This window comes from Vibrio sp. Vb1166, from assembly GCF_033338695.1.
Lineage (GTDB): Bacteria > Pseudomonadota > Gammaproteobacteria > Enterobacterales > Vibrionaceae > Vibrio > Vibrio alginolyticus.
Map to the genome: position 1 here is coordinate 115,343 of NZ_JAWOTE010000006.1, position 109,452 is coordinate 224,794.

General features: G+C 43.8%; 89 protein-coding genes (1 of these 89 running past the window's edge). 39 read left to right on the top strand and 50 right to left on the bottom strand.

The window, feature by feature from the left end; translation table 11 throughout:
• From R7E51_RS08955 to R7E51_RS08970, 4 genes are all read right to left on the bottom strand, one after another.
• Positions 1-69, bottom strand: the 5' end (the start) of a protein-coding gene (locus R7E51_RS08955; protein WP_005389537.1) for a hypothetical protein. The gene continues 150 nt to the left of window position 1, outside the view; the window shows 69 of its 219 coding nt (coding positions 1-69); it begins with the start codon at positions 67-69; its stop codon lies beyond the left edge, outside the window.
• A 48-nt stretch (positions 70-117) separates the two neighbouring features.
• The gene (locus R7E51_RS08960) at positions 118-498 is read right to left on the bottom strand and encodes a hypothetical protein (RefSeq protein ID WP_005377611.1); all 381 of its coding nucleotides are present in this window, start codon (positions 496-498) and stop codon (positions 118-120) included.
• Positions 499-696: 198 nt separating this feature from the next.
• Positions 697-1,110, bottom strand: coding sequence for an NUDIX hydrolase (locus R7E51_RS08965; protein ID WP_021707743.1), 414 nt, complete (start codon positions 1,108-1,110; stop codon positions 697-699).
• A gap of 270 nt (positions 1,111-1,380) precedes the next feature.
• Positions 1,381-3,399 (bottom strand): methyl-accepting chemotaxis protein, encoded by a 2,019-nt coding sequence (locus R7E51_RS08970; protein ID WP_017820668.1) that lies wholly within the window; start codon positions 3,397-3,399, stop codon positions 1,381-1,383.
• A 134-nt stretch (positions 3,400-3,533) separates the two neighbouring features.
• On the opposite strand from R7E51_RS08970, the gene R7E51_RS08975 reads away from it, so the two are divergent.
• Complete coding sequence (locus R7E51_RS08975; RefSeq protein ID WP_005377619.1) at positions 3,534-4,028, top strand: NlpC/P60 family protein; 495 nt, start codon at positions 3,534-3,536, stop codon at positions 4,026-4,028.
• A gap of 44 nt (positions 4,029-4,072) precedes the next feature.
• Here R7E51_RS08975 and R7E51_RS08980 read toward each other — a convergent pair whose 3' ends face one another.
• From R7E51_RS08980 to R7E51_RS08990, 3 genes are all read right to left on the bottom strand, one after another.
• Positions 4,073-4,417: a DUF3802 family protein gene (locus tag R7E51_RS08980; RefSeq protein ID WP_005377620.1), complete on the bottom strand. Its 345-nt coding sequence runs from the start codon at positions 4,415-4,417 to the stop codon at positions 4,073-4,075.
• Positions 4,418-4,607: 190 nt separating this feature from the next.
• Positions 4,608-5,570 (bottom strand): GGDEF domain-containing protein, encoded by a 963-nt coding sequence (locus tag R7E51_RS08985; RefSeq protein ID WP_005377621.1) that lies wholly within the window; start codon positions 5,568-5,570, stop codon positions 4,608-4,610.
• A complete protein-coding gene (locus R7E51_RS08990; protein WP_206957999.1) occupies positions 5,570-6,544 on the bottom strand; it encodes a response regulator in 975 nt (324 codons plus the stop codon). The genes R7E51_RS08985 and R7E51_RS08990 overlap by 1 nt, the downstream gene beginning before the upstream one ends.
• 224 nt (positions 6,545-6,768) lie before the next feature.
• Here R7E51_RS08990 and R7E51_RS08995 point away from each other — a divergent pair, with 224 nt between their 5' ends.
• Together R7E51_RS08995 and R7E51_RS09000 are read left to right on the top strand one after the other, a co-directional pair.
• On the top strand, positions 6,769-7,635 hold the full coding sequence (locus R7E51_RS08995) for a fructosamine kinase family protein (RefSeq protein WP_005377623.1): 867 nt from the start codon (positions 6,769-6,771) through the stop codon (positions 7,633-7,635).
• 253 nt (positions 7,636-7,888) lie between these two features.
• Complete coding sequence (locus R7E51_RS09000; protein WP_017634925.1) at positions 7,889-8,083, top strand: CPXCG motif-containing cysteine-rich protein; 195 nt, start codon at positions 7,889-7,891, stop codon at positions 8,081-8,083.
• Between the two features lie 75 nt (positions 8,084-8,158).
• On the opposite strand, the gene R7E51_RS09005 is transcribed toward R7E51_RS09000, so the two are convergent.
• Positions 8,159-8,770, bottom strand: coding sequence for a riboflavin synthase (locus tag R7E51_RS09005; protein ID WP_017820666.1), 612 nt, complete (start codon positions 8,768-8,770; stop codon positions 8,159-8,161).
• 392 nt (positions 8,771-9,162) lie between these two features.
• Between R7E51_RS09005 and R7E51_RS09010 the strand changes: the two genes are divergently transcribed.
• Both R7E51_RS09010 and R7E51_RS09015 read left to right on the top strand, forming a co-directional pair.
• The gene (locus R7E51_RS09010; RefSeq protein WP_005377626.1) at positions 9,163-10,533 is read left to right on the top strand and encodes an MATE family efflux transporter; all 1,371 of its coding nucleotides are present in this window, start codon (positions 9,163-9,165) and stop codon (positions 10,531-10,533) included.
• A 134-nt stretch (positions 10,534-10,667) separates the two neighbouring features.
• Positions 10,668-11,666, top strand: coding sequence for a DUF3080 domain-containing protein (locus R7E51_RS09015; protein WP_017820665.1), 999 nt, complete (start codon positions 10,668-10,670; stop codon positions 11,664-11,666).
• Positions 11,667-11,681: 15 nt separating this feature from the next.
• On the opposite strand, the gene R7E51_RS09020 is transcribed toward R7E51_RS09015, so the two are convergent.
• On the bottom strand, positions 11,682-12,527 hold the full coding sequence (locus tag R7E51_RS09020; RefSeq protein ID WP_017820664.1) for a DNA ligase: 846 nt from the start codon (positions 12,525-12,527) through the stop codon (positions 11,682-11,684).
• Positions 12,528-12,950: 423 nt separating this feature from the next.
• Here R7E51_RS09020 and R7E51_RS09025 point away from each other — a divergent pair, with 423 nt between their 5' ends.
• The 16 genes from R7E51_RS09025 to R7E51_RS09100 all read left to right on the top strand — a co-directional run bounded on the left by R7E51_RS09025 (position 12,951) and on the right by R7E51_RS09100 (position 31,359).
• Complete coding sequence (locus R7E51_RS09025; protein ID WP_017634929.1) at positions 12,951-13,271, top strand: STAS domain-containing protein; 321 nt, start codon at positions 12,951-12,953, stop codon at positions 13,269-13,271.
• Between the two features lie 26 nt (positions 13,272-13,297).
• Positions 13,298-14,164, top strand: a complete 867-nt coding sequence (locus R7E51_RS09030) for an OmpA family protein (RefSeq protein ID WP_017820663.1) — start codon at positions 13,298-13,300, stop codon at positions 14,162-14,164.
• The gene (locus tag R7E51_RS09035; RefSeq protein ID WP_017820662.1) at positions 14,161-16,263 is read left to right on the top strand and encodes an SLBB domain-containing protein; all 2,103 of its coding nucleotides are present in this window, start codon (positions 14,161-14,163) and stop codon (positions 16,261-16,263) included. The genes R7E51_RS09030 and R7E51_RS09035 overlap by 4 nt, the downstream gene beginning before the upstream one ends.
• Positions 16,263-16,949: an AAA family ATPase gene (locus R7E51_RS09040; RefSeq protein WP_005377635.1), complete on the top strand. Its 687-nt coding sequence runs from the start codon at positions 16,263-16,265 to the stop codon at positions 16,947-16,949. Before R7E51_RS09035 ends, R7E51_RS09040 begins: the two co-directional genes overlap by 1 nt.
• Before the next feature lie 11 nt (positions 16,950-16,960).
• On the top strand, positions 16,961-17,341 hold the full coding sequence (locus tag R7E51_RS09045) for an Hpt domain-containing protein (protein ID WP_005377636.1): 381 nt from the start codon (positions 16,961-16,963) through the stop codon (positions 17,339-17,341).
• 307 nt (positions 17,342-17,648) lie between these two features.
• Positions 17,649-19,175, top strand: a complete 1,527-nt coding sequence (locus tag R7E51_RS09050; RefSeq protein WP_031777249.1) for a sigma-54-dependent transcriptional regulator — start codon at positions 17,649-17,651, stop codon at positions 19,173-19,175.
• Entirely contained in the window at positions 19,150-20,220 is a 1,071-nt protein-coding gene (locus tag R7E51_RS09055) for a glycosyltransferase family 4 protein (protein ID WP_206958001.1), read from the top strand. Before R7E51_RS09050 ends, R7E51_RS09055 begins: the two co-directional genes overlap by 26 nt.
• A 144-nt stretch (positions 20,221-20,364) precedes the next feature.
• On the top strand, positions 20,365-21,549 hold the full coding sequence (locus R7E51_RS09060) for a glycosyltransferase (protein WP_005377639.1): 1,185 nt from the start codon (positions 20,365-20,367) through the stop codon (positions 21,547-21,549).
• Between the two features lie 11 nt (positions 21,550-21,560).
• Positions 21,561-22,733: a glycosyltransferase gene (locus R7E51_RS09065; protein WP_206958003.1), complete on the top strand. Its 1,173-nt coding sequence runs from the start codon at positions 21,561-21,563 to the stop codon at positions 22,731-22,733.
• Positions 22,726-24,156, top strand: a complete 1,431-nt coding sequence (locus R7E51_RS09070) for a lipopolysaccharide biosynthesis protein (RefSeq protein ID WP_005377643.1) — start codon at positions 22,726-22,728, stop codon at positions 24,154-24,156. Before R7E51_RS09065 ends, R7E51_RS09070 begins: the two co-directional genes overlap by 8 nt.
• The gene (locus R7E51_RS09075; RefSeq protein ID WP_005377645.1) at positions 24,153-25,517 is read left to right on the top strand and encodes an O-antigen ligase family protein; all 1,365 of its coding nucleotides are present in this window, start codon (positions 24,153-24,155) and stop codon (positions 25,515-25,517) included. The genes R7E51_RS09070 and R7E51_RS09075 overlap by 4 nt, the downstream gene beginning before the upstream one ends.
• A 115-nt stretch (positions 25,518-25,632) precedes the next feature.
• Positions 25,633-26,757 (top strand): glycosyltransferase, encoded by a 1,125-nt coding sequence (locus R7E51_RS09080; RefSeq protein ID WP_206958005.1) that lies wholly within the window; start codon positions 25,633-25,635, stop codon positions 26,755-26,757.
• Entirely contained in the window at positions 26,754-28,187 is a 1,434-nt protein-coding gene (locus tag R7E51_RS09085; protein WP_005377649.1) for a GumC family protein, read from the top strand. Before R7E51_RS09080 ends, R7E51_RS09085 begins: the two co-directional genes overlap by 4 nt.
• 221 nt (positions 28,188-28,408) lie before the next feature.
• On the top strand, positions 28,409-29,527 hold the full coding sequence (locus tag R7E51_RS09090) for a glycosyltransferase (RefSeq protein WP_206958007.1): 1,119 nt from the start codon (positions 28,409-28,411) through the stop codon (positions 29,525-29,527).
• Positions 29,520-30,710 (top strand): glycosyltransferase family 2 protein, encoded by a 1,191-nt coding sequence (locus R7E51_RS09095; protein ID WP_047102240.1) that lies wholly within the window; start codon positions 29,520-29,522, stop codon positions 30,708-30,710. Before R7E51_RS09090 ends, R7E51_RS09095 begins: the two co-directional genes overlap by 8 nt.
• A 10-nt stretch (positions 30,711-30,720) precedes the next feature.
• The gene (locus R7E51_RS09100) at positions 30,721-31,359 is read left to right on the top strand and encodes a sugar transferase (protein WP_206958010.1); all 639 of its coding nucleotides are present in this window, start codon (positions 30,721-30,723) and stop codon (positions 31,357-31,359) included.
• A gap of 19 nt (positions 31,360-31,378) precedes the next feature.
• Here R7E51_RS09100 and R7E51_RS09105 read toward each other — a convergent pair whose 3' ends face one another.
• From R7E51_RS09105 to hrpA, 5 genes are all read right to left on the bottom strand, one after another.
• Positions 31,379-31,768, bottom strand: a complete 390-nt coding sequence (locus R7E51_RS09105; RefSeq protein WP_005377656.1) for an ATP-binding protein — start codon at positions 31,766-31,768, stop codon at positions 31,379-31,381.
• Positions 31,769-31,894: 126 nt separating this feature from the next.
• Positions 31,895-33,475, bottom strand: a complete 1,581-nt coding sequence (locus R7E51_RS09110) for a BCCT family transporter (protein ID WP_206958011.1) — start codon at positions 33,473-33,475, stop codon at positions 31,895-31,897.
• Between the two features lie 362 nt (positions 33,476-33,837).
• Positions 33,838-34,353 (bottom strand): outer membrane beta-barrel protein, encoded by a 516-nt coding sequence (locus R7E51_RS09115; RefSeq protein WP_005377661.1) that lies wholly within the window; start codon positions 34,351-34,353, stop codon positions 33,838-33,840.
• A gap of 199 nt (positions 34,354-34,552) precedes the next feature.
• Positions 34,553-35,032: an outer membrane beta-barrel protein gene (locus R7E51_RS09120; protein WP_021033871.1), complete on the bottom strand. Its 480-nt coding sequence runs from the start codon at positions 35,030-35,032 to the stop codon at positions 34,553-34,555.
• A 182-nt stretch (positions 35,033-35,214) separates the two neighbouring features.
• On the bottom strand, positions 35,215-39,201 hold the full coding sequence (gene hrpA / locus R7E51_RS09125; RefSeq protein ID WP_206958013.1) for an ATP-dependent RNA helicase HrpA: 3,987 nt from the start codon (positions 39,199-39,201) through the stop codon (positions 35,215-35,217).
• Positions 39,202-39,386: 185 nt separating this feature from the next.
• Between hrpA and R7E51_RS09130 the strand changes: the two genes are divergently transcribed.
• Positions 39,387-39,971 (top strand): FMN-dependent NADH-azoreductase, encoded by a 585-nt coding sequence (locus tag R7E51_RS09130; protein ID WP_017820648.1) that lies wholly within the window; start codon positions 39,387-39,389, stop codon positions 39,969-39,971.
• Between the two features lie 94 nt (positions 39,972-40,065).
• On the opposite strand, the gene R7E51_RS09135 is transcribed toward R7E51_RS09130, so the two are convergent.
• Both R7E51_RS09135 and R7E51_RS09140 read right to left on the bottom strand, forming a co-directional pair.
• The gene (locus tag R7E51_RS09135) at positions 40,066-40,452 is read right to left on the bottom strand and encodes a hypothetical protein (RefSeq protein WP_017820647.1); all 387 of its coding nucleotides are present in this window, start codon (positions 40,450-40,452) and stop codon (positions 40,066-40,068) included.
• A 65-nt stretch (positions 40,453-40,517) separates the two neighbouring features.
• Entirely contained in the window at positions 40,518-41,822 is a 1,305-nt protein-coding gene (locus tag R7E51_RS09140) for a MipA/OmpV family protein (protein WP_206958016.1), read from the bottom strand.
• 235 nt (positions 41,823-42,057) lie between these two features.
• Here R7E51_RS09140 and R7E51_RS09145 point away from each other — a divergent pair, with 235 nt between their 5' ends.
• The 3 genes from R7E51_RS09145 to R7E51_RS09155 all read left to right on the top strand — a co-directional run bounded on the left by R7E51_RS09145 (position 42,058) and on the right by R7E51_RS09155 (position 44,982).
• Positions 42,058-42,402, top strand: a complete 345-nt coding sequence (locus tag R7E51_RS09145) for a hypothetical protein (protein ID WP_017820645.1) — start codon at positions 42,058-42,060, stop codon at positions 42,400-42,402.
• 9 nt (positions 42,403-42,411) lie between these two features.
• Positions 42,412-44,352: an alkaline phosphatase D family protein gene (locus R7E51_RS09150; protein ID WP_017634943.1), complete on the top strand. Its 1,941-nt coding sequence runs from the start codon at positions 42,412-42,414 to the stop codon at positions 44,350-44,352.
• A gap of 189 nt (positions 44,353-44,541) precedes the next feature.
• Positions 44,542-44,982, top strand: coding sequence for a tellurite resistance TerB family protein (locus tag R7E51_RS09155; protein WP_017820644.1), 441 nt, complete (start codon positions 44,542-44,544; stop codon positions 44,980-44,982).
• Between the two features lie 241 nt (positions 44,983-45,223).
• On the opposite strand, the gene R7E51_RS09160 is transcribed toward R7E51_RS09155, so the two are convergent.
• Together R7E51_RS09160 and R7E51_RS09165 are read right to left on the bottom strand one after the other, a co-directional pair.
• Positions 45,224-45,754 carry a 3'-5' exonuclease gene (locus R7E51_RS09160; protein ID WP_017820643.1) on the bottom strand — a complete coding sequence of 177 codons (531 nt, stop codon included), beginning with the start codon at positions 45,752-45,754 and terminating at the stop codon, positions 45,224-45,226.
• A gap of 82 nt (positions 45,755-45,836) precedes the next feature.
• A complete protein-coding gene (locus tag R7E51_RS09165; protein WP_005377686.1) occupies positions 45,837-47,378 on the bottom strand; it encodes a sensor domain-containing diguanylate cyclase in 1,542 nt (513 codons plus the stop codon).
• Positions 47,379-47,669: 291 nt separating this feature from the next.
• Between R7E51_RS09165 and R7E51_RS09170 the strand changes: the two genes are divergently transcribed.
• Genes R7E51_RS09170 through R7E51_RS09180 form a run of 3 tightly spaced genes read left to right on the top strand, consistent with a single transcriptional unit; the run spans position 47,670 to position 53,148 of the window.
• Complete coding sequence (locus tag R7E51_RS09170; protein WP_005389474.1) at positions 47,670-48,302, top strand: DUF2760 domain-containing protein; 633 nt, start codon at positions 47,670-47,672, stop codon at positions 48,300-48,302.
• Entirely contained in the window at positions 48,302-50,266 is a 1,965-nt protein-coding gene (locus R7E51_RS09175; protein ID WP_017820642.1) for an Hsp70 family protein, read from the top strand. The genes R7E51_RS09170 and R7E51_RS09175 overlap by 1 nt, the downstream gene beginning before the upstream one ends.
• A 56-nt stretch (positions 50,267-50,322) precedes the next feature.
• Positions 50,323-53,148 (top strand): Hsp70 family protein, encoded by a 2,826-nt coding sequence (locus R7E51_RS09180; RefSeq protein ID WP_017820641.1) that lies wholly within the window; start codon positions 50,323-50,325, stop codon positions 53,146-53,148.
• An 85-nt stretch (positions 53,149-53,233) separates the two neighbouring features.
• On the opposite strand, the gene R7E51_RS09185 is transcribed toward R7E51_RS09180, so the two are convergent.
• The gene (locus R7E51_RS09185) at positions 53,234-53,428 is read right to left on the bottom strand and encodes a hypothetical protein (RefSeq protein ID WP_005377692.1); all 195 of its coding nucleotides are present in this window, start codon (positions 53,426-53,428) and stop codon (positions 53,234-53,236) included.
• 86 nt (positions 53,429-53,514) lie between these two features.
• On the opposite strand from R7E51_RS09185, the gene R7E51_RS09190 reads away from it, so the two are divergent.
• Entirely contained in the window at positions 53,515-54,201 is a 687-nt protein-coding gene (locus R7E51_RS09190; RefSeq protein ID WP_017820640.1) for a DNA-3-methyladenine glycosylase I, read from the top strand.
• 83 nt (positions 54,202-54,284) lie between these two features.
• Here R7E51_RS09190 and R7E51_RS09195 read toward each other — a convergent pair whose 3' ends face one another.
• Both R7E51_RS09195 and R7E51_RS09200 read right to left on the bottom strand, forming a co-directional pair.
• Positions 54,285-55,262 carry a Gfo/Idh/MocA family protein gene (locus R7E51_RS09195; protein ID WP_017820639.1) on the bottom strand — a complete coding sequence of 326 codons (978 nt, stop codon included), beginning with the start codon at positions 55,260-55,262 and terminating at the stop codon, positions 54,285-54,287.
• Between the two features lie 11 nt (positions 55,263-55,273).
• Positions 55,274-55,561, bottom strand: coding sequence for a putative quinol monooxygenase (locus R7E51_RS09200; RefSeq protein ID WP_017820638.1), 288 nt, complete (start codon positions 55,559-55,561; stop codon positions 55,274-55,276).
• Positions 55,562-55,664: 103 nt separating this feature from the next.
• Between R7E51_RS09200 and R7E51_RS09205 the strand changes: the two genes are divergently transcribed.
• The 6 genes from R7E51_RS09205 to R7E51_RS09230 all read left to right on the top strand — a co-directional run bounded on the left by R7E51_RS09205 (position 55,665) and on the right by R7E51_RS09230 (position 63,596).
• A complete protein-coding gene (locus tag R7E51_RS09205; protein ID WP_017820637.1) occupies positions 55,665-56,543 on the top strand; it encodes a LysR family transcriptional regulator in 879 nt (292 codons plus the stop codon).
• Positions 56,544-56,967: 424 nt separating this feature from the next.
• Positions 56,968-58,311: a sodium/glutamate symporter gene (locus R7E51_RS09210; protein ID WP_017820636.1), complete on the top strand. Its 1,344-nt coding sequence runs from the start codon at positions 56,968-56,970 to the stop codon at positions 58,309-58,311.
• 204 nt (positions 58,312-58,515) lie between these two features.
• Positions 58,516-59,007, top strand: a complete 492-nt coding sequence (locus R7E51_RS09215; RefSeq protein ID WP_005377704.1) for a type II secretion system protein — start codon at positions 58,516-58,518, stop codon at positions 59,005-59,007.
• Positions 59,008-59,278: 271 nt separating this feature from the next.
• Complete coding sequence (locus tag R7E51_RS09220) at positions 59,279-61,018, top strand: ABC transporter transmembrane domain-containing protein (protein WP_017820635.1); 1,740 nt, start codon at positions 59,279-59,281, stop codon at positions 61,016-61,018.
• 3 nt (positions 61,019-61,021) lie between these two features.
• Entirely contained in the window at positions 61,022-62,797 is a 1,776-nt protein-coding gene (locus R7E51_RS09225) for an ABC transporter transmembrane domain-containing protein (protein ID WP_017820634.1), read from the top strand.
• Between the two features lie 250 nt (positions 62,798-63,047).
• A complete protein-coding gene (locus R7E51_RS09230) occupies positions 63,048-63,596 on the top strand; it encodes an MSHA operon transcriptional regulator (protein ID WP_017820633.1) in 549 nt (182 codons plus the stop codon).
• Positions 63,597-63,638: 42 nt separating this feature from the next.
• Here R7E51_RS09230 and R7E51_RS09235 read toward each other — a convergent pair whose 3' ends face one another.
• The 8 genes from R7E51_RS09235 to R7E51_RS09270 form a co-directional block, all read right to left on the bottom strand.
• Positions 63,639-65,861 carry a TonB-dependent siderophore receptor gene (locus tag R7E51_RS09235; RefSeq protein ID WP_017820632.1) on the bottom strand — a complete coding sequence of 741 codons (2,223 nt, stop codon included), beginning with the start codon at positions 65,859-65,861 and terminating at the stop codon, positions 63,639-63,641.
• A 200-nt stretch (positions 65,862-66,061) separates the two neighbouring features.
• Complete coding sequence (fhuB, locus tag R7E51_RS09240) at positions 66,062-68,038, bottom strand: Fe(3+)-hydroxamate ABC transporter permease FhuB (RefSeq protein ID WP_017820631.1); 1,977 nt, start codon at positions 68,036-68,038, stop codon at positions 66,062-66,064.
• On the bottom strand, positions 68,035-68,919 hold the full coding sequence (locus tag R7E51_RS09245) for an iron-siderophore ABC transporter substrate-binding protein (RefSeq protein ID WP_005377718.1): 885 nt from the start codon (positions 68,917-68,919) through the stop codon (positions 68,035-68,037). Before R7E51_RS09245 ends, fhuB begins: the two co-directional genes overlap by 4 nt.
• An 11-nt stretch (positions 68,920-68,930) precedes the next feature.
• Positions 68,931-69,695, bottom strand: a complete 765-nt coding sequence (locus R7E51_RS09250) for an ABC transporter ATP-binding protein (protein ID WP_005389081.1) — start codon at positions 69,693-69,695, stop codon at positions 68,931-68,933.
• Between the two features lie 324 nt (positions 69,696-70,019).
• Positions 70,020-70,238, bottom strand: coding sequence for a hypothetical protein (locus R7E51_RS09255; protein WP_005377723.1), 219 nt, complete (start codon positions 70,236-70,238; stop codon positions 70,020-70,022).
• A gap of 87 nt (positions 70,239-70,325) precedes the next feature.
• The gene (locus R7E51_RS09260; RefSeq protein WP_054574122.1) at positions 70,326-71,450 is read right to left on the bottom strand and encodes an HD-GYP domain-containing protein; all 1,125 of its coding nucleotides are present in this window, start codon (positions 71,448-71,450) and stop codon (positions 70,326-70,328) included.
• Between the two features lie 274 nt (positions 71,451-71,724).
• Entirely contained in the window at positions 71,725-72,930 is a 1,206-nt protein-coding gene (locus R7E51_RS09265) for an aromatic amino acid transport family protein (RefSeq protein ID WP_017820629.1), read from the bottom strand.
• Positions 72,931-73,091: 161 nt separating this feature from the next.
• The gene (locus R7E51_RS09270) at positions 73,092-74,285 is read right to left on the bottom strand and encodes an iron-containing alcohol dehydrogenase (RefSeq protein WP_017820628.1); all 1,194 of its coding nucleotides are present in this window, start codon (positions 74,283-74,285) and stop codon (positions 73,092-73,094) included.
• A 629-nt stretch (positions 74,286-74,914) separates the two neighbouring features.
• Here R7E51_RS09270 and R7E51_RS09275 point away from each other — a divergent pair.
• Positions 74,915-76,180: an HD domain-containing phosphohydrolase gene (locus R7E51_RS09275; protein ID WP_025766702.1), complete on the top strand. Its 1,266-nt coding sequence runs from the start codon at positions 74,915-74,917 to the stop codon at positions 76,178-76,180.
• A gap of 54 nt (positions 76,181-76,234) precedes the next feature.
• Here the strand turns inward: R7E51_RS09275 and R7E51_RS09280 are convergent, their stop codons facing one another.
• Together R7E51_RS09280 and R7E51_RS09285 are read right to left on the bottom strand one after the other, a co-directional pair.
• Positions 76,235-76,837, bottom strand: a complete 603-nt coding sequence (locus R7E51_RS09280) for a 2OG-Fe(II) oxygenase (RefSeq protein ID WP_005377733.1) — start codon at positions 76,835-76,837, stop codon at positions 76,235-76,237.
• 160 nt (positions 76,838-76,997) lie between these two features.
• The gene (locus R7E51_RS09285) at positions 76,998-77,768 is read right to left on the bottom strand and encodes a TerC family protein (protein WP_017820626.1); all 771 of its coding nucleotides are present in this window, start codon (positions 77,766-77,768) and stop codon (positions 76,998-77,000) included.
• 411 nt (positions 77,769-78,179) lie between these two features.
• Here R7E51_RS09285 and R7E51_RS09290 point away from each other — a divergent pair, with 411 nt between their 5' ends.
• Entirely contained in the window at positions 78,180-79,118 is a 939-nt protein-coding gene (locus tag R7E51_RS09290; RefSeq protein WP_005377737.1) for a LysR family transcriptional regulator, read from the top strand.
• Between the two features lie 19 nt (positions 79,119-79,137).
• Here the strand turns inward: R7E51_RS09290 and R7E51_RS09295 are convergent, their stop codons facing one another.
• From R7E51_RS09295 to R7E51_RS09310, 4 genes are all read right to left on the bottom strand, one after another.
• Complete coding sequence (locus tag R7E51_RS09295) at positions 79,138-80,019, bottom strand: YjjW family glycine radical enzyme activase (RefSeq protein ID WP_206958018.1); 882 nt, start codon at positions 80,017-80,019, stop codon at positions 79,138-79,140.
• Positions 80,020-80,041: 22 nt separating this feature from the next.
• Positions 80,042-81,586 (bottom strand): YjjI family glycine radical enzyme, encoded by a 1,545-nt coding sequence (locus tag R7E51_RS09300; protein ID WP_017820624.1) that lies wholly within the window; start codon positions 81,584-81,586, stop codon positions 80,042-80,044.
• Between the two features lie 212 nt (positions 81,587-81,798).
• The gene (locus R7E51_RS09305; RefSeq protein WP_021033866.1) at positions 81,799-82,422 is read right to left on the bottom strand and encodes a LysE family translocator; all 624 of its coding nucleotides are present in this window, start codon (positions 82,420-82,422) and stop codon (positions 81,799-81,801) included.
• A 202-nt stretch (positions 82,423-82,624) separates the two neighbouring features.
• On the bottom strand, positions 82,625-83,842 hold the full coding sequence (locus R7E51_RS09310) for an HD-GYP domain-containing protein (protein ID WP_206958020.1): 1,218 nt from the start codon (positions 83,840-83,842) through the stop codon (positions 82,625-82,627).
• A gap of 487 nt (positions 83,843-84,329) precedes the next feature.
• Between R7E51_RS09310 and R7E51_RS09315 the strand changes: the two genes are divergently transcribed.
• Positions 84,330-86,033 carry a putative bifunctional diguanylate cyclase/phosphodiesterase gene (locus tag R7E51_RS09315; RefSeq protein ID WP_005377743.1) on the top strand — a complete coding sequence of 568 codons (1,704 nt, stop codon included), beginning with the start codon at positions 84,330-84,332 and terminating at the stop codon, positions 86,031-86,033.
• 107 nt (positions 86,034-86,140) lie between these two features.
• Here the strand turns inward: R7E51_RS09315 and R7E51_RS09320 are convergent, their stop codons facing one another.
• The 5 genes from R7E51_RS09320 to R7E51_RS09340 form a co-directional block, all read right to left on the bottom strand.
• Positions 86,141-86,614: a response regulator gene (locus tag R7E51_RS09320; protein ID WP_005377744.1), complete on the bottom strand. Its 474-nt coding sequence runs from the start codon at positions 86,612-86,614 to the stop codon at positions 86,141-86,143.
• Complete coding sequence (locus R7E51_RS09325) at positions 86,601-87,938, bottom strand: sensor histidine kinase (protein ID WP_017820621.1); 1,338 nt, start codon at positions 87,936-87,938, stop codon at positions 86,601-86,603. Before R7E51_RS09325 ends, R7E51_RS09320 begins: the two co-directional genes overlap by 14 nt.
• 6 nt (positions 87,939-87,944) lie before the next feature.
• Positions 87,945-89,363, bottom strand: coding sequence for an SLC13 family permease (locus R7E51_RS09330; RefSeq protein WP_017634015.1), 1,419 nt, complete (start codon positions 89,361-89,363; stop codon positions 87,945-87,947).
• 248 nt (positions 89,364-89,611) lie between these two features.
• The gene (locus R7E51_RS09335) at positions 89,612-90,076 is read right to left on the bottom strand and encodes a GNAT family N-acetyltransferase (RefSeq protein WP_017820619.1); all 465 of its coding nucleotides are present in this window, start codon (positions 90,074-90,076) and stop codon (positions 89,612-89,614) included.
• A gap of 35 nt (positions 90,077-90,111) precedes the next feature.
• On the bottom strand, positions 90,112-90,474 hold the full coding sequence (locus R7E51_RS09340) for a hypothetical protein (RefSeq protein ID WP_206958022.1): 363 nt from the start codon (positions 90,472-90,474) through the stop codon (positions 90,112-90,114).
• Between the two features lie 469 nt (positions 90,475-90,943).
• On the opposite strand from R7E51_RS09340, the gene R7E51_RS09345 reads away from it, so the two are divergent.
• Positions 90,944-91,501: a DUF3750 domain-containing protein gene (locus tag R7E51_RS09345; RefSeq protein WP_033905229.1), complete on the top strand. Its 558-nt coding sequence runs from the start codon at positions 90,944-90,946 to the stop codon at positions 91,499-91,501.
• A 51-nt stretch (positions 91,502-91,552) separates the two neighbouring features.
• On the opposite strand, the gene R7E51_RS09350 is transcribed toward R7E51_RS09345, so the two are convergent.
• From R7E51_RS09350 to R7E51_RS09395, 10 genes are all read right to left on the bottom strand, one after another.
• Complete coding sequence (locus R7E51_RS09350; protein WP_005389121.1) at positions 91,553-93,130, bottom strand: sensor domain-containing diguanylate cyclase; 1,578 nt, start codon at positions 93,128-93,130, stop codon at positions 91,553-91,555.
• A gap of 184 nt (positions 93,131-93,314) precedes the next feature.
• Entirely contained in the window at positions 93,315-93,785 is a 471-nt protein-coding gene (locus tag R7E51_RS09355) for a heme-degrading domain-containing protein (RefSeq protein ID WP_033905228.1), read from the bottom strand.
• Positions 93,782-94,822, bottom strand: coding sequence for an oxidoreductase (locus R7E51_RS09360; protein ID WP_042522861.1), 1,041 nt, complete (start codon positions 94,820-94,822; stop codon positions 93,782-93,784). The genes R7E51_RS09355 and R7E51_RS09360 overlap by 4 nt, the downstream gene beginning before the upstream one ends.
• Positions 94,823-94,833: 11 nt before the next feature.
• Positions 94,834-95,607: a DeoR/GlpR family DNA-binding transcription regulator gene (locus R7E51_RS09365; RefSeq protein WP_206958024.1), complete on the bottom strand. Its 774-nt coding sequence runs from the start codon at positions 95,605-95,607 to the stop codon at positions 94,834-94,836.
• A 177-nt stretch (positions 95,608-95,784) separates the two neighbouring features.
• Complete coding sequence (locus tag R7E51_RS09370; RefSeq protein WP_042522859.1) at positions 95,785-96,627, bottom strand: hypothetical protein; 843 nt, start codon at positions 96,625-96,627, stop codon at positions 95,785-95,787.
• Complete coding sequence (locus tag R7E51_RS09375) at positions 96,617-97,237, bottom strand: OmpA family protein (protein WP_005377755.1); 621 nt, start codon at positions 97,235-97,237, stop codon at positions 96,617-96,619. Before R7E51_RS09375 ends, R7E51_RS09370 begins: the two co-directional genes overlap by 11 nt.
• Positions 97,230-98,543 carry a TolC family outer membrane protein gene (locus R7E51_RS09380; protein ID WP_064368370.1) on the bottom strand — a complete coding sequence of 438 codons (1,314 nt, stop codon included), beginning with the start codon at positions 98,541-98,543 and terminating at the stop codon, positions 97,230-97,232. Before R7E51_RS09380 ends, R7E51_RS09375 begins: the two co-directional genes overlap by 8 nt.
• Before the next feature lie 15 nt (positions 98,544-98,558).
• Positions 98,559-99,872, bottom strand: a complete 1,314-nt coding sequence (locus R7E51_RS09385; RefSeq protein ID WP_021033865.1) for an HlyD family type I secretion periplasmic adaptor subunit — start codon at positions 99,870-99,872, stop codon at positions 98,559-98,561.
• Positions 99,869-102,040 carry a type I secretion system permease/ATPase gene (locus R7E51_RS09390; RefSeq protein ID WP_206958027.1) on the bottom strand — a complete coding sequence of 724 codons (2,172 nt, stop codon included), beginning with the start codon at positions 102,038-102,040 and terminating at the stop codon, positions 99,869-99,871. The genes R7E51_RS09385 and R7E51_RS09390 overlap by 4 nt, the downstream gene beginning before the upstream one ends.
• Entirely contained in the window at positions 102,037-109,419 is a 7,383-nt protein-coding gene (locus tag R7E51_RS09395; RefSeq protein ID WP_318128240.1) for an Ig-like domain-containing protein, read from the bottom strand. The genes R7E51_RS09390 and R7E51_RS09395 overlap by 4 nt, the downstream gene beginning before the upstream one ends.
• Positions 109,420-109,452: the final 33 nt, after the last annotated feature.

A 109,452-nucleotide genomic window follows, 5' to 3' on the forward strand; every position in this document is an offset into this window, starting at 1 on the left:
GGTGGCAAAGCTCAAACCTGTCAGTACGCTGAAACCAGCAAAACTGGCCAAGTCTTTAAAATCGTTCATAACGAGTCCCTGTTTACAATCCTTAATCGAGTGTTGTGAAAATAATAATTAACGAAATATTTGGCGCGATTGACTATGTTTTCGCGCATTCCATAACCAGATAGATACCCCAAATGAGAACCCTAAAAACAGTGTCTTCATTTGTAGGGCGACGTTGTTATCTAATATTTCTAATGTATAGTGAGCGTGGGAACTAAAGATAACATTGGTTATAAGAATCAATAACATAACGACTAGGCCAGAGCGGCGATGCTTGACCAATAGATACGCTGCTAATAAGTCCAATAGTCCCAAAGCGCTCCAATACATATTCAACCAGCGTGGCGCAAAATCGTAAGGTAAAAAGCCACCAACAATGTTGTCATAAAGATGAACCACTCCGCCAACTGTCATAAAAAGGCATAAGAGAAACACGACGAATTTATCCATTACCGTTTCCTTATCTGAATGAATGAGCAAAGCATATAGAAGTCACTTAAACATTTGTAATCCCATCGCCATTTTTGAGATCGACAGTGCCATTATCAACACGATGAGAACAGTAACGGCTGCTCTACCTTCTTTATTTAGCATAGTGTTTGCTTTGTCATTGTCCCAAATCCGCCAATGCAACGACAGAATCCTCCTTTAAATCACGCCTTGGTTTATCAACTCTCGTACCTTTTCCAGCCCGCGCTGAAACACAGTATGTGCATTCGCGGGAAGGCCGCTCTCGACATCGTGCCAGAAGAACGCGAAATCATGTCCACCATCGTCTTGCGTATGAAACAGCCATGAATTAGCGAGGTCAGCACACTCACACAAAACAAAATGCCATACTTGATTTTGAAAGCCACTGTCCCATGAGCATAAATATCGTGCGGAATGAACATGTGTGATACCAGACTCCTCAGCGAGCTCCCGCTTGGCCGCTATGATGTAACTTTCATCAAACACTTCAACAGTGCCCTTGACGAGCTGAACACCCGCCAACGGATGTTTAAAAAGTAGGATCTCTTGATTTTGATTACGTAGAACGACGGGGCAAACTTTATCGATCACAAAACCACTCCTTCTTATGGCTTTAGCTTTCTCTGGATATAAAAAAATCGCATGAAGCTGCATGATTCATTCCTTTGAATTCTGGCGACATTCTAGTCAACGAGTCCCTCGAACAAAGCATTAACATCACGTTGTGATAACTAAACCCTTTAGAAATGAACGAGATGAGATGTAACTCACTTTTGCGATGCAAATAGGAGCCATTAAATGAGTAGCCGTAACAAAAAAGCAGAACCGAGGTTCTGCTTTTAGTCGGTGGAAACATCTCATTTACTTGGTCTGATGAAGCTCATACTTGTGCAGCATTGCTTGCTGGTGCCCAGCAATTTCCGCCACTTGCTCAGAACTCTCAACCATAGACTCAAGCTGCAGCTTTGTGCGTTCGCCAAGATCAGAAATATGTGTGATGGATTGAGATACATCTGCCGTCGCTCGTTCTTGTTCTTCTGTAGCAACTGAGATTTGCTCAACACGTTCTTGAATGTGCTTAACCGCGAGGTTGATATCAGAGAATGTCGATTTCACTTCATTGCTGGACTGTAGCGCGTGGGTCATTTCTTCTCTTGAATCATTAACTGCTTGGCGCGAGCGCTCTGCGGCAGTAATAAGCTCGCTCATCATTTCTCGGATGTTCGTAGTTTGTTGAGAGGTATCACTTGCAAGTTTGCGAACTTCATCAGCGACAACCGCAAATCCACGCCCTTGCTCACCAGCACGGGCAGCCTCTATTGCCGCGTTGAGAGCAAGTAAGTTGGTGTTGTCCGCGATCCCACTGATCATATCCACCATTTCACGAATCTGTTTAACACGCTGGTCTAGCTCTAACATTGACTGTTCATTTACATCCAAAGAGCTTTCTAATGACTCCAAACGTTCGCGGTTTTGTTCCACGACTTGAACCCCTTTTTCAGTGTGTTGGGTTGCAAGGAGCGAGTCCTGTGAAGATGCATTTGTCACCATTGCTATTTCACGAATAGAGGCTTCAAGCTGCGTTATGGTCGTGATCATACTCGACAACGCTTCATTTTGTGTTGCCAACCCATCACTTGTTTGTTCGGCTGCACTGTGACTTACTTCTGCCGTCTGATAAAGCGTTTCACAATTGCGCGTCACCGTTTGAATGGAGTCATGTGTGGAATCGATTACTTGATTCAACTTTCGTGCTACTTCTTTCAGCTCATAGGGGCCAACTTCTTCTGCCTTGTCACGAAAATCATGTTCGGTAAGTGCTGAAAGACGCGTTAGTACATTCCTTAACCCTCGGTTTGTCCATGACTTGAGACTAAACCAAGTAACAAGAATAATAAAAGAAATCACACACGCCGCAAACACGAGCACAACGCTCACCGATTCAATGGTCTCGTTGACCACCCGCTCCTTTTCATCGATCAACTGACCAGCGGTTTGGGAGATTTGATCAAGTAACCGCATGGTTTCATCCGCAAGCATCGAAGCCTGTTTAAACTCTGAACGTTGCAATTCCCCTTGTTCTAGTTTGGCGAGGATCAAACGCAGCACGCCCTTTTCACTAAAGCCTTGTTTCACCATCTCATATGGTGCGGTTAAGCTTGCATATTCACTTACTTCAGGATGGAAAGATTGGAAGTCTTCATAGGCGAGTTTAATACCTGCTATGCGATTTCGCATTTCTCGGTATTCTTTTTCGGCTTTGTTTAATTCTGAGTGCATCATCATGACTAAGAACGTACTTTCCATTGAGCTTGCAGAAGCAATGAAACGGTTAGCGGCATCGCTCGACTCAGGATTATCAGCACTAAGGAACGAACTGATTCGATTCATTTCCGGGCCGATAGAGCTAAGCCCATAGCGAAAACCACCAACAGCGGCATCAATATCCATTTGAATTTGTATCACCGAAGATTGCTTCAACAAAATGGACTGCGTGATGTTATGTAAACGCGCTAGTTTGGTGTCTAACTCCTCCGAGAGTTGCTGAGCTACACCAGACGCTTTCACAACCAAAGTTGTGCTTTGAGTTGCAAGAGAGTCGATTTGCTCTTTTACGAGAGGCAACTCTTTCGGCTCAGTAATCTGCATACCATGGTTGAGTAGCTTAACCATCTCCAATACATTCCTGGTTAACTTTGCGTTTGCCATCGCGATTGGTAATGCTTTTTGCGACAAGTCTTCAAATTGTTCCCCTACCTGTTCCATTCCTTTGAAACTTGAGACAGAAAGGGCTATAACAAGAGCAATGATAGTTAAAAATGTTGCACTGACAGCCTGAATCAGTGAAAGTGATGTGCGTGAGCGTTTTCGCTTTGCCATAATCAATTTTTATTCTTTCTTAAGGTTGAATCGGTTCTGCAGTGATTCCGTCACATTTGTGAGACAAAACCGTGATTTGCAGCCCATACTATGGATTGGTTATGACACTAATATTTCAGTTGTGAGTCATAGAGATGACAGGTGGTGATTTGCGTCGAGTATATTTTCCTTTGATAATCAGTGTGCTACTAAGCGCCTGCTCTTCTGGGCCTGAGCCTAGTGAGCAAGCTCAAGTGACAGCACCTACAAATCAGCTATTGTCGGACAACCCCGACTTGTTCGAGTTTTACACAGAGTGGCACGGCACGCCTTATCGCTTAGGCGGGACACAGAAATCTGGAATTGATTGCTCAGCATTTGTACAAAAAGCGTTTATTGAGGCTTATCAGCTCTCGTTACCAAGGACAACGAGGCAGCAATCAACGCAAGGTGTGGAGTTAAGTTGGACGGATGCCAAGCAAGGGGATCTAGTGTTTTTTAAAACAAGACGTACAACTTATCATGTCGGAATTTACTTGGGTAACAAGCAGTTCATGCATGCATCGACGTCTAGAGGTGTGATTATTTCAAGAATCGACAACCCATACTGGGCATCTAAGTTTTGGCAAATAAGAAGAGTTACAATGTAACTCTTCTTACTCTTAACCGGACATTGCTGTAAGTTAAAACAATATCAGTCGTAAGTCGCAACAGCATTATCGAACAGATTTTTGACCAGAGCGATGTATTCATCAAGGAACGTGATCTGTTCATTGGTCGCTTTTTTATGCCATACCCCAGCCAATATCTCACCAAGATCTTCAACAACTGCATCAGCCTCTTTCAACAATTTGAAACGTACGCTCGAGTGAAGTTCTGGATTTTGCTCAAAAATCGCCATGATGTTTGAAGCCACCATATCGGTGACAACATCTTCGATGCTTTCGGATCCAGTGTCGCCAATTTCGGTCGTAAAAATATCTAGATTTAGAGACAAGTGCTCGATAAGAGCGAGATATCCATCGGTTTCTAAAACCACTGTTTTTCTCCGTTTATTGCAAGCCTTCGAAGCTGAAAGCAGAATAGTTTCAATAGTAAGACATGCCGAGAAAATTTCATTAACTTATTTCATATTAACAAACATTCACGAACCAACTGGATGATTTTCAAACAATTGAGCTTTGCTTCACTGAATTCGGATACAGGGTTTCTTCAAACCTTTTTATATTTCAGCCATTTTCATGCAAACAGGTTTGGTTACGACCATTTTCTTTTGCACGATACAGCGCAGCATCGGCACTCTTTAACCATTGAGTGTGAGTTTCAAAATAAGGCTTATACTCGCAAACACCAATACTTATCGTGTAATTAATCAAAAAATCTTCCACTTTCACGATCTCTTGCTCAATTCTTTTGCGCAAACGCTCTGCGAAATAGCAAGCTTGCTCCTGGTTTGTGTGAGGAAGTAGTACGGTAAACTCTTCACCACCAAAACGACCGCAGATGTCACTGCTTCTTGCTGTTTTTCTCAACAAGGCAGAGGTTCGACGAATGACTTCGTCCCCTGTCGGGTGACCATAAGTATCATTCACCTTCTTAAAGTGGTCGATATCGAATATTACTAATGAGCATGGTCCGTCGATAACTTTTAAGTGAGCAAACTCATCTTTCAATGATTGCTCCCAATAAGCGCGATTAAATAAACCTGTTAAACCATCTTTGCGACTGATTTCCGACAAATGTTGATTTGTTTCTTTCAAATGAATGCGATTTCTCGCAGTTTCAGAAACATCATTGACTTGAATCGCTATGTGGCTGACCTCTCCTGAGAGCCCAATTAACGGCGTGATCACGATATCTTGATACATAAAATCACTGCTGTTTGAAACCGGAGAAAAATTGTTGAACTTAAAAAGATACGGTCGGTTTTCCCAGCTAGAAAAAGAACGAGTTTCCAGATCGGCGGCAGCTTTTATCTTGGTTTCTAGCCAAGTTCTTGGCAGCTCTTCAAAATGCTCAAATAAACATTCACCAAGAATTTCTTGTGATAGAATGCCACTGTATGACTGCATAAAACTGTTCCACACACACACTTTATACTCTTGATCCAAAACAATAAGCCCTGAATCCATCGTATCGAGAATTTGTGTGACCCAATGAAAGTCTGCTATGTCCAGCGTGATATCGGACATTAGATTAGCTCCATGATTTCATAGATTATTTCTACGGATGGCTTATCAATTAAAAACAGTACCTCGCACTCGAAATCGAGCGCTTCTGCCATGTAGGTGTATTCGATAGTAAAGAGCTCACCCCACTCGCCTTGCTCTTCACAATAAGGTGTTAAGGTATCCACAATGCCTGGCTGACGAAGTGAGAACTGCTTGTCGAGTTGATCGCCCAATGATGTGAGAAATGACGAAACCAGTAGGTTAGAGATATTCAAGATGATTTCATTATGAGGCGTAAACTCAAGGAGGTAACCTAATTTTTCCCCAATCTGATTGATATCCCTACCACGTAAGCACACCAGTGCCTCTCCGTGAATACCACCACCGACAAACCTCTGCGCTACCGCAACGGAACTGTCACGCCCAACCACATCAACCAGTGTCATATGAAGCTCGCCGTAGGACAACGGTCCAACATGAGGAACAGGAAGTTGGATGAACTCATGTAAATGGTCAGCCATAATCGCAGCCCCTTTACCAAGGGCAATGTTCGCAATTTCACGGAATTTGGCTAGTAAGGAAAGCTCTTCGCAACCCTGGTTTTTAGAATCAACCGAATGACTAGGTTTGAACGCATAATGCAGCCCTAATTGTTCGTATAGTGGGAGCACCTGCTCTTCTGTCAGAGGCTTAGCGATAAAAGCTTGAGCACCAAGATCGAGACAGCGCTGTTTTGCCTCTTGTTGAACATCTCCAGAAATAATGACGATTTTGGTCGGGTACTGACTAACAGGTAATGATTCGAGGACCTCAAAACCATCCATTATGGGCATCGTTAAATCGAGAAACAAAATATCGATATTTTGCTCAGCAAGAATATTAAGCGCCTCATAACCATCTTGCGCTTCAATAAGATGCAATGATGTATCTTGTACGATAGAACGCGCAATAAGCTTTCTTGCAACAGCTGAGTCATCACATATCAGTATTTTCATGCCACCAATGGAACTAACGTCAAAAAAATCATAATACCTGTTGTAAACGTTCATCTCCATATGCTAAGCCAACAAATCAGAGGCTTATAAGCGATTTGATTCACATTTATACAAATTGACTACACTAAGAGGAAGGTTTCTTTACTAAGTATGCTCAACATAGCGCCAACTCCCTGCTATTTATCCTAAACTATTGGTGGTCAAATAGATTCGCGAGGTTTTGTATGTGGCAAGCAATATCGCAACAGCTTTCTGATACTTTATTGTTCGATTACCAGATCACGGAAAAAGTAAGGCTGTCTGGTGGGGATATCAGTGAAAGCTACATGATCAATGATGGCGAGCAACGTTATTTTGTGAAAATTAACGATCGCGAGTTTTTGTCGAAATTTGAGGTAGAAGCTGAAAGCCTGCATCTTTTGCGTGAAACATCCACCCTATTTGTACCTGAGGTGGTATTGGTTGGTAAAACCAAAAATGCCTCATTCCTAATTCTTAACTACCTTCCAACGAAACCATTAGAAGATGGTCCCAACAGCTTTAAATTTGGGCAGCAATTAGCTCACCTACACCAGTGGGGCGAGCAAAAAGAGTTTGGTTTTGATACCGACAACTATCTCGGTTCGACTCTACAGCCCAACAAATGGCACAAGAAATGGTGTGTATTCTTTGCTGAGCAACGCATAGGATGGCAATTACAGCTCCTTAAAGAAAAAGGCGTCACCTTGGTTGATATCGATGACTTTATCGATGTCGTAAAACAGCGGCTAGCAAACCATGCTCCGGAACCTTCTTTGTTGCATGGCGATTTATGGAATGGAAATGCGGCACTCACTGCATTCGGTCCTATCTGTTACGATCCTGCGTGCTATTGGGGGGACAGGGAGTGTGATATTGCGATGACGGAGCTTTTTGGTGGATTTCAACCAGAATTTTATCAAGGCTACGAATCGGTTATGCCACTTTCTTCAAGCTATGAAGAGCGTAAAGATATCTATAACCTTTACCATGTTCTCAACCATTGTAATTTGTTTGGCGGCCATTACTTGGAACAGGCTCAACTGGTTATTAATAAAATCATTTCTTATTAATTTGGAAGCCACTGCATATTTCAAGATGTAAAATCTCGAGGCACATCACTACAGAAGATCACCCTAAGCTCAAGGTTGAGTTTGGGGTCAAGTTTAGTACTTATTTCGACTCAATTAGCAACAACTCGACCTAATATCAAAGGAGACTTAACTTTGGATTGTGCCTATTTTCCTTGTAGGCAAAGTAAGTAAAGGGCTGTACTTCCTTGATGAATAGTGTGTTTAAAAGCCCTGCGAGATTAGGAGTTGTTGTATGAAAAATTATACCGAAAGGTATGTAAAGTGCCCGCATTGCGGACACTCTATCGGCATTACATTGGATGCAAGTAATGGTGACCAAGAGTTTTATGATGATTGCCCAGCTTGTTGCCACGCTATCCACCTAAATATGCGAGTGGATGAGTTACAAGATAAGGTCGAACTATTTATCGATGACAATTACGAATAACAGCTCGAGCATGTGAACATCAGAAATATAAAAACGCTTAAATGAAAAAGGAGCACTAGGCTCCTTTTTCTCATTCTAAAGCTGTTTTGCTGCAAGAACGCGCTCAACAGTATCAACAATTGTTTGAGTGTGAGGATCAAACTCAATATTAACACGCTCCCCTACTTGTCTCACTCCGAAAAGCGTTCGCTGCAAGGTTTCTGGAATTAGGTGTACTGAAAAACGACACGCTTCAACTTCACCAATAGTTAGCGAGCAGCCATCTAAACCAATGTAACCTTTCGCTAATACATATTTCATTGATTCTTGCGGCAGTTGGAACCAAATCGTGCGGTTATTGGGCGTATCGATGATATCGACAATATCTGCCGTCAAACTAATATGACCAGACATGCTATGTCCGCCTATTTCGTCACCAAACTTAGCCGCGCGCTCAATGTTTACGCTATCCCCTTCCACCAGCCGACCTAAATTAGTAAGAGCCAATGTCGCTTGCATTAAATCAAAACTGGTAAGGTTGCCTTCGATCTTAGTCACAGTTAGACAACATCCGTTGTGTGCAACGGATGCACCAATTTCTAACCCTTTACAAAGTTCATCGCTTAACTCGACAACGTGCGTTTGAAAGCGTTCTTTTTTATCAATTTTAACGACCTTCGCCGTACCCTGAACTATTCCTGTAAACATTTCTTTTTACCTATTGATTTAATACCAACTGTAGTCGAAGACTAAGCCCTAAACACTGCGCTACAGGTCGGAAATAAAGACCTCAGGCGATAAAGCCATGGCTTAATGAACACTGGTTTGTTCTCATGCATGCTTCAACATTACCATGATTCGCTGCTGTTCTCAGTAAAAGCGTATCCTTAGCGTGGAGAGCGTCCAGTCAGTGTTATCGACTATTCACTACCTAGCTATGGAATATAAACATACAATTGTTTATCATTTGCGCGGAGTTTCTCCGAGGCATTTTTTCACCTTATCGTGACTAAAATCAACCATCAGATCCGTTCACCACATCTTTTGCCCTCGAGTACTCTCATTCTTTCAACTTATTGTTCCGCTCTGGAGTATTTTTCGTGCATCGCTATAAAGAAGAAGCATCAAGTCTTATCAAATTGGCGACCCCGGTATTGATCGCATCTGTCGCTCAAACTGGTATGGGGTTTGTTGATACCGTAATGGCTGGCGGCGTTAGCGCCACCGACATGGCTGCGGTTTCTGTCGCTTCAAGTATTTGGCTACCATCCATTTTGTTTGGGGTGGGTTTATTAATGGCATTGGTCCCTGTTGTCGCACAGTTAAATGGCTCTGGTCGTCGAGTGAAAATACCGTTTGAAATTCAGCAAGGCGTCGTTTTGGCATTGCTGATCAGTGTGCCGATAATTGCAGTCCTGCTTCAAACCCAGTTTATTCTCGGGCTGATGGATGTTGAAGCACTGATGGCTGAAAAAACGGTGGGATACATTCATGCCGTTATATTAGCAGTACCCGCTTTTTTACTTTTCCAAACGCTTAGAAGCTTTACGGATGGTATGTCATTGACGAAACCGGCAATGGTTATTGGCTTTATCGGTTTGCTGCTCAACATTCCTCTAAACTGGATTTTCGTGTACGGCAAGTTTGGTGCACCTGAATTAGGCGGTGTTGGCTGTGGTGTAGCAACCACGATTGTTTACTGGGTCATGTTTGCCATGCTATTGCTGTATGTGATGACATCAGAGCGATTGAAAAGCATCAACCTATTTGGAGAATGGCATCGCCCACAATGGAAAGCGCAAGTTCGTCTATTCAAGCTCGGCTTTCCTGTTGCAGCAGCGCTGTTTTTTGAAGTGACATTGTTTGCTGTTGTTGCACTGCTCGTTTCACCACTGGGTCCTATCATTGTGGCAGCGCATCAAGTCGCGATTAACTTCTCCTCGTTGGTATTTATGCTACCAATGAGTATTGGTGCAGCAGTAAGCATTCGTGTCGGCCATCGACTTGGTGAAGAAAACGTAGATGGCGCGCGCGTAGCGTCACGAGTCGGCATTATGGTTGGTCTAGCATTGTCCGTTCTCACAGCGATTTTAACCGTCTTGTCTCGTGAGTGGATCGCCGAGCTTTATACTAGCAACCCAGAGGTAATCACTCTAGCGATGCACCTGCTCGTGTTTGCCGCTGTTTATCAATGTACGGATGCGGTTCAAGTGATCGCAGCTGGTGCATTACGCGGCTATAAAGACATGCGAGCCATCTTCAACCGTACTTTTATTGCTTATTGGATTCTTGGGCTGCCAATTGGTTACGTCCTTGGCCGTACAGACTGGATTGTCGAGCCAATGGGAGCACAAGGCTTCTGGCTTGGTTTTATCATCGGCCTATCTTCTGCGGCCTTTATGTTAGGCGTCAGAATGCGTTGGATGCATCGCCAAGAGCCAGAAGTGCAATTGAACTTTTCAGTTCAATAAAAAGTAAAAAAAGCCAGCATCCGCTGGCTTTTTTGATCGAATAATCACACGGTTGAGTATACTTATAACAAGATTACAAAGCGGTTGATTTTGCTCTCTAGACAACGGATACGAAGTTAGAAAAAAGGATATTTGTGCGGTCTATTTTATTGTTCTTAATCTTGATTCTTAATGGTTGTGATAACTGGTTCAATCCAGAGAACGCCATGTTTGATAAGTATCATCAACGTGTAGCCAATGTATTGGACGTTCCTGCTATTCCAATAGAATTACAGTCTACGGTAACGATTCCTGCGAAACGCGTTTTGTTCGAGCCATTGCCAAGGCTATCTATTGGCCTGCTAGAGAGCTATCAATTACGACAGTGCGGACTCTTCAATTTACTTGCTGAGAAAAACTCGCAACTTGGAAAGGTGCAGGATGCCTTTCATGATTTTGATTATCAAACTGCCCTTTTAAGAGTCATGCATCGATGTTTATCCGAATTTCCACTTAGCGATGAAGAACGCGCGACATTGACAGAGCTTTACTCAACCAAGTGGCAACATTTAGACATTCATCTCGACAACTTACTACTCGTAAGTGACGCCATGCAAAAGCAACTAACTGCCTCTGATTGGCTATCTCAAAATACGACGAATGATATTGCACGCATTAACGATGTCTATCGTATTTTCAGCGAAATGTATGATTTACCCCACCGCGCGGTCTCACGTCTACCCGACGTGGAAGTTACGCAATATCAAGAAGAGTTAGAGAAATCTCGTTTACTCGGACGACTTTACTATTCAATGGTAAACACATCCCTTTGGTTAAAAGCGACAACTCAGCTACTTGAGCAGAACCAGAGCAATGTATTGTGCGGGCCGAACAGAGACACCACCCAGTTCCGCTACTTAAGAAATGTCTTTCAATCCATTTACGTTGAAGAAGTGCAACCTTATTTGGCTTATTTAGACAGTACCTATCAACAACTTAATGATGGTGCCACTTTGGTGGAGAACCGTATGCAACTCCATGGTCACCAGTACGGCATCATTGAGGCACATAGGACATTTAGGCAAGAAACCCTAAACCACGTTCAGTTTTGGCAGGGTCTCTTCAAACGATGTGGCGTAACCGTTGGCAACTAGTAAGTGCAGAGCGTTCTATTCCTTCAACCTTTCACGCAAGAATCGAGCAAAACGTGGTTTACCAGTATGTGTAAAACCGTTATATCTAAATGTAATGGTTGAACCAATTTTCGGAGGCTGGCGACGCACTTCATCGGTAAATCCGCTACCGATGTAAAACTCAATGCCATTTGGTAAGCGAACTAACATTGCTCCCATCATACCTAATAAGCGCCCTGTTCCTGGCTTATAACCCACAACTAACGCTTCATCATCTGCGTATCGTTTTAGTTTAAGCAAATCACTACCGCGTCCAGCCTGATAGCGGCTTGATACCTTCCGCAACATCACCCCTTCACCGTCGGATATTGAAATTTTATCCAACTGTGTAAACAGATGAGCTTCATTTTGAATCGCTCGGTGCTCGACATATTTGATATGAGGCTGGTCGACTTCAAGCACTAAGTCTTTGATGTTGTAATAACGCTTCCGATAATCACCAGCAGAATATGGCATATCAAAGATCATAAAGTCGATGTGTCGCCAAGCAGACTCTACAGGAGTTTTATCTAATACCGTTTGCTGAACAAGATGGAAGTTACCTCTCCCAGCCCAAAGTTCACCGTCCAACGGATAATCAGGCAAAGGTCCTGTAAACCAGTCTGGGGCGTAGATTCGATTACCATTTCTCGTCACGAGATGTTGCCCAGTCCAATAAGCGCGAACACCATCAAGTTTTTCGCTATACCAATATTCAGACACATCAATGCCATCCTGATAGCTTTGTGCAAGAGAAACTGGTGGTGCGAGAGACATATCCGCTTGAGGCTGTGAAGACGCTGCCATAACAGCCAGCGCAATTAATGTCATTTTTAATGGCATAAGAAGACCTTGTACAAAAAATCGCCTTTATTGAAACGTAAGTCCTCTCGATGACCTATTTATTACTAGTTATTCTTCGACTCATAACAATCAACATTAGTAATAATTTGCAAAGATAATCATAAACTTTAGACAGGTTTTGCATTTAGTCGTTACACATTATTCTCGTATGGCGGATGGTTCGTCAATCGAGTTGGAATCTAATCATGACGTGCCTCCCCCGGTCTAACGACTTCTTTCGGCTCAAAACCTCTTATAAGCAAACCATTTCTCTGTGCGTTTTTGATTCTCAATTTGAGAATCAGTCCTTTCTCAAATTGAACAATATAATTAACAATATTTAACTGTTTGATTTTTCATTAATTTCAAATTGGCACGTTACCTGCTCTATATCCAATTAGAAAAACAAACGGAGACAGAGTCATGGAATTACGCAAACTAGAAATCAATCAAGACAAGTTAGCCATTGAGTTTTTTGGTGACTTAGACGCAAGCGGCTGTCGACAAGCACAACATCACATTGATGAAGTAATTCACAACAATCATCACAAAGAAGTCGAAATTAACCTACAGCACGTCCAATTTCTTGATTCTTCAGGGATTGGTGCCATTGTTTACTTATATAAGCGTCTAGTTGAACGTGAAAGAAGCATGAGTATTGAAAACGTATCAGGCCAACCTTTAGAAATCATGAGCTTGCTTCGTATCAACCATGCCATTCCCGTTAACTCAAAAGGACACTAAAAATACCGGTTTAAACGGAGGTTGGCATGGTAAATCTTTTACGACGATATGCAGTAAGCGGTCTTGTTGTCGGCATGTTTGGTTGTTCGTCGTTTGACTACCCAGAACACGGGAAAGGTGGCTTGGCGGAAAGCTATCAAGATATCTCGATCGAGAATTATCAGTTTTCCCCAGTGATGCCTGACGAGCCTTTAGGTCCAGAACATGGGTTAAGGTTTGATTGGCAACTGACCAAGTTACATCTAGACGCACTAATCCAAGAGGGCGCGCGCTGGTGTTTTCCTGCGGCAGTTGTTCAGGCCCTTGAAAAACAAAATAGAATTGCGCGCGAGTTAGAAGGTGGGCTTTTACTCGACGCTGCCAACGACCTTGTGATTCAGCGTCGACGCTTAAACCAGCTCGAACAACAACTCGACTACGTACTGAGCCAAACCACTTGCACACCGCCCGATGATATTGAAGCACTACGTAGCGACCTAAACATAGTCTCGGATATCTATGCACTACTTAATATCGACAACCAGTTTGCTGTCGATTCAGCAGAAATCAACCCGAAGTACATGGGACATTTGGCAGAAGCAGCCTACATTTTACGTGACCACCCCAACCTATCTCTTGTAGTAACGGGGCATGCGGATGCAACTGGAACACCCGATTACAACCAGAAACTTGCTCAAGCGCGTGCGGAACAAGTAAAGCGTTACCTAACCGTATTTGGTATCACTTCAGAGAGAGTCACTACCAAATCTGTCGGAGATAACCTGCCACTCTATGAAGGTGAAACATCTGCCGTGCGTTTAACTAATCGTCGAGTAAGCATCGAGGTTATTAGCCCTAATTCAGATAGCGATACCTCAATAAACCGCAACTCAACGGCAGGAGGCGCGCTATGAACACGATGAAACCATTTATCCTCTTAATGTTGTTGTGTCTGGTTGCGTGGGTACCTTCTTCCATAGCGGATGAGAGCAATACTGTTAAGGTGGGTGATTTAATACAGATTAACTTACCCGGAGAGGCGTCGTTAAACCAAGGGTTTCAGGTCGATCGTCGTGGACGAATTAATTTACCAGAAGTCGGCCCTGTATTAGTGGCCGGCTACAATGAACAACAACTCCAAGACGTGATTATCGACAGGCTAAAGACCGTTTATCGTGACGTTAACAACGCTCGAGTTTTTATTAAACAGCAACAGTTGTTAGTGTCCGTTCAAGGCTACGTGGTCAAACCCGGTGAATATACCTTACCTTCTGGGTCCAACATTCAAATGTTTGTGTACGAAGCTGGCGGCCTGCGCGCAGGGGCTCAGCTTGATAAAATGATCGTGAAACGTGGAAATAAAAACATTGAATTTGACTACAAACGCTTCCTTGATACGGGTGACAATAGCCAGCTGCCAAAACTAGAATCACTGGATGTCTTATTTGTCCCCGCTTCCCCACTCGTAGGGAATATTGAGCAAGAGTTTGATGCAGCAAAACTCGCGAATTCAGGTGACAGCGCAGATTCCGCTCGTGCAATCAAAGTCTTTGGTGAAGTCAACGCACCTGGCTCGTTCTCATACAAGCCAAACACCACGCTAGTTGATGTCGTAATGCGAGCTGGCGGCGTGACACGATATGCCAGTGTTGAGCAAATTCGCGTGATAACAAACAATAACCCAACCATGTTTAACCTGAAAAAGTACCTTGATACTGGAGACCAAAGCCTACTGCCGGAGATCCTGCCAGGTGCCACCATCTTTGTCCCAAAACAGGAAGAAGAAATCAAAGCAGGTGCAAATGTGGTTTACGTGATGGGTGAAGTCGCCCATCCTGGGGCATACGAAGGCAAGCAAGGCGCTAGCTTCATGGATATCCTCGCCAACGCTGGCGGGCCCACTCGCTACGCAGAATCTCGCCAAATTCGCGTTATAAAAGCCGATGGCAAAGTCATCAAATTCGATCTTACCGCGCATACAGAAGGACTATCTTCAGCCAGACCACCAAATGTTGGACCAGGAGACGCGATTTTCGTACCGGAGAAAACCGATTTCAATGAGAAGTCTTGGTTAAAAGTAGCACCTAGTCGAGCGGTCGCAGTGATGGGAGAAGTTGTTCGCCCTGGACGCATCGAGTGGTCAGACGAAATGGATTTGATTGATCTGCTTGCACACGTTGGAGGCCCAACTCGACGAGCTGATACCACCAAAATTGAAGTCGCCAATAACGGTCAAATGACACAATTTGACTTAGACCAATACATTCTGGATGGCTCACCAACATCAAGCCTACCTCAAGTTTCCGCTGGTACAGTAGTAAGGGTACATGCATTGCCTGACGACCCATCCGATAATAAATCGCAATGGGTAAGCCAAAGCTCTGACGCATCGATATACGTTTTCGGGCAAATCAATGCACCTGGGCGCTATCGTTTCACCGAAGATATGCATTTTCTGGATATTTTGTCTGCCGCCGATGGACCGACAATGGATGCAGATATTCACAACATCCGTGTCACACACCGAGGCCTAGGTTATGCCAAAGTGAGTAAATTGAATTTATCGATGTACTTTGAAACAGGCGATGAGTCAATTCTGCCCCACGTTCGTCCTGGTGATACCATTTACATTCCAGAAAAAAACAAAAACTGGTTAGATCGTTCAAAAGAGTCCACGGTACGCGTATTAGGTGAAGTAAGAGACCCAGGGCGGTACGTATTCAATGACAACATGACTGTGCTTGATCTGTTAGCGGAAGCAGGAGGACCAACTGACAATGCCTACCTTGAAAAGATCAGTGTGGTCAATATGTCTTGCTGCCAAGGCCAAGCCCGAACATTTGATTTGGTTAACTTTAGTAAAACAGCCAACATTTATGAGCTGCCAGTCATTCGCGCAGGCGACACGATTTACATTCCCCATAAAGACGAAAGCTTTGTTGAAAAAGCGAGGGCCGGATTAAGAGATATTTTACAAATCACCACAACCATCGTGTTAATAGGAGCGTTGTAATGACTATTCCTGCAACTCACGCTGAGATTGAACAAATTTATCTTCAGAGTGAACAGAAAGGCCACAAAACGATTTGTGTTGTGGGTTGTAAATCTGAAGATGGTGTCACTTCCGTGGCTTCATCTCTTGCAGAGCGCTTGGTTTTAGCAGGCCACAATACTTTGTATGTAGACCTCAACTTATTCAAACCCGCTTATCACACTGTTCACGAATTTGATGATGACGAGAAGGTTGGCCATTTGATCACACGAGAGAATACACATCAAACTTTAGTCGGCCTCCCAGCTCCATCTCTCGCCAGTACTCAGTTAGCGTACCGAGACCCAACAACGCTGAAACAAAACATTGCACAATGGTTAACGCAGTACGAGCGCGTCGTGATAGATACATCACCACTTCTTAGTGTCAACCGAAGCAATATTGCGCCTCAAGTGATTGCTGGCGTATGTGATGCTACTTTGTTAGTAGCGCATTATGGCTCTACGACTGCAACCCAGCTCGAGCAAGCCAAAAAGCTACTCGATGCTAGCGATGCGAACTTGATTGGTTCTGTACTGAACATGAAGCACACTCCAAGCCTGAAAGATGAGTTAATCCGCCAAGTTTCCAAGCTGCGTTTCTTACCAAAAAAGTGGAAAGAAAAACTGTCTCAGCAAATTAAAAAAAGCGAACTGTTTATGTTATAGGGAGCGCTATTATGACGATAAATAATACATTGACTATCGAGCAAGAATTAGTGGATGAGCATATTCTTCAGCAAATGATCAAAGATACGTGCGCCGAAATCATCCCTACCTTGATTGATCACTATGTCGAAGAGTCACGCGATCGCATGGAGAAAATAGAGCAAGCATTAAGCACAAAAGATCTTCAAACATTAGAGTTCGAGGTTCACACACTGGGCAGTTCTGCTCTCGCTCTAGGCAATCGAACGCTTTCAAGACAAGCAAGAATGATTGAGAAGTACTGTGTCGAAGGAAAAATACCAAAAGCATTGGAGCTTTGTGAAACACTTCCTCAACTCGCCAATGAATCGTTTGATGCGTTAGAAAAGCGAAAAGCTCAAGGGTTTGAGTAGTATCAGTGTCTTACTCCCTAGCGAAGCATCGCGTTTGATAAAGCGCGATGCCTACATCATCTCAGAAATTTAGGCTCCAAATTCAGTCACCCTCGCCAAGCCACACACCTTGAAGTTATTTGGGCATAACTTAATCAATTAAAAAGTATGGATTTTTCGCAAATTTCCTACCTTGTGCTAATACTTAAATAACGCTTTCTCAAATTGAGAATTTTCAGCACTAGAAAGCAATAAACCACTCATAACGCCAAATAGTAGTGCTGACAAAAATCATAAAAAATGAAACAAACTACGTTGGGATGGGACTATGAGACCAAGGGTGTTACTGGTAGAGGACTCTACTTCACTAGCCATACTTTATAAGCAGTATGTGAAAGACGAACCTTATGACATTTTTCATGTCGAGACAGGTCGCGAAGCGATTCAATTTATTGAAAGAAGCAAACCTCAGCTCATCATTCTCGATTTGAAACTGCCCGACATGTCTGGCGAAGACGTGCTGGATTGGATCAACCAGAATGACATTCCTACGTCCGTTATTATTGCTACGGCACACGGCAGCGTCGACTTAGCCGTTAATCTAATTCAAAAAGGTGCGGAAGATTTCTTAGAAAAGCCCATAAACGCTGATCGCCTAAAAACGTCAGTTGCATTGCACCTTAAACGCGCCAAATTGGAAGATTTGGTGGAAAATATTCAGTCCAAGTTTGATCGCCACAACTATCACGGATTCATCGGTTCAAGCCTCCCGATGCAGGCGGTATACAAGACCATTGATGCTGTTGCGCCAACTTCTGCCAGTGTGTTTATTGTGGGAGAAAGCGGCACAGGTAAAGAAGTTTGTGCTGAAGCCGTCCACCGCCAGAGCGACCGTAAAGACAAGCCTTTTATTGCAATTAACTGTGGGGCTATTCCACGAGATTTGATGGAAAGTGAGATTTTTGGTCACGTTAAAGGGGCCTTTACTGGAGCAACAACAGATCGAAAAGGTGCGGCGACGCTGGCACATGGTGGTACGCTTTTTCTTGATGAGCTATGTGAAATGGAACTTGAGATGCAAAAGAAGTTGCTCCGCTTTCTACAAACGGGCACTTACACTCCTCTTGGTGGCACTCGAGAAATGAAAGTGGATGTGAGAATCATTTGTGCCACCAACCGAGATCCATTAACAGAAGTAGAAGAAGGTCGTTTTCGTGAAGACTTATACTACCGTGTGCACGTTATACCTATCGATATGCCCCCATTACGTGAACGAGGAAGTGACATCGTCACGCTTGCCAAGCACTTCTTGACCACTTACGCCAAACAGGACAAAAAGAAATTCTCAACAATCGACAGCGAAGCTCAACATATCATCAAGCATTACGAATGGCCGGGTAATGTAAGGCAACTACAAAACATCATACGTAACATTGTGGTGCTTAATAACGACGAAAAAGTCACGGTGAGCCACCTACCCGCTCAACTTACTAAAAAGTCTAAAGTGACGAAAACAACGACGCCTGCGCATGTTGCTCAAGAGTCAGCAAACATTGCACCAATCACACCACCACCTGTTTATACTGAGGAACTTTCACCTTCTGCGGTCGAACCGTCGATTACCGCAGCGGAGCTGCCTGGTACACCGTCCTCTGCTGCTACCTCACCGTACTTTAACTCTGATGGAACCATTCGTCCTATGTGGCAAGTAGAGCGTGAAGCAATTCAAAACGCAATCGCGTACTGTGATGGCAACGTCCTCAACGCCGCTGTCATGCTGGAGTTAAGCCCATCTACGGTTTACCGAAAAAAACAAGCGTGGGAAGCGGATGAAATTAATCTCGAACAATCTTGATAAACCTGCCATTGGTGAAATTTGGATCTTGCTTGATAGCCGTCTATTCGGTGGCATTGAAAGTCACGTTATCGAGCTAGCTCGGGGATTAATCGCCTTTGGACACAAAGCTCGAGTTGTGCTAACCACTGAGTATTCACCAGCCGCTCAGATTGTACAGAAGGCAAAAGAAGCCGCGATCCCTGTGAGTTACTTAAACTATTTGTCTGGCGAGCCCAATAAAGCTTTAAAAATTAAACACCTAACAAGCGCCGTCGCCAATCACCAACCCTCAGTGGTTCACTCCCATGGTTATAAAGCGTCGATTTTGTCGCGCTGCGCCAAACTGCTCACCCGTACGTTTCCTCGTTTGATTTCAACTTATCATGCTGGTGAATCGTCCTCAGGGAAACTATGGCTATACGATTGGCTTGATAGAAGCTCAGGCAGCCTATCTGACCATTGCTTTGCTGTCAGTCCAAGTATTCAGCGCAAAGTTTTTTGTTCTTCAGAACTGCTGAATAACTTTGTTTCGATTCCCAACAGTCAACTCAACTATCAGGAGATCGCTTTTGTCGGCCGATTGAGTCAGGAAAAAGGCGCCGATCAATTTATTGAGGTAGCGAGGCTCTGTCCAACATTACAGTTTAGTATGTACGGTGATGGCCCAGAAAAAGAGTCGCTTAATCAAACTGCCCCTTCAAACGTGACTTTCCTCGGCCATCAAACCGATATGGAAGGTGTTTGGGAAAATATCAGTGTACTTATCATCTCTTCTCGTTATGAGGGGCTTCCAATGGCGGCGCTTGAAGCCATGTCGAGAGGCATTGCCGTGATGAGCTTACGTGTAGGTCGTCTTCCAGATATTATCCAAACGGGTAAAAATGGTTTTATCGTCGAAGACATTCCCTCTCTTGCTAAATGTCTTCATGACTGGATGTCGATTGGTGAAGCGCAACAATCACTCATTCGCCAGAATGCTCGACAAACCATCATTGATGATTTCTCAGCGCAAAGTGTGATTCCCGTATTGCTACAAAAATATCAAATTGAAACGGATCACTAATCCATATTGGTTCTCAATATGAGAATGATGAGTTCCAAACATAAATATCATATAAGATTCAATCACATAAACTAATAGCATATTTTGGCATCTCTATTGCAGCTCAGCAGTTAACGCAGATTAATGACGAGACAGAGGTGACTTATGACTACGCCAAAACGCATTCTATATGTTCATTATGGTGATAATTGGATTCGCGGCAGTGAAGTGGTGCTTCTGGATCTCATTTCAGGAATCGACCGCAATAAGTTTGAGCCATTCGTATGGTCAAACTGCCAACCATTAATCGATAAGTGCCAATCGCTCGGAATTGAAGCGGAACATTCAGCCTTCAATTTGGTGGGTGGTTGGAGCGCTCCACGCTGGGATATTAGCGGGTGGAATAGCCTTATCAAACAAGGCTCAGATTTGATCGAAAAGCACAGCATCGACTTGGTACACGTCAATAGCGGCGGCCCTTGTCAATGGATGTGTTTGGCTGCTCGCATGAATCATATACCACTTGTCACGCAACTTCATTGCCATTATACATTGCGCGATCGCTTCTCTCTCGGACTTCACCTCTCTCCAAAATTGATTTGCGTTAGCAAAGATGTTGGACGCGAAATTATTCAGGACGGCTACCCACAAAACCAACTTCATGTCGTACACAACGGCGTGTCACTTCAAGGCGTGGATACACCCATCGACATTAAAGATCGCCTCGGAATCCCATCACAGGCCTTTACCTTTCTGTCGGTGGGTTCGCTGATTAAGCGCAAAGGGTTCGACCGCCTTATTCGCGCAATGCGCATGCACAACTACCACCACCACAACCCTCACCTTGTTATTGTTGGTGACGGCGAAGAAAGAGAAGCATTGCAACAGCTTGCCGCGGATCTTGGTATCCAAGAACGAGTGCACTTTGTCGGGGAGCAACACAATGCCGGAGCGTGGATGTGTGGTAATGCAGACGCTTTTATTAGCGGCGCCTATGAAGAGGCCTTTGGTCTCGTGCTCGGGGAAGCGGCTTTAGCTCAACTGCCTATCGTGGCTCCTAAAACGGGAGGCATTCCTGAGTTGTTCGAGCATAATCACTCTGCATTGCTGTACCAGAACAGTGGAATGGCGAGCCTGTTAAACGCGATTCAACAAGTCATGCAAGACGCGGCATTAAGAAACAAGCTGGCGGAAAACGCTTACCTACATGCTAGCCAGCACTTAACGACGACTGCATCTATCAACGCTATTGAACGTATTTACGAAGGTGAACTTAATAACAACGCCATTACACCAATGCCAATGACTCACTGCATGAAGCCTCTTTCACGCTGGTTGAGCATCAATTGAGGAGCCCGGTCATGAAACGTGTATTGATGTTCGACGCCATCCCAATGCAAGGTGGATCCAAAATCGCGAATGCAGAGCTCCTTAAGCAGTGCGATAAGCTGAACGTGATTGGTTATCTACTCACTACAAATCCAGAGCATTGGGCGTCACTGCTTAGTGATACACCGCGTGTGCAAGTTATAAAAATAAAACCATCACCATTTAACTCGACTCATGGACTGACCTACTGGTTGATGAACGCTTACTACTTTCTCCAACTTCTCTACGCGTGCATGAAGCTGCCAAAAATAGATAGCTTTTTGGGCCTATCTTGCCCAAGTAATGATATGCCTTTGTACTTACTACGATTAATTAGCAAAAAGCCTGTGGTACAGATGGTTCATGGCCCTATTGGACGATCGAGATCTGCTGGCTACTGCTTAGTAAAAGCATCGGCAATTTACTACTTGGCAAACACCCGCGAATCAATGGTAGAAGCATTACAGGCCTACCTCAAAACAGAGAAGCCAGCCACCGAACGCTATTGGTGTGGTTTGAATACATCTACGTTTGTTAATGGATTATCGAAAGATCGCTGGCCAAAACAAGCGAATCCGATTTCAAGCCGCGTTTTCTGGGCAGCTAGCTTACTAAAATGGAAGAACATCGATCTTTTGCTTGATGCTTTAACACTTGATGAGTCGAAAAAGATCAAATCCACCGTGTGTTACATCAAACCTAACGTGGCAGGTGTGGAATATTCAACACCGGACTTCAACACACAAGGTGTTGAATGGCATGAGTGCCCAAACAACTTAGATGAATTGCGTTCACAGTGTGGTGTGTTTGTTTCCACCAGTCTCAACGAACCTTTTGGGTTATCTATTTTGGAGGCGCTCGCTGCAGGTATGTGTGTCGTCATTCCACATGATGATAGTTATTGGGACCGCGTGTTAACTCACGGCCGAAATTGTATTAAATACACGCCTAACAATGTGGCTTCGTTACACAACGCAATTCGCCTTTTGAATGAATCGCCGTGGATGAAAGTAACGATGGGTATCGAAGCACTCAATGTTTCTCAACTATACACAGCCGAACGTTGTTATTTGCCAATCGCCCAGCACCTTGCTGCCGAAATTGCTACCACCAATGATTGCACACTCAAGACACCGCGAGACATCAAAGGATATGACCATGTCTAAAGCAATGACCAACATGACGCTATTTGCTATCGCCTTAGTGATCAATAAAAGCATCAGCCTAATCATGCTGCCTGTATTGCCCCACTTTCTCTCACCAGAACAAATGGGCAAGCTTGAGCTTTTAACAACCTTTGGTGTTGTTACGACCTTGTTTGTCAGTTTCGTTTTGCATGAAGCGCTTTATCGATTCGTCGGCGTTGAAAAGGATAAAAATACACGCACAAGCCTACTAAACCAGCTGTACTCACTTGCTTTACTCATCGCTGGCGTCGTCGCTCTTAGCTTGCTCACTATCATTTTAATCGCCCCCATTCCCGCGCCTTTTACGCGAGTCGAATTTGCTATTGTTATGTTTGCTATCGTTCTAGAAGGCAGTATTGCAATCGGCACTGCCTGGTTAAGAACACAAGACGACAAAGCAAGAACACTGCTTAACGTCATGGTCACTACCACCATTTTTCAGGTCATTTTTATCGTCGCGGCGCTGTCTGTTCATCCCCATGTTATTTCTGTTTTGTGGGGTGGCTTGTTGGCTGCTATTACTCAATTTGTTTGGCTGCACATCGTTAACCGTTACAATGTCACCCTTCCTAAACTGACATTGGCAAAACAATACCTAAACTACTGCCTACCAATGATGATGGCCGGTTTAGTAGCATTTTGTCTCAATGGCGCTGAACGCTGGTTCATTGGTGCCAACACTTCTCTTGCGACGTTAGGGATTTACGCGATAGCGGTAAAATTTGCAGTGGGCATGTGTATTTTAGTGCAGCCATTTGGCATGTGGTGGATGCCACGTCGATTTAACTACTTAGAAGGGCGCAAGAGCACTGAAGCAGTGCGCATCACACACTTAGGTATGATTTACATTACAGGTTTGAGTGTAGTGGTCGGCACATTAGCAATGGTGATGATCACCCACTTACTGCCAGAAACCTATCATGACGCGGTATTATTCAGCTTATTCTTGCTGCCTATCTCCATGTTAAAAGAATGGAGTGAGTTGATTAACATCTCCATTTTGTACAAGCGTCGTACTCGCTGGCTACTGGGTATAAATGTCGTCTCTGCGTGCGTTGCGATTGCTTTGCTGTTTGGCTTATCTTCTCTGGGTATTTATGGTGTGTTCATTGCGCTTTATTACGCACAACTGTGTAAGCTGGGCCTGACTTATGTAGTAGGCCAACAATGTATGACGTTGCCTTTTCACCTCAGTCTGATGGTTTTATTACAGATTATATCCGGTGTGGCACTGTTCCTGCTTCACTCTTCACAATCAATAGGAATCGCCATCGCAATTTGCATTTTGACATGCAGTTTGCTGGCATGGATAGCCACTCGCTACATGAGTAAAGAGACGCTCAATGCTCTCACTCGATACATAGTGAAAAGGCGTGGACAGGTGAAGAGATACTCGTTATGAATGAAACCAAGGTGAGAACAAAACAGTCCATCGCAGCACTGACGATTACAGTCTGTATCGGCCTGCTTTGGATTGTTATGCCTCATCCCATTTTGATTGTTGCGTTGTGTTTCGCACCACTCGCGTTACTGTTTGTTCTCAATCAAACGTTTTGGCTTGTCACACTGTTCGTTATTTTTTCATTCTTTCGTATTCACGAAGCCTTTCCTGTTATCTATAACTTCAAGATCCCATTACTGTTATCACTGGGGGCACTCGCCGCACTCGCCTTTCACCTTCTTATAAGCCGCCAGATTACAGCTTTTTGGCACCCTTCATTAAAGTGGCTGTGTATATTTTGGGGTCTGGTGATCATCGGAATAATATTCGCTTCCAGTCGTGATATCGCAATAACGGTGTTCAAAAATACCTATTGGAAAATCATCATTATGACGTTGGCCATCACCTGGCTTATTACTAAACCTTCACAGCTCGCTCAGATGTCAAAAGCAATTATTTTCGCCGGATTATTGATTGGCTTAGTGGCATTACAAAACGCTGCGAATGGCATTGATTTAGTCGAAGGAACGCGCGTGTCAATAGGACGATCCATAGGTTCAGTACTTGGCGATCCTAACGATTTGGCACTAGTGCTGATGTTTCCCCTTGCCTTTACCGTTAGTCAATTGATGGAGAAGCATTCCCCCAAGCATCTCAGGCTCTTTGCCCTTATCACCTGTTTGGTTTTGTTCTTTGCGATAATTGAGACTCAGAGCCGCGGTGGGTTACTCGGTTCACTGTCTGTATTTGCCTACTTTGCTTTTAAACACATCAAAAGCAAAACATTAGTCTTGGTACTAGGCGCCATCGCAGCGATCGTACTCTACGCATTCGCTGGTATTTCAGGACGAGAATCGGGGGGAGCCGCTGAGGATGGTATAGATGCCTCTGCGATGGGGCGACTTTATGCGTGGGAAGCGGCATTTAAAATGGCGCTGCATCATCCGTTGACTGGCGTAGGTCTAGATAACTTCTACTTTAATTACTATTTCTACAGCCCACACTGGGATGGTATCAACCACGCCGTCCATAGTACTTGGTTTGGCGTGTTAGCAGAAACGGGTTTTGTCGGGCTCGCGGTGTTCATTACTTTAATTGTGTCATTGATCCGCACCTCTTTGCATTCCATCTCATTGCTGACACCAAAATCAGATTACACCCTCTCTGTAGGAGCAAACGCCGTGTTAAGTGGGCTTATCGGTACCATCGTATCAGGCACTTTTCTGACTCAAGGTTTCACCTGGCCAATTTACATTCTAGCGGCATTAACAGTTGTCGTTAGCCGAATTGTTCAAAGTGACTGTCAAAATGAGAAATCCTAGTTTCAAACATAAACAAAACCCATAACTCACTGTTTTAAAATGGCTAATTCCTTGGCACGCATTGTGATTACTCACTTAATTAGTAATCAAATAACCAAGACTCAAGGAGAGCCACATGACGGACATCGTAGTATTTGGAGAAGATTTTGGTGGGCTACCCTCTTCCACTCAGCATATTGTCAAGCAACTAGCAGCGAACCATCGAATCCTTTGGGTGAACTCCATTGGCCTTCGTCAACCTAAGCTGGATTCTAAAGACATACAGCGTGCGTTAAACAAACTCACTCGTGTATTTCATAACGTAGGCTCACACAAGCCAACATTGGACTCTGAAACAAACCCAAACATTCACATCATCAACTTGCTCACCATTCCTGCCCCTAGTTCTGCATTAGCAAGAAAAGTGGCCGCTAAGATGATGAAACACCAACTCAACAAACAATTACAAGCTCTTGGTTTTGATAAGCCTGTATTTTGGACGTCGCTCCCGACTGCTGCCGATCTTTGTGCAGAAATGAACCCACGTGGACTGATTTACTATTGTGGCGATGACTTTAGCGCTTTAGCTGGTGTTGACCACGACACGGTGGCCAAGCACGAACGTACTCTTGTTAATGCGGCCAGCGTTATCTTTACGGCAAGCGAAACACTCTCCACCAAATTTCCATCTGGTAAAACCGTCACTTTGCCTCACGGTGTCGACGTTAGTCTGTTTTCTGAGCCAGCACCTAAGGCTGAAGATTTTCCTAATAATGGTCGCAAAGTGCTGGGCTTTTATGGCAGTTTGTCTGAATGGTTAGACTACGACTTAATTGCCCAAGTCGCAGACCAAGCGCCTGACTGGGATCTCGTGTTCATCGGCCCTAACGAGTTCAGTGATAATCCACTTCCACAAAGATGCAACGTATACTACCTGGGCCCGAGAGCGCATCACACTCTGCCAAGCTACTCCCAACACTGGGATGCCAGTTGGTTGCCCTTTGTTGATAACGCTCAAATCAAGGCATGTAATCCGCTTAAACTTCTTGAGTACTTGGCAACAGGAACCCCTGTTATCAGCACACCGTTTCCTGCATTAATGCCCTACAAACATATGCTTCATGTGGTTCAAGATGTCGAAGACGTGCGTGCCAGTCTCGATCACCTCCTACCGCCACCGACAGATTCAAAGTCATTTGTTCAACAGCAAAGCTGGGAAGCAAGAGCCAACCAAGTTGATAAATTAGTGAGGGCGCTATGAACGATTTGAGAGAGAACCTTAGTGTATTACTACATGGCGCTTGGCGACGTCGTTACATGATCGTTATCCCTATGCTTGTCTTGCCGGTGCTGGGCTTCATCGTAAGTAAGCTGGTTCCGACGACTTATGTTGCTCATACCAGCATGCTTATTCAAGAGACAGCGAAAATGAACCCGTTCCTTCAAGACCTTGCCGTCTCAACAATGCTTAAAGACCGATTGAGCGCACTCAGTACTCTGCTAAAAAGCCGACACGTTTTGTATTCTGTCGCAAAAGAACAATCGCTGATCAATGACGAGATGAGTGCAAAAGAGCAAGAGTTCATCATAAAAGATCTTGCGTCGCGCCTGTCTGTTCAGCCACTCGGTAAAGACTTCATTCAAATTCAATTGCAAAGTGGTAAATCAGAAGGAATGGAGTCGATGCTGCTCTCTGTCAGAGAGCATTTTGTCGAACAGCTTTTGGCTCCTGAGCGTTCTTCGATTAAAGATTCGAGTCATTTTTTGACTATCCATATCAACAAACGCAGGGAAGAACTAGACAAGGCTGAACAAGCTTTTGCAGAGTATAAAAATACTTACTCAGACGCGACACCCGAAATGCAAGCTCAAAGCCTTACTCGCCTTGCTAGCCTCAAACAAACGCTAGCCGAAAAGGAGGCGGAGCTTGCTGGTGTTTCACGAAGTCTAGGCAGTTTGGATCAACAACTATCCAAAACGAACCCGGTTATCGGTAAACTGGAAGAGCAAATCATCGACATTCGTAGTGAACTTACCCTGCTTCGCGCTAAATACACAGAGGCGCATAGTTTAGTGCAAGGTAAGTTGCGAGAATTAAACCGGTTGGAGCAGGAACGCTCGGTACTCTTGAACTCTAAACAACCAGAACTAAACAGTGCTCAACTATGGGATATCGCGAGCAATACCACAGTAAACAGTCTTGGCGAAGCACAGCCTCTACTTGTCTCCCAACTACATCAATTACAAATGATGCGCGGACGTTTTGAAGCACTTACGGAAGAAACCAACAGCTTGCGAGACATGATCCAAGAATTAGAGCGAAATGCGCACCAATTTGGGAGCACAGCAACAGAAATCAACCGCTTAGCTCGTGACGTCGCAGTGAAGAGAGAAATGTATGATGAACTCGTCGAACGCTATGAGATGGCCCAACTAACGGGTTCTTTGGGAGAGTTTGAAGAGAATAAGCGCGTAAAAATCATTGATGAACCGTTCACGCCAACGATTCCAACTAACTTACCTAGTTTTGTATTTGTCATTTTAGGATTTATTGGTGGCGCTGGTTTAGGCATTGGATTAGCGACGATACTAGAGTTAGCCGATAACTCTATCCGCTCTAAAAGAGCATTAGAAAAACACCTTGGTGTTCCTGTCATCACCACTTTACCTAACGTAGTGTACGGAAACTAACCGCCATAAGAACTCATTTACAAGCACTCGGTCGGCGAGTGCTTTTCTTTTACTACTGCCTTATACAGCCTCATAGCATGTCCACTAATATGAATCTCAAATTGAGAATAAACATAGAACTTCACACGAGCTGAAATTAACCTATTGTTTTTAAGTGTTTAATTTCTTGGCACGCTGTCTGCAATTCCTAAATAAACAAAGAACTCAACGAGGGTTTGAAAATGGAATTCAGACAAAAACACAATAACACTAAGCACAGCAAAAAAGTGATATTACACGTCGTGCAACACTTAGCTCCTGGCGGTTTAGAAACGCTCGTGCTAGAAATGCTTCGTTTTGCGCCGCCAAACCATTCCGTTTTTGTCGTGAGCTTAGAAGGAAGCAAAGAACATGCACTACAAGGCTGGCAAAAACTGTTGCCCTACCAAGGCCAACTACACTTTCTTAATAAAAGACCTGGATTCAGCGGGAAGACCATCGCTACGCTGACTTCAATGATAAAAAGAATGCGACCAGACGTGGTCCACACCCATCATATCGGCCCACTTCTGTACGGTGGTATTGCTGCACGTTTAGCGCACGTACCTGTAGTAATTCATACCGAGCACGACGCATGGCACCTTAATAACAAAAAATCAGCTCAACTACAGTCCCTTTTGCTAACGATGATTCGCCCGCAAGTGGTTGCCGATGCTAACTTTGTCGCCCATCAAATACAGACTAAGTTAAAGTATCGCAAAGTTTGTACTATCCATAACGGGATTGACTGTCAGAAGTTTAAAAGCGGTGACCAAACGGCAACAAGACACTTGTTTGAACTTCCAACCGACAAAATCGTGATTGGCGTTGCCGGGCGTCTAGAAGCAGTTAAAGGCCATAAAGTGCTTATCGAAGCCTTCTCTCATCTTACGCCAAACACACACCTAGCCATTGCTGGAGATGGTTCTCAGCGAGCTCAATTGGAAGCACAAGTTAGAACGTTAAAACTTGAAGATCGAGTAACCTTTTTAGGTTTGGTGGACGATATGCCCAGCTTTTACCAAAGCCTAGATTTGTTTTGCTTACCATCACTTCAAGAGGGCTTTCCTCTCTCAACCCTCGAGGCTCAAGCATGTGACATTCCTTGCGTCGCGACGGATGTTGGCGGCGTGAAAGAGACGCTCTGCCCGAACAACAGCACACTGGTTGAAGCAAATCGCGTGTTTTCGTTGGCCGAAGCGTTATCACAGCAACTGGAATCATCACACCATTCTCCTCGAACTTTTATTCTCAAACACTTTGATATCAGAGACATGGTGAGTCGCTACTCACGTTTGGCCAAGGAGGCTAGCTATGAATGATTTACTTTGGATTATAGGGTTTGGTTTATCCGCGTTTTTGATTGTCTATCATCACGTTGGGTATCCACTGCTCCTTAAGTGGCTTCCTTTAAAACAGCAAGACGAAACCAAAGCACCATTTGTAGAGCGAGCTTACAAAGCCTCCAAAGCAGATAACCAGCTACCCTCTATTACTGTCATCGTGCCCGCCTACAATGAAGAACAATGGATAGCAGAGAAGATCCGTAACCTTGCGAGCCTAGATTACCCGAGGGATAAATTAAGAGTAGTGATCGCATGTGATGGCTGCACAGATAACACAGCCGAGATTGCTCAAGCGACAATTCAAGAAGCAATCTGCTCTGATACTCTGTTCATTATTAATGATCACCAAGTCAATCGCGGTAAAGTTGCCCTACTCAACGAAGAAATGCGTCATGTTAGCTCGGACATTACCGCACTGAGTGACACGTCGGCATTGATTTCTTGCGATTCTCTGTTGCTAGCTAGTCAGCATTATCAAAATGAGAACGTTGGAGTGGTTAACGCAACATATCAAATAATGAGCACTGATAACCAAGGTGAAGCGGCGTATTGGCAATACCAGTCTCGAGTAAAGCACCAAGAATCCTTGTTAGGTTCAACGATTGGTTCCCACGGTGCGTTTTACACTTTCAGAACTCACTTATTTGAACCACTGGAAGTTAGCACCATTAATGACGACTTTATTCTCCCTATGAGAATCGTTTTGCGAGGCTATAGCGCTATTTACGAGCCAAACATGCTGGCGCTTGAGCTCGAACAAAGCTCAGATGACGCAGATTTCAAACGACGCCTAAGAATTTCAGCAGGTAACATGCAGCAGCTCATGCAATTAAAGAAATTACTGCTACCTCGCTATCGTGGCACTGCCTTTGCATTTCTATCGGGAAAGGTCCTGCGCTTAGCAACACCCTATTTGATGATTGTTTGCTTTATTTGCTCACTACTACTGGCACACAATCCGCTGTTTCAAGTAATGCTGTTCGCACAAGTTGGTATTTATAGCATCGCGCTTATCACTTACTTGATGCCAGCACTTAACACAATTAAACCTTTTAAGCTGATTAGTTACATCGTCATTGGTCATCTCGCCAACTTTATCGGCGGTATGAAATATTTACTCGGAATGGAAAATGGACGTTGGAAACGCGTCAACCAATAAGGAAAGCATCATGAAAAACTCACGCTACGATTCAAATGTATGCCACGCGAAAAGAACGTTTGATGTACTGGTTGCAATACTTATTTTGGTCGTCACTGCACCACTTTTCCCATTTATCGCGCTAGCGATCAAAACCACATCGAAAGGCCCTGTGATTTATCGCCAATTGCGAGTAGGACGCTGCACACCAGAAAAAATGGATCTTTTTCAAATCATGAAGTTTCGCACCATGTATATTGATGCAGAGCAACGCTCTGGCGCAGTATGGGCAACTGAAAATGATCCCCGCATCACGCCAGTAGGACGCTTTTTACGCAAAACACGTTTAGATGAACTACCTCAACTGTTTAATGTGTTGAGAGGTGAAATGTCGATGATTGGGCCGCGCCCAGAACGCCCAGCTTTCTACCAGAAATTGGAAGATGAAATCCCCTACTTTGTAGAGCGCACATATGGCGTGTTACCGGGTATCACAGGCTTAGCTCAGGTTAACCAAGGCTATGATGCATGCATTGAAGATGTAAGACGCAAAGTTGGGTTTGACCACAGTTACGCACTAAGCTTAGGTTCGTTTTACTCTTGGATTTCAATGGACCTTTCAATCATGAGCAAAACATTCGTTGTGATGATTGACGGACGAGGTCAATAACTTCCGGTTCTGGTAACGGTCACTCTTGCCACTGGCGGCGCATCTTTTCTATCGTCGCTGGTGGCACGTCATGAATGCTTTGATACGCTCCGTGACACACTTTAATTTCCACCTCGATGCGCTTCTTCATGCAGTAGTCCATGTAACGCTTCATCTCCCAATGTCGAACAAACGTATTGCTCACAATCACGACTCTCCCTTTGTTCAACCACTTTCTAGTTTGCTGAAAACACCACTCATGCGCTTGAGGTAATTGAACCGGTTCAAAGTGATAATCACCTTCATCATTTTCAAAATACATGTCAGCTTCAAAATGCTTAGCACCAAGCTCTATCGCTAGTTGTTTTGCTAAGGTTGTTTTACCTGAACCCGGAAGTCCACGAATAAGAATGAGTTTAGCCAGTGACATAATGCAGTTTAATGAGGTGGGAATAAGCCTAAACTGTAACGAAATTATTGGAAAAGAAAAGTAGAAATAAAAAATGCCGAGCACATTAGGCTCGGCATTTAAACTCAATCATGGATCGTGTTGTATTTATTTGTAAGCTGGCAGTTCTGTTCTTAACCCTTTCACCAAACTTACGCACATCAACAGCAGAACAAAAGTAAACGGTAACCCTGTTGCAACAACGCCTGATTGCAATGCTTGCAAGGCTTCTTTACCACCAACCCAAAGCATTACGGCTGCAATTGCGCCTTCAATACACGCCCAGAAAATGCGTTGCGGTACTGGTGCATCAATCTTACCACCGGCGGTAATACTATCGATAACCAGCGAGCCAGAGTCTGACGATGTAATAAAGAATACCAGAATCAGCACGATAGAAAGCATTGAAATCACTGAGCTATACGGAAGCGCATCGTAAACATGGAACAGAGTCAATGAAATATCAGTTAGGCCATTTGCACCTAGCTCACCAATTTTATTCACCACTTGGTCAAGCGCGATACCACCAAACACAGACATCCAAATCAAAGTAACAACTGTAGGAATAACGATGACTGCGAATAAGAATTCTCGAACCGTACGACCTTTAGACACACGCGCGATAAACATACCAACAAACGGTGACCAAGATACCCACCAAGCCCAGTAGAATACCGTCCAGCCGTGCATCCAAGTTTCATCTTCACGACCGTGAGGGTTACTCAATGGAATAATATTTTCAATGTAAGCCATTGTTGTGTCGCGTAGCGAGCTCCACGCCGTATCAAACGTGATTACGGTAATGAAAATAAGCAGCGCAAACGCAACCACCATATTGACGTTACTCAGTAGCTTAACACCACCATCAATACCACGAATCACTGATAACACCGCGATAAAGGTAACGAAGGTGATCACAATCATTTGTGTACCAATGCCGCCTTCTAGCCCAAAGACATGGTTAATACCACTGGTCGCCTGCTGAGCACCTAGACCTAGCGACGTTGCAAGACCAAATAGCGTCGACAAAACGGCAAGGATATCAATAACGTGACCTAACCAACCCCATGCACGGTCACCAAAAATTGGATAGAACGCCGCGCGCAATGAAAGTGGTAAACCTTTGTTAAAGGCAAAAAACGCTAATGCTAGTGCAACGAGTGCGTAAATACTCCAACCATGTACACCCCAGTGGAACATGGTGGCACCCATCGCGAGAGATTTCGCTTCTTCTGTGTATGGCACTGCGTTCAGTGGCATTCCCCACCAATCAGTGAAGTACGCGGTCGGCTCCGCCACACTCCAGAACAGAAGACCAATACCCATACCCGCGGCGAAAAGCATCGACAACCAAGAAACGGTTGAGTGATCCGGCGTTGCTTCTTTGCCTCCTAAGCGGATTTTACCTAGCGGAGAAAAAAGAAGAGCAACGGCGAACAATAAGAAGAAGTTTGTCGACCACATAAAAAACGCATCAAACTGTTCGATAATTCCGTTTTTTAGACCGTTTAATACGTCACGAGCAGTGGTTGGCTCAACAAGAAGAAGTGAAATCAGACAGAAAACAACGAGCCCCGCACTAATGCCAAAAACCGGATTATGTATATCGAATCCCCACTTTTGAACGTTATCCTGTCCAACCTGATAATCGGTTGTATCAATACTATATTTTTTAAATGCATTATCCATAAATACAAATTTAACGTGAATTTGAAACGCCCCTCAGGTGAGAAGAACTCCAATACCGCCCTCCATTAATTTGAACTCTAAAGTTTTAAGGCGGGACGAATTTTAGCAGCAATCACATATTTTTGCAAAAAGTCGTGATTTATTGCATTTTAAGCTCAATTCGAGACAGGTGAAGGGGAAATAATATCAACACAAAAATTATGAGGTCTAACGATTGATTTTGTCGTAGGTTGTAGACTAGAAAAGGCACAAGAAATACTTAAGTTCATAGCCAGTCACTGCGCAAATAGAGAAGACCTGCGATGATTTGGTTTCACAATTAACGACGAAACCAAATCAGCAAACCTTTCATCCAGCGAGCGTTATAAGAAATGGAAGGTGATGTTCCCTGTTACGCTGCTAACGGTATCGCTATCGCCTTCAATATCCACGCCAAACGCTTGATAACTAGCGCCCACAGACACATTGTCAAGCAAGAAGTATTCGGCACCAACACCATACATGTAAGAGACGCCATCATCTTTGTCTAAGTTTCTAAGTCCACCGTCATAATCAACGTTGAATGCATTGATGCCGCCTTTTGCGTAAACGTGTAACGGGCCGAAGTCGATACTAGGTTTCGCCGCTAAATAGAATGAATCAAAATCAGCACTACCCCTGCTGCCACTCAAAGATAAATCCACTTTGCCGTGATTAAAGTAGCCTGCTTCAATGCCAATGAACGGCAAAATACCAGTACCGACATGAATACCGTAGGTTGTATCATTTTCGCTGTCGATATCGGACTGACCAATTTGGCCACCAGCGTAAATCCAAGAGTCAGCCATTGCTGACGTTGAGCACAACGTTAGAGCGAATAACGAGAGTGTTTTTTTCATACTATCCCTTCCTGATCGATTCCTAAGCGAAACATTACGCAAACATGCGCATTTAATCGCCACTATATATTGGAAAGCATAGGCATTTTAAGACTCTAAAAGTGAATAATTTATGTTCAACTTTTGTTTTGTGACTTCCAGACAAAAAAACACCGACATAAAGCCGGTGTGTTTCATATGGTGTTAGAAAGCTTGACGCTTATAGGAAATGTAGTGTTGCGTTAACAGAGAACGTGCTGATATCGTCTTTACCAGCAGTGTAGTTCATGTAGCTAGCACCAACAGACATCGGGCCAAAAATGAAGTACTCAGCACCCACACCGTACATTAGGTCCAAATCGTCATCGTCTTTGCCGCCTTTCACTTTTTTGTCCCACTGATGGAAACCACCTTTTGCGTACACGTGTAGCGGACCGAAGTCGATGCTTGGCTTAAGTGCTGCGTAGTAAGAAGTTAGCTTAGTGTCTTGACCATTTACGTTAAATTCACCGTGTTGTGTTACACCAGCTTCAACACCAATGATAGGTAGAATGCCTGTACCAACGTGAACAGAGTATGATGTGTCTGTCTCACCTTTGTAGTCAGACTGACCTACTGTTGCACCACCGTAAATCCAAGAATCCGCCATTGCCGCAGAAGATGCGCCAAGTAGCGCCACTGCTAATAGAGTTTTTTTCATCATCTACCTTTACTCTTTATTATTCCCACGTCTGCATAACTCAGTCGTTGGTACTACAAATAAAGGGAGGCGAACTATTGCCTCCCAGAACTAAAAAATAATGCTTATTGAGTTACTAGCAATTAGTGTACCAGCAACTTCTTAAGCGATAATTACAAACCTGACACTATTTTACTGGTTGATTAGCAAGCATCAATCGCGTTTTTGACTCGTTTATCAGAAACAGGATAAGGAGTGCCTAATTGTTGAGCAAAATAACTCACGCGAAGCTCTTCAATCATCCAACGCACTTCTTTTACATTTTCAGGAATGGCCACACCTTTCGGGATCTTGTTCAGCAACTCTTTATAGTCTTGAGTCACAGATTCAATCTTCAGCATATGTAAACGATCTTTGTTTGGATCGATTGGCAACTTCTCCATACGACGCTCTATCGCGCGCATGTAGCGAAGAATATCCGGCAAGCGTTTCCAGCCACATTCCGTTGCAAAGCCTTTGAAGATCAAGCCTTCAATTTGTGCTTTGATATCGGACAGAGCAAACGCCATTGTGAAGTCGATCTTGCCTTTTAGCTTCTTATTGATGCTAAACGCCGTGGTCAGAATAGTCTCAACCTGTTGAGCAATCTCTACAACGGTGTCACCCAATTCAGCACGAACGTGTTCTTTCAACGCTTCGAACTTCTCTGGCTCCCAAACTAAACCACCCTGCTCTTCAATAAGCTTATCGACACCACAGGCAATGCAGTCATCTATCAGATCAAGCACTTTGCCGTATGGATTAAAGTACAGACCCAGCTTCGATTTGTTCGGTAAGTTGGCGTGCAAATATTTAATTGGCGACGGTACGTTCAATAAAATTAGGCGACGCTGACCAGCACGCATTGCCGTTATCTGCTCGTACTCCGTTTCGTAGAGTTTGATTTCAACGCTGTCTTTGGTATCAACAAGCGCCGGATACGCTTTTACATCGTAGCCGCCACGTTTTTGTTGATACACTTTCGGCAATTCTCCAAAACTCCACGTATGCAGACCTTGCTGTTCGATATCGTCATCCGCAACTTTGGAAAGCGTTTCTTGAACTTTGTCTTTCAAACTTTCTTTCAGTTCATGAAGGTCTTTGTTTTCCTTCAGTTTACGATTTCGGTGATCAACCGCACGAAACGTGACTTTCAAGTGCTCAGGTACTTGTTCCAAGTTCCAGTCTTCACGCAGCACTTCTACGCCCGTCATGCGTCGCAACTCTTTCTCCAATGAATCTAACAGCGGAGCTTCCATTGGCGTAACGCGCGCTAAGAATGCATCGGCATAGTTCGGCGCAGGCACAAAGTTCTTACGAATTGTCTTTGGCAACGATTTAATCAAGCTAACCACAAGCTCATGGCGTAAACCTGGGATCTGCCAGTCAAAGCCCGCTGGTTCAACTTGGTTTAAAATCGGCAACGGCAAATGCACTGTGACACCGTCACTATCATCGCCTGGTTCAAATTGGTAACTCAATTTGAGCTTCAAACCATTTTGATGCCAGAAGTTCGGGTAATCCAAATCGGTCACATGGCTAGCATCACCCTTGAACAGCATCTCTTTTTCAAAGTTCAGCAGTTCCGGATTTTCTTTAGATGCCTTTTTCCACCACGTATCGAAATGCTTACCAGACACCACTTCGGTGCCAACGCGTTGATCATAGAAATCAAACAGCTCATCATCATCCACCAAGATGTCACGACGACGAGATTTATGCTCAAGCTCTTCCACTTCTTGCAGAAGCTTACGGTTTTGCTTAAAGAACGCGTGTTTGGTTTCCCATTCACCCTCAACCAATGCACTACGAATGAAGATTTCGCGACTTACGGTCGAATCGATACTGCCGTAGTTGACCAAGCGTTTCGATACAATTGGTACGCCGTAAAGCATGACTTTCTCGTGCGCCATCACCGCCGCACGTTTCTTCGACCAATGTGGTTCGCTGTAACTGCGTTTAATAAGGTGTTTAGCTAACGGCTCAATCCATTCTGGTTGAATCTTTGCGATGATACGGCCCCAAAGTTTCGAGGTTTCCACCAACTCGGCTGACATTATCCACTTAGGTTGTTTCTTAAATAGACCCGATGCAGGGAAGATATGGAAACGAGCATTGCGCGCGCCTTGATATTCATTCTTTTCTTGGTCTTTCATACCGATGTGCGACAGCAAACCAACCAAGATCGCACTGTGTACACCATGGTAAGAAGCAGGCTCATCGTTAAGTTTGAATTCCATTTCACGCATCGACTGATGAATTTGGAAGTAAACGTCTTGCCACTCGCGAACGCGCAAGTAGTTCAAATAGTCTTGCTTACACTGTTTGCGGAACTGATTGCTAGACAGGGCTTTTTGCTGCTTTTGGATGTATTCCCACAAATTCACAAATGTCAGGAAGTCCGATTCTTCATGGAAGAAACGACGATGCTTATCGTCTGACGATTGTTGTTTATCTGAAGGACGTTCGCGTGGATCTTGAATCGACAAGGCCGCTGCGATGATCATCACTTCTTTAAGCGCACCATATTTTGGCGCTTCCAATACCATACGCGCCAAGCGCGGATCGATTGGCAAACGCGCTAATTGGCGACCAATGGAAGTCAGGCGTTTTTTCGGGTCTTTTACCTCAGAGTTAATAGCACCAAGCTCTTCCAGCAAACGCACGCCGTCTTGGATGTTACGTTTATCCGGTGCTTCCACAAACGGAAACGCTTGAATATCACCCAAACCAAGTGCCGTCATTTGCAAGATAACCGACGCTAGGTTGGTACGCAGGATTTCAGGATCAGTAAACTCTGGGCGCGACTCAAAATCTTCCTCTGAGTACAGACGAATACAGATACCCTCTTCCACACGACCACAACGACCTTTACGCTGGTTCGCACTCGCCTGAGAAACTGGCTCGATTGGAAGACGCTGAACCTTAGTACGGTAACTGTATCGACTGATACGCGCCGTACCCGGGTCGATAACGTACTTAATGCCCGGAACAGTTAGCGAGGTTTCTGCCACGTTGGTTGCCAGTACAATTCGGCGACCAGTGTGAGGTTGGAAAATCTTATTCTGCTCACCTGCCGACAAACGCGCGTAAAGCGGCACAATTTCCGTGCTCTTCAGATTACGTTTGGACAATGCATCTGCGGTATCACGGATTTCACGTTCACCGTTCATGAAAATCAGGATGTCACCTAAACCTTCATCGCACAGTTCATCTACCGCTTCGAAGATGCCTTCAAGCTGGTCACGATCATTGTCGTCATCACCGCTTAGTGGGCGGTAACGTGTTTCTACTGGGTAAGTACGACCCGATACTTCAATGATTGGTGCATTGTTGAAGTGTTTTGAGAAGCGTTCTGGGTCGATGGTTGCTGACGTGATGATCACTTTCAAATCAGGACGACGTGGCAGCAACTCTTTCAAGTAACCCAAGATGAAATCGATGTTGAGGCTGCGCTCGTGCGCTTCATCGATAATGATGGTGTCGTATTGATTCAAGAAACGGTCATGCTGAATTTCAGCCAACAAGATACCGTCCGTCATCAATTTGATTTGGGTATTTTCAGAGATCTGATCGTTGAATCGAACCTTGTAACCAACAAACTCACCAAGCTTGGTTTCCATCTCTTCGGCAATACGGTTAGCAACCGAACGCGCTGCAAGACGACGAGGCTGAGTATGACCAATCAGACCAAATTTACCGCGACCAAGCTCAGCACAGATTTTTGGTAGCTGAGTGGTTTTACCAGAACCGGTTTCACCCGCGACGATAACCACTTGGTTTTCTTCGATCGCTTTCGCAATATCGTCGCGTTTTTGGCTTACAGGTAGGATTTCTGGGTATTCAATCGTTGGTTTGTAGTTGCTGCGCTGCTCTGCAACCATCATGGATTTTGCGATGTCTAATGCGATTTCGTCGAACACAGCATTACGCGCTGCGTCCTTCTTAATTTTGCTTGCACCAGAAATACGTTTACTCAAGCGGAAACGGTCGCGCATCATGCACTGATTCAGCGCTTTACGCAGAGATGCAGCACTATTCACTTGAGCCTGAGGTGTTTGAGCTTGTTTCGCTGTCGCTTTTTGCGCACCATTTGACGGTGTCGCTTGCTCTTCAGCTAGATTCTTTTTTGGGGGCTGTGACGAAGTCAAAGCGTTTCCTATTCTTTTCATTACAAAAACTGCGCGGATTGTATCACACAAGATCTGTAACAAGATAACCGAAAGCTCATTCAATTTTTTCGAACATGTTCAGCGAATCGCTAGACTTTTGAACTCACTTACGTTGCTTATAATGGCTCCCATAGTCGAAAGCACTTATTTAAGGAATAACCATTATGTCTCGTGTACTAGCTCTAAAATCAAGCATCCTTGGCGATTACTCTCAATCAAACAAATTGGTTGAAAACTTCATCAAAAATGTAGACCAAGACAAGCTTACTGTTCGTGATTTGGCTGCAAACCCGCTACCTGTTTTGGACTTCGCCGTTGCGACTGCACTGCGCGCTACGGAAGATCTTTCACAAGAACAGCAAGCGGTGGTCGACTTGTCTGACACCCTTATTGAAGAAGTAAAGGCCGCAGACACTTTGGTTATTGCCGCTCCAATGTACAACTTCACCATCCCGACTCAGCTTAAAAACTGGATTGATTTGATTGCTCGTGCAGGCGTGACATTCAAATACACAGAAAACGGCGTTCAAGGTTTGATTGAAGGTAAAAAGGCGATTGTAGTAACGACTCGTGGTGGTATTCATAAAGATTCACCAACTGACAACGTTACGCCATACCTACGCACTGTACTGGGTTTTGTAGGAATCACTGATGTAGAATTTGTTTACGCAGAAGCGCTAAACATGGGTGAAGATGCGGCTGCAAAAGGCATTTCAGAAGCGCAAAGCCAACTTGCAACAATGGCGTAAGTTAGAATAAACCAGAATACAAAAGGGATTGGTTCGCGCCAATCCCTTTTTGGATCCTGATGCCTTGAACGTATTTATAGGGTCTCTTACATCGTCAAAGACGATTCACTTTCTCCAAGTTGCGTATTGCATCAAGGTAGACTTTTTCTAAAGACCGCTCAGCTTCGCTTATCATATTCTCGATCATCGCATTAAACGCGACATCGCTACGGATTTCTATATTGTCTCCCGCCTTAACGTCAAGAGAGTTGACGTACAACACCAACCATTCATCTCCCTCCAAATGCCCTTCTCCGTGAATGGCAAAAAAGCGTTTAGCAAATTCATAGTTAGTACAATTTATCGCTTCAATTTGAATATTGAATGAGGAGTCGATACTCATGGTGCTCATGCCATCCGATTCATCAGATGCATCACAAACAGCCTTAACTCTGGCACGATATACGAAATTTCTCGTTGAAAGCAGCATAGTATTATTCATCTTTACTCATAATGGGCGATAAATAAGTCAGTTGCAAATCCGACCTATATGCATCTCGCGATGCGCTAAAACTCGAACTGGAAATAAATAGTATTGTAGTTGCTCCCACCTTTAATTCGCCCAAACTGGGAAGCGCTTTCAAAAATCGCCGAGCGGTGATGCAATGAATAGCCCACCCACATATTGTTCCAGCTCTTTTGGTTGAAGAGATCGCCTACATTGACATCAAACGAGAAATCTAGGTAGTTGAGCAACTTGCTTGGTGTATAACCCTTGTCTTCCATTTCTGTGCCTTCAATATAGGTAATGCTATCAATGTATGACACACCTTCCGCTACACCAAATCGCCAAGTCGTAGGCCAATTAACCGTATAATAAGCCTTAATCGCCATGACGTATTCTGTGCTCGCAGACTGAACACTGGACGACCAGTGATGAACCAACCCTGGCGTTAAATAAATATCAAGAGGAAAACCAAACAGCTCATCCGTTAATGGATGCCCATAAAACAATGAAGTAAGTTGATTGTCGTATGGGTCTTTTTCTCTCTCAAAGCTAAATATTTCACCGATGTTCGAAGGCGTCGCCCAACCATGCGCAATACGTAGATATGCTTTATTGCTCAGTGTCGGTTTCGGAACTTTGCTTTTATCGTTGAAAAAGCCAAAACCGACAAACACTTCTCCCTGATATCGATCTTCTACAAGCTGACTGTTGTAGGCGTTATCATCTAAGCGAGTAACACTCGTCTCACCCAGTAAATACAAATTTGAAGTTACATGGTAACGCGCCTTAATACCAAGATTGGTGTCAAGTCCAGCTCCAATTCTCTCGCCAGTAATATCCTTAAAGGAATAATATTCACTATTGAAATCAGCGTCTTTGTATCGAATCGTAATCGATGGCTCTAATTCCCAATCCCCAAATACATAATTGGCAGCAAGGCGGTAATTAGAGTGAAACTGGAGTTCGTCGTCCGTCATCAGCTCTACTTCTGCGCGCCAATTGTCGTTAATGCTATAACGCACTTGCCCACCGAAATCGACTCTGTCCCCTTCATTAGCATTTTGTAGCGACATGGGAATATCGACAAATCTCAATCGCATGAGTGCGCTCGCGCGCCAGTCGGAATCACTCTCGTTATACAAAAACGCGCCACCTTCAATGCCATTGATATACACATGTTCGTTTTCAAAGAACATCATTGGGACAAATGTACTCACCGTAGAGTCATTATCGGCGGTATAAAACGGAATCGATGCTGTGCGATACATCGCAGCAATCCCCCACGTTTGTTCTTCTGCACCATGCGCAGAAGAAACTACCGCAGCTAAAGGTAAAGCGAGTGTTGTTAGAATTAATCTCTTCATGAGTTCGAAAAATGTTGGTTGAGAAGCAGGCAAACATCAATGATTTGCCATTAAAAGCTTATGTTCTGCTGATGATAGCCGTTACAATGGCAAATGTTGTCATCCTCGTGACAGTTTGAGTCCCAAGATCATATTAATATTGCACGACTAGGTGAGCTTGTTTGCGAATATTTTACCATTACAACAAGCGCTTAAACTCTAGCTTAGTTCTAAATCAAACATAATGAAGTAAAAAGTGAAAGCATCAGAACTCATCTCTACCTTGAATCATTTACCCGCAGACACAGACATTGTGATGGGAGAAGCATGGCTGCCAGAGAGGTTGATAGGGACTCAACTCGATGGTGACATGTTGTTTTTGCACTTTGATAATGCACCAGAAGATGGTCAAGGTGACGAAGAAGGGCGTGGCTTCGTCGAACACGAAATCGACCTAATTAGAACTCGGCTTCAGCAAATTTTGGATGAAGACAGTGATAACGCGTCAAAAGCCGATGCGATGCTTGGTTTGTTCCTTATGGGACATGAACTTAGTAGCTCGCAAGTTATCGAAATATTAGAAGAAGAAGCTGACACATAAGGAGCCGTTTTGCCAGCATTGATGAACACGACTGAAATTTCTTCACTTCCTCTTGTCGTTGCAGGTCCGATCCTACGTAAAGTGACCGCAACTGAAATCAATATTTGGCTAGTCACCACCCAACGCTTGGAGGGTATGGTGCAAATTACGGATGAAAATGCCTCCATCCTTTATCAAGCCCCTTTAAGTGAACAAAAAGAACAGCTTCAAATCGGCCTCAATGCGTGGTGTTGCTTACTTAAATTAGAAGGCGAGTTTCCAACCCATCAAGCGTTACGCTATCAAATAAAAACGCAATATGGCTTAGTGACGGAACTGCTCCCTCACCTGACTTATGAGCGAGATAATACGCCAAACTTGGGTATTGAGTTCCTCGTTAGTGAAAAAGCGGATTATCTCTTACATGGCTCTTGCCGTAATCCCCATCACTTCAGTGATGATACATTGGTCGCTGCGGATCATAAAATCGCGTCTCAATCCATTGAAGAGAGACCAGATATGCTCATCATGAGTGGTGATCAAATCTATGCAGACCATGTTGCAGGCCCCACTCTCGATGCCATTGAGCAAGTCATAGCTTTATTGGGTTTGCCAGGCGAAGAATTCGATCAAGCTCCGATAAAAAATACCAATGACCTCTACCAACACCCTGCTTGCTATTATGGTCGAGATAAATTGTTGCCTCATTATGTGAGTGATGACAGTTTACTAAGTAAGTTTTTTCCACACCGAGGGACACCAATATTCAGCGCCAAAGAGTGTGAGAATCACCTAATAAGCTTTGCTGAGTGCTTTGCAATGTACTTATTGGTTTGGTCTCCGACCTTGTGGAAGCTTGTTCGAACGGATCGTTTATTAGAAAACGAATTTACTGTCGGCGGAGAAGTTCTTGAACCGAAATGGCAGCAGCAATGGCGCGAAGAAAAAAAACAAATTGATAAATTCGTCGCAGGTCTGGACAAGGTTCAACGCTTACTCGCTCACATTCCAACCTATATGATCTTTGATGATCACGATGTCACCGACGATTGGAATCTCACCATAGGCTGGGAACAAGCCGCATACAGCAACACGTTTGCAAAACGCATTATCGGTAATAGCTTGATTGCTTACTGGCTTTGCCAAGGTTGGGGAAATGCGCCAGAAAAATTCAATGATGAATTTATGAGCCTCGCTCAACGCTTTATCGATGAGCGAACCTCGCAAACCCAAGATGCATTTATTCAATATTTGTATCGCTTTGAGAATTGGCACTACACCATTCCTACGACACCAAAAGTTGTCGTGCTAGATACACGAACCAGACGCTGGCGTTCTGAGTCTAAAATGAACAAACCTTCTGGCTTAATGGACTGGGAAGCGATGATTGAGTTCCACCAAGAACTCGTGCACCAAGACAAAGTTGTTATTGTTTCTGCCGCGCCAATGTTTGGTGTGAAATTTATCGAAGCACTACAACGTGTGGTGACCATGCTTGGTAAACCATTGATGGTTGATGCTGAAAACTGGATGGCTCACCCCGGAAGTGCGAATACTCTTATTAGTATTTTCACACACACAAAGACACCAACTAACTTTGTTATTCTCTCTGGCGACGTACACTACTCTTTTGCATACGATATTAAGCTCCGCTATCGAAAAAACAGTCCGAATATCTATCAAATCACCTGTAGTGGAATTAAAAATCAGTTCCCTACACAACTGCTCAATATTTGTGATGGCCTAGATAGACTGCTATACAGCCCTCGCTCACCTTTAAACTGGTTCACAAAACGTAAACGACTCAAGATTTACAAACGCGCACCAAGTACGCACAACTTTTATCGCTTGGTTAACCATAGTGCCATTGGTGAGCTACGTCTTGATGATGAAGGCAAACCAAGTCAAATTAGTATTCTGACGAGTGATGGTGACGAAGTTCATTTTCCACCGACACGTGCTGAAAGCTGAGTATCAATCCCAAAATGACTTGCCCTTTGTAAGAGGCAAGTCACCTTAAACTAACTCAGGAGTTTAGGTTTTTTGGGGAGAAAGTGGCCGTGCTTAAATGTCAACGGCGTGCTAAATTTGGTATCGCACCTTGAGATCTTCCGTATTTATTACCATGTTAACCAAATAAACAATAGCTCGGTGTTCATTATGTTTAATTCTCTCACATCATTATTTAAACAACTCATTGATGGCTCTGATTTAAGCCAAACCAACACACTTTCCCCTAACATGGCTATCGCGTGTTTGCTTTGTGAAGTTTCTGGTGCAGACCATAGTGTCGATGATAGAGAACAAGAAACAAAGCGCTCTTTATTGATGAAACTGCTTTCGTTAAATGAAGAAGAATCAAATACTTTGTTAGAGCAAGCGCAACAGAAAATAAAAGATTCCGCTTCGCTGTACGACTTTACCTCTCAACTAAGAGAACTGACTCAAGAAACTCGTTATAACTTAATCAAAAGCATGTGGGAAGTCGCTTACGCAGACGGCGAAATTGACCCGCTAGAAGACGCGGTGATCCGTAAAACAGCAGAGCTACTCTATGTTGATCACAGCGAGTTCATTCGAGCGAAGTTACAGTCTCAGTAAAGTGACGAGATGAGTATATAAGTCGCTGGCTAACTCTAAGCTACCCCTAGGATGACAACAGATATCGCTTCTGTAGCCATAAAAAAACGCGCACTCTGCGCGTTTTTCAATAAGCCAACGACATTGTTATTAAAATACTGGTCAAGGTATGTGTTTAGCTCTTTCCACACTAAACAGACTGCATGACAAAACAACAATGGTTGGATGATAATTTAATTACAAGCTAGCTAGGTTCGAATAACTAAAACATGGTCAAAGCAAGCTTAGCTAAGTTGTATGCATCTACATAGCCAGAGTGTTGACGCCCTTCCCAGTCTATTCCTTTTGCTTCTTGAGCGGCTCGATGGCCTATACGTTTATCTTTAAGACGATTTTGAATACGGTAGAGTGTCGCTAAGTTGATGAACTCTGTGAACGGTGCTTCAATACCTTTTTGCTTACACTCTTCTAGAAGAATGAGGTCATCTCGCCCCCAAGATGCAAAGATTTTGTTGCGACCACCGAAGTTCTTAACCATAGATTTAAGCACTTCTTCTAGTGGGCGTCCTTGTTTTTCAATCTTAAGTGGTGTGATGCCCGTTAACTCAGCGCAAAACAGAGACACTTCATCGTGTTCTGGTTTCACGTAGTATTGAGCACGCTTGACTATCTCACCTTTAGACAAATCTATTTCAGCTAAACCCACTTCGATAATTTCACCCGTGCTGCCGACGCCATTTTCGTTCCAGCAACACATTTCTAAATCGAAGCATACAATACGGTTATGGTTCATAGTTTGCCTTGGTTCCTAACATAAAATTTAAAGCGTGCGATTCTATCGTAACACGGCGTAAAACTCGAATTTGTGCGCCCATTTAATCGCCGATCGACACATTATTACGGCCGTTTTTTTTACTCAAATAGAGTTGACTGTCCATTTTGTGATACAAGCTCTCAGGATCTTCTTCTTTATGGATAACCGCACCGATACTCAACGTACAGATGATTGACGCATCACCATAATCAAAAGCCGTACTTGCCACAACACTCCGTAACTTTTCTAGGTAAGCTTCTAGCACCGCTCTATCAATGACTTTAGAAATAATACAAAACTCGTCACCACCAGCGCGGTAAAACTTATCTCCCGGTTTTAAATTAGCACTGACCAGCTTAGTGACATGTTGCAACGCTTCATCTCCACCTAAATGGCCGTGTTTGTCATTAATCACTTTGAAGTGGTCGATATCAAAACCAACCAAGGCGAAGTTAACACCTTTGTTTATCTGATTAAGCAAGTGATCGTTGAATGCTCGGCGATTCAGTAGTTGAGTTAGAGGGTCTCGCTCTGCCATTCTTTTTAATTCAACGGTTTTGAGCTCCAACATGACCGCTAAGCGCTCTTTTTCTCGAGACTGTAAATTCACAATCCAACTGATCAAAAAGGCGATTACCAATCCGGCTAGCGTCGTGCCCGCTAAAATAGAACGCTCCCAAGCTGAGACTGCGTCAGAAAGTTTAAAGTCAATACGCCATTCACGGTTAGGCAGTTGAATGGTTCGGCTTATAACGGTTCCTCGAATGTTATCCCAGCTAGCACTTTGAAAGAGAACAGGGTCATCTGCTGCGTCGAATCCCAAGTCTTCTACGCGCACCGACATATCGAGCTCCGTCGCGGTTTTCGTAATCAAATCCTCAAAGTAAACCGTACTTCGGATAACACCGGTCACTACTCCTAATAAATATTTGTTCTCGAAGTCGAACACTGGATGGAACACCAGCAACCCAGTCTTAGGTATGGACTTGTCATAACCATCTTGCAGTAAGCGAACTTTATCCGAGACATTCGCTCGCCCATTTTCGGAAATATCATCCAAGATTAAATCGAAGCGTTTGCGCGAAAAATAGAAACCCAATAGAGAAAGGTTTTCCGGTGTTCTTGGGTAGATATCCGACGCGATAAAAATTGGCTCATTGTGTTCAAAAATGTACCCGTAGGTTTTGGGACCATCTTTAGGAACGGTAAACGGTTGGAAGTTTGGAAATTTTTGACGGGTCTTTAAAATATGTTCATCAAGATCTTCGAATTCGACCTTTTGCATCCATTGAAGTCCAATGAGACTTCGCGAGCTATTAATCACTTGTTCCGCATACATGGGAAACGATGGCCAATAGCTTCGCTCAATCGAATGGAAAAAGTTTGCGCCCGCACCAATGAACTTTAGATCATTCTCGACGTTTGCTTTAAGTGATTCTGCTTGTCGGTCGGCTAAAGTATCAAACGTCGTCTGTGTATACCGTTGCTGCATTGTATAAGCAGCACCTACTACACCAGCAGTGACACATAAAGTCGCCAAAAAAGCTAAAATAGAGTCTGAATGTCGTTTTATAAAGCTCTTATGAGCGGTGCTTTGTGTCATATCGTAATTTTTGATACTTCCGTAAGTTAAACTTCGGGATCTATTGAAATACTGCGTTAGCAATGCACAAACATCAAGCAACAACCTATATTGGGGAGTCTGATCGTCGATTTTTCACGCTGTTCGTACGGTATAGTCACGAATTATTACAGCCTTAAGCCTTGAATATGCTACCATCCGTCATCATTTTAATGTCTAAACTTGGTGCAAGATCGCAAAGACGATCGTTTTAGTGAACAAATATGAGCCAATACTGAGCACCAATAAATCAATAGAAAGAGAAAAAACGTCATGAACATTGATTTGAACCTAATTCCTCAAACGTTCGATATGCTTCACGCTGGCCTAACCGCATCGAGCGTTTTGCTTCTTCTAGTTGCAGTGTCGCGCAAATCAAAAGTGGTCGAGAAAGTGGTAGAAAAACCAGTCGAGAAAATCGTCGAGGTTGAGAAACCAGTTGAGAAGATCGTTGAAGTAGAAAAAGTAGTGGAAGTAGAGAAAGTCGTCGAAAAAGTGGTGGAAGTTGAATCAAAACTTGCAACCGCGTCAACGGACTCTGCAATGCAGCTGCTTTCTATCATGCAACAAGAAGCTCGCCTGATTGACTTCCTAAAAGAAGACCTAACGTCATTCTCTGATGAAGAAGTAGGCGCAGCCGCTCGCGTAATCCACACTGGCGGTCAGAAAGTACTGAACGACTACGTGACGCTAGCGCACGTTCGTAACGAAGACGAAGAAACTCGCATTACGGTTGAAGAAGGCTTCAACCCACAAGAAATCCGCCTAACTGGCAACGTAACAGGCAGCGCGCCATTTAACGGCACGCTAGTTCACAAAGGTTGGAAGGCAACATCAATGACGTTGCCTAAACTGGCTGAGAACTACGACGCATCTGTGATCGCTCCAGCTGAGGTTGAGCTGTAATGGAACACATGAACCAAGAAAACCATTCTCGAGAAGTGTCTGTTGAAACTCAACAGACGCCTAAATTCAGTGTTGGTATCGACTTAGGTACAACACACTGCGTCATGTCTTTTGTTGATACTCACGACGAAGACGCTCGCGTTGAAGTGATGCCTATCCCGCAACTTACTGCGCCGGGCACGGTAGAGACTCGCAGCCAATTGGGCTCTTTCCTTTACCAACCACACGAACACGAAATGAACCCGCAATCACGCGTTCTTCCGTGGTCGAGCGAGCCAAAAGCTCTGGTTGGTGCTATTGCACGTAACCTAGGTTCAAAAACACCGATTCGCCTTGTTGCAAGTGCGAAATCTTGGCTTTGCCACGCTGGTGTGAATCGTCGTGATGCCTTCTTACCAGCAGGTAGCCCAGAAGAAGTGGAAAAAGTATCCCCTCTTCGCGCGACAGAGCTTTACCTAGAGCACCTAAAAGACGCTTGGAATCACACCAATCCAAATCACAACCTTGCCGATCAAGACGTTACCATTACGGTTCCAGCTTCTTTCGATCCTGCGGCTCGAGACCTGACAGCCGAAGCTGCACGCAACGTTGGTTTTGTGCACCTAACGCTTCTAGAAGAGCCTCAAGCTGCGCTTTACAACTGGATTGATAACAGCAACGACAAATGGCGCGACGAAGTTGAAGTTGGCGACATCGTGCTTGTGGTCGATATCGGTGGTGGTACAACCGACCTTTCTTTAGTTGAAGTAACAGAAGACGAAGGCAACCTAACTCTGAACCGTATCGCGGTAGGTGAACATATCCTACTTGGCGGTGACAACATGGACCTTGCACTTGCGTACCGCTTGAAGATGAAGCTAGCGCAAGAAGGCAAAGAGCTACAGCCATGGCAAGTTCAGGCGATGACGCACGCATGTCGTGACGCTAAAGAAGCGCTATTGAACGACAGCGAGCTTCAGTCAGTGCCAATCGTTGTACCAAGTCGCGGTTCTAAACTGCTTGGTGCAACGCTGAAAACTGAACTGACTCAAGAAGAAGTACAACAAACATTAGTTGACGGTTTCTTCCCTCAAGTTGCGATTACCGATCACCCTGTTCAACGTAACCGTGGTGCACTAACGCAAATGGGTCTGCCTTACGCACAAGATGCAGGCATTACTCGTCACATTGCAGCGTTCTTGTCTAAGCAAGCCAATGCTCTTTCTGCTTCAGGAAATGGCGCAGAAGCAGCAGCTCAAGATTTCAACCCATTCGCTAACATGCCTGGTATGCCAGGTTCGGATGCAGCCCAATCAGCTGACTTCATCAAGCCAACAGCAATCCTATTCAACGGTGGTGTTCTGAAATCGAAACTTCTAGCAACTCGTCTAGAAGACACGATCAACGAATGGCTAATTGAAGCAGATGCTGAAATGGCAAAACGCCTAACAGGTGTGGATCTAGACCTTGCAGTTGCTAGCGGAGCGGCTTACTACGGCTCTGTGCGTCGTGGTCAAGGCGTTCGTATCCGCGGTGGTATTGCTTCGGCGTACTACGTGGGTATCGAAAGTGCGATGCCAGCGATTCCGGGCATGGCGCCTCCAATGGAAGCACTTTGTGTTGCACCATTTGGTATGGAAGAAGGTTCAAGCGTTGACGTACCAAGCCAAGAGTTTGGTTTGATCATCGGTCAGCCGGTTAACTTCCAATTCTTCGGCTCAACCGTTCGTCGTGATGACCTAGCGGGTACTCACCTAGACTACTGGGCACCAGAAGAGCTTGAAGAGCTACCAGAAATCCAAGTAACGCTGCCTGTATCTGAAGGTCGCCGTGAAGGTGAAGTGGTTCCGGTAACCCTAGCTTCTCGCGTGACAGAGCTTGGTACGCTTTACTTAGAAGCCATTGCCGCTGATAACGGTCAAAAATGGCATGTTGAGTTCGATGTGCGCGAAGACGCGAAAAGCAACTCAAACGAAGAAGAATAAATAGAAAATCAAACGGCATCCAATCGGGTGCCGTTTTTAAATACACGAAGGTTTGTATGGCATCTCCTCGTTTTCTTGTTGGTATTGACCTTGGCACCACAAACACTGTGGTGGCGTATTGTGAAATTACCGACAACCTTGAACAATCCGAAGTATCCCTATTCGACATCGACCAATTGATTGGTCCGGGTGAAGTGGTTCGTAAACCATTGCTGCCCTCTTTCCGCTATCACCCTGCGGTTGGTCAAATCTCCCCTTCTGACCTAACACTCCCTTGGGAAAACGAACCTGTCTCTGGTGACATTAGTAATGTGATCGTGGGTGAATGGGCTCGTGAGTTAGGCGCTAAGGTGGAAGGACGTCAGGTATCCAGTGCAAAAAGCTGGCTATCTCACCAAGCCGTGGATCGTAGCTCAGACATTCTTCCTTGGGCTGGTGCGCAAGACGTAGATAAAGTTTCTCCCGTCATTGCCAGCGCAAGCTACCTCAACCATATTCGTCAAGCATGGAACTACCGTCATCCTAGCAATAAGTTAGAAGACCAAGATGTGGTTGTGACCGTTCCAGCGTCGTTCGATGAAACCGCTCGTAAGCTCACGCTTGAAGCCGCTGAGTTGGCAGGTTTGAAAAAAATCGTCCTGCTCGAAGAACCACAAGCCGTATGTTACGACTGGTACGCACGCCACCAGCAAACCGCAGCTGATGAACTCAAAGAGTTACCGCTGATTCTGGTGTGTGATGTGGGCGGTGGTACTACCGACTTAAGCTTGATTGAAGCCAGTTTCTCTTCTCAAGATGAACTAGCCCTTGATCGTATTGGCGTTGGCGAACACTTGATGCTTGGTGGTGATAACCTCGATTTAGCATTAGCACACCTTGCGGAGAGCCGCCTTTCTCAAAATAAAGGGGAACAAAGTAAGAAGCTCACTGCCGCAAGCCTGACTAAGTTGATTCAGCAAACGCGTAAAGCGAAAGAAAACCTGCTTTCAGCGAATGCACCTGAAGAAGTGAAAATCACCATGCTGGGCAGCGGCTCGAAACTTCTTGGCGGAACAAAGAGTATTGGGCTGAGCAAACAAGAAGTGCACCAAATCGCTTTAGATGGCTTCTTCCCGCTTTCTGATTTCAGTGAAGTACCAGACAAACGTCGCAGCGCGGTTGTCGAGTTTGGTCTTCCATACGTTGCTGACCCAGCGGTGAGCAAACACGTAGCCGAGTTCTTAACTCAGCATCAGCAAGTTGCTCGTGCCGCTCTTGGCATTGAAGACGACAAACAAAATGCCATGCCAGTCGGTTTGCTACTTAACGGTGGTGTGTTCAATAGTGAACTTGTGACTGAGCGAGTCACTACCCTACTGTCCGATTGGCGCGGCGCTCCGGTTACGGTATTAGACAACCCACATCCAGATTGGTCTGTTGCACTAGGTGCTGTTGCGTTTGGTAAAGCACGTCGTGGTGCACAGCTAAAAATTGGTGGTGGTGCAGCGCGTTCTTACTTCTTGCATCTTCAAGAAAAGAACAAGATGGGCAAAGCGCTTTGTTTACTTGCAAAAGGTACAGAAGAAGGACACGAGATCCGCTTAAGTGGTCGTCGCTTCTCGCTTACCCTAGGTGAACCCGTTCGCTTTAACCTGCTGACTTCTACCCACGACACCTTAACCAATAACACCGCTATTCAAAACGGTGTGATGGTTGACGTTGATCCGGACTTGTTTGCTCCTCTTCCGCCTTATATCACCACCCTTGAAGGTGAAGGCGCCGAGCTACAAGCCAACCAGAAAGAGCGTGTAGAAGTGCAACTGGCGTGTCAGTTGACTGAAGTCGGCACACTTAAGATGGAATGTGTCAGCGCAGAAGACGATAGCAAACGTTGGGAGCTAGAATTCGAAGTTCGTAATAAGCAAACCGATGACAGCGAGCAAGTTAAGCTTCACCCTAAACTGAACGAATGTAAGGAGCTGATCGCTCGCCTTTACAGCGGTAATAAGAAAAGCGCGGAAAGTAAAGAGATCAAAACCTTAGCCAAAGATCTTGAGAAGAAACTGGGCAAACGTGATGAATGGGATTTCACTACCCTACGTCAACTGTTCGATACCTTTGCACAAGGTCGTAAGCGTCGCCGTCGTTCTGAACAACACGAGAAAAACTGGCTTCGTTTGGCAGGTTTTGCACTGCGTCCGGGCTTTGGCGATCCAACCGACTCATGGCGCATTGAGCAAGTTTGGGGTCTCTACCAGCAAAACATTCAGTTTAAGAACCATCAAGGTTGGACTGACTGGTGGGTATTCTGGCGTCGCATTGCCGGTGGTTTAAGCCAAGAGCAGCAAGAGACCATCTTGGCGGACATCGCGAAATACCTACACCCTGGCGCGATGAAAAACCCACAATCCGCCAAAGCAGCGCAAGACATGGGTTACGAGTCGATGGTTCGCTTGTCTGCCTCTCTAGAGCATCTAGAAGTCGAAGACAAAGTTCTATTGGCTACGTGGTTCTTGAGCAAAGCCATCAACCATAACCAGTTCGAACAAGCACACTGGTGGGCAATGGGTCGCTTGGCATCACGTACGCCTTTATATGGCAGTCAGCATAACGTCGTTCCTCGTGAACAAGCGGAACAGTGGTTGCCTAAGCTGTTAGAGCAGAACTGGCAGAAAGAGCCAATGATCGCTTTCGCAGCCGTAATGATTTGTCGTAAGACAGGCGACCGCCTATTCGATATCTCAGACGACTACCGTGAGCAGGTACTGGCTAAGTTGAAGCAAAGCAAGGTACCTGAATCTTGGGTATCATTGGTTGAAGAAGTCAAAGAGCTATCTGAGAGCGAATCGAAGCGTATCTTCGGTGATGCACTGCCAAGCGGTCTGACGCTGGTAAATAACTAAGCTCCCATGCTCATAAACGCAACAAAGCCCTTCTCGTGAAGGGCTTTGTTTTATCTGATTCTGCTTGCTGACGAAAGTCGACTCGTTAATTCATTTCCGTATTGATCACCACATCACGCGTTTCATTATCCATATCACTGATGCCGACCACTGAGATTTCACGGTCAGATAAATTCTCAATCATGCTGTCTTCCAACCCACCGTCCGTCATCCACGCATAGAATTTTTCCGCAATACGATCCGAACCTTCCCCGACAAACGTTAATGTGACCTTCTTCATTTGTGACACTCCATCAATTTACGATTCAGCCACTTAAGCGTAGTATGTTTCGCAAATATCGACATAAACTAGGACTAACTTCTTTTATGAGTATCGAAAAATTTGACGCGATTTATCAGCGCGCTGCCGAGCGTAAAGGTGGTGAAGATCAACTTGAAGCGCTTTTATCTCATCCACTAAGCAAAGAAGAATTGGCAGCGATTCCCGACGACCGTTGGCTGGCCGCTTTTTCGATGAAAGTATTCCAAAGTGGGATTTCGTGGAGTGTGGTTCGCAACAAGTGGCCGAACTTCGAAGAAGTGTTCTTTGGGTTTAAGATTGAGCCGCTATTAATGCTGTCAGATGAGCAATGGGAAACCAAAGCAACCGACAAACGCATCATTCGCCACCTCACTAAAGTTATGTCGATTCCTGCCAACGCTCGTATGATCCACGAAGCAAAAATCGAATACGGCTCGTTTGGCAAAATGGTTGCCGATTGGCCGCAAGATAAAATCACCGACCTGTGGGCGTATTTGAAGAAACGCGGTAATCGCCTAGGCGGAAATACTGGCCCTTACACACTTCGTCAAATGGGCGTTGATACCTTCATCTTGTCTAGCGACGTCGAGGCTTACCTGCGCAATTGCAAGATCATTGAAGGTGGCAAAGATACGAAAAAATCGCTCGATGCAACCAACAAAGCGTTTGTTCAATGGCAGCAAGAAAGTGGCAGAAGCCTGTCTGAGATCAGCCAAATCATTGCGTTCAGCACCGGCGATAATCGCATTTAACAGAGACTGAACCCAAAACAAAACGGCGCACCAAATATTGGATTTAGTGCGCCGTTTTTATGTTCATTGGTTCAAGTACAGACTTACTTTGAAGCCAGTGATTCCCACTCAGTCAGTAGCTGCATAATACGGTGAGAGTCTTCCCATGTTGCACAAGGGTTCTCTAACGATGTACGCCCTGCTTCAACCGCTTGGCGAATATTGCGCACTTGATAGAAGAAAGCGTCTCCAGCTGCCGATACAGACACCTCGCGCTTCGACGTCTCGTAAATTTCCACACTAAACTGGTTGTCTTGCGTTGGTAGCCATGGATTCGAGTCTAACGTAATACTGCCTTTACTACCCAGAATAGTGAATTGGTGTTTCAATCCATGATCTTCGGCGGTGTGTACGCTCGCCGTTTGTTGCTCACCGAATTGCATCATCAAACTCGATTCACAGATATTCCCATCGTTACCTCGTCGACCAATCGCCGTCATAGAGCGGTTTCCAAAGGCTTGTTCACCCAACATGGTTTTCACCACCAAATGCACCAATGACATTGGGTAGCAACCTAAGTTATACAAAGCACCTTTACTGTCTGGATTAACAAACTGCGCAATCGACGCAATATAAGACGTGTGGATGGAGCGAAGTTCACCAATCTCTCCCGATTTAAGCACAGAAACCAACTCGCTGATCAATGGGTGATGTAAGTACATCAAACCCTCAGCAAAGAATACCTTGTGCGTTTCGACTGCTTTTAGGGCCAACTCGGTTTTTTCCATATCTACCGACAGTGACTTTTCACACAGGATCGCTTTTCCCTGCTCTGCCGCTTTAACGATAAAGTCATGATGAAGGTGATTTGGCAATGCGATGTAAATAATGTCGACTTGCTCATCGGCAATCAACGCATCGTAATCGTTGAACGTATTCTCGATGCCATATTGCTCAGCGAATGTCTTTAAGTTCTGCTCCGAACGCCCAGCAACCGCGTACAGTTCACTCTTGTCATCGCCTTGGATTGCCTCAGCCATGACACCTGAGATAAAGCTTGTGCCTAAAATACCCCATTTCATGTTCGCCTCTCCTATTGAGCTTGGGTTTCGAATGCTTGAACTAACTCTGCCATTTCAGCCGCAATAAACGCTTGTGTATGCGGCATAGCAAAATGCGCTTCAATCGCGGCGCGGTTTTCATATCGCTCCCAAAGAATCACACGTTGTGGATCTTTAGAATCGTAGGTCGCACTCGCTTGCAAGCACCCCGCTTCGCTTTGCATATCAAGGCAAAATTGTTCAATGGCTTCAACTACTTGTTGTCTTGGCTTATCGGCATTCATTTTCAGTTCGGCGGTAACAAAAATCGTCTCATTCATGATGGATCTCTTTCTCCATTCTTAATCATACGCCCACTGTAATTAACCTCGTTTGATTGATAAACTCTGCTTTAGTTATTTCTTTATCAACTCTGGGTGTGCAATGGATAAATTAACAAGCATGAAAGTTTTCGCTTACGTGGTCGAACACGGCAGCTTTCGTAATGCTGCACACCACTTTGATATTTCACCGACCATGGTTGGCAAGCACGTGAGCTTTCTTGAGCAAAGCTTAGGTACACAGCTGATTCATCGGACCACGCGCAAACAGTCCTTAACCGAAGCCGGTAAACTCTACTACCAAGAGTGCCACCGCATTATTGAAGACATCACTAACGCAGAGAACTTAATCCAGACGCTGATCAACCGTCCAACCGGAACAGTAAAAGTTAACTGCCCTGTCACGTATGGCAAAAAGGTCATTGCTCCTATCGTGGCTGACTTCTTAGCTGAATTTCCCGATTTGAACGTTGAGCTGATGTTGGACAACAATTTGATTGACCCATATCGAAGCGAAGCAGACGTGATTATTCGAATCGGTGAGTTGGTCGATTCGTCGTTAGTCGCGAGAAAATTGGGTGAATACCACATGACTTACTGCGCCTCACCCTCTTACCTTGAACAACATGCCCCTATCCAATCGCTTGATGACCTTGAACATCATCATTGTTTGGGGTTTCAGTATCACCAAGGAGAAAGCCAACAAGTGGTGAACATGCCATCTAATACCTTTGGAAACAGTAACACCCGATTAACGTCTAACAATGGTGATGTGCTTAAGTTTGCTGCGTTAAAAGGCTCTGGTGTTCTTCTGCAACCAAAGATCTTAGTTGAACAGGAAATCCAATCTGGCGCCTTGGTAGAAATTCTCCATTCACACATTCCCAAGCCAAAACCGATCCACCTGCTTTACCGTTCAAAACAGCTTTCCCTTAAAAATCGCACCTTAGTCGATTTTGTTCTTTCGCATGTGAATCCGTAACGCCCCACATAAAGCGGCGACAATTTAACCATTTAATTAACTTTTATTGTCGATATGACAAATATTATTGCTTGTTAATTGTCTTTATTTTTCATGTTGTTAGTCAGAAACACCCATAACTAGGCATAATTTATTGATTCACACCAATTGCATTGCTCTAACAAAGTGACTAGGATTGCCGCCTTTCCTGAGTGAACTATCAAAAAAATATCGAGAAATTTAATCTAATTTCTCTTCCTGTTCGTGTGCAATCACAACATTTACACTCATTTCAAATTGCATAAGCACATTCCTTTGCTTATGAAAACGACATTGATTTCTCAACGCTGTTAGTCACGTATGTGGCTTTTTGGCTTGAGAGAGATTTTTATTCAAGGTAGGTCACAAGGACGCTACCCCTTGACTGCATTTACTGGAGGATAAGATGCCTAAAGGTCTAATGCTGACTGACTTAGCCATCGCTGGCTTACTATTAATTTTGGCAAAAGTCATTCGCGTTCACGCGCCATTATTACAGCGTATGTACATTCCATCGGCGGTTCTCGCAGGATTATTCGGTCTAATTTTTGGACCAGCCCTGTTAGACGTACTGCCTTGGACCGATACGTTTACCGCTAACGCAAGCCTATTAACTGCTGCACTTTTTTCTGCGTTAGGTCTGGCAACGGATGTTCCATCACCTAAAACCGTCGCACAGCGTGCTGGCTCATTGTGGGCGTTTAACCAAATCGCTTCTGTTTCTCAGTGGTTGTTTGCAGCAATGTTTGGTCTAGTTCTCACAACCTTCTTCTGGCCAGAGATTAATCCTGGCTTTGGTGTGACAATGTCTGCGGGCTTTATGGGCGGACATGGCTCTGCATCTGTTGTTGGTGAAATCTTCACGGGGCTTGGCTGGGAAGATGGCTTCACACTTGGCTTAACGTTCGCAACCGTGGGTATTTTCATCTCGATTTCTGTCGGCATGCTCATGCTGCAATTCGCATTGAAGATGGGTTGGATTCGTAGCTTTACGACCTTCGACAGCATGGACGAACACGAACGCAAAGGCCTTGTTAAGCCTGATGATCAAGAACCGGTAATGAAAGACACCATGTCTTCCCTGTCGGTTGATTCTTTCGCGATTCACGCTGCGTTAGTGGTTGTCGTAACCGCTTTCTCTTATGTCGCCGCCAACTACTTGTCTTCTTTCCACGATAAGGTGCAGATCCCGACGTTTGTAACTGGCTTCCTTGGCGGCATGCTTGTGCGAATCATCGCGAAACAAACGAAAGCTTCACGCTATCTTTGTGACGGTGCATTCAAACACGCTGCGGGCATCAGTACCGATTATTTGATTATCTTTGGTATCTCAGCCATCAAGATTACCGTCTTAGCCCAGTATTTAATGCCGATGGTAGTACTTGCAATCGGCGGTATCGCCTTCACACTATGGCTAATCTTTTGGGTAGCGCCGCGAATCATGGGTGAAGATTGGTTTGAGAAAGGCATCTTCTCTTGGGGTTGGTTGACCGGTACGGTAGCTATGGGTATTGCGTTGCTTCGCATTGTTGATCCAAAAATGCGTAGCAAGGTGCTTGATGATTACGCCATCGCTTATGTCCCTGGCTCAATCACTGACATCTTCATCATCTCTTTGATGCCAATCGCGATGTATAACGGCATGCACTGGCAAGCGCTTGGTGTAGGATTAGGTTACATCGCAATTGTCTTATTTGTTTGGCGATTCATTTTTAAACGTAACAGCAGTGCTCTGACACACGAATCTTAGTCGCTTTACTCGGGAGGATTTTATCCTCTCGAGTTCATTCCTTGGTTTTTATCAAAATCACTCCTCATCTCGAAAATAAGCAACTTGTTTTATATTTGAGATTTGCAATCCCGATCTCTTACTATCATTCTTTTTTAATACTTGACCTGAAAGTTTCTATATCAGAATAGCCGCCTATTCGTTTCTAAAACATGGAGAAAGGCTGTGCGTCGCTCTCAAGGATTTACTCTTATTGAACTCATTGTGTGCATCATCATTCTTGGTATTGTAAGCGTCGTTGCATTTCCTAAATTTCTTGGCTTACAAAAAGATGCCAGAGTGGCGGTTCTATATGGAGCCAGAGAAGCACTCATGACCGCCAACAACTTTGTCTACACCAAAGCAGTGATTCAATCTCAAGAGACAGTAGATGGCGGCATACAATATAACATTGATCTAGATAATGACGGCCATAACGACCTAATTGGTTACTTTGGATTTATCAAAAATGTTATTCCAGCAAAAGAGCTAGCAGGCTTTGATCCGCAACTCACTATCAACACTTGGTATGGGGTAGATAGCCCAGACGAGCCCTACTTCCTTATTGGTTTTGCAAACAAGCCTGTTGGTCCAGAACATATGTGTTATGTCGAAGTTTACTACCCAGAAACTCCTGGTGGCCAAGTGAAATACAAAATACAAACTGACGATTGCTAATTCCCATAGAGAGTGGCAGTAACACTTTTACTTTTGGTGTCTTCATCGTTATTGCAAGGTCATGGCTCCAAAACCACCATTAACAACTATTTCACATAATGTCGTCGCACAGTTAGCTCATAGAGATAAAACCAGTAATTTGCGCCGACACATGGCTATAATTGAAACAATCTATCGTTTTTAAACCCGCCTATAACTTGTGCTTGTAAACTCATCATTTCGCTCAATAATAGTTCTATAACAAATTCAATAATTTAAAGCGGGAGGCGTAATGAGAATATTCTGGCAGCTACGTTGGTATTTCCAACAAAAGTGGAGGCACTATGTCGGATCCATTCTGCTTTTCGCTGTGATATCAGCACTACAGCTTGTTCCGCCCAAAGCAGTTGGCATCATAGTTGACGGCGTCGTAGACAACACTTTAGATACAAATACGCTGATTCTATGGCTGTCAGGGTTAACTGTACTGATCTTTACCATTTATGGGTGTCGCATCTTATGGCGAATTTGGCTTTTCGGCGCAAGCTGGGAGCTCGGGACCATTCTACGTAACCGTCTATATAGGCATTTATCGACACAGCCACCTCGTTTTTTTGAACGTTACAAGACGGGGGATCTGATGGCTCGTGGCACTAATGATGTGCGTAATATCGTTATGACAGCCGGCGAAGGGGTTTTAACCGCCGCAGACTCTTTGATCACTGGTATTGCGGTTTTAATCATTATGATAACGCAAGTAAGCTGGAAGCTCACCGTAATGGCGCTTCTTCCAATGCCATTTCTTGCCATCATCATCTTCTTTATTGTGCGCATCCTACATCAACGCTTTCGTGTCGCTCAGGAAGCCTTTTCTACCATGTCAGACATGACACAAGAGTCACTTAATGGCGTGCGAATGCTGCGTGCTTTCGGATTAGAAAACCAAGAGCAGCAACGTTTTGAAGAGGTTGTGGATGATACTGGCGAAAAGAACATCGCTGTTGCAAGAGTCGATGCTAGATTTGACCCGGCAATTCAGTTAACCATCGGTCTTTCTTTCCTTCTTAGTGTCGCTGCTGGTGCTTACCTTGTTGATAAAGGTGAGATCACGCTTGGTGATCTGACCGCATTTACGATGTATTTAGGGTTGATGATATGGCCGATGCTGGCATTCGCATTCCTATTTAACATTTTAGAAAGAGGCTCAGCTGCATGGAACCGACTACAAGAGATCTTTGATGAAAAGCCAGAAATTATCAGTGGTAATAAGCCAATAGAAAATAAACCACTTCCGTTAAAAATTGATATCGACGATTTCCACTGGTCTAGTGATTTACCGCCCGCTTTGACGGAAGTAAACATCGAACTTGAACCCGGAAAAATGTTGGGAGTTGCAGGGCCGGTAGGAAGCGGAAAATCGACCCTGTTAACACTACTTTTGCGTCAACATGATTTAGAAAACGGCTCAATTAAATTCGGGGATGTCGAGATCAAGGATGCCCTACTACCGCAGTGGCGCAACCGTTTTGCTGTCGTTAACCAAAGTCCGTTTCTATTCTCCAAATCTATCTTCGAAAATATTGCCTTAGGCAACCCTAATGCAGAGAAAGAAGAAGTCTATAGAGCAGCAAAGTTAGCCTGTATACATGACGATATTGAAAAGTTTCCTGAAGGCTATCAAACAGAAGTTGGTGAAAAAGGCATTACACTCTCCGGCGGGCAAAAACAACGTATTGCGATAGCACGCGCTATGCTGCTGAATGCTCAAGTGTTGGTTTTGGACGATGCACTTTCCGCTGTTGATGGACGGACCGAACATCAAATCCTTAAGAATTTGGAAACATACTACCGTAATCAGGCCCTAATCGTTATTGCGCACCGCCTCACCGCTTTGGAAGCAGCAGACGAGATCATTGTATTGAATCACGGACACATTACTGAACGTGGGCAACATAGCGCGTTATTAGCGCATAAAGGCTGGTACGCCGAGATGTTCGAGTATCAGAAACTAGAGCAGGCGATGGAGGAATAATGAATGAACCAGACCAGCACGTTTAAACGGTTAATGTCTTACCCATTATCTCAACCAAAGCCAATGATTAAAGGACTCGCCTTGCTGTTTATTGCAGCGTTAGCTAGCGCCGGCGGCCCTTGGTTGATTCAATATTTCATTGATGAGCACATCGCTAAAGGTGACTATTCACAAAGTGTTCTGATTTCGCTAGCAGTAGGTTATATCGCTCTTCAGATCGTATCGGCAACATTCCAGTATTTTCAGTCATTGCAATTTAGCATTGTCGCGGCTAACACGATCAAAGCGATTCGTAAGCAAGTATTTTCTGGCGTGATTAAGCAGCCGTTATCTGCGTTTGATTACACTCCTGCTGGAAAATTGGTGTCGCGAATCACCAACGATACGGAATCTTTACAGCAATTTTATGAGCTTTTGATCGCGACCGTGGTGAAAAACGTGGTCATGATTGTCGTAATGCTTGGCGTTATGTTTTTCATGAGCTGGAAGCTCACACTCGTTGTGCTTGTATTGCTGCCGATCGTCATCGGCTTTATGTACTTGTTTAAGCAGCTAAGTACAGAAAGCTACCGAAAGATGCGTGACCTATTGACCGATATAAATGCGAATCTGAGTGAATCCATTCAAGGGATGAGTGTCATTCAATTAATGCAACAAGAAGAGCGTTTTAATAAACAGTTCAACGAGCTAACCGCAGAGCATCTGGTGGCATCTAAACGAGTGATTCGGCTAAACGGCTATCTGCTAAGACCATTAATGGACTTACTCGCTGGTCTTGCGTTGCTTTGCTTGGTTGCGATCTTTGGTTTTAATGGTATTGAGTTGATTGGTGTGGGGGTACTGTATGCATTTATCAGTTATCTTGCGCGAGTTACTGAACCACTAATTGAGATGACTCAGCAACTTGCTCTACTTCAGCAAGCGTTAGTATCAAGCGAACGTGTTTTTGAATTAATTGACGCGAAAGAACAAACTTACGGGGACAATCATCAACCATTAAGGTCAGGTGCTATCGAACTTAGAGATCTCACATTTAGCTACGATGGTAAACAGGACGTCCTAAAAGACATTTCGTTGAAGGCCAACCACCAAGACTTTATCGCGCTTGTCGGGCATACAGGAAGCGGTAAAAGCACATTAGCGTCACTGTTAATGGGCTTTTATCCAACGCAATGTGGCGAACTGCTCATAGATGGTCGTCCACTTAAAACATTAGGGAAAGACGTACTTCGCAAAGATGTGGCAATGGTCCAACAAGATCCACATATTCTCCCTGCTTCAGTCAGAGAAAACATCTCTCTCAGTCGGGCGGTTGATGACAATCAAATATGGGATGCGTTAGACAAGGTAGGTTTGGCAGAACAAATTCATCGTTACCCTAACGGGCTAGACACGCAGTTAGGTCAAGGCGAAACTAATTTATCTGCGGGTCAGAAACAGCTTTTGGCGTTAGCACGTGTGCTTGTGGTAAAACCTAAGATATTGATATTAGATGAAGCAACCGCAAATATTGACTCAGGAACAGAGGCTTTAATCCAAAAGAGCTTGGCGGTACTCAGACAAGACATGACGCTCGTTGTTATTGCTCATCGGCTGTCAACTATCCTAGATGCAGACCAAATCATTGTTCTTCATCATGGGGAGTTAGTCGAGAAAGGCACACACAAAGCACTCTTAACGCAAAATGGTCGTTATGCTCAAATGTATCAGTTACAGCAAGCAAACCGACACCTACAACAGATTGAAGAAGACACCAAGCAACTCGAAGAAGCGGTGTGATTTTATGCCCGTGCCTTCTTATATTTAGTCGGCATGGGCATAATTGGTGTAACTTCAAAATTTAGCCTTGTAAGCTTCCAATTTCTTCATAATGTGAACTAATTTTCTATTTCTTACCTATTATTGACATAACCCCTCGCTATATCACGCAAGGTCGTTGTAAAATCGTACGGTACTTAAGTCTACTGCCTGTGGCATTGGGCTGAATTCCGCTTTCTAATTATGCACATTAATCTCATGACACAAGTCCATGGACAAAGATAAGTTTACTAACATCTATCGCTTGCCTGGTTCGATTCAAATTCGTATCGGTAAATGGCAAAAGACGTTCCGCGGCACCTCTGATTTAGTTTTACATCAGGCGCTAATGGAGCGTAATAAGCAATTTAAGAAGCCAGACTTTTTACCTAAAGGCTGGTGTGTCACTCCTGTTGATGAAAACGACATTACCATTACGCATCACGGTAAATATATCCAAACCGTTATGCGCACAATGCTGGACAGAAAGGTCTCATACAAGCGACTGTTCCTATCTCGAATGAGTCTCGAAGATGGTGAAAAAGTGCTCCACAATTACAAGCTGGAGTGGGTAAGAAAACATAACCAGATCGCCAAAAAGTACAATCAAATTAAAAAGAAACAATATATGAACTTTGCAAGAGAAGAAGAGGAAACCCTCTACCCTTCGATTCCAAAGGGTGAGTTTGACAAAACATTATGGAACAAACTTGTCGTATCATCGTTTGGCCCGCAGAAAAAGTACAAAAACCCGCACTTTGTCCGTAAAGCCGATTTCTAAATAAACACCCCTAAAGTTAGGGGTGTTTATTTATACGTTAACTCACCAGTCGTAAGTTAAACTTGCAATAACATTTTGTCGGTCGCCATACCAACAAAAGCCATCACATGTCGCTATGTACTTTTTATCCGCGATGTTTTTAGCTGCGACTTGTAACTTGTAGTCGCCGATTCGATAACTGACCGTCGCATCCATTAAGAAATAACTTGGTACTTTTAGTCTCTCTTCATTGTCTCCGTATGACTCACCTGTATAGCGCGCGCCTAAGCCAACAGCAAAGCCATCAAGAGGTCCATCAAAGAAACGATAATGTGCCCAAGCTGATGATACGGTATTAGCCACTTGGGAAGGTGTTTTGCCAACCCATGCCTTATTGATGTCTTCTTTTATCTCTGCATCAACGTACGCAATGTTCCCGATCAATGTTAAGGATGGTGTCACATTAGCTACAGCTTCAAACTCAACGCCGTTATTTTCTATTTTTCCTATTTGCGTTAATTCACTCAAGTAGATACGAGCCAAGTTTTCTTTTGTTGCCCGATACGTTGCAATATTGAAATAACCATCAAATGAATCCGGTTGGTATTTCATACCGATTTCAAATTGATCACCGCTTTCAGGCTTCGCTGGCTTACCATTGCTGTCTTCTTGAATAATTGGATCAAAGTACTGAGAGTAACTAAAGTATGGCGTGAAGCCAGAATCAGAAATATAAGCCGTTCCCACGCTAAACGTCCACTCTCCATTATCGACTTTCGTGCGAGCACCCGTGGTAACATTATGTACTTCATTACTTGTATCGTCGTAACGTGCGGCCAATAACATCGCCCATTTATCGTTGATCAGCATATGATCTTGAAAGTAGACGCCGAGCTGCTGATTATCGATTTTCGTTCTTTGCTTATCGGTTTCGCTCAATGGTTGTAGCGTATTCGGATCGAGTAACATTATGTTATCCGAATAAGTAGGATTAAATACATTAAACCTAGGATCGGGCAAAGCTCCCATTGGTGTGTTTAATAATGCATTACCATTAGCAACTATAGGGTCATTGGCAAAATCTTTACCATCGATACTGATCATTTGAAAATCTATGCCCAACATCAAGTTATGCTCAACACTTCCCCAATTTACTTGGTGCATCAAACGATTATCGATATTAAAAGCATCAGATGACCCATCTTCTGTTGAAGCACCCCGAAGTATGGTTTTGCGTTCATTTGATGGGTCCAAAACCGGCCCCAACGCAGGCACATCAGCCGAGTAAACGTACGAATACATTTGTCTTAGCTTAACATCCATTTCGCTGTAACGAGCTGCTTGAATAAATGAAGTGGTATCATTAAATGCATGAGAAAACTCATAGCCTAAAGACACCTGCTCACGCTCAAACGTCTCCCAGTTAGGATTGCCTATCGCTAAACTATCACTGATCTTTCCATTTTTGTTTGGCGTTAACGTTCCTTCAACTGGCAAAAATTGCAGATAAGGATCTGAGTCGTCTTTTTGATAGCTCGTTAGAAAGGTAATTTCAGACGCCTCATTAAATTTGTACGTCATCGATGGAGAGAGAAGAATGCGCTCTGCTTCTACCCCACTAATTCTCGTCCCATTTTTTCTCGCTAACCCTTGAAAGCGGAAAGCTAGCTGCTCACTCACCTCAGAGTTTACGTCAAGAGAAAGTTGTTTACGGTCTTCAGAACCGTACTCCAAAGATACAAGTCCTGACCCCCCATCAAATTGAGGTCGCTTACTGACAACATTGATGACCCCACCAGGAGGGTTTTGCCCATAAAGAACAGACGCTGCACCACGTAAAACTTCAACCCTCTCTAACGCAAACGGATCTATTTGCCAACTATAGAAGCCAGAAGAATATAAACGGGTACCATCTTGATACAACCCACTGTTCGCCTGTTTAAAACCACGAATAATAAACCAATCTTGCTTGTTATCTTCGCCGAAATAATTAGTTTGAATGCTTGGTGTGTACTGTAGTGCGTCAGAAATGCTAATAGAGGCACGATCATCCATTTGCTCTCGCGTAACAACAGACACCGCTCTTGGAGTCTCATTGATAGCAATATCAGTTTTCGTCGCTGCCCGACTCTTCGCTCCGAGATAACTAAAATCAGGACCAACTGCACTGTCTTGCTGCTGTCCAATCACAACTATATTTTCATCTTCCTGAGCCAAGACATTTGGCGTTGATAAAGCTAATACAACCGCCATCGACGTTGGTGTCAGCATAAACTGCCGAGTCATATTCTTCTCCTTTTTGTCGGCAGCCAAACCAACCCTTCATGACTTCAGCGACCGCTGAAAGAAAAGCGAGTTACGGCATCGCCAGTTGTTTCCGTAAAAGACAAACCAGAGGTTTTGCATAAAGCACTCGCATAGGTTACGAATGCCACTACGAGTGCTTATTTGTATAAGTACTTTCTTGGTTGAGGCTTAGCTCATTTCTATAAGCGGCGTAAACCCCACATTAAATACAAACCGCCAATGAGAGACGCCATAAGCCCTGTTGGTATTTCTTGCGGGTAAAGGATCTGTCGTCCCAACCAATCAGCCAACAACATCACCCCTGCCCCCAGTATCGCGGCGCATAACATGTGTTGTGACGCTTTGTTAAAACCAAATAAGCGAGCTAAATGCGGAGCCAACAACCCAACAAAGCTAATCGGGCCAACAACCAATGTCGCACTGACCGTGAGACAAGCAACTAAAAGAAGCAGTATTGCGCGTGAACGATCAACTCGAATTCCAAGTGCTTTAGAGGAAGCGGCACCGACAGGAAGAATATCTAGCCATCTTACGCAGAGAAAACTCAACCCTATAAAGACAAGCGCAGATAAGGACAATGGGAGTAACGTTTCAACCGAAACATAGTAGGTAGACCCAGACAACCAAGCCAATGCTTGATAACTTCTTGGGTCACCAGTGGCTAGAATAAAGCTCTGTATTGCATTCATCAGTGCGGTTATTGCAATACCAGTCAACAAAATACGCTCCGGCTGAAAGCCTGACTTACGGTTTAGCAGCACAATGACTAATACCGTCGCTAATGCGCCTACGAGCCCGCCTAGAGAAAGAGTGAAAATTGACGAACCAAACCCAGTAAACATCGCGATGATCAATCCCATCGCTGTCCCTGAACTGATACCGATCACTTCAGGACTTGCCATTGGGTTTCCACTTAGGCGTTGAATCATGGTTCCAGCAATCGCTAACATTGCCCCCGCAATTGCTGCTGCAAATAATCTAGGTGCGCGCCATTCCAAAAAAATCCAATTTTGGCTAGCAAATAAATTTGTCCACCCTTCATTTTGCACAGCAACCGTGGCAAAAAGAACAACAGAAATTAACGTGCCGATCAACGCCAATGAGATCGCTTTAGGGTTTAGCTTATAAACATGTTGACGGTGTCGAGTTAACACTGTTTGAGTATGGCCCTGCGTCTTTTGTGATAAACGAGGTAACAGCCATAACAGTAGCGGAGCGCCCAGTGCAGCGGTTGCTGCTCCCGTTGGTATAAAACTCGCCATTATCCCTGGCAGTTGCTGAATAACCAAATCGGTTAAAGTCAATAACATGGCACCAATCAGCATTGATACCCAAAGCTTATGCTGGATTTTATTGATACCTATCAATCGAGTAATCGCTGGCGCCGCTAACCCGATGAAACCGATGATTCCTACGGCAGAAACCACCCAAGAAGTGATTAACACCGCAAGCCCAAGACAGACAAAACGCAACTTAGCTAGCGAGACACCTAAACTCTTGGCACCTTGCTCGGAGAGTTCCAACAGACTTAACGGCTTTGCAATCACAAATGCAACGACCGTAGCAAGTGCGATTCGAGGGGCAAGATACGAGAAATCTCCCCATCCACTCTGAACAAGCGAACCGGCTCCCCATATCATTAACCCATTCAGCTTTTCGGTATTCATCATCAGAATAACCGTACTTAATGATGCAAAGTACAGGTTTATCACTAACCCAGAAACGACGACAACCGTTGGAGATAACGCTCGTCGCCATGACAACAGCATCACCAACCCCATCGATATCACACCGCCGATGAGAGCAACCAAATTAGGCGCGATATCCAACATCCAAGGTGCGAATAGCGTAGCTAACATCAAAGCAAAACTTGAACCGCTCGCCACACCAAGTGTCGTGGGTGAAGCGAGAGGGTTACGCAGCACTTGCTGCATCAATACCCCAGCAACCGCTAATCCAGCACCAGATATAATCGTGGTGAAGACTCGAGGCCACCAGCTAAAGTGAAGTAAAACAGAATCGATAGATTGAAAGTTAGGCTCCCATAAACTGCTTAGAGCTAACGAAAATGAGCTTACTTGGTACAATTGGAAAGCACCAATAGAAAAGGTAAATGCCGAAAGTAACACCACAAAGCTTAAAGGCATCGTTTTCATTGTGTTAACTCCTCGACCTTACTCGCCGTAACTAACTCTGCGAAACGGAGGGCTGAAGGCATAGAACCAAAACTCCAAACGGGCGCGACTTGCATGACCTTTTCACCAGATTGTTGAACAACATATTGCCAAAATGGGTCTTGAGAGAGCTGCTCCGCTCCACCGTAAGGTAATGGCTCTACGATAACAATTTGAGCTTTTATGCCAGCTAACTTGTCGATGCCAACTAGGCTAAAGCCCCAGCTATTCGTCTTTTCATTCCATGCATTACTCAGCCCAATCTTTTCGATAGCCTGAGAGTAAAGACTATTTTGACCAAAAACACGTACGTGCTTTGTATCCATAAACTGAATCATTAGTAGTGGCGGCTGGCCTTTATTTATACGCTGTTTTAATAAAGACAAACGTTTTTCATATTGTTGGATAAGCGCCTCTGCTTCCGCCTCTCTTCCCAGCTCTTCACCAAACCTCCGAGTGAAACTGGTAAGTACCGACCAATCCGTAATTCCGCTTTCATATAAGTCAATGGTGGTAACCGGGGCGATATCAACTAAGCGATGCTTCATTGAGGAAAAGTACGGGGCAATAAAAATACGATCAGGTCTGAGCTCGTAAATGCGCTCTATATTGGGTTGAGTTCTTAACCCTACATCCTTCGTTTGAGGTGGTAACGGTGGCGATTTTACCCAAGCATCGTAATCTTGCCCTTGAGCAACGCCTACAGGTACGACCCCTAAAGCCAACATCGTTTCAGTTTGTGTCCAATCAACCGACATCACCCGAGGTGATGCGTCAGCTAGTGCTTGAAAAGAACTGACCAAAAGCGCACTAAGTGAGAGAGCGAAAGAGAAATGTTTAAGTCGAGTGTTTGTACTGCTCATTATTCCAACCTTTAGCTTGGCATCGCCACCGGATAACCCGCAGGGTGGTCAGAGATCATCATCTCTATCCCATATATGTCCCTCAACTTAGGTTCAGTAAACACCTGTTCAACATTGCCTTGTGCAATCAAATCACCTTGATGTAATGCAACGATGTAGTCGCAAAATCGTGCAGCCAAGTTGATGTCGTGTAATACGATGATAACGCCCAAGCCCAGTTCTTGACTGAGTTTAGAGATAAGCTTCAACATATCGACTTGATGGCTGATATCTAGCGCAGACAAAGGCTCATCAAGAAGCAAATACTCGGTTTTTTGGGCTAACAGCATAGCTAGCCACACACGTTGACGCTCTCCTCCAGATAACGTGTCCACTAAGCGATCTGCGTATTTTAGTGTGCCTGTCATCGCCATTGCTTCTTCAACAATGTCGTGATCTTTCTTACTCAAACGTCCAAGTAAACCATGCCATGGATAACGACCAAAACCGACTAAATCTCGACCTAAAATACTGTCGGTCACCGGAAGATGCTGAGGCAAGTAGGCAATGTGTTGGGCGAATTTTTTCGCTGAGAGATCGTTAATGCTCGTTCCATGCAGAACCACGTCACCAGCTGTGTATTGCTGTTGCTGTGCCAGCAACTTTAACAATGTGGATTTTCCTGAACCATTGTGTCCAACAAGGGCGTATGTTTTTCCGGGTTCAAATGTCACATCAAACGCTTTTAGCAATGACTTGCCTTCAATCTCAAACTGGAGTGCTTTAGCTTCCAACATCCCTACTTCACCTAATAGCCATTTACGAATAACAGTTATTCAAAGCTCTCATTCGTTGATCACGTTTGCCGTTCTTATTCAACAGAACGATTAATAAGGGAGGTTTTATATAACAACAAAGATACAAATGCAAACCGTTGTCATTATCATTACATCAACAAGATCATTGAGAGAATTGCTAAGTGTTAGTGATAATTTGCTCAGCTGAACTTCATTAGTAAATTATAGGCAGGTCAACGAGAGCAGCGGTCTCCCACTGCTCTCGAATAAATTTGAACGAATACTGCAGCGTATGAAGAAATGAAAAATGCCGCAGTGAATACATTAATGACGAGCGTCAGCGCCAAACTCTACTTCTTTATAGATATCGGCCAGCGACTTTTTACCTTGTTTGTCTTTGGCTGAACGCTTTTTCTTAGTTTGATAATGGTATTCTTGCTCCTGAAGTGCTTGTTCGTGCTCTTTTGCTGACTCAACAAACTCAGGATTTGCAAGTGCTTGTTGGCGTAAGCGGTTTACTCTTTCAAGGGTTTCCCACAACATACTTCACCTCCAAACTTATTACTGTATATAAAAACAGTATTGTTTAAATATTCCTCCTCGTCAATATTTCAACTTTGTTACTGCTCTTCACATTAACCCCAAGCCTGTATAGTGCTCGGGATATTTGTGGATGATTTGCTTTATATAACCTTGATGCTCTCGCAGAGCATCAACACATTCTCGAGATAACCATCCCTGATATACCCATTTTTCAAGTTCTAACAATGCGTATGGGATGGACCACGCTTGTCTGTACGGATGGTGCGTTGTCATAAAATCAAAGGCATTCGCGACAGCCGTAATTTGCGCGGCGATTGGTATATCATCATTGGTTAAACCATAAGGATAACCAGTGCCATTTAAGTTTTCGTACTGATAAGTAACCATCTGCAAAAACAAAGTCACACTCGGGTGAACCGGATTTCCGATACGGGCAACTATGTCATCCGCTGAATCGATACAACGCTCAATATGTTGAATCAATATCGCCTCTTGTTCTTGAGAGTAATTTGTTCGGCGGCTAGCAATTTCAACTGGCAGCTGACTATCACCGAGCGCATGGAACTGAGCAAAAATACCAATATCTTCGACCATTTCGTCATTCAGGTGATAACGATCCGCTAACTGCGTTGCGATAATTTGACTGTAGTACTTCATGCGTTTGGTATGCGCGTAATACTCAGGTGAATAGCCTGGCATCATACATTGCATTCGGTTCGCTAGCGTTTCTATCGCATTGACTACTTGAGTCTCTGATTCAACCGCAAATCGAATCATTTCGAAATAAGGTTTAAGACCATTCAGCGCTTCTAAACTAAACGCATCACGTTGAGTGGAGTTCAAAAATACAAAACCAGTAAAAGCTTTGTTGTCATAACAAGGAATAGCAGCCGACGACTGATATCCGTGTTTGAGTAAAATTTGAACCCGAGGACAGTGATTAATATCATGAAGGTCTTCGACGATACGAGGAACCGCGTTTTTAGAGGCAATATTAAGGTGGTGGAGTTTACGGAATGCTGATTCGTGATGGGCTAAACACCAAGTGTCGAACTCACTTTCTGCAAATGACTTGAGCACATCTTGGTCTGGGTGATATTTTGCAAATGACACCCTATCAATACATGGCAAGTGCGCCTGCATCCTGCCTTTTAGCGTTTGCAGTTGCTCGTTAAGCGGTTTTGCAAACGGGTAAAAACTCCGGTGCGCCATGCTTCACCTCCACACCAAAGCAGAGAAACAAGAAAAGCTCATTGTGTTGCAAATTCAATGGTATTTTGAGCGGTTTTCTCCACTTAAATTATCGATATACCACAACTTAAGTGTACGAAATAAAAGCACATTTCTACCAATTTTTTCACCGGATATCTTACGGTAATTTGATCCAGATTAAAAAAGCCAACGAGCGAAACTCGTTGGCCTAACAATACTGATTGATTACGATGGATTCAGTAACTAGAAGTTATTCAAAGAACGTTCTAAACAACTAGCCTAGAGCAGGAAGCACACCCAGCGTAATTAACACCTGAGCGAATACGATGCCAGTGCCAGCGATGCCCGTTATCACTAACGCACCTTGACCACCTGCGACGCGGTACTCCCCAGTAAAATCATCCGATTTACGAACCTTGATCACCATAACCAAAGGCAAAAAGATGGCTAAAATCGCTAAGGCAATCGCTGCATAGCCCAAAGCCATAATAAAGCCTTGAGGATAGAAAAGTGCGAAGCCTAGCGGTGGAGTAAACGTCACTAGTGCCGCAATCAAACGATTAGGCTTATCGTTACTTCCTTTGATGGTATCACCCAAAAATTCGAATAGACCCAAACTCACGCCAAGGAACGATGTCAACAATGCCAAGTCAGCAAACACACCAACAATGCTACCCAAATTTGATTGGTGTACTGTCTGAGATAGTTGACCAATCAGTGCGCTCAACCCTCCGTTCTCAACAAGCGTACTTTGGCTAACCACACCCAACGTCACGATTTGCCAAAAGATATAAATAACAAGTGGAATCGTCGAACCAATAATAACGGCTTTGCGTAAAGAAGAAGTGTCACCGTCTAAGTAATTCACAATTGCAGGTATACTTCCGTGGAAACCAAACGAAGTAAAGATCACCGGAATCGCCGCTACAACAAGGCCTTGTTCGATTGGCATACTTAACAAGTAAGATTCCGTAACGTTTGGAGCAAGAAAAGAAAGCACCGCAACCATCGCAACGAGCTTCATCGCGAACAGAACTCGGTTTACTTTATCGACCGTACCGGTACCCACTGTCACAACTAAAGTCACAACCAAGGTAAAGATTATCGTTGATGTAGGCCCTGAAATATCGAGGTCAAACCATTGTGCAAGGCGGTCTCCGAACTGAGCACCACCGCCAGCGATATACGCTGCACATAATGAGTAGAAAAGAAACAACATCGCAAAACTTGCCACCCACTTGCCTTTTTGACCTAGGATCTGTTTCGCCAAAGTATGAAGTGTAGCACTACTCTCCGCATGTTGATGAAGCTCAAGCATAAGCAAGGCAGTGAAAGCCATCAGAGCCCATAAGCCTAGCATGATGATAATAGAAGTTGAAAAACCAATGCCGGCAGAGGCAAGTGGAAGCGCTAGCATACCAGCGCCTATTGTAGTGCCCGCAATAATTAGCGTACTACCGAATACTTTAGAACGACTCATTGTATATTAATCTTTACACTTTATTAGAAATTATCAGTATTAGATCGGGCAACGGCGGACCGAAACCAACACCATATTTGTATTGCCGTCGATATTGTAGGATCTTTAGCAGAAGATCAAGCAAAGTGTAAGGATAAAAAACCACACATGTAAACTAAAATTTACACCCTGCTGATAGTTAACAATAACTGTGTGCATTCTTCCCTGTTCATGAACTTGGGAACAGGGTAATTCCAGTGCGCCTCTTTCAGAATTAAATCAACAAGCGCATCAGCATCTTCACGTTGAATGAGCGCACTGGTTTGCTCAATATCAATAGTTGAAAACAAGGACTCCAGATTCGCCAAAAAATGCTGAGCACTTGCGTTACCTAACTGCCCCTCGGCCGTCAACTCATCGAGCTTTCTTAGTTGAGGCTCAATCTCTGATAATGAAAAGCGCAGCACAGGCAACAAGGCTAATCCGTTTGCCATACCATGAGGTATTCCATATCTCGCACCGAATGTGTGAGCAAAGGCATGAACATAACCCAAACTCGCTTTGGTAAATGCTAAACCCGCGTAATAGGATGCCATAGCCATTTTATGACGAGCTTCGACATCATCCCCTTGCATCACAGCCCTAGGAAGATATTTAAAAATGAGTTTAATAGCGGCAACCGAATAAGCCATCGTTTCTTGAGTAGCGTTTTTCGATACATAGGCCTCAATAGCGTGGGTTAATGCATCAACGCCAGTATCAGCCGTGATCTTAGGAGGTAAACCAATCATTAAATTCGCATCTAAAGCTGCCATTAGTGGCACCAACTTTGGATCCATTAAAGGGGTTTTAATGTGTGAGGAGGGATCTGACACGACCGCAGCGATAGTAACTTCACTTCCGGTTCCAGCCGTTGTTGGAATAGCAAAAAGCGGTGCTGGCATTCGCCATACCTTCAATAGTCCAGCTAATTTTTTTATTGGCCGTTTATTGGTAACTTTCGCAGCAATAACTTTTGCACAATCCATTGCAGAGCCGCCACCCAAAGCTAATATGCCCTCACAATGAAAACGATGATAAGCCTCTAGACCGCTCTCAACCTGATCATAGGTAGGATCGGGCTTAACTTGCGAGAAAACATCTAACTGTAAATCGAGTTGTGCTGCTGCCTCAAGCACCTTATCTACAATACCGACTTGGACCAACCCTTCGTCGGTAACTAACAAAACGCGTTTAAATCCCAGCTCGGTCATCGATTCTAATAGCTCATTCATCGAACCAGGGCCGGAAAACAAGGTTGGTCTCGGCATAGGAAGGATAAGGGCTGCTATTTTTAACCCTGCGGTGTAACTCCGATATAAACGATGCTTCAACATACGAAATCCTTTTCATTTAGAGCTATCATTCTAGCTACTTTTACTACCTATGCTTACTTTGCAATCACACATTTTCAATAAACTTATCTCACTAAAAGGGCTAGCATCGCTGGGAAACCGTACCATTTTATTATCTTTCCTCAACGACATGAGCTACAGAGAAAATGTTTTCAACGACGCTCTATTGTCATGTAGTTAACAAGCTGCTTTCCCTATTACTCTGTTAGTTACAGAGCAAGCCTCGAAGAAGTCCTCTTATTTTTTGCCTTCAAAAGCAACAATATGAATTCTGTTAATCACACATCAATACCGTGTGTCTCTGGTTAAGCCCGAACACGATTTACAAAAATAAAAATAAGAATGTGTTACATCATGATTTATTGTCGTTTTCAAATAAGTCAACAAGAGCAACAATAATCTTTCAAAACTTATACTTAGTTCAAATATCTGACTCTTAACCATGAGCTTCAGGTGATATTATTATGCAACTAGGATTATTATCCCGCCCATAATCAAAACTATGTCTAAACGCCCACCTTTTTGGGGTCTATTCGCTGTCGTACCCAATTTTTCCTATCACCTTCTGATTTGGGTTTAGCGTGGGCTAATTAGCAATGTCGGTATAAACCATGAATCATTCTTGCCATTCCCATACGGACATGGGCTTTGAAGTCGATCTGAAACAAGCACTTATCTGGGTTGCTCGAGCACTCGACTATGTAGGTGTTGATGATACGCACCATAGCCACCGTGTCGCTTACATCGCTTACCAATGTGCTCGGGTCATGAACTGGGAACCAGAAAAAGCGGAGTTTTGCTACTTCGCAGGGATGATCCACGATTGTGGGGTCTCCGAAACACAAGAACATAAAATGTTACTTGAGGAGTTGGTGCCACAAGACGTAAAAACACATTGCTTAAGAGGATACCGAAGCCTCAAGCAGTGTCGTTTGTTGCGTCAGTTTGCTACACCTGTTCTTTACCACCATACACATTGGAGTGAACTAAAATATCTTGATTTACCGCCTTTTGAAAAAGAGGTCGCTGCCCTACTCTATTTAGCCGACCGTCTCGATTTTATGCGTTCCAAATACGTCATGAACTGCCACTGTGACATTGTCACACTTCATGAAGAACTAATTGCAGAATGCATCATGGCAAACGCTGGAACTTTGTTTAATCCAGACATGGCTAAGGCAATGGTTAAGCTCGTTATGACCGACGCATTTTGGTTCGCGATGGAGTCTGAAAATATAGAAACCATCGGATTAAACTTTAAAAGCATTGATTGGCTTCAAAAACAGCTCACCATCCAAGATATGAATAGTTTGGGCATGTTTATCGCTCGAATTGTTGACGCAAAAAGCCCATTTACTTATCAACATTCGCAAAAAGTGGCGGAGTTATCTCGGTATCTAGCCATCAAGCTTGGGTTCTGTGAGCACGACCAAGAGATGTTATTTATTGCTGGGTTGGTGCATGATATCGGAAAGTTAAAAACACCAGATGAGATTCTTCATAAAGAAGGCTCTCTTAATAAACAAGAGTATACGCGTATTAAACGCCATACAATTGATACTCAGCTCGCATTACACAAAGTGTTTCCCAACGCTAAAATAGCGGAGTGGGCCTCTAATCATCACGAGCGTTTGGACGGTTCTGGCTATCCTTATCATAAAACAGGAGACGAACTCGATGTACCATCGCGTATTGTCGCGGTTGCCGATGTTTTTCAAGCTCTGTCTCAGGACCGTCCCTACCGAGGACGAATGGCTCAAGCACAAATCGCCGCGATTATGGGCGAGCAAGTCGCTAAACAAGAACTTTGTTCTGACGTCTATGCAGTGCTAGAGCGAAACATGACCGAGTGTTACGAGCTATCAACTAATGTTTAATCGATAAAGGGCGTAGATACGCCCTTTGCTGATTTTGTGCAGGTTGCAAATCAATCATTTTGCAATATCAAGTACATTGTCTCGCACACCATTGATTCTGAACCAACCTGCAATACTGAAACGCTCAGCATTGGTCGGTAAAACCTCATGCGGGAATTGCTCAGATAAGAATAAAAGTAAGCGTCCCGATTGAGGAGGGATGGTTGCTATCTTATTATCATTTAGATCGTAAACCACCAATTCACCTGCATCCTTTTCCGTCCAAGATTCGTTCATGTAAAAAACGGTTGTCAATCGACGGTTTTCATTGCCCTTAAAACAATCTAGATGCTTTTGGTAGAAATCCCCTTCCTCGTACTTGGCAAAGTGAGCTTCATACTCAAAAAGCCCCAGAAACAAGTGACGGTTCACTTCTTGGCGTATTTCTTCCATCTTATCTAAGTAAGAAGTAACCGCGTGCCCCATATTGGGCGATAACCATTGAATTTTGTCACTTCGAATTGACTCAATACGTGTCACATCGTCATTACGACCAATACGCGCTTTTTTCCAGTTACTTGGAATGCAGTCTCGTAATTGAGCCACTTCTTGTTCAGAAAGAAAATCATCCCAGATGTAGTAGCCATGGGTTGCTAACGCATCGATCATTTTATCCATTATTGTCGTTCACTCATATTAGTTGGGCGGTCTATATAAAAAATCTTCAACCCCACAACAAATGCGATTTTTTGTCGAAACGACAACAAAATAAAAAGAGACTAAAAATAGGTGATGACGAATATAAAAATGCCGCTCATATGAGCGGCAATATCTTTTATTATTGACGAGCTTCTAATCTCGTTGGATGAACTCGCAACGGACTAAGACGTTTAATAGTCGGGCGTTGTTTGTTTTTTAACTGGATATGACAAAGTTCCAGAATTAAGCCGAATGCCATCGCAAAGTACACATAACCTTTGTTGATATGAATTTCGAAGCCTTCTGCCATCAATAAACCACCTAACAAAACGAGGAATAACAAAGCAAGTGTCTTAAAACCAGGGTAACACGACACCAGGTTATTGATTTTTTCTGCTGTCATGACCATCACGATAGCAGAAGAAACAATCGCTGCGACCATAAGTGGGACATCACTTGTCAAACCAACGGCGGTTATCACCGAGTCCATCGAGAATACAGCATCCACGGCAACAATCTGCAACAGAACTACCGCTAAACCAGTACGGGCGTGAGTTGAGTGAGCCGACTCGTTGTGATTTAACCAACTCCACAACTCTTTCAGGCTTTTAGCCAAGAGGAATGCACCACCCGCAATCATGATAACGTCTCTTCCGGTAAACGCATGGTTCGCCAAAGAAAATAGCGGTTGAGTCAGTTGCATGATCCAAGAGATTGAAAACACTAAACCAATACGAGCAATAACAGCAAGACCAATACCAAGGTTTCTTGCCAGCTTACGTTGGTGCAGCGGCAGTCTTTCACATAAGACAGAGATAAAAACGACGTTATCAACGCCTAAGACAACTTCAAGCGCAAACAAAGTGGCGAAAATAGCCCAAGCTTCTGGTTGCATAAAAAGTTCTAGCATGAGCATGTCTCCAATAATAAGAAGACATATGGTGAAGGGTTTTGTCGACTAAAGGGGTCGTCCATTAATTATTTATACCTTTGTTACTGAGGGATCATGAGTAAATCACCAAACAATCAACAAAACAATATCTATTTTAATTAACAAGGAACAAGTTTAATTCGTGTACAAATCAATCAACTCCTCCAAATTGATTAAAATTACATAGAAGCTTTAGAATTGAATAAATGAAAGCATTAAAGTCCAACAAAACTAAGATAAATTTCTAGACTTATAAGCACCATCAACCCTTATGCAACCCATTAAATGCATTGAGCTCAAAGAGAAACAGGCGTGTTTCCGAGATAAACAATAGTAAAAATTTGTTTCATGCTGATATACTGCCAAAAATCATAAGAAACCATGCTATTTATGGACTACATTGCTCTTTCGCGTATAAGCCTTAAACATCTAACTGTTTTACATATGTTGTTAACCACTCACAGCGTCACACTTGCGGCAGAACGCTTGTGTGTAACACCATCGAGCGTCAGTAAAACGCTCGGACAGTTGCGCGAAACGCTAAAGGATGACCTTTTTTATCGTGATGGCACTCGCTTAGTGCCGACAGCATTTGCGCTGCATATAGGCCCATCAATCCATGGCATACTCTCCAGTATGAATGGGTTATTACATCAAGGCTCTTTTAATCCGGCTTACTATCAAGGTAGTTTTTCATTAGCAATGCGTGAAAGTTCGTTTGAGCTCTTTGCGCCAGTTCTACAGCACTTGTCCCAACAACTGAGCAATCACGCGCACTTGAATGTCCATGCGAAAGAGGAAATGAGCTTCGATGCATTAGCAAGAGGTCAAGTGGATTTTTTGTTGCTTCCTCACGATCTCAGCCAACCACCCACACAAAATAAAGACTTGGTCTGGAAAACCATTTTGAAAGACGAAATGGTTTGCTTAATGAGAGCATCGAACCCACTCGCTGAGCAACCCCTATCTGTTGAAAGTTACCTTTGTGCAAGACACATCGGTATTCATGATAAAGATCTGTCACAACCTTATTTTGAGCAAAATCTCACCCAAAGGCATTCAAAGCGAAACTTGGCCATGCGTGTAGCCGACTTTGGTTCAGCTGCGGTGATGTGTCAGCACTCGGATTACTTGTTCACATGCTCCAAGCTTTGGGCAAGAGCGGCAATGCAAGCAAAAGGTTTGGTTGAACAAGCTCTTCCATTCGATTACGGACAGGTAGCCTACAGCCTCGTTTGGAACAAAGCGAGCTTAAACGATCCCGCTTTAAAATGGTTACAGCAACAATTACTCGACGCCTGCGCCATGTTAGATGCCTGTGATGCGTAAGCATAGATAAACAACGGTACTACGTGAGTACTGTCGGCACTGTGATAGGGTTACTCACGTAGCATCGAAGCTCTGATTTTAAGCGTTCGATATCATGATGAGAGCACATATCCCAAGTTAACGCCTCCCCCACTACTCCGTGATGCTGAAAGGCATTTAAACGGATAAGCACCGATTCAGGAAGAGTACTCAAGTAACGCCCAATTGCTACGATTTCTATATCTAAATCACTTTTTTGGGGAATATGCAGTAAGCGGACCTCGTACAATTTTTCGTGCTCAACAAGGTACTGAAGGGTTTTAAATACACGATGATTATCACGCCCAGTTAGCCACTGATGCGTCTCCGTCTGCCACGCTTTCAAATCGATCATTGCGCCATCCAGAAAAGGTAGAATACGCTGCCAACCAGCAACCGCTAAAGAACCGTTACTGTCGATGAAACAAGAGAGGTGCCGTAATTCAGGATCTTGTTTTATCCCTTTAAACAGCTCAATAATGAAAGGAAGTTGTAAGGTAGATTCCCCACCGGATACAGTAACACCACTGATGAAAAAGCGATGTTTGCGTATCAAATCGAGCATTGTTACTACAGAGTAGTCAGTAATTTTTGGATTAGATTGGTTCTGACATATCTCTATACAATGATCGCAGTGGGTGCACTCCTCTTTAAGCCAAACAACGTTGTTGTTTTCGTCGAACTTCAATGCGCCTGCTGAACATTCACTCACACACTCACCACAAGGATTACAATGGTTTATCGTGTGAGGATTGTGGCAGTTCAAACACTGATAGTTACAACCCTGTAGAAAGATGACTAGACGATTTCCTGGCCCATCAACACAAGAGAAAGGAAGGATACGAGTGACTTTTGCCAAAAGGCTTCCACTTCGTCTAGACATCTTGTTCTTTCCTAAACCGAACTTATGCCTGCGTGTAAGTCGGTGTTACTTCATGACTCACCACACGTGGCGAGCGTTCTAAAATTTTGGTATTTTTTGCTGCTTCTGCACCTAGAAACGTCGTGTTGGTTCTCGAACCTTCTTTATCATATTTCGCGACATCTGAAAGTTTGATCATGTAGCCTGTCACGCGAATTAAGTCATTTGAAGTGACATTCGCGGTAAACTCACGATAACCAGCATTTAGTGCCCCTTTACATAAATTGAACATCGCTTCTGGGTTAGATTTCACCGTTTCATCAATCGTCAAAATATCGCTGATACCCGCACGATAATACTGATGATGCTTCGCCGTTGCTTGTACATAAGTGACAGGGTCTGGCTCTGCACCATAAGGCAGACGTACACCTGGCGTAACATCATGATCTAAGCTAATGCCGCCTTGTGCATGTAAGAGCGCTTTGCCATCTAAACCATATTTCACCGGGGTTGAGTCCACCAGTTTAGCCAGTGTTGCTGAAACATCATGAGCAAAAGTATTTGCTCGATCATTTTTTCCGTATCGCCCTATTTGCCCTTCTTTTTCAAATAGAAGGATTACCGCTTCGGCCATGCCATAAACGCCATACATTGGCGCGAAATAGGACTCTTTTATCAACCCTTCTTGCGTCAAAAAGCCTTGAAAGAAGTTCGATTTTTCATGCAAGTGCGTGCTTCTTGCGTTTATGAGCTCGACCATTAATCGATGGTAAGAAGGCAACGCACTGTTTAAGAAGTCGTTACAGTCTGATGCTCGTTTTGCAACTTCTTTTAAATTCATTCGCACCAATGTGTTCGAGCCACCTGCTAATGGAAGCGAGTTGTAGCAACTTACAATACCAAAGCGTGAGCCGTTGTAGGCTTTCGCGTGCATTGGGTAATTGGCAATATGCGGTTTACTGCATTCACAAATGTTCTGTGTCGCTTGACGAAGTAAATCATCAGGTGTAACTGTCTCGTCGTACATAAAGGTGAGATTCGGTGCGATCTGCTTGAGCTCCGCATCTACTTTTAAAACAGTGCGACAAATAATGTTGTCTGTCGGTCCGACATTCACATGCATAAACGCATCTGGCAATGTGCGATCCAGCATGATCCAAAAATGTTTTAACTTTTTGTAAATCTGGCTCTCTGTTAGGTCGCCTATGTAAGGCAACAAGACATCATCTAACTGGCCTAAGTAAACCGGAATGTTCGTTACCGAAGGAACATGATGGTAAATGATGGTAAGCATATTCAACGCATCATCGAAATCATCAGCCGGAGACAACTCTAAATAGTCTGAGCCTTGCGATAGAAATTTAGCGTAATCAGGCAACACATAGCGAGGTTTAAACGGTGCATGACCTTCAAACATATCGCAGATGATGCCTTCATCCATTGCTTGTCTCAGTGATGGAGATACGGTCATGTAAGGAATGCACGCTTCCGCCTCTAAAGCTAAAAAACTCGACTTCTGTTTTGGAGAAAGACGGACGTCGGTCGCGATATCTAGAAAACGTTGTTGTAGTTTAGAAAGGCTTGTCATCTAAGATATTCCTACAAAGTAACCACAAGCCCACAAGACAAAATACGAGCTCTACCCCTAAAGAGTAACGTGATTTTACTCCTGCTTGGCTGTTGCCACTAATGAAAATAAACAAAACGTCTATTTCCATTCTGGAAATAAGACAAAGCTAAATTAGCGCATTCCAACTTACTATATGGGAAAACCTAACTGCGTACCGAAATCTGTCTTACTTATCGGTTTGCCGTCGACAACATCACGCCTGCACCAATAAATACTCCACCAGTCAAACGATTGAACAACTTCGCCCTTCCAGCGACAAACAACCAATCGGAGGCTTTTACCCCTAACAATGCATAAAATGTTAGCCAGCTAAGCTCAAAAACCACAAATGTAGACGCGAAAATCGCGTATTGAGCCAGTAGCGGTGCGGAAGGTTCAATGAATTGAGGAAACAAAGCGGTGAAAAAGACTATCGCTTTGGGGTTACTAGCGCCAACAATGAAACCACTAGTGAACGCGCTGAACGCTGTCGCGGAACTTTGAGTCGTTGCCGTTTTATTAAAATCTCTCTGAGATGAGCGCAACGCTTGAATACCTAACCAGATTAAATAAGCGGCACCACACCATTTGATAATATTAAAAACTAACTCAGATGAAGCAATGACAACTCCCAGCCCGGTAAATGAGAGCGTAAGGATGCTCGTAATCGCAGACAAACTGCCAAGTGCAGTCATGAAAGCAATACGAAACCCACTACTCACTCCTTTACTTAAACACAACAGTGAGCTTGGTCCTGGTGAAGCTGTGAGCACGAGAATGGCAAGAGTGTAAAAAATCCATGTATCTATTTGCATTGGCATCCCTTCCAGCAAAATGAGGTTTATAGCCCATTGTGTATAGAACTATTTTATCGCCCGGTTTCTATCCATGAAGCCGAGGTCTTAATAACCATCTTGCATCTAAATAACTTAGAAAAAATTAATAGATAGTTATGCAAATAAAATACGATCTACATGCAAGGATGTAAAGCCTGTTGTATAAGCTTATCTATTTCTCTTAATCATAAAAAGGCTTAGGATCGATCTCTAACGATGAAGGCGCGATCGCTCTTTCAATTTTGTACGCACTCGTTTTTAAATCCACCATCGTGACATCAATGTATCGTTTATACTTGCGGGAGTAGAAACATTTCACTTCTGGCTTTAATGCTTGAGATTCATTTGAAGACCAAACAATACCAACACGCCCATCGTTCAACTCGACAATGGAGCCTACGGGGTACATCCCAATGCAATTAACGAATTTGTAAACTAAGTCTGCGTCTAAATGAAATGGCGTTAGACTCAACAAGATTTTAAACGCTTCCGCAGAACTCATGCCTTTTTTGTAACAGCGATCAGCCGTTAGCGCATCGTAGATATCTACAATACAGCTCATACGGCCGTGAATTGGAATCTCATCCCCCTTCAAGCCTCTAGGATAACCATTGCCATCTAACTTCTCGTGGTGCATCAAACAAACATCACGGCTTACTTCACTAAGCCCTTTTACGTGAAGGATAATCTCACCTGCGAACACTTGATGTAGCTTCATATGTTCAAATTCTTCAGGCGTTAGCTTCGCTGGCTTGTGCAAGATCTTATCATCGACTTTAATTTTACCTACATCATGAATAATGCCACCTACAGCAAGCTGTTTTAGCGTTGGCTTATCCAAGCCCAAGTACTTACCGAATGACACTAAAAGACAAGCGACATTGACGGAATGTTCCAATAAGTAAGAGTCTTTTTTTCGGAGTGCAGAGACACACTGCAACGCATCTGAGTCAATCAAAACACTTTCAATGACATCGTCAGCCCAAGCTTCTACTTCATCAACTTCAATGATTTTTCCTTCAAAAGTTTGATTCAATAGTTTCTGCGCCAAATCTTTTGCTTCGGCGATCAGCTTTTTGGCTCGCTTGTGTTGGATGTCTCTCGAACGATAAGTTCGTTGACCCCTCTTAAAATCTGAGTGTTTCTGCTCTCTCGTCTCTTTAGTGGCATCAGTTGATTCATCTACATGCTTGAAGACACACTGCTGCGAAGATAATGTTTGATCTACCCAAACATACTTTACTCCACTTGTAGCAAGCTTCTTAATGCCTTCAGGGCTAGATATCCGCCCTGCATTGGCTAAATTGACGCGCTTGTTGTGCTCTATCGCGGTAACAAACATACCAACGCCGATATCAGCGAGCGCAATTTTGATTGAATTTTTCGGATCGTACTGCATATAAAGAAGGCTTACTCGATATTAACGTCCGCATTATAAGAGATTTGATTACTTGGCGTGATAATAAATTTGAATTGATTACAATTAATGAGCATCCTGTCAATTAATAATCGGTCGCGCTCATTAAGTCCTTTTTGTTATTATGGTTTTATCCAAGATAGCATATATACAAATGACGTTAGAAAACCGCACATTGATACCGACACAACTGAAAATAACTTTAGGATAATTATTCATAAATATTTATAGATTGCGGACGGCATCAATAACTGTATTTTATAAATGATTTTTACTGTTGACTATTTTTTATAAATGTCGATGATTAGCCGCCTAATCTTAGTATGTTATTAACCTAGTAGCGCATAAAATGATAGCCAAACAATTTGAACTGACACTTTTGTGATTGTAATGTACGCCAGTAGATCAACTCTATGTTATCAACCCCAACACTCATCTCTGATGCTAAAAGGCTCGAGGAGGAAATATCTTGACCACCATATTTGACCAACAAGTCTCAGATAGTGACCGAGAGTTCCTAAAAATCGTCGAAGAACGATTCATTCATATCTTCGATGTATTTAACGAAGGCCTCTTTTACATGGATGAGTTTGGCACCATGGTATTTTATAACAAGGGCTTTTATGAGCAGCTTGGTATCAACGCTGGTCGAATCAGCTTAGAGCAATGGTTAGACCTTGTTCACCCTCTCGATCGAGAAAGACTCTCCACTCGGGTCGATGCTCACATCATTACCAACAACACGAGGGTCACAACGACCTACCGCGTGCGTAAACCCAATGGGCAGTACGTCTGGATTGAAGGCGTAGCCATGACCAAAGAAACAGAACATGGTCATTATATGGTTGGTAGCCACCGTGATATTTCTGAACGCAAGCTGATGGAAAGCTATATTCATCAAGTCGCATTTCATGACAATGCGTCAGGTATGGCTAATCGCGCCCATCTCTTGCTGGATATTGAAGATAGTGTGCGAGCCACCGATTCTTGTGCATCTATCTGTTACATTCAGATAGAAGAGATTAAATCTTACTTAAATCAATATGGCAGCGAGTTGGTCGATGGGTTAGTGGAAAAATTGCTACAAACTCTCAGTCACCTACCTTCTCCAAATAGTTCTGTATATCGCGTACATGATGATGACTTTGCGATTTTGATTCACGATGAATGCTCGGTAGAAACGCTACAAAGTTACGCCGAAAGTTTAAAGGAAACCTACCACGAGGCAGTGATTGAAGAAGGCCAATACTTAGGAAGTAACATTAGTATTGGTTTGTATCCTTGCATAGATCCAAGTCACTCAGCAGAGGAAATATTACGTAAAGCAGCACGAACTTGTCAGTACGCAAGCGAACAGAATAAAGACCGTGTTGCGGTTTACAGTGAGAAAACTCAGCATGCCGTAGACCGTTATTTCTTTATTGAGCAAGGTCTAAAAAGTGCACTAGAAAAACAGACATTAAGCGTTAAGTTTCAGCCAATTATTGACGCCAAAAGCTCAAAAGTGGTGAGCTTCGAATCTCTGGTTCGCTGGCGTAGCAAAGAGTTTGGCGAAATTTATCCAGACGAATTCATCCCCGTGGCAGAGAACAAAGGTTTGATTGTCGAACTCGGATATCAAGTCTTTGCCAAAGCGTGTGAATTTATCAAAAACTACCGTGAGCGTTACCAAAACCAAGTTCGCGTCAACGTGAATGTTTCTGTACTTCAGTTAATGAACAGTGAATTCCCTGCGCGAATTAAAGCGATGGCGGATGAGGTTGGTGTCGATCCTGAGTCTATTGTTTTGGAACTAACAGAAACGTTTATTTTGGATAATAATCAGACAGCCATTGCCCCTCTGAATACCCTCAGGGAACTAGGATTTGCACTCTCTCTGGATGACTTTGGATCGGGTTACAGTTCATTAAATAGCTTCTTCGACCTCCCGATGACACAAATCAAAATTGATAGGTCGATGGCGTGGAAAACACTAACCAACCGCTCTTCACAAGAATATCTGAAGTTTCTTATCACTATGTGCCAGGAAAATAATATTGAAGTAGTGATTGAGGGAATTGAAGACGCCAAAATGTGTGAATTTTTTACCGAAATGGGCGTCGATTATCTGCAAGGTTATTGGTTCTCTAAGCCACTTTCTGTTGCCAGTGCAAGCCGCTATTCGTTGAGTTAAGCATACTAGAGCAATATTCCGCACGGCCACGTTAAACATGCTGAACTATTCACTATAGATTTCAGACACTAACTGGCCGTGACGAAAACAAAGCTTAATGCCCCCTATTAACGTAGGCGTTCAAACACCACACTCTGATCTAAATGTTCGTGATACTGAGTGTAATCTAAGCCCACATCAAAGATATATTGGGTCACCAGGTTTCTAACGCACTCTATTAATTGGCTTGCTTGCCATGGTTTTTCAAAGTAGCGGTCAATGCCTGCGGAGTTGATCGCATTAATCGTATCGGTGTGCGTCGCTTGCCCGGTAAGAAGCACTTTCCTCGTAAAGCCAAAACGACCGTCTTTTGATACATCGGTCAGCAGCTCTACTCCCGTTTTACCTGGCATCACATGATCGGAAATAATCAATGCGATCATCTCGCCTTCTGCATCAAATTCATCCATCAGTTCTAGAGCCTCACCTGCTGATTCGCAGTCTTCGACATTCAACCACTGATTTAACGGCTCTAAATCTTGTAGAACCGCGCTTAGTACCTCTCGTTGGTCATCAACGCAAATTACATTAAGCTTCTCCATGTTCACCCTCTACTGGTAACTTGATTCTAAAAATCGTTTTTTCACTGTCGCTCTTTACTACAATAGAGCCGTTATATCCGGCGATAATGCGCTTCACAATCGACAGACCTAACCCTAAACCAAACGACAATCCCCCCTTTTTAGTGGTGAAGTTTGGCCGGAAAATTTTTCTACGTGTCGCTTCATCAATTTCTGGTCCGTTGTTAGCAATCGTGACCAAAATTTTACCCTTACTCTCCCGAGTATGTATTTCGATACCGGGTTTCTCCGTTTCACCAAGTGCATCGCACGCATTCTTTAATATATTTACCCAAACTTGGACGAGTTCGGTTTGAGAACCAATAAAAGCAGGTAAATCCGCAGGGCTAAAACGAACACTCACTCGTCTTAAGTCACTTTGCAATAGAGCCAAGGCGCGATTGATTGAATCATTGATGTTAATCGCTTCATCCAAGTCGATATCCGTGCGCCCCAATTGTTTTACGGATCGCACAATGCCAACGGTATGTTTAGAAGCGATGCGTAAGTCATGCAGATCTCGCCCCATTTGCCAGAAACGTATCGCTTCTTCTGGTCTTTTTAGCCAATGTTCTGAAAGGAAGTTATTTGGAACGGCACGTGCAAGATCACGAGCAACCTCCTTGGTTAAACCGTAGTATTTTTCGAAGTGGCGCCCCCGCTTTCTCGCTTCGCTAGAAGAGACTTTCTGCCCTTGCATTAAACCAAAATCAAAAAATTGACTCGCTTCCGGATGAACTTCTTCAAGCAGTTCCATGATAACTGTCTCTAGCCGTTCTGATTTACTGCTTACAACGCCTATCGCATTGTTCAACTCATGAGCAATACCCGCTGCAAGCTGCCCCAACGTTGTCATTTGCTCTGCGGTATGAAGCTTTTGTAGTGCTTTTTCTTTAGCCAATGCCTCTTGCATTGCGCGCCGTTGACGACGAGATAATTCGTTAACCATCACAGGCATAAATTGTGTCGTCAATGGTCCGTATATCGCCTCTTCCACGGCGGGCGTATCGCGCTGTATCCAAGCCAATTCAACATCGGTTTGAGCAATCACTGTCGAAGAGGCAGTCCACGTACCAGAAAAGAAACTATGTACGCCAATAAACGCACCTTGAGACGCAGAAAATACCTGAATCGGTTTCTTGTCATCTTCCGCGTAATAGCCCGCCAGTTCTCCCGACAGCACATAGTACAAGCGATCGTTGTAGCCAGCTTGCTCAATAAGCACCGACCCGGATAAAACTGTTAATCGGCGTTCAAGGTGATTAAAGTAGCGTTGTACTAACGCGTCTAACTTCGTTTCGTACATGGTGGGTTATCCAATATGCCCAACAGTATGTAAAATCCACACCATCACAAAGCTGAGTAATACGCCAATCACGCCTAGCACGGCACCGATACGAGCCATTTGGCCGCTCTCGACATGCCCTGTTGCATGAGCTAACGCGTTTGGTGGCGTACTGATTGGTAACGACATACCGAGTGAAGCGGCAAATGTCACGACCAAGATTAGAGTAACTTCACCGCCGAGAGGCGTTAGCGAAGCCATAGAAGTACCCAGCGCAGCCATAATCGGCATCAGCAAGTTTGCGGTGGCTGTATGCGACATAAAGTTTGCCATTAACAAGCACAAGAAAGCCGCACCAAACAAGACAACATATGGCGAGAACTGATCAAACGGTATGCTGTGTACCACCAGCTTCGCAAGCCCGGTTTTATCTAGAGCAAGGCCCAGAGCAATACCGCCTGACACCAACCAAAGCACATCCCAAGAGATTTTCTTCAAGTCTTCTTTGTTGATGATGCCCGTCAAAGAGAACACTGCGACCGGAATTAATGCTACTGTGTAAGAATTCATTCCATGTGCAGAACCCATCAACCAAAGAATAATCGTGCCGGCAAAGGTGACGTAAACCATTATTGCTTTGGGTGTTTTCAAAAACTTGCTTTTAATGTTCAGATCGATGGTGGTTTGTTCGGCTTTATACAAAAAGCCAATCAGAAACCAGGCTAACGCCATCATCACAATAACGAATGGCACACCAAATACCATCCATTCACCAAACGTAATTAAGTTGTCACCAACCAAATATTTTAGGGCGATGGCATTCGGTGGCGTGCCGATTGGAGTACCAATGCCACCAATGTTGGCCGCAACAGGAATACACAAAGCGAATGCAATTCGACCTGGGTCTTTAGGCCCGAAAACTGCTATCACAGGGGTTAAAATGGACAACATCATCGCTGTTGTTGCGGTGTTTGACATAAACATGGAAAAAACAGCGGTGATCAGCATCAACCCCAGCATAACGAACTTTGGTTTTTGTCCAAATGGTTTGAGTAACACTCGGGCTAAGTTGACATCTAACCTGTACTTTGTCGCCGCCATAGCCAAAAAGAAACCGCCGAGGAAGAGCATGATAATCGGACTAGCGAAGGTCGCCATTATCTCGTTGTATTGTAATAGCTCACCAAAATGTGGCTGCCCTTCTTGCAAACGAAAGAGCACAATACCTTTATTTGATACAAGCAATAGCTCTAGGACAATGATCACAACCGAAGTGGCGTAGATTGGAATTGGCTCGAATACCCAGCAAAGTGCGGCAAGCAAGAAGATTGCAATCACTCTTTGCTGGACGATAGTAATGCCATCAAATGGGAACGCAGAGAGAGGCATCAACCAAACAAGCAATGGTATCAATGTTGGAACAACGTATTTGAGATAAGGGCGCATAGTACTACTTCTCTTCCTGAGATGGTTAGCCAGACACATTTGGCGTTTGGAACGCTATTACCCGCCGCAAAACCAAAACTTTCAGACTGTTTTTAAGCCTTCAGAGACGAAATGCGGTAATGGCGTTCCAGAGAAGATTATGTACACTGTTTTCAAACAAAACGTTGGTGCGAGATCAATGAACTCGTTTTCACATTGGAAAACATTTTATATCTGTGTTCAAGCTCACTAAATGCTCACTATTTAAGTTAAATATACTTTTCCATCATAAAGTTAGTTAAGGTTTCTCCCCTAACCTCAACACGTTGTCGAGACTTAACTGTGAAACCCATTTTCTCGTAAAAAGGTCGGGCGGTAATACTCACTTCAGAATACAGTCGTTTTATCCCCTGTACTTTCGCCTGTGAAAAAAGAAAAGACATCAAATCACGACCAACACCTTGTCCTTGGTATTCATGATGGCAAAAGAAATGATCAATCAAGCCGTCACCTTGCAAATCACAATAGCCAACGACCTGCCCTTCTATCTCCGCGACGTATGGTTGAATATCGTCCATTTTTCGTTGCCACACATCGAGGTCAAAATCTGATGGTGCCCAAGCGGAAACTTGTGATTCCGTATAATCGCGACGATTAATGATTCGCACAGTATGGTAAAAGAGTGCCCACAGTGTTGGGGCATCCTCGGTGCGATAACAGCGTATTGAGAGCATCAATTTCCTCATTCCTATTCAATAAATACTAAGCATTAACGCAAAGTGATACTAGTGAACTCATCATTTTCAATGCCAATCACTAAAGGCTTCCCAATCTGATCACTGTTCATCAATACGGTAGTATTCAGCTCACGGCTTGATCTGCGTATATTGCTTTTTCTTATGATATGAACATTCACAATATAATCGGAATACTCCTTTATGATTCCGCCGGAAAATTCTACGTGCTCACTTTCATTGTCTCGGACAACATGAAATTTTCGATTGGCTTGAATATCAGTACTGATGGAGGAGTCACCATAGTTCAGCACAACGGACGTTGGTTCGCTATCTTGATGGGCAAAACAGCCAAATGCGAACATGCTTAATGCGAGTATACTTTTTGATTTAAACATTAATTATTCTATTTCTAGTTATTTTTCTGCTATTTGCATGACCAAACAGCACTTGTTCTGTGAGCGCCTATTGTGCCATAGCTGAACGCTGACTCTAAACGCGCAAAAAGATGAGCGATGAAAATTCCGTCCAAAACAAGCAAATGTGAGGGTCACAAACTCACTCAATCAGTCAAAATCCACTGTAAACCTATGTTTTTTAATGCTTTTAATTAATGTGCCCGTGTAAGGAATACATACAACCTCTTACTTTTTCATACGCAACTAGACGAATGAATCGAGAAATACGGCATCGTCTATGCCACATGTTACAAATCGGCTTACCTTATTATTACGTATGAACTGGAATTATGGCACTAACTTCCCTCTCTCTTTTAATAAGGAGAGGATTTCAACAATCAGACTTGCCACGTTTTTATAGCTAAAATCAATAGAGCGTTACCAGCATCGGTTGGTCTAGGAGCAATAAATGAAAGACCCTCTCAACTTTACTCACCATGTAAAAATTTGGCTCATGTCAATCGCGGTTATGCTGGGTGGATGCACTCAAGGAGATTGGCGTACCGCTAGCAGAGAACCTGCGGGTATCGCACCCGATCCTTCCAATGTTAAGCATGCTGTGATTGAGTTTTACGCCGCAGACGCGTTTGGTTGGCGAGGCTGGTTTGCCGTTCATACATGGTTTGCAATAAAGCCTGAAAATGCGAACGAATATACAGTGTATGAAGTAGTCGGCTGGAGAGTGAATCGCGGACAACCCGCTCTATATCAGTACCAAACTGGGACGCCAGATCGATATTGGTATGGTGCAAAACCAGAAAAGATCCTCTCCATACAAGGTGAAAAGGCCCGCCAGCTTATCCCTAAAATACAAAGTGTTATTAACCAATACCCTTGGGCTGAAGAATATACGCTGTTTCCAGGGCCAAATAGCAATACATTTCCGGCTTGGGTGGGTAAACAAATTCCAGAATTAGAGCTGAACTTGCCGTTTCGCGCAATTGGTAGCGGTTACGCCAGCGATTAACAGCAAAGATTAGTCACTGGCTCGTTTTATGTTCAGCATAAAGCGCAATATCTATTGTGCGTCGTCACCCAACTCCGTTCTATTTCTTCCATTATGTTTCGCTTTATACAGTGCATTATCGGCGTCTTTCATTACCGCTTCAATTGGTGTGTCATTGCCTTTCCAGTGAGAAACGCCCAACGAAACCGTGACCTTACCAACCACCTGAAAGTCATGTTGTTCCACGTTGTGTCTAATACGCTCTGCAACATCCATAGCGTGGTTTACGTCTGTTTTTTCCAAAAACATCATAAACTCTTCACCGCCAGAACGACACAGGTGATCATTAGAGCGAGCTTGGTCTTTCATTAACTGCGCAAACTCTCTAAGTAAGTTGTCACCCACGTCATGGCCATAGTTATCGTTTACGCTCTTAAAGTGGTCAATATCTAGCGCCAAAACAGAGAACGCGGTATTTTCCTGCTTAAACAAACCAAGAACTTTATCTAATCCACGTCGATTCAATAATCCAGTCATCGAATCTGTTAATGTATCCAGTTGCAGCTTATCAATGGTTTTTGACACGATACCAAATGCTTTAAGAAAACTAAGCTTCAAATGTGAGACCTCAAAATACCAAGACTTAACCAGTTTGAGATCATCGATAGATGATGAATGTTCTTCGACACCTCGCACAGCACCCGCTAACTGCCAAAGTGGTCTAGAAATAAGAAGGGACAAGAACCAAATTAGCAACAAAGTTAATAAACCAATTGGAATCGACTTAAGGAAAACATTCCACATCTGTTCATCTAGCACAGATAACGTCATCGATTTCGGGCGCTGAGCAACAATTCCCCATCCTGATGACTTTACTGGCGCATAACCAGCAAGCATTTCGACGCCGCGAGAGTTAACAATTTCTTTGTTGCCGCTCTGCCCCATCGTCACCGCTTTGATTGCTTCATTATCGTCGATTACTTCACCAACCCTCGATTGATCTGGGTGATAAATCAGAGTGTTACTCTCATCGACAACGTAAAGGAAAGAACCATCTTTGTATGCGTGCTGGCTGAGTAACTCTGCGAGAATATTTTCTTTTTCTAGATAAATAGTGCCGCCGATATAACCTAAATATTCATTAGATTGAGAAAATATAGGGTATGAGATGGTTAACAAGTAATTTCCAGCGGGCGATATAAATGGTTCAGTAACAACTGGTGCTTGAGCGTTTAAAGATTGGCGTTTTCTTTCACCCACTAACCTTACACCTTTCACCTGAAGTGTTTCAGGTGATACGGAAATAATAACCCCTTTTGCATTAACGACAACCACAGAGTTAAATGATTTGGTTTGCGTTCTTAATCTCTCAGCCTCTTTATCAAGAAGCTGAGCGTCATGCATCTTGTCTTTTAGCACGTTCGCACTGTATTTTAGCTGCGACATTGAGCTTTCTATGAAAGAGTCTGTCATTTCAGACATTTTTTGGGCGTAAACACGGTTTGATTCTAACGTGTTATTGATGATGAGATCCCTTTGAACACGATAAATCGAGTAGAATGCGTTGATCAAAGTGACAAGCACACTGAACACACATAGGGTGACAATAAGATTTCTAAGATTGAGTTTTTCTTTTCTTCTAAAAGACATTGCCAATGGCCAACTTTGAAGGCTTTCTATATGAATGAGCGTATAGGTTATATGAAATTGATTTGATTTTCAGGTAGTAAGTTGGGATCAATGTTAATATTTGCTCACATTAAAGAACACTTTATGAGCTAAAAAGAGAATTCAGTAGCACGATAAAGAACCGTGCTACTTTCATATTTGGCGTTTAAGAGGGTTTTGTCTCTGTCATCGTTTTTAATATATCCACAACTAGCTGATGATCATCTAACTGCGGTAAACCCGATACCGTCACAACCCCAACCAAACCAGACCCAGAAAGCCGAATTGGGAACGCGCCACCATGAGCACAGTACTCACGAGCATCGAGATGAGGCTGATTTTCGAAATCACGTTGCTTTTGCTTGTTGTACAGAGAAAGATAGTAAGAGCTGTGGCCATACCTTAATACTGAGTTTCGCTTCCTACGGACCCAATCTAAATGATCAGCGCAGGTTCCTGCCATCGCGTATTGAAATAGCGTTTGTCCAAAGCCGTAAACCTCAATAGCAACAGCCGCGCCGCGAGCTTCAGCCTCTTCTTTTAGAGCGAGGCCGATAGACCACGCAATATGGTGATTAAATTCCGCCAACTGAAGTTCATGCTCTTGCAGGGCCACGAGTTCAAGCGTCAAACTCATGGTTTCACCTGAATCGTTTTACCCGTTTTACTGCTTTCCAATGCCATCTCAATCAGAGCGATATTCTGTACTGCTTGAGCGGCAGGAACCGGGTTATCAGTGCCCAAACGAATGGCGTCTGCCACACCAACAAAGTAAGCTTGGTACTCGCCTCTCTCCGTTTTGATAGTTTGCGCACCGTCTTCGTCGTAACGGACGCCGTATAACACCTCATCTTCTTCCGACCAAGCATCGTTTTCCGGCAAACGGCCTTCTTTTAAGTAGCCCTCTTGAGGATCTAATCCGAACTTTTCATATTTAGCTTCCGTACCCAATACTTTGTAGCGGAGATTCGGCTCTGGGCTATACAAGTTTGAATGCAAGTGCACAATATGCTCAGGGTAATGAAGTATCAAGTTGTAATAATCAATCGTCGTCGCGCCCGGACGCATCATTCGACATTGTGCGTCTATCGCATCTGGCAAGCCAAACAACACCAATGCTTGATCGAGAAGATGAGGAGCAAGGTCGAATAGAATACCACCGCCATCTTGAGCCTGCTCTCGCCATCGTTGACGAACTTCAGGGCGGTAACGGTCAAAGTGTGACTCAAACAGCTTTATATCACCTAACTTACCTTGTTCGATAAGAGATTTAACCGTGAGAAAATCTCCATCCCAACGTCTATTGTGAAAAACGCTCAGCACTAGACCTTTCTCTTCCGCCAAGGCGATAAGTTCATTACCGTCTTCTATACGAGTAACAAACGGTTTCTCGACGATGACGTGTTTCCCATTGTTCAACGCACGCTTTGCAAGTTCGTAATGTACGTCATTTGGCGCAGTAATGATTACGAGCTCTGCATCACTATCATCGAGTAAAGTATTCGCATCAGAAAACCACTTAGCATCTGGCCAATCATTTTGAACCGCCTCCTGTTGACGCGAGCTTATCGCGCTCAGCGTTAAATTTGGTAGCGCTTTAATGAAGGGTAAATGAAACGTTTTTGCTGAATATCCGTAACCAATCACAGCGGTTTTTACGGGATCGTAAGCCATTCTAAGATTCCTTATTTCGGTGACACAACAATACATTCAATATCATTGTGATCGAGGAGTTGTTGAAAATCTGATTGAGGAGGATGATCGGTAATAATGATGTCGATCTTTGACAAATCACATACGTGGTGGAAATTGTCGCTACCAATTTTTCGGGATTCACAAACGACGATGACCTGCTGAGCTTGAGCAATCATCGCTTGTTTCATTGTTGCTTCTAACAAACTATTTGTTGTCAGCCCCCGGGATGACAATGCACACACGCCAATGAACGCTTTGTTCACGTGATAATGCTGCATTTGCTGCTCTGCTTGCGCCCCTAAAACTGCTCTGGCATAAGGGTCAAAGTGTCCGCCTAAGAAATAAACGTCCATTGTGTCGTTTGTCTCAGCAGCGGTCAGCACATCAATGCTGTTAGTAACGACGTTGAGCTTGTTTTCTCCACAATGTGCTTTTCCTGCATAGAGTGGGAGCAGAGATAAAATGGTGCTGGTATCAATAATAAGATGGTCGCGCTCATCCAACAACGCTGCGGCAGCTTGAGCCAGTCGATGTTTAACGTCACTCACGGGTCGACTCGCGTATGCCTCGGTATGGGAAGAGATCGGCGCAAGCATGACACCACCTCGTATTCTTTGTAACCCAGGTTGCTGACTCAACTTAACTAAGTCTCGACGAGCTGAATCTCGCGAGATACCAAAGTACTCACAAACTTCAGACAACGTCACTTTGTTTTGCTGCTCCAGCTTCGCTCTGAGTGCTACGAGTCTTTCTTCTTGTGTCATAACTTAAATTCACTTAAGTGATTTTAAGTGAATTTGCCACAATAATAGAAAAATTACCAACAAAACCACTTACAACCAACTCAATTGACCAAAGGTTAACCAAAGATAAATGAGCAGCAAGGCAAAACTTCCTAGGACGGTACGTTCACTCAGCCCACATAGTTAGGCGTATGAAGTTTATTTATACCCGTTTAAAACAACTGGCTCATCTAGCCCTAACTTCACTCTATTTCTTTTAATAAGCGCTTTTGGTAGTGGAATAAACCCAGCATTTCGTACCTGTTGTGTATTGTGGTCGGTTGTAAGGAGTTCAAATAGCTTTGATTTTTTGATCTTCTGATTAGTGTCGAATTGTTTATTTATATAAACGTAATAGACCACGGAAAATGGATAGCGAAGAGAATAGATGCAATCTGTGCTCAAAGAGCATGAGTCATCGTTATGATGAACAGAGAGAGCCTTGTAGCTCGACCACTGTTCTGAGTATTTAAAATCGGAGTATCGCATATAAGCTTTGGCTGAAAAGTCGTCGCTTAAAGCCCGTTTCAATCGGTCTTCATCAAGCATTTGAATCGATGATTGACAACCATTAGAGCTCACATCTGGGTTACTTAAACGCATCTCCCCGAAAGCATACGTATTTGCATCACAGCGTTTCAATTCACTAACGGAAACACTATCTACCGTACTCTTTTGACTATTGATTACGACAATAGCGTTTGCCATTAAAAACAAACGTATAGGCCTGTGGCCTCTTTCTCGTTGAAATCGAGAGATGTTTTCATCTGACCATTTCTTAGATGTGATCGCAATAGAGGTCCCGTCATTTAGCATGTCGTTAAAACCACCAGACTGAGATGCAAGCGCTACATTTACACTTGGCTCATCTATCAATGTTTCTATCGTTTCTAGTATCTCTGGTTCGACAAAAATCGATGTTCGAGCCTCAGAGTCAGCAAATGCCAGCGGTGAAATCAAACATGAAGCTAGAGCAAAGAAAGGCAAGACTTTAATTTTCATAATTCAACTCCAACTTCGAATTAGGTGTCAACTCGCTGTCCGAACTAAATATAGTCCACGCTTGTTCAGTACTTTCAGCTTTCGTGTTTACAACAGCAATTGTGCGCCTTTCCCGTTTTTTTAGTTGTACCGTCAATGCCGTATTCTGATAAAACTCTTGCTCTTCAATTCGATTATCTTGAATGCCGTTTCTCACTAGCAATTCTCGTATAGCTGCCGTCCTTTTCTTTGCCAACGCTTTGTTGTATTCGAGTGACGCTTCAGGGCTTGTGTCTCCTATCAGTATGACTTGCGCATTTGGGTTACTCTGAAGCAGTGCTTTCAACTCGCTTAGCGGCATATCATGAGATGGCGTTACCTGATGCTCATCCATCGCAAAGAAAAAACTGATCAGGTGTGTCTGCGAGTCGTTGACCCAATTCGCACAACCTTCACTGTCAACAACGACACCTTTTGGCGTATCTGCGCAGTTATCTCGTTGGTTTATCACGCCATCACTATCATTGTCTTTAAGGTCGTTGTACTGGTAAGTGGTCAACGTCGTATCCGGTGATTCAGCACAGCCCGCTAACATGAAAACTAGAAGACTCGTCACTGCGAATTTATCCATTATTGTTCTCCTTCCAGTTCTCTGGATACTCAACTCGCAACGCATAAGTCAGAATCCCCATCGAGTTGAATAAACGGTAAGTGGCAACCAAATGATCGTACTTTGTTCGGGTGTAGTTCCGTCTCGCAACAAACGTTTCAACTTTGGCATCTAATACATCTAACAAACTGCGTCGCCCTACATTGAACTGCTGGATGTACCCTAATTCAGTTACTTTCGCCGCATCAACGTTGACTTTTAAAAACTCCATTTGCTGTTGAAGCAATGTATGTGCGTCCCATGCCAGCCTTACACCTTCATTCGCATCTAGTTCTGCATTTGCTCGAATAGCCCTCGCCTCCTCTACTCGCCAGGCAGATGACTCCACTCGGGAGTCTGTAGAAAAGCCGTTAAAAAGATCGTAGTTGACCGTCAGCATAACCTTTGCATCTTCGTTAATGCCTTCAATATTATCCACGTTGTCTGTTTTGTTGGCTGACAGCTCAAGCTTGAGCTCTGGGTAGTAATCCCCCTTTTCTCTTTTTACTTCATGTCGAGCCGCCTCTAAATCTTTCATCGCCGACTGTATGGATGGGTGCAACCTAACCGCTTGTTTAAGTGCTTCGTCAAGCTTATTCGGAAGCAATTCCTGCGGGTAAACAGGCTCAACTAAGTTTTGCGGCGCTCGACCAACTAAACGTACAAATCTTGTTCTAGCATCGGAAAGATTGTTTTGGGCGGCAATCAATGATGACTGTGTTGTCGCGACACGCGAAGAAACCTGTGCTAAATCGGAGTTGCTGGTTAAACCTTTTTCTTTTTTATCTAGAATGAAACGGTAGATCTCTTGGTGTTCACTTAAGTTTCTTTCTGTCAGTTTCATCAACTCTCGGGCATGTAAAACGTCCACATACGCTCTGACAGTATCTAATGCGACATTTTCCGCAGATGCCAATAAGCCTAAGCGTTCAGCTTCAGCCTCGTAAGATAGGCGATCAACATCAGCACTTGTTTTAAATCCATCAAATAACAGTTGGGAGATTCTTACGCCCATCTCCGTTCTTTCTAATGTTCTATCTTCACTGTCGATGTAGTTTCCGTTGTTATATCGAGTACCTTCGTACCCTGCTGCTGCATACAAATTAACCTGAGGAAGAAATGAACCATTTATGGCATTTCGGTCTCGTACCATCGACTCATAGCGAGAATAGCGAGCAAGCAAACTGGGGGAGCTATCGAGAGATAACGTAACTGACTCTTCTAAAGTCAAAGCGTTTGGCGACGATGATACTGCAAACAAGACCAATAACGTTGATTTAAGCCGCATCTTATATCCTTATGTCTATCTTTCTCTGAGCGAATTCTCTTTCGCACGTAATATAGGTTTTAACCAATAATTCAGTACTGTTTTTTCTCCTGTAAGAATGTCTACCACAACCTGCATTCCCGGGATGATCGTAAACTTATCATCAACCTTGAAAGTAACGTTGGCACGGTAGTAGGCATTGCCCTCTTCATTTTGAAGTGCATCGGCGCTTACGTAGGTCACTTCTCCTTCTAGGCCTCCGTAAATGACAAAGTCATAGGCAGACAACTTTACCGTTGCCGGCAGGCCAGGCCTTATGAAGGCGATATTCTGAGGAGAAATTCTCGCTTCAACGATTAACGTGCTATTACGAGGGACTATTTCTAAAATAGGCTCACCCGGCTTAACCACACCTCCGATGGTTCTGACAAAAACATCTTTGATGGTTCCATCGACCGGAGAAAGTAACTGCGTTCGATTCAACTGATCCGCAATCGCCTGACGACTTTCATTGAGCTGCGCTAGTTGCGTCACAACTTCATTGAGCTGCCCTTGTGCCTCTGCCCTAAAAGCAAGCGCAGTACCACGATAATCTGCGATGGATTCAGAATACACAGCCCTTTGCTTTTGGGCAGCAGCTTGTGAACTCGCGATGTCTCCTTTGAGCTTTATAACGTCTCTATTCAGTTTTAATAATTCCACTTCAGCCACCGCGCCACTAGAAACCACCTCTCTCAACATATCTCGCTCTTTCGAGACAATAACCAGACTGCTTTTTAGTGTTTGAATGGTATTCAAGGTATCTAGATAAGCTTGCGATTGTTGCTCAATTCGCAATTTAGCCTCCTCCAGCTCAGACTCCAGTTGGCTCAACCGCTCAAGATAGTTTGCTTTGGCATTCAGATAGGCAGAGTGGCCGGTCATCGAAATATCAAATGGCTGAGGCTCGATACTCACTTGTTGTTTCCAATCCAGTTGGAGGCTATTCACTTTTACCGTTTCTAATTCAATTTGAAGCCTCTGCTTTCTGGCGAGCAAAGATTCAACTTGTTCAGAGGTCTCCGAATAGGTCGACTTAAACCTTGTATCATCCAGAATGGCGATGGTTTGCCCCTTAGTGACGCTTTCACCAGGCATGACAAGTAACTCCTTTAGAATGCCTCCCTCTAAGCTCTGAATCGTCTGAACAGACAAAGTAGGAACAACTTTTCCTTCGCCGACAACCACTTCGTCTAACCTCGCCCACGAGGCCCAAATAATCACACTCAGCACTAACGCGGCAGACAACCAAATCAACGTTCTCGAACGGTTTGCTAAATGAGCATTACTCCAACGAACTGTGCTCATCATTGACCTCCTTCGCGTACAATTGATACTGCGCGTACTCTGTTCGTCTTCGCGTTAGACTGTTGTTTAGCAAAAATTTCTTGGGGCGATCCTTCCCTCAAAATTGCGCCTTTATCAAGCACAACAATTCGATCACAAAGCGATAATAAGGAATGTTTATGAGAGCTAATAATCATCGTCGTCGAGTGCGGCAACGATTTAAGAGCATTAAACAACGCATTCTCAGCAGGTTGGTCTAAGGAACTGGTTGGCTCGTCTAAAATTAATGCTGCTGGGTTTCGATAAAAAGCTCTTGAAATCGCTACAGCTTGCCTTTGCCCCCCCGACAAATAAAGCCCTCCTTCTCCGACTTGCGTTTCTAGACCATGAGGAAGGCGACTCATGTACTGGTTCAAACCCGATAATTCTATCGCACGGCGTAATCGTTCTTGATCAATAACATGATGTCCTAATACTATGTTTTCCATAATGCTGCCGTATATAAGATGCGAATCTTGGCCAACCCAACCCGTTTTCTCTCTTATCAATTCGGCGGGCCAAAGCTGACTGTCAATGTCATCAAAATAAACGCTACCCTGTAAGGTACTGAGTTGATTGGCAATAATAGAAAGGAGTGTAGACTTTCCTGCTCCTGCACTACCAATAACGCCAACGCGTTCGCCTTGCTTGATAGTAAGATTAATATCTCTCAAACATGGCATATCAACATCTGGGTATTGGAAGCTCACGTTTTCTAAACGTATATTCCCTGTAAATTCGGCAGACGTAATGACCTGACTGCGTTGCACCTCCTGAGGTAAAGACATGATAGAATTTAAGCCTTCAACCGCTGTTTTTGTCTGTTGATAGCGAAGTAACAGCATAGCTAACTGGTTAATCGCCCCTGCAGCACGACCGCTCAGCATGACAATAGCAATGAGCCCCCCCATGCTGAGCAATCCCTCAGAAATTCTGTACACGCCTGTTACAAGTAACATTACGGTAATTATCTGCTGGCTAGATTGAATGGAGTAAGCAACGATATTCGAATAGTTTCGCGATTGATTTTGCCAATCAGAAAGCATGGATACCGTTTGCTCCCAACGCTTTTGTGCTTCTCCCGTAGCGTTATTTTGCTTAATCTCTTTTAAAGAGGACAATGAATCAAACAAGTGAGCTTGTCGCTTCATGGATAGTGCAGCACTTTCCGTATGTGATTGTTCTATTTTTGCTTTTACCGCAAAGCCAAGGATCAGCAGGGTAAACATGACGGCAATAGGTATGAACATCATTGCCCCACCTAGCCAACCTATTAAGACTAAAAATAACAACGTAAATGGGAGATCAACTAAGGTCACAAGAGATGCAGAAGTAAAAAAATCGCGAACACTATCAAAATCTTGTAGTTGTCGAGCGAATGCACCGACTGATGCAGGACGGTGTTCAAGTTTCATCCCCATAACTTTAGAAAAAAGTATCGAAGAAAGCTTGTTATCGATGTACTTACCCGCGGTATCAGTGACAACTCCCCTTGCTTTACGCAATAGCCAATCAAAAATAATGATGACGGAGACACCAGCGACCAAAACCCATAATGTACTGAAAGCTTGATTAGGCACTACACGATCGTAAACGTTCATAGTGAAAAGCGGAATAACTAGCGCTAGCGTATTGATAAGGAAAGAGGCAATCAAAAGATCTCGATACCACGGAGACATTTCTTTCACTACGGCGAAAAGCCAATGTTCATTATAATCCGCTTGAATAGAACTTATCCGTTTGTCCAGCTCTGGACGCATAGAAACTTGCCATGCTTGAGGCTGGAATTGATTATGCAGCTCCTCGCTCGTGACGTATTGCGTTTCACCTTGATCTTCACTAAATAACGTGACTTGATAATCGCTGTTATGTCGCTCAGATATAATAGCGGGTTGTAACGTCTTCCTATTGATTACCACCAATGGAAAGCTCAACATTGCGGTGGATTTTAAATCGATTAATGTGAGTTCAAGATCGGCTCGCTCAGCGGCTCTGATGAATAAGTCAACATCCAATCTACCCTCAACAAGAGGTAATCCAGAAAGCACCTTTTTTGTATGGTGTCTAACCTCAAAATAACGCATCAACCAAGTTAACGAATGCCCCCAAGGATCGTTAGTCAGCTCACTTGATGAGGATGAGTGATGCTTCATGACATACCACCTACTAGCAAGTTGTTGTCATCAATCATCTTCTGTAAGACATTTTCTTCGGCTACGCCAGTCGAGTCACCTTTGTAAAGCTGATCGAGAGTGACGCCCTGCATAAGAATCTGTTGTTTTGTCCCCGTCTCTTCTGGTTTTATGTGAAGCGTTACGCCATCATCATTCTCTGTTAAATCGAGCTTATTATCGACTTCTGTTATCGAGGTAGCGGTGATTATCGAGGCGATATCAATTGTGTCATTATCATCACCAATAACGGATATTTGGAAGTCGTTGATCACATCGTACGAGGGCTTTAACTCGTTACCGAGCCCTGAACTGTCAAACTCGAATACATCGCTGCCACTTCCTCCAATAAGCAAATCATTAGCATCTGTCGCAAGTAATGTTTGGTCACCCTCTTCCACTAAGGCAACATTGACTGTCTGAGCAGCACCTTCTGCGACTGTAGCACCCAGTGTTGCAATCGGTTTTATCGACAACGTAAAATCACTTGCACCGCTAAACCCGCCAACGATGGAAAGATCAGCGACATCCTCTTGATCAACAGTATAAAAGCCGTTCAATCTTTCACCATGACTCAACTCTAGATCTGTTGGTAATCCGCGAATCTCCACACTTCCAAACTCTTCGGGTGCAGGGTTGACTAAATTCATGCTCAACCCTAAAGGAATACTCCCAGACGCTTCAGACACAATAGATTGATAATCGGCCGTTAGTGTTGGTTCATCAGCTTCAGGGGTAACAACAATGGTTAGATCGGTGCTTTGCACATCTCCAAAATCGGTTTCGAGTTTCCCTGACACTATCGCTTGATCAAACGTTCTAACATTGAGAGCAACATCCATCGTTCCAAATGCATCCTTCGGAACGAACTCCAAACCTGACACTTCATTTGCTCGCACTAATACCGTCGCCACGGCATTGCCCGCGTCATCGAAGGTAAAGGATGAGAATTGAGTCCCGATACGAATCCTACCTAAGCCTTCCAATGCAGAGGGTTCAGAGCTTGCTTTGATCAACATCGACACTTCTATATATTCGTTGCTATTTGTTTCAAAACCGCTCGCTAAAAAGTCAATCGAAATGGAATCACCTTCATCTCCAGTGAACGTGTTAGAGGTTGTATTCAACGATACATCATCGCCAATCGGTTTTACGCCGACGTTGAACTGAGAAGTGGTATAGTTATAGTCGTTTGATCCAGACTCTTGGGTAATAGCTTGCAGTGTTAATGAAATATCCCCACTAAAATCTAGTGGCGGTAGAAAGTAAACCTTATCAAGTTGTGCTTGAGTTAGCTGCCACTCCTTGCTCTCACCATCCGTTGAACCGTTATCAGGGAGTAATTCGAACGTCCCATTATTGTCCCAAACCAACACGGCTCCGTCTGGCACTCCTGTCATGACCAAAGACATCGACTCAGAACCATCTTGATCGATTAATGATGCAGATAAGTTTCCTAAATAAATATAATTATCTTCATCACCAACTACGTCTTCTGTTTCCAGAACCGCTTTATCAACCACTGGGGCAATGGTAACGGTAACTTCTGTTGATTTAGTTTTAGTATCTTTCGCACTGTCAGTACTTAAACAACTTCCCGTGACTTCATCAGTAATGTTTGCGTCAACGGAAATAACAAGCTCTCCACTGTAGTTTTCAGGTGGGATTAACTGAATTTCGTTTAGACGCGTAACATCTGTCACTACCCATGTTCCATCACCGTTGTCAATGAGTAGGCTCGGGTCCACGGCCGTAAACCGCGCATTCTCGTCAGACACCGATAAAGAAACCCAATTGACACTTTCAAGGCCAGTCGCTGCGTCACCTTCTCCAGTAATGGACTGCATTGGTCCTTCACTATCGCCCAATACAAGAGCAAGATTCAGGTTGGTTATAGTATCTTCTTGAACCGTAACTTGGCTTGGTGCTATCGCGATATCATCGACAACAGGAGAGATTTGTACCGTAATGGTCTGAGCGGTTGTTTTCGAGTCACCATCGCATGGGGCCGTTTCTGTCACTTCTAAATTGAAAGTAATGCAACCAGCAAAGTCCTCATCCACGCCAGTAAGCGTCAAGGAAGACAATCCAGCGCTAGAAATTGAATAACCTAACAGATTGCCCGCATTATCATAAGCAGGTATCACACCTTCGCCAGTAAGCTCGACTCCTTCAGGTAAAGAATCTGCGGCGACAAAGAAGGAAACTAAGTTACCATCACTACTCGCTACATCAGGGTTTAAAAACGCCCCAATTGAGACATCTTCACCTTCTTTACCTACAATATCCCCACTTTGAACGCTTCCTGGTTCACCAGGATCAGCACACTGGTCTCCATCTCCTTCATGGCCAGTAATTTGAATTTGGAACTGACCTGTGATGTATTGAGCATCCGTTCCATCTCGAACATACGCTAACACATTCACATCAAGTATCTCTGTATTAGATGGGCTATAAATCGATGCGCCAGCAAGCAAATCTTGAGCGGTTTCCAACACGCTATCACTTGTGATTCCTTCCATTGGAATCAGCCAGTTCCCATCGGCATCTTGAGAAGCACCGTTCGGATGAGTAACAATGAGGTCTTGACCCTGCGGTATCTGTAAAACGATGTAATCGAGATACTCTGAACCATCAATATCCGCTTCTGTAAATGTAATGCCTCCACTCACGTCAACAGCAGACCCATCCGTACTTGTGAATACTTCAGTCGCGCCTTCTAAACGTGTTTTGTCAATATCTTCATTACCAATATCCACTTTGCCAGAAACCACGACGCTCAAAGAGCCATTGATTGCCTTTACATCAGTCTCCATCGTCGGAGACGTGTCTGTCACTTCGTACTGAACTTCCAGGCTAAATGTCCCACTTAGGTCTTCATTAGCTTTTACAGTGATTCGTCCACTGTTTAACAACTCAGATAATGTTGCCGAGCTACCATCGAGTAGTTCATTGAGTTCTAACGGTAAATTACTTTCCTCTACTGCATTACCATCAAAGTAAAGTGTTAAGCCATCTGGAATGGATACAATGGTGTATCCTGTCAAGGACTCACTAGAATCTATATCTTGATTAACGACAGGCTCAAGATTTAGTGTGATGAAATTGTCCTCAACACCATTGCTTTGTAATTCTTGACCGTCAGTTTGATCAACAATAGGTGATATTTCCATTTCCACTTTAAGAGGGGTTTCAGCAGAATCACCATCCGGCTCTGTTGAAACGACGATAACATCCATGCTCAGTGTTCCACTAAAATCTTGCTCTGTTTTGAGGTAAGTGTTTTCAAGAACAGCGTTCGAGACCTGATAAACTGGCCCCGTTATTGGGTCCACGTAAGCAATTGGAAGAACAATAGGGTCACCATTTACATCTGTCAGTTGTGTTCCCAAAGGGATGTTCTGAAGCAAGATATTAATTTCTTCTGATAGATCGTCGTCTGATGTCTGGATGATAAAATCCAGTTGTATCAGGTTATCTTCGTCTAACGTAGAGAGATTACTAATTACTTTAGTCGCTTGATCATATTGCCAATTCCCCTGTCCACCATCTAGGACAATTGGTTCATCGACCACGCCTTTTAGCTTAATATCAATGGTTGCAAATTGGCTCTCGGCGGTTTCATTAAGAGGTGCTAAGCCATCAATAGTCGACTCTGTTGAAATGGCGGTTACTTGAAGGGATAGAGATTCAGTAAATGAGCTGATATCCGATTTTGGTTGAAGTAACGCCTCTGAATTGGCTAGAGCATTGGAGGTCACTAGGTAGGTATTAATACCGATAAGCGTGATCCCAGCTCCGACAGGCAATGTCCAACCATCTTGAACTTCTATGCGATAAGACAGAGACTCCGAGCCATCTGTGTCAGTGAGCCGCCCTAGGATGTACTCTTTTAAGTCAATCGCTTGGTCTTCAAGCCCCTGAATGTTTTTAACGGTCAGCGTAGGCACATCGGCATCTGGAGATATATCGATAACTACTTGCTCAGTGATCTCCGCTGTTTTATCTTGCTCATCGGCAAACACACTACCCGACTCAGTCGTTACTGCCGTTACATCAAAAGTAAATCTTCCGGCTAAGTTTTCGTTAGATGTGATTTCAATTTGATCTAACTCGGATTGGCTATACGCTTTCCCTTCCTCAATAGCACTTCCGTTAAGTGTTAATATAAGTCCATCTGGAATATTCGAAATTTGGTAGTGGAGCGTTTCAGAACCGTCTTGGTCAAACTTTTCAGCGACAATATTGAGTGAAAGTGATTCAGCGGAATCTTCAACACTTTGATAAGAAAAGTCCGAATCATTAGACCACTCTGGCAAATCTGCAACCGGTAAAACGTTAACATTTAACGTGTTATTGCCTTGTAATACAAAACCATCTGGTTCGACATCAGATACGATTAATGCAGACACTGCTAACGAAACTTTGATAGTGTTGCCCGACAGGTTTAGCGCTGGTTGATAAGTGAGATCACCATTTGGAACGGTGAATATACCCACCCCCATTAGCTCTGTACCAGAAAGACTAATAAATCCGTCATTATCATCATCTTCAAGGCGCACTCCGTCTAAAAACAGAGCCCCTCCTTGTAGAGATTCAACAGAGATCCTTATCGCTTCAACACGCTCATTATTCTCCGTATCCCCAGGAGAAACTCTAATCGGTAACGCGACTGGCGTGGGGTCTCCACTGTTATTCGCGCCATTATCTTCTAACGTATCTACATTAACAGTTCGAATAAAGCCCCTAGCATCATCAAGAATTAATTGAGCTTCACTGCTTGCTTGGTCACCGTCTGCATCCGTCACAGTTATCGTTAGATCATCAAGCAAACCACCTACAGGCGTATTAACAATAAGCTCGGTAGTTAGCGTAAATGTCCCATCTTGAGCAATAGTCAGCGTTCCATATTTTAAGTTACCATCACTACTATTGATTAAATCGATGGTCCAAGCATCATTGCTAAATACCGAACTCGCCGTATCGTATGTTTCACCTGCATAGGTCAAACTTGAAATCAACGTGCCATCTGAACTGATTAAGTCAGCATTATTGCTAAACCAGTTTCCCGAAAACTCATCCCCCTCGGTAAGTTCAATTTCTATTGGTGAGCTTGTGTCTTCGGGGATATCATCCACTACACTTACGGTATATGTCTCAGCTTCAGACTGGTCGCCATCCTTATCAACGGCATAAATTGAAAAACTGAGTTCTAATGTGTTCTCGTCCGCTGGAACATCGTCAGGTTCATCGTGTTCAAGTGCACGGTATAGATCAAACTCGACAGTCCCATCGGTATTAAATCTAATTCTAAAGACGTCTTGCTCACTTTCATCTCTTGCATATAACCAACCATTCGAGTCCGGTGAATCAAGCGAAACCAGGCTACCACTACTTGTTTTATAGCCGAGCGCATTGAACATATCGATATTCACGCTCACACTGGCGATAGAGTCTGAACCTTGTAATAGCGTAATGGATGGTGACGAGCCCTCGATGCCAGAATCAAGCGAATCATCATTCAACCCGCTTTCATTGACTGTGATTCCCTCTGTAATTACTAGTTCCGGAAACAAGCCATCATAGACCAGTATGTTGGACTCCGTAGAGATCTCGCTTCCATCAGAATCTCTCGCCACGATGGGCATAGAGATCGACAATTGCGTCCCATCACCTAAAACATGGTCAAGCGAGTGATAAAGCTCTACAGTTACATTAACGGTAGACGTATCATTTGATGGCAAAGAGAAGTCACTAGGTAACGTGACCCTAAATACAACGTCTCCAGTGTCTGAAATTGCGTCAAAGCTTCCATCATTGTTATCGTACCAAGTGACAGCCTCTCCGTTATAAGTAACAGCATCACCAAGCGTAGTTTTGACAGTATCTCCATCATTTATGTCAACACCCAGATACACAATCGGATCGAATGATGACGTAACTATCACATCCGTATTCGCTATGGCTGAAACCCCATCAGGAGCAATGTTTGTATCGACAGGTGTTTCGGTTAACTCGACATTGCCACTATTGATTAGCGCTTGTCCATTGTCGTTATCTATCACATTAATGTCTAAAACGACCGACGTGTTATCTTGGTCTGAGTCCATTGCAGTAACAACGAGAGGTACGTTTGGATCAGTATTTTCTTGTTGGTCGAGAGCCTGAAAAAGCTCAAAGGAGTAGGTAATGTCGCCATTTGCATCAATAGGTAAAGAAGCATTGAGGATAGCTTGAAAGATGGGAATCTGAGTTTGCCCATCTTCGTCAAGAATATAACCATCAAGTGTTTTGCCATCCGCAGAGACTTGATAAAGCACAACTTGTTCACCACTCGTCAACAAGGGTTGTTCAGAGACGATGAACGACAAAGATTCGAGGTAATCACTGCCAACCTCAACTTGAAAATTCCCTGAGCTCAACACACCTCCATTTGCGAGATCAGATTCTTTTACTTCTACCCCATTCAAATTATTTAAAGTTGGGTCTGCGCCATCCTTTAGAACATAGTCAATTTCATTCTCTACAAGCGGTGTGGCATCTAAATCTACGCCACCAATGGTCAACGGGAAAGTGACCGTATCACTGCTATTGAATTGATCGATAGGGTGCTCAAGAGTAAGCGAAATTGAAGCTAATACATCGTTACCCGACTCAACGCCACTCAACGTTAACGTAAATACAGTGACACCATTCGCAAATGCTGTAATTTGCTTTCCACTGGAACTTAACGTGTAGCTAAGCTCATTATCAGAGACTGAGCTTGTAAGCCCTAATGCTTCTAACTTAGTAATAGATGACCCACCGAAATGCAAACTACTCGGATCCGGATTGTCAGATCCCGCGACAATATTAACAGTTCCTTCAGAGTTCAATATCGGGCCATCCAAAGGGACTTCTGTTACGTCTATAGTCGCATTGCCTACGTAACCTGCTTGTCCATCACTAATATCAATCGTCGCGTTAGCCAAGCCATAGTCTTGGGAGTCATCTGCAGCTAAATAGCTGAAAGAAACACTTTGCTCGACCGAATGATCTAGGTTTCGACCTGCATCAAACTGCCAAGAGCCATCAGAAAATACGGTTAATTCGCCTTTTTCTAAACTAAAACTTACGGATCCCCCCTCTAGAATTGACTTCTGCTCCCCGCCAGCCTCTACAAATTTCACATAAAGTGTTCCATCAAGATCAATATCATTTTCAAGTAGATTGCCCGTAATTGTTTGATCTTCTGCGACTGAGTATGTGTCATCTCTAATCACCGGATCAGAGTCATAAATAGTAATCGTTAACGGTGCCACAACCGTCTCTTGTGTACCGTCAGCATCACTTTGAATGCTTTCAACCAATACGTTAGTCACCAGCTCATCTTGACCTACACCATGATCAATCGC

What these genes read in the sequence shown, in the direction of transcription:
- R7E51_RS09220 (WP_017820635.1), top strand. Translation starts at nt 59,279, where the DNA reads ATGAGAATATTCTGGCAGCTACGTTGGTATTTCCAACAAAAGTGGAGG.
- R7E51_RS09390 (WP_206958027.1), bottom strand. Translation starts at nt 102,040, where the DNA reads ATGAAGCATCACTCATCCTCATCAAGTGAGCTGACTAACGATCCTTGG.
- R7E51_RS09380 (WP_064368370.1), bottom strand. Translation starts at nt 98,543, where the DNA reads ATGCGGCTTAAATCAACGTTATTGGTCTTGTTTGCAGTATCATCGTCG.
- R7E51_RS09095 (WP_047102240.1), top strand. Translation starts at nt 29,520, where the DNA reads ATGAATGATTTACTTTGGATTATAGGGTTTGGTTTATCCGCGTTTTTG.
- R7E51_RS09275 (WP_025766702.1), top strand. Translation starts at nt 74,915, where the DNA reads ATGAATCATTCTTGCCATTCCCATACGGACATGGGCTTTGAAGTCGAT.
- R7E51_RS09355 (WP_033905228.1), bottom strand. Translation starts at nt 93,785, where the DNA reads ATGAGTTTGACGCTTGAACTCGTGGCCCTGCAAGAGCATGAACTTCAG.
- R7E51_RS09140 (WP_206958016.1), bottom strand. Translation starts at nt 41,822, where the DNA reads ATGAAGAGATTAATTCTAACAACACTCGCTTTACCTTTAGCTGCGGTA.
- R7E51_RS09195 (WP_017820639.1), bottom strand. Translation starts at nt 55,262, where the DNA reads ATGAAATGGGGTATTTTAGGCACAAGCTTTATCTCAGGTGTCATGGCT.
- R7E51_RS09265 (WP_017820629.1), bottom strand. Translation starts at nt 72,930, where the DNA reads ATGAGTCGTTCTAAAGTATTCGGTAGTACGCTAATTATTGCGGGCACT.
- R7E51_RS09190 (WP_017820640.1), top strand. Translation starts at nt 53,515, where the DNA reads ATGAGTATCGAAAAATTTGACGCGATTTATCAGCGCGCTGCCGAGCGT.
- R7E51_RS09235 (WP_017820632.1), bottom strand. Translation starts at nt 65,861, where the DNA reads ATGACTCGGCAGTTTATGCTGACACCAACGTCGATGGCGGTTGTATTA.
- R7E51_RS09345 (WP_033905229.1), top strand. Translation starts at nt 90,944, where the DNA reads ATGAAAGACCCTCTCAACTTTACTCACCATGTAAAAATTTGGCTCATG.
- R7E51_RS09370 (WP_042522859.1), bottom strand. Translation starts at nt 96,627, where the DNA reads ATGAAAATTAAAGTCTTGCCTTTCTTTGCTCTAGCTTCATGTTTGATT.
- R7E51_RS09325 (WP_017820621.1), bottom strand. Translation starts at nt 87,938, where the DNA reads ATGTACGAAACGAAGTTAGACGCGTTAGTACAACGCTACTTTAATCAC.
- R7E51_RS09230 (WP_017820633.1), top strand. Translation starts at nt 63,048, where the DNA reads ATGGACAAAGATAAGTTTACTAACATCTATCGCTTGCCTGGTTCGATT.
- R7E51_RS09045 (WP_005377636.1), top strand. Translation starts at nt 16,961, where the DNA reads ATGACGATAAATAATACATTGACTATCGAGCAAGAATTAGTGGATGAG.
- R7E51_RS09210 (WP_017820636.1), top strand. Translation starts at nt 56,968, where the DNA reads ATGCCTAAAGGTCTAATGCTGACTGACTTAGCCATCGCTGGCTTACTA.
- R7E51_RS09250 (WP_005389081.1), bottom strand. Translation starts at nt 69,695, where the DNA reads ATGTTGGAAGCTAAAGCACTCCAGTTTGAGATTGAAGGCAAGTCATTG.
- R7E51_RS09030 (WP_017820663.1), top strand. Translation starts at nt 13,298, where the DNA reads ATGGTAAATCTTTTACGACGATATGCAGTAAGCGGTCTTGTTGTCGGC.
- R7E51_RS08975 (WP_005377619.1), top strand. Translation starts at nt 3,534, where the DNA reads ATGACAGGTGGTGATTTGCGTCGAGTATATTTTCCTTTGATAATCAGT.
- R7E51_RS09185 (WP_005377692.1), bottom strand. Translation starts at nt 53,428, where the DNA reads ATGAAGAAGGTCACATTAACGTTTGTCGGGGAAGGTTCGGATCGTATT.
- R7E51_RS09055 (WP_206958001.1), top strand. Translation starts at nt 19,150, where the DNA reads ATGAAATTAATCTCGAACAATCTTGATAAACCTGCCATTGGTGAAATT.
- R7E51_RS08995 (WP_005377623.1), top strand. Translation starts at nt 6,769, where the DNA reads ATGTGGCAAGCAATATCGCAACAGCTTTCTGATACTTTATTGTTCGAT.
- R7E51_RS09065 (WP_206958003.1), top strand. Translation starts at nt 21,561, where the DNA reads ATGAAACGTGTATTGATGTTCGACGCCATCCCAATGCAAGGTGGATCC.
- R7E51_RS09110 (WP_206958011.1), bottom strand. Translation starts at nt 33,475, where the DNA reads ATGGATAATGCATTTAAAAAATATAGTATTGATACAACCGATTATCAG.
- R7E51_RS09295 (WP_206958018.1), bottom strand. Translation starts at nt 80,019, where the DNA reads ATGTCTAGACGAAGTGGAAGCCTTTTGGCAAAAGTCACTCGTATCCTT.
- R7E51_RS09005 (WP_017820666.1), bottom strand. Translation starts at nt 8,770, where the DNA reads ATGTTTACAGGAATAGTTCAGGGTACGGCGAAGGTCGTTAAAATTGAT.
- R7E51_RS09170 (WP_005389474.1), top strand. Translation starts at nt 47,670, where the DNA reads ATGAACATTGATTTGAACCTAATTCCTCAAACGTTCGATATGCTTCAC.
- R7E51_RS09040 (WP_005377635.1), top strand. Translation starts at nt 16,263, where the DNA reads ATGACTATTCCTGCAACTCACGCTGAGATTGAACAAATTTATCTTCAG.
- R7E51_RS08970 (WP_017820668.1), bottom strand. Translation starts at nt 3,399, where the DNA reads ATGGCAAAGCGAAAACGCTCACGCACATCACTTTCACTGATTCAGGCT.
- R7E51_RS09115 (WP_005377661.1), bottom strand. Translation starts at nt 34,353, where the DNA reads ATGAAAAAAACACTCTCGTTATTCGCTCTAACGTTGTGCTCAACGTCA.
- R7E51_RS09200 (WP_017820638.1), bottom strand. Translation starts at nt 55,561, where the DNA reads ATGAATGAGACGATTTTTGTTACCGCCGAACTGAAAATGAATGCCGAT.
- R7E51_RS09155 (WP_017820644.1), top strand. Translation starts at nt 44,542, where the DNA reads ATGTTTAATTCTCTCACATCATTATTTAAACAACTCATTGATGGCTCT.
- R7E51_RS09130 (WP_017820648.1), top strand. Translation starts at nt 39,387, where the DNA reads ATGTCTCGTGTACTAGCTCTAAAATCAAGCATCCTTGGCGATTACTCT.
- R7E51_RS09085 (WP_005377649.1), top strand. Translation starts at nt 26,754, where the DNA reads ATGAACGATTTGAGAGAGAACCTTAGTGTATTACTACATGGCGCTTGG.
- R7E51_RS09270 (WP_017820628.1), bottom strand. Translation starts at nt 74,285, where the DNA reads ATGTTGAAGCATCGTTTATATCGGAGTTACACCGCAGGGTTAAAAATA.
- R7E51_RS09365 (WP_206958024.1), bottom strand. Translation starts at nt 95,607, where the DNA reads ATGACACAAGAAGAAAGACTCGTAGCACTCAGAGCGAAGCTGGAGCAG.
- R7E51_RS09070 (WP_005377643.1), top strand. Translation starts at nt 22,726, where the DNA reads ATGTCTAAAGCAATGACCAACATGACGCTATTTGCTATCGCCTTAGTG.
- R7E51_RS08960 (WP_005377611.1), bottom strand. Translation starts at nt 498, where the DNA reads ATGGATAAATTCGTCGTGTTTCTCTTATGCCTTTTTATGACAGTTGGC.
- fhuB (WP_017820631.1), bottom strand. Translation starts at nt 68,038, where the DNA reads ATGAAAACGATGCCTTTAAGCTTTGTGGTGTTACTTTCGGCATTTACC.
- R7E51_RS09260 (WP_054574122.1), bottom strand. Translation starts at nt 71,450, where the DNA reads ATGGCGCACCGGAGTTTTTACCCGTTTGCAAAACCGCTTAACGAGCAA.
- R7E51_RS09060 (WP_005377639.1), top strand. Translation starts at nt 20,365, where the DNA reads ATGACTACGCCAAAACGCATTCTATATGTTCATTATGGTGATAATTGG.
- R7E51_RS09305 (WP_021033866.1), bottom strand. Translation starts at nt 82,422, where the DNA reads ATGCAAATAGATACATGGATTTTTTACACTCTTGCCATTCTCGTGCTC.
- R7E51_RS09105 (WP_005377656.1), bottom strand. Translation starts at nt 31,768, where the DNA reads ATGTCACTGGCTAAACTCATTCTTATTCGTGGACTTCCGGGTTCAGGT.
- R7E51_RS09255 (WP_005377723.1), bottom strand. Translation starts at nt 70,238, where the DNA reads ATGTTGTGGGAAACCCTTGAAAGAGTAAACCGCTTACGCCAACAAGCA.
- R7E51_RS09160 (WP_017820643.1), bottom strand. Translation starts at nt 45,754, where the DNA reads ATGAACCATAACCGTATTGTATGCTTCGATTTAGAAATGTGTTGCTGG.
- R7E51_RS09385 (WP_021033865.1), bottom strand. Translation starts at nt 99,872, where the DNA reads ATGATGAGCACAGTTCGTTGGAGTAATGCTCATTTAGCAAACCGTTCG.
- R7E51_RS09025 (WP_017634929.1), top strand. Translation starts at nt 12,951, where the DNA reads ATGGAATTACGCAAACTAGAAATCAATCAAGACAAGTTAGCCATTGAG.
- R7E51_RS09080 (WP_206958005.1), top strand. Translation starts at nt 25,633, where the DNA reads ATGACGGACATCGTAGTATTTGGAGAAGATTTTGGTGGGCTACCCTCT.
- R7E51_RS09330 (WP_017634015.1), bottom strand. Translation starts at nt 89,363, where the DNA reads ATGCGCCCTTATCTCAAATACGTTGTTCCAACATTGATACCATTGCTT.
- R7E51_RS09245 (WP_005377718.1), bottom strand. Translation starts at nt 68,919, where the DNA reads ATGAGCAGTACAAACACTCGACTTAAACATTTCTCTTTCGCTCTCTCA.
- R7E51_RS09100 (WP_206958010.1), top strand. Translation starts at nt 30,721, where the DNA reads ATGAAAAACTCACGCTACGATTCAAATGTATGCCACGCGAAAAGAACG.
- R7E51_RS09205 (WP_017820637.1), top strand. Translation starts at nt 55,665, where the DNA reads ATGGATAAATTAACAAGCATGAAAGTTTTCGCTTACGTGGTCGAACAC.
- R7E51_RS09050 (WP_031777249.1), top strand. Translation starts at nt 17,649, where the DNA reads ATGAGACCAAGGGTGTTACTGGTAGAGGACTCTACTTCACTAGCCATA.
- R7E51_RS09350 (WP_005389121.1), bottom strand. Translation starts at nt 93,130, where the DNA reads ATGTCTTTTAGAAGAAAAGAAAAACTCAATCTTAGAAATCTTATTGTC.
- R7E51_RS09180 (WP_017820641.1), top strand. Translation starts at nt 50,323, where the DNA reads ATGGCATCTCCTCGTTTTCTTGTTGGTATTGACCTTGGCACCACAAAC.
- R7E51_RS09290 (WP_005377737.1), top strand. Translation starts at nt 78,180, where the DNA reads ATGGACTACATTGCTCTTTCGCGTATAAGCCTTAAACATCTAACTGTT.
- R7E51_RS09175 (WP_017820642.1), top strand. Translation starts at nt 48,302, where the DNA reads ATGGAACACATGAACCAAGAAAACCATTCTCGAGAAGTGTCTGTTGAA.
- R7E51_RS09340 (WP_206958022.1), bottom strand. Translation starts at nt 90,474, where the DNA reads ATGTTTAAATCAAAAAGTATACTCGCATTAAGCATGTTCGCATTTGGC.
- R7E51_RS09300 (WP_017820624.1), bottom strand. Translation starts at nt 81,586, where the DNA reads ATGACAAGCCTTTCTAAACTACAACAACGTTTTCTAGATATCGCGACC.
- R7E51_RS09090 (WP_206958007.1), top strand. Translation starts at nt 28,409, where the DNA reads ATGGAATTCAGACAAAAACACAATAACACTAAGCACAGCAAAAAAGTG.
- R7E51_RS09120 (WP_021033871.1), bottom strand. Translation starts at nt 35,032, where the DNA reads ATGAAAAAAACTCTATTAGCAGTGGCGCTACTTGGCGCATCTTCTGCG.
- R7E51_RS09035 (WP_017820662.1), top strand. Translation starts at nt 14,161, where the DNA reads ATGAACACGATGAAACCATTTATCCTCTTAATGTTGTTGTGTCTGGTT.
- R7E51_RS09285 (WP_017820626.1), bottom strand. Translation starts at nt 77,768, where the DNA reads ATGCTAGAACTTTTTATGCAACCAGAAGCTTGGGCTATTTTCGCCACT.
- R7E51_RS09335 (WP_017820619.1), bottom strand. Translation starts at nt 90,076, where the DNA reads ATGCTCTCAATACGCTGTTATCGCACCGAGGATGCCCCAACACTGTGG.
- R7E51_RS09280 (WP_005377733.1), bottom strand. Translation starts at nt 76,837, where the DNA reads ATGGATAAAATGATCGATGCGTTAGCAACCCATGGCTACTACATCTGG.
- R7E51_RS09310 (WP_206958020.1), bottom strand. Translation starts at nt 83,842, where the DNA reads ATGCAGTACGATCCGAAAAATTCAATCAAAATTGCGCTCGCTGATATC.
- R7E51_RS09375 (WP_005377755.1), bottom strand. Translation starts at nt 97,237, where the DNA reads ATGGATAAATTCGCAGTGACGAGTCTTCTAGTTTTCATGTTAGCGGGC.
- R7E51_RS09075 (WP_005377645.1), top strand. Translation starts at nt 24,153, where the DNA reads ATGAATGAAACCAAGGTGAGAACAAAACAGTCCATCGCAGCACTGACG.
- R7E51_RS09135 (WP_017820647.1), bottom strand. Translation starts at nt 40,452, where the DNA reads ATGAATAATACTATGCTGCTTTCAACGAGAAATTTCGTATATCGTGCC.
- R7E51_RS08990 (WP_206957999.1), bottom strand. Translation starts at nt 6,544, where the DNA reads ATGAAAATACTGATATGTGATGACTCAGCTGTTGCAAGAAAGCTTATT.
- R7E51_RS09225 (WP_017820634.1), top strand. Translation starts at nt 61,022, where the DNA reads ATGAACCAGACCAGCACGTTTAAACGGTTAATGTCTTACCCATTATCT.
- R7E51_RS09320 (WP_005377744.1), bottom strand. Translation starts at nt 86,614, where the DNA reads ATGGAGAAGCTTAATGTAATTTGCGTTGATGACCAACGAGAGGTACTA.
- R7E51_RS09360 (WP_042522861.1), bottom strand. Translation starts at nt 94,822, where the DNA reads ATGGCTTACGATCCCGTAAAAACCGCTGTGATTGGTTACGGATATTCA.
- R7E51_RS09000 (WP_017634925.1), top strand. Translation starts at nt 7,889, where the DNA reads ATGAAAAATTATACCGAAAGGTATGTAAAGTGCCCGCATTGCGGACAC.
- R7E51_RS09020 (WP_017820664.1), bottom strand. Translation starts at nt 12,527, where the DNA reads ATGCCATTAAAAATGACATTAATTGCGCTGGCTGTTATGGCAGCGTCT.
- R7E51_RS08985 (WP_005377621.1), bottom strand. Translation starts at nt 5,570, where the DNA reads ATGTCCGATATCACGCTGGACATAGCAGACTTTCATTGGGTCACACAA.
- R7E51_RS09165 (WP_005377686.1), bottom strand. Translation starts at nt 47,378, where the DNA reads ATGACACAAAGCACCGCTCATAAGAGCTTTATAAAACGACATTCAGAC.